Source organism: Pseudomonas mercuritolerans, from assembly GCF_025706525.1.
Classification (GTDB): Bacteria; Pseudomonadota; Gammaproteobacteria; order Pseudomonadales; family Pseudomonadaceae; genus Aquipseudomonas; species Aquipseudomonas mercuritolerans.
On the sequence record NZ_JAMSHA010000009.1, the window covers coordinates 113,922 to 227,693 of the forward strand.

Below are 113,772 nucleotides of genomic sequence, written 5' to 3' on the forward strand. Positions count from 1 at the left end.
TCAGTTGCACATCCTGCAGCAGGACCGGGCCAGTGGCGCCGGCGGTTTGCGAGTTCTGATTGTCACCAACAGCAGCGCCGTTATCGCGGGTCAGCGGAGCGGCGTTGACCGAGAAGGTCAGCAGGCTGGCGGTGAGAACGCCGAGAGTGCGGCGATGGGGAAAAGCCCCCAGTCCAAGAGCGGAAGTCATATCAGGTTCCTCTGGTTTTATTGGGCGCATCCAGGTGCGCCACAACAAGGCTAGAGGCCCGTGCCGAGGAACATAAATAGAAAGAACGTAACGCCATGATTGAAGAAATTGGCTTTCACGTCAGCGGGTTAGCGCGTATTCCGCGCGCGATTGCTGGCATTTTGCAAACTAATCGTCAATTGATGTGTCGATAAAAACGGGCATTGTAAGAAGGTGTTTCGCGCAGGAGGCGTTTCGCTGATTTACACTGCCACCACCAAACTCATCTGTAACAAGGAAATAACTATGGGCGTGCTTAGCGAGTTCAAGGCCTTCGCGGTCAAAGGCAATGTGGTCGACATGGCCGTCGGTATCATCATCGGCGCGGCGTTCGGCAAGATCGTTTCGTCGTTTGTCGGCGACGTGATCATGCCGCCGATTGGCCTGTTGATCGGTGGGGTGGACTTCAGTGATCTGGCTGTCACGCTCAAAGCGGCCCAGGGCGATGCGCCCGCAGTGGTGCTGGCTTACGGCAAATTCCTGCAGACGGTGCTGGATTTCGTGATTGTCGCTTTCGCGATCTTCATGGGCGTCAAAGCCATCAACCGCCTCAAGCGCGAAGAAGCCGTGGCGCCGACCGCGCCGCCGATCCCGAGCAAGGAAGAGCAACTGCTGGGCGAAATTCGCGACCTGCTAAAAGCGCAGAACGAGCGGCCCTGAGGCATTCGCTACACATTGAAACGGCACCCGCGGGTGCCGTTTTCGTTACCAGTAATTCTCCACCGCAACCTGCCCCGGCTTGCGCGTCAGGCTCAGGCGCATGTCGCGCTGTTTCAGCAAGGCGCGGGTGTCGTCGATCATCTGCGGATTGCCGCACAGCATCACCCGCGAATGCTCTGGCGAGAGCTCAACTCCTGCCGCTCGCTCCAGCTCGCCATTTTCGATCAACGTGGTAATCCGGCCCTGCAACGCGCCTGGATGGGCTTCGCGGGTCACGGTAGGGATGAACTGCAACTTGTGGACGTATTCGCTCAGATAGTCACGTTGCGCCAACCCGGCGATCAACTCCTGGTAAGCCAGTTCCCGCGCCTCCCGCACGCTGTAAACCAGAATGATCCGCTCGAATTTCTCCCAGACCTCGAAGTCCTGCAGGATCGACAGAAACGGCGCCACCCCGGTGCCGGTCGACAATAACCACAGGTCTCGGCCGTCGACAAAGCGATCCAGCGTCAGATAGCCGAACGCCTGGCGCTCTACCATCAAGCTGTCGCCGACCTGGAGACGGCTCAGTTCACTGGTGAATTCGCCGTCCGGCACGACGATGGAAAAGAACTCGAGAAACTCGTCGAACGGCGACGACACCATCGAATAGGCGCGCCAGACCGTGCTGCCATCGGCCTTGGTGACGCCCAGCCGGGCGAACTGGCCGGCGCGAAAGCGAAAGCCGGGATCACGGCTGGTGCGCAGCGTGAACAGGTTCGGCGTCAACGGTTGCAAATCGAGCAAGGTCTGGGTGGTGTACTTCTCGGCACTGGCAGTCATGAGGCACTCCTTGAAACGATTGCCCACAGTGTCCCGCAAAATCGCGCTACCAAACACCCGTGATTGGTAATGGTATTAACAGGATCTGCGTTGCGCATTCGATATGTTGTCAAGGTCGTATTTAGAGTAATAACTTGAGATGGCAATCTGAATATAACAGGCTGTATTGCTAAGAACGCTTTATGAATAACCTTCAGATATAAATCTCGAAATAATGTAAGGCAATTCTTCGGAATGATCCTACACTTCGATTCGTGCCGGGTCTTTTGGATCCATTCGGCGCCCCGCTATCAGGACATGGAGGCGAAAGCTCATGGAAACGTGGAAGGAATCACAACTCAAACAATTGACATTTGCCAAGGGCATAGAGGCGGCTTATCCGATCCTGCTGAGATTTGCCGAAAACCTGGGTTTTAATTTCTGCGCCATCGCGGTCACCTCACCCAATCGCGAAGTTCATCTGAACGCATTGCAAATCAATAATTACCCGAAAGAATGGAACATCCAGTACAACAAAGAGAACTACCGCAACATCGATCCCGTAATAGCGCATTGCAATCACTCAATATTGCCGATCGTTTGGGAAGAAAGAGTTTTCACTGATGCGCCCGAGTTGTGGCAGGCGTTGAAAAACAACGGGCTGCAGCATGGCTGGTCGCAAGCGTTTCATGACGAAGCCAGCGGTTTGTGCAGCATCATCAGCCTGGCCCGGACCCACTGCCCGATCAGCCCGCTCGAGCTATATGAGCATTACGGTTATCTGTTCTTCGCCAACCGACACTTCAGCGAATTATATGCGCGCACCGTTCCAATACAGGACAAGCCCAGCAGGCCCAGGCTATCGTCCCGGGAGCTGGAAATCATGAAACTTTCCGCCATGGGCAAGACCGCTCACGACATTTCGCGAATCCTCAGCCTGAGCGAACGCACCGTTAACTATCACGTACAAAACGTCATCGAAAAATTCAACGTCTGCAACAAGATTTCCGCAGTGATTGCCGCCGCTCGGGCCGGGATCATCTGACAGCTGAACGTTATCGCGCGGTAATCCTGCAAGTATTTGCCCGCAAAAAAACGTACCATTCAGGCCTTTCCGAGTGATGACGCATACCGCTTGCATCGCAGTCCACTCGGTCGGATCCCGTCGCACGACATCCAGGCCACGGGATATCTGCCGAATATCCTGAGTACCCGTCCCATGCCTTTGCTCGAAACGCCTTTCGCCCAACTCGACCTGATCCGCCAGCCCGAACAGCAGAATGAACCGCTGCAAGCATTCGACGCGGCAGACGAATACCTGCTCAATCATCTCGCCAGCGAACAACTGGCGAGCAGTACCCGCGTGCTGGTGCTCAATGACAGCTTTGGCGCCTTGGCGATCAGTCTGCTGGGCAAGGTCGAAGTCAGCAGCAGCGGCGACTCGTTCCTGGGTTTCGTTGGGCTGGAAAAGAATCTGCTGCGCAATGGTCAGGCGTTCGATGCAATCCGTCCGATTCCGGCAAGCGAGCCTTTGGTGGGGCCGTTTGACCGGGTGCTGATCCGCGTTCCCAAGACGCTGGCGCTATTGGAAGAGCAGTTGATCCGCCTGCAAGGACAACTCGCTCCCGGCGCGCAAGTGATCGCCTCCGCCATGGTCAAGCATCTGCCGCGCGCTGCCGGCGATCTGCTCGAGCGCTACATTGGCCCGGTGCAGGCGTCGCTGGCCGTGAAGAAAGCCCGACTGCTGATTGCCACGCCTGAAATCAAAGCGCCCGCGACATCGCCCTACCCGACCCGTTATCGCCTCGACGAACCGGCGATCGAATTGCTCAACCACGCCAACGTGTTCTGCCGCGAAGGCCTCGACATCGGCACTCGCGCTTTTCTGCCGCATCTGCCGAATAACCTTGGCAGCGCACGGGTCGCCGACCTCGGTTGCGGCAACGGCGTGCTGGCGATCGCCAGCGCCTTGCAGAACCCGGATGCGCATTACACGCTGGTCGACGAATCGTTCATGGCGGTGCAATCGGCTGCCGAAAACTGGCGCGCGGCATTGGCCGATCGCGACGTGATCGTGCGCGCTGGCGATGGTCTGGCCGGGCAGGCGCCGCAGTCGCTGGACGTGGTGCTGTGCAACCCACCGTTCCATCAGCAGCAGGTGGTCGGCGATTTCCTCGCCTGGCGCATGTTCCAGCAGGCGCGCGAGGCGCTGGTGGTCGGCGGTGCGCTGTACATCGTCGGCAACCGGCATCTGGGCTATCACAGCAAACTGGCGCGCCTGTTCCGCGGTGTCGAGCAAGTCGCGGCCACGCCGAAATTCGTCATCCTCAAGGCGCGCAAATAAATCTGCGGCATAAAAAAACCCTCCGTGAGGAGGGTTGCAAACCCGTACCCGAAGGCGCCGGGACGGGATGTTTCAGTGGGTGGTCAAACCTGCGGCATTCATGAACATGCGCATCAGGCTGGCGGCGATGAACAACACGCCGACACTGCCAACCCAGATCAGGGCCAACCAGCCGAGCCGCTGCCACAGCGGCTTTTTTTCGGCTTCTTCAATGTCGTGCAGGGAATGTTTGCCGGTCATTGCATCGATCTCCGTTAAGCCAAGGCGTCACTGCGGACGCCTTCGCGAGCAGGCTCGCTCCCACAGGGCAAGCCCAGCATGGGATTAGTGGTAACCGTCTTCGTGGGTGACCTTGCCGCGGAACACGTAGTAGCTCCAGAAGGTATACCCCAGGATGAACGGAATGATGAACAACGTGCCGACCAGCATGAAGCCCTGACTTTGCGGCGGCGCGGCGGCGTCCCAGATCGAGATCGACGGCGGCACGATGTTCGGCCACAGGCTGATACCCAAGCCGCTGTAGCCGAGGAAGATCAGCACCAGCGTCAGCAGGAACGGCGTGTAGTTGGCGTTACGTGCCACCGCGCGAATCAGGCCGTACAAGGTGACGAGCACCAGAATCGGCACCGGCATGAACCAGAACAGATTCGGCATACTGAACCAGCGTGAGGCGATTTCCGGGTGCGACAGGGGTGTCCACAGGCTGACGATGCCGATGACTGCTAGCAGGACGAATGCCAGCGGCCGCGCCAGGTCATGCATCTGCTCCTGCAACTTGCCTTCGGTTTTCATGATCAGCCAAGTACAGCCGAGCAAGGCATAGGCCACCACCAGCGCCGCACCGCAGAACAGCGTGAACGGCGTCAGCCAGTCCAGGGAACCGCCGGCGAACTGGCGGTTGACCACCGGCAAACCATCGATGAACGCACCGAGCGCCACGCCCTGAAAGAACGTCGCGGCGATCGAACCACCGATAAATGCCTTGTCCCACAGGTGACGTTTTTCATCCTTGGCCTTGAAGCGGAACTCGAAGGCCACGCCGCGAAAGATCAGGCCCATGAGCATGAAGATCAGCGGCAGGTACAGCGCCGACAACACCACCGAATAGGCCAGCGGGAAGGCGCCGAACAACGCCGCGCCACCCAGCACCAGCCAGGTTTCGTTGCCGTCCCAGACTGGCGCGACCGTGTTCATCATCACGTCGCGATCGGTCTTGCCGGGTACGAACGGGAAGAGAATGCCGATGCCCAGGTCGAAGCCGTCCATGACCACGTACATCATGATGCCGAAGATGATGATCACGGCCCAGATCAGCGGAAGATCGATACCCATGAGTCAAATCTCCTTGGTCAAGCGAGTGTTGTCTTCGTGCTCGCCCTCGGCCGGATCGTCGGCTGCGGACAGCGGACGCGCCGGGGTGCGTTTCTTGCCTGGACCACCGTCCGGCGTTTCGCTGCCTTCGCTGATCTTCGGCCCTTTGCGCACCAGGCGCATCATGTAGCCAAGACCGGCGCCGAACAGGGCGAAATAGACCACGACGAACATGATCAGAGTGATGCTCATCTGCATGAAACTGTGGTTGGACGAAGCATCGGCAGTGCGCATCAAGCCGTAGACCACCCATGGCTGACGGCCGATTTCCGTGGTGAACCACCCGGCGAGAATCGCGATCAGGCCGGACGGCCCCATCCACAAGGCCAGATGCAGGAACGGCCGCGAGGTATACAGCGAGTCACGCTTGCGCAGCCACAGGCTCCACAACCCGGTGAAGATCATCAGGAAACCGAGGCCGACCATGATCCGGAACGACCAGAACACGATGGTCGAATTCGGCCGGTCTTCCGGCGGGAATTCCTTCAGCGCCGGCACTTGTTTATCCAGCGAGTGGGTGAGGATCAGGCTGCCGAGGTAGGGAATCTCCACTGCGAACTTGGTGCGTTCTTCTTTCATGTCCGGCCAGCCGAACAGGATCAGCGGCGTCGCCTCGTCGCCATGGTTTTCCCAGTGGCCTTCGATCGCGGCGATTTTCGCTGGCTGATGCTTGAGCGTATTGAGCCCGTGGAAGTCGCCGATCACTGCCTGGATCGGCGCGACGATCAACGCCATCCACATCGCCATCGACAGCATGGTGCGGATCGCCGGGTTGTCCCTGCCGCGCAGCAGGTGCCAGGCCGCCGACGAGCCGACGAAGAACGCCGTCGCGACGAACGCGGCCGTGGCCATGTGCATCAGCCGGTAAGGGAATGAGGGGTTGAAGATGATTGCCAGCCAGTCGGTGGGGATCACCTGACCGTTGACGATTTCAAAACCTTGCGGGGTCTGCATCCAACTGTTGGAGGCGAGAATCCAAAAGGTCGAAATCAGCGTGCCGATCGCCACCATCACCGTCGAGAAGAAGTGCAGGCCGCGCCCGACCTTGTTCCAGCCGAACAGCATCACGCCAAGAAAACCGGCCTCGAGGAAGAACGCTGTGAGCACTTCATAAGTCAGCAACGGCCCGGTGACGGCACCGGCGAAGTCGGAGAACCGACTCCAGTTGGTGCCGAACTGATAGGCCATGACCAGCCCGGAAACCACGCCCATGCCGAAGTTGACGGCAAAAATCTTCGACCAGAAATGGTAGAGATCGCGGTAGGTGTCGTTGCGGGTCTTCAGCCACAAACCTTCGAGCACTGCCAGGTAACTCGCCAGGCCAATGGTGATGGCCGGGAACAGAATGTGGAACGAGATGGTGAACGCGAACTGAATTCGGGCGAGATCGAGAGCCTCTAAACCGAACATATGGCTTCCTCTGTCAGGTAATACGGGTAGCTGGCCCGGAGGCCTGCACCACTGCCCCCACGGATATGGAGTGCGGCGAATTCGGATTCGTTCTTTTTTTGCAACCATCGCAACGCAGGGAGTCTGGCCAAATGGCCGCCAGATCAGTTCCGGTCGGGGTCTTGATCTGGATCAAGCAACGTTGAAAGAGTAGTCCCATTTCTGCCAATGAACTGCGTGGTGGTTTGCCGCGTGACAAGTTGCCTCACTCTCCTGTGGCCAAGGGATTTATCCCCGTTGGGTCGCGCAGCGGCGCCAAAATCTCGAAGCGACGACTGCTGCGCAGCCGAACGGGGATAAATCCCCTCACCACAGGGTTGATTGTCAGCATGAAAGATCAATGTCTGGCTAAGTGAATTGTTTCTCGTAGCAACTTCCTGTTACAGACTGGTGATAATCTCGCCGTTCACTCGTCCAAGACCTGCCTTCAGATGCCCACACAAGAGCCCCTGCTGTTACGTCACCATCGTCCGTTCATGGCTTTCTGGCTGGCGCGGATTTTCACCGCCAGCGGTTTTCAGATGCTTACAGTGGCGATCGGCTGGAACCTGTATCAACTGACCGGCAACGTGCTGGATCTAGGTTTGGTCGGGCTGGTCGAATTCGCCCCGCGCGTGCTGTTCATGCTGCACACCGGGCATGTCGCGGATCGCTATGACCGGCGCAAGGTCGCCGCGCTTTGCCAGTCGTTGCAGGCGTTGATTGCCTTGGCGCTGGCTATCGGCAGTGCCACCGATCACGTCACCCGCGAGATGATTTTCATCCTCGCCTTTCTGCTCGGCGCCGCTCGTTCGTTCGAAATGCCAACGACACAGGCGCTGCTGCCCAGCATCGTCCCCAGTGCGCTTTTTCCCCGCGCAGTTGCCGCCGCGCAATCGGCGCAACAGTCGGCCACTATCGTCGCGCCGGCCCTCGGCGGCTTGCTGTATGCATTCGGCAGCGTCTGGGTCTACGGCCCGACCGTGCTGCTGTACGTGATCGCCTGTTCGCTGATGCTCAACCTGCCGGCACGCCAGACGCCATTGAATAAAGGCAAAGCCACGCTGGACTCGCTGCTGGCGGGGATTCGCTTCATCCGCAGCCGCCCGGACATCCTCGGCGCGATCTCGCTGGACCTGTTTGCCGTGTTGCTCGGCGGCGCCACGGCGTTGCTGCCGGTGTTCGCCAAGGACATTCTGCTGACCGGCCCGTGGGGCCTTGGCCTGTTGCGCTCGGCGCCGGCGGTGGGTGCATTGCTGATGTCGCTGTTTCTCGCGCGATTTGCCGTGGAACGCAATGTCGGCCGGGTGATGTTCACCGCCGTCGGCGTCTTCGGCGTCGCCACCATCGCGTTTGGTTTGTCGACCTCGTTCTGGTTCTCCCTGGCGGTGCTGGTGGTGCTCGGCGCAGCGGACATGATCAGCATGGTCATCCGTGCCTCGTTCGTACAACTGGAAACCCCCGACGAAATGCGCGGCCGGGTCAGCGCGGTCAATGGCTTGTTCATCGGCGCTTCCAACCAGTTGGGCGAATTCGAATCCGGCCTCACCGCCCACTGGTTCGGCACCGTGCCGGCAGTGGTCATGGGCGGGATCGGCACGCTGGTAGTGACGGGGACGTGGATCAAACTGTTTCCGACGTTGGCAAATCGGGACCGGATGCATGTGCCGGTGGAAGAGAAGGCCTGAGTTTTTTGGAAAAAACTCACCTGCTCAGCACATATCAAACGACAACGTGCGGTACATAGTTACCGCACTGAGTGTAATGTATCGCCTTACACTCGCCGCCATGATCAAATCCTTTCAGCACAAAGGCCTTCGTGGCTTCTATGAAACAGGTACGACTCGTGGAATTCGTGCCGACCATGCAAAACGGCTGTCGCGCATGTTGCAATTCATGGATCGAGCGACACTTCCCGGCGATCTGGACTTGCCGGGCTGGCGCCTGCATCCGTTGAAAGGCGAGCTGAGTGAATACTGGTCGCTCAGCGTTTCAGGCAACTGGCGAGTGATTTTTCGTTTTGTCGGTTCGGATATCGAATTGGTCGATTATCTGGACTACCACTGACTGGAGGCAGGCTCATGCCCATGCACAACCCGCCACACCCCGGTGAAACCCTGCTGCTGGATGTCTTGCCTGAGCTTGGCCTCAGTGTGAGCGAGTTGGCCCGGCATCTGGGTTTTGCGCGCCCTCACCTTTCTCGCGTGCTGCACGGGCACGCACCGATCAGCCCGGACCTGGCAGTGCGACTTGAGCGTGCAGGGATTGGCAAGGCGCGCGTGTGGCTAGGCGTTCAAACCGACTACGACCTGTGGCAAGCAGAGCATCGCGAGCAACCGAAGATTGAACCCATCGCTGCCCACGGCTGATCCTTCAGGCCATCAACTCCCCCGCCACCCTCGCCCGCAATGCCTTGCCACTGAGCTGCTCGACCAGGGTCAAGGCAAATTCCAGCGCCGCGCCCGAGCCTTGGGCGGTGATGCAGTTGCCGTCGACCACCACCGGTTGATCAACAAACGTACAGCCGGACAACTGATGGCTGGCGCCGGGCAGGCAGGTCATGCGTCGCTGGCGCAGCACGCCTGATGCTTGCAGCGCGAGAGCCGGAGCTTCGCCGATGGCGGCGAACAGGCGGCCGGCGCTGGCCTGGTCCTTGAGCAACTGCTGCAAGGGCTGATGCGCCGCCAGATGCTGCGAGCCGACGGCACCGCCCGGCAGCACGATCAGGTCGAAGCTCTGCGCGAGCACATCGACCAGCATGCCATCGGCGGTCAGGCGGGTGCCGCGCGCGCAGGTCAGCATGCGCCGGCCTTCGATGCTGGCGGCGACCACTTCGATGCCGGCGCGGCGCAGCACGTCGATCAGGGTCACGCTTTGCAAATCGTCGATGCCCTCGGCGAGGGCAATCAGGGCTCTGGAAGTCATGGGCGCTTTCCGCTGGGTGGTCTGTAAAGCGTAGTCAGCTTTGTCCCACCCTGTTCGAAGACAGCCGTTACTTGATGTAAAGCTGGGTCGATAGCGTGTTGCGCGGGGCGTTGATCGAGGTGTTGCTGAAGCTGAAGGTGCCTTCCTGTTTGCCGGCCAGATCGAAGGTATAAAGAGAACCGACGGTTTTGCTGCCAGGCGTGCACTCGGTGAGGTTGCCATTATCGAAGGCGCACACCGGGCCTCGGGTGCCGTTGACCTCGAAGCCATCCAGAGTCACGTGTGGCTGATTCTGGCCATAGCCGACTTCCAGCACGTAGACCTTGATGTTCGGACCGCTGTGATTGCACTGGGTTTGCGGCTGGTTATCGGCAATATCTTCCAGGCCGCAGGACGGTGATTGAACCTTAATCACCTTCACCTCGGTGAGCGGAGGCGCCGAGGCCGCGAACGCCGGAGCTGTCAGCAGCAGTGCTGCAATCCATCCGAAAATCCTGATCCAACCGTTGCGCATGCCTGCCCACTCCAAAAAATCAGCGCGCAGTATGGCGCAGTTGTCGGCTGCGCAAAACTTCGCCGACGATCGACACCAACATCCGCCAAATTCCTCACGCGGCTGGTATGATGCGCGGCTTTTTCCGGCCCACGACAATTTTCCAGGCGCTTGCGACGGTCTGTGCTTTGCTGTTGAGGTCGATACATTCACGGCGCCACGCGCGCCACGGGGAGCAGACATGCTGGAAAGGCTGTTTCAACTCAAGGCACACAACACCAACGTGCGCACCGAAATTCTTGCGGGCGTCACGACTTTCCTGGCCATGGCTTACATTCTGTTCGTCAACCCGAGCATCCTCGGCGAGACCGGCATGGACAAGGGCGCGATTTTCGTCGCCACCTGTCTGGCGGCCGCCATCGGCTCGACCGTAATGGGCCTGATCGCCAACTACCCGATCGCCCTCGCTCCGGGCATGGGCCTGAACGCCTTCTTTACCTACACCGTGGTGCTGCACATGGGCCACACCTGGCAGGTGGCGCTGGGTGCGGTGTTCATTTCCGCCGTGCTGTTTTTCCTGCTGTCGATCTTCCGCATCCGTGAATGGATCATCAACGCCATTCCGCTGCCACTGCGCTCGGCGATCGCCGCCGGTATCGGCCTGTTCCTGGCGCTGATCGCCCTGCACAACGCGGGTATCGTGGTCAGCAACCCGGCGACCATGGTCGGCCTCGGCGATCTGACCAAGCCGGCACCGATTCTGGCGACCGTCGGCTTTGCCGTGATCGTAGCTCTCGAAGCACTGAAGGTGCGCGGCGCGGTGCTGATCGGCATTCTCGCCGTAACCATCGCCTCGATCGTACTGAACGTCACCGAGTTCGGCGGCATCATGTCAATGCCGCCGTCGCTGGCGCCGACCTTCCTGCAACTGGACATCAAAGGTGCGCTGGACATCGGTCTGGTCAGCGTGATCTTCGCTTTCCTGTTCGTCGACCTGTTCGACAACTCCGGGACCCTGATCGGCGTCGCCAAGCGCGCCGGCCTGATGGGCAAGGACGGCCACATGCCGAAAATGGGCCGCGCGCTGATCGCCGACAGCACGGCGGCCATGGCCGGCTCGCTGCTGGGTACTTCGACCACCACCAGTTACATCGAATCCGCTGCCGGCGTCAGTGCCGGTGGCCGCACGGGCCTGACCGCCATCGTCGTGGCAATCCTGTTCCTGCTGGCGCTGTTCTTCTCGCCCCTGGCGGCCAGCGTTCCGGCATTCGCCACCGCGCCAGCGCTGCTGTTCGTCGCCGTGCTGATGACTTCGGGCCTGGCGGAAATAGACTGGGACGACATCACCGTGGCAGCACCGGTTGTGGTCACCGCACTGGCGATGCCGTTCACCTATTCGATCGCCAACGGCATCGCCTTCGGCTTCATCGCCTGGACTGCCATCAAGCTGCTGTCCGGCCGTGCCCGTGAGCTGAACCCGGCGCTGGTGATCCTGTCGATTCTGTTTGTGATCAAGTTGGGTTGGTTCAACGCATGACTTTCGATTCCCAAGCCTACGCCGAACAACTCGAAGCCAAGGTCACGCGTTTGCGTGAACTGCTGGCACCTTTCGATGCACCCGAGCCGACGGTGTTTGACTCGCCTCTGCAGAACTTCCGCCTGCGCGCCGAATTCCGCCTGTGGCGCGAGGGCGGCGAACGGCATTACGCGATGTTCTCCCAGGACGACAAGCGCACGCCGATCCTCATCGAGGAATTTCCGATTGCCAGCCTGCGCATCAACCAGTTGATGCCGCAGTTGAAGGCCGCGTGGCAAGCCAGTTCGGCGCTGAGCCACAAGCTGTTCCAGGTCGAATTCCTGACCACGCTGGCCGGCGACGCGATGATCACCCTTTGCTATCACCGTCCGCTGGACGAGCACTGGCATGCGGCGGCAACTCAGTTGTCGGCAGATCTGGGCGTGAGCATCATCGGCCGCTCCAAGGGCAAGCGCGAAGTGCTCGGCCAGGACTATGTCGTCGAGAAACTCGAAGTCGGCGGCCGCACCTTCAGCTATCGCCAGCCCGAAGGCGCGTTCACCCAGCCCAACGGCACGGTGAACCAGAAGATGCTCAATTGGGCATACGAAGCCTTGGGCGATCGCAGCGACGATCTGCTCGAGCTGTACTGCGGCAACGGCAACTTCACCCTGCCGCTGGCGACTCGCGTGCGCAAAGTGCTCGCCACCGAGATCAGCAAGACTTCGGTCAACGCGGCCCTGAGCAACCTCAGCGAAAACGCTGTGGATAACGTCACGCTGGTGCGTTTGTCCGCCGAGGAACTGACCGAAGCGCTCAACGAAGTGCGCCCGTTCCGCCGCCTGCAAGGCATCGATCTGAAGAGCTACGAATTCGGCAGCGTCTTCGTCGACCCACCACGCGCCGGCATGGACCCGGACACCTGCGAACTGACCCGGCGCTTCGACAACATCCTCTACATCTCCTGCAACCCGGACACTCTGGCGGCCAACATCGCCCAGTTGCATGACACCCACCGCATTACCAAGTGCGCATTGTTTGACCAGTTTCCGTGGACCCATCACATGGAATCCGGTGTGCTGCTGACCCGGCGTTGATTGCGGGTATCTGATACGCAAAAGCCGTCATGATTGACGGCTTTTTTGTGGGTGCTATGGCGCAATATCAGTTTTGCGTGGACGCCCGCCTTTCTTGCCATTGGCTCGTGCGGCTGCAGATTTGGCAGCACTGCTTTGACGCCCGTTGCGCGAGGCGACGACCGACGCGGCCATCCGCATAAGCGGCGGGCTCGCTGAAATCATTCCGGCAATGGAAATATCCAGATCCTTGCCCTCATGGCACAGCGCAGTGCCGGCGAAGCCGATCGTCAGACTTGCATAATCGGCCGCTTCGAACCCCGCGAATTCGGGATACAGCTTCACCGGAAGCAACACACCGCTGCCGTCCTCGAAACGAATGACCAAAGAGGATTCTTCGAAACTCACTGACACGGCCTGCAAACTATTGGCCTGTCGTACTTCGCCAAGTGTGATGGCGGCATCGAGCATCTCTTCCGTCAGGGGGCGATGCACCGACGGTTTTGCCTTGATGACCTTCATAATTCGATCTCAACTCCTTCCAATTTGCCGATCAAGGACAGCAGCACTTTGTCTTCATCGGGGTCATAGCGCGCCGATCCGATCCTGTAGGTCTCGTCGGTGACTGGTTTCATTACGGGCACTTCGTTTGCCTGGCAGTCCCATATCTGATTATCGAGACAAGCGGTCTTCACGGCCGACCACCAGATCCCTCGTGCTCTACGCAAATGCGCCGGTTGTCCAAGTGACAGACACAAGCCGTTAAGCACAGTGAGCGGTGGTCGTCGGGACAGCGGCACGACATCCCACAGATCAACTTCGTTGTGCCAGAAGCTGAACCGGAAGCGGGCATTCCAGGCACCCGCATCTACATGGGCGTGCGGTGGGCAGTGTTCGTCTCTCAACATGATGCGAATCGACATTCCCTTGTAGCTGCATATCTTCATGCTAACCCATCCGTTAGGTTAATGGATTTCAAGATCTCGAATTTCCTTTCGAGTCCGACGATCGGTTGCAACCGCGAACGTGGCGGAGGTCATCCAAGGCTAGCGGGCATGGGGGTCGAGGCCTGAGAAATGAACGGAAAAAACGTAAGAAAAGCTGTCGTTACGTTTTGAAATCAGGACTCGCCTGAATATGGCTGTGCGATCACCGAACATAAAACGCGCGTGGCATTCCTGTTCAATTGACCGATGTAACCATCTAGTACATTTTACCTCCACAGGCTGAAACCTCTCGGCCCATGCCAAAAACAATAAGTGGAGTTACCCCAATGTCCCCTATCGTTCTGGTGCTTAACGGCCCGAACCTGAACCTGCTTGGCACCCGGGAGCCGGCGACTTATGGTCATGAAACCCTGGCGGATATTTCCGCGTTGTGTGGTCGCGCGGCTGATGAGTTCGGCCTGACCGTTGAGTTTCGCCAGACCAATCATGAAGGCGAGCTGCTCGACTGGATTCACGCTGCGCGCGGCCGTTGCGCCGGGATCGTGATCAATCCGGCGGCGTGGACGCACACGTCCGTGGCGATTCGCGATGCGCTGGTCGCCAGTGAATTGCCGGTGATCGAGGTGCACCTGTCCAATGTCCACGCCCGTGAGCCGTTCCGTCATCATTCGTTTGTTTCCGGCATTGCCACGGCGGTGATGTGCGGGTTCGGCAGCCATGGCTATCGCCTGGCGCTGGAGCATTTCGGTCAGCGGTTGCAGAGGTAAGAACCATGTCGCGTTCCAGAGTGATACTCGCCGGGCTGATCGGCGCCGGGATTCAGGCTTCACGTACACCGGCACTGCATGAGCACGAAGGTGATGCGCAGGGCCTGCGCTATCTGTACCAGCTCATCGACCTCGATCAATTGCACCTCGATAGCACGGCCCTGCCCGACTTGCTGCAGGCGGCGGAGCGAATGAATTACACCGGGCTGAACATCACCTTCCCGTGCAAACAGGCGGTCATCCCGCTGCTCGATGAGTTGTCGCCGGAAGCCCGTGGCATCGGCGCGGTGAACACGGTGGTGTTGAAGGACGGCAAGCGTGTCGGCCACAACACCGATTGCCTCGGTTTCGCCGAGGGTTTTCGCCGGGGTCTGACAGACGCTGCCCGTGAACGCGTCGTCCAGATGGGCGCCGGTGGCGCTGGCGCGGCGGTGGCCCACGCGCTGCTCAGCGAAGGCGTACGGCAATTGACGATTTTTGATGTCGACCGCGAGCGTGCCGAGAGCCTGGCAAGCAACCTGAATCAACATTTCGGCCCCAGTCGCGCGCAGGCCGGACTGGATTTGCCCGGGGCGCTGGAGCAGACCGATGGTCTGGTCAACACCACGCCGATGGGCATGGCCAAGCTGCCGGGTTCACCAGTGCCGGCCGGGTTGCTGCGCAGGGAAATGTGGGTCGCGGAGATTGTGTATTTCCCGCTGGAAACCGAACTGCTGCGCGATGCCCGCGCCTTGGGCTGCCGCACCCTGGATGGCGGCAACATGGCGGTGTTTCAGGCGGTGAAGGCGTTTGAATTGTTCAGCGGCGTGGTGCCGGATGCGCAGCGCATGCTTGAGCATTTTCAAAGCATGAATGGCTGAATTTCAAAGCGGCCCCTGTGGGAGCGAGCCTGCTCGCGAAGGCGTCGATTCAGTCAACGAACAGGGCGACTGACACACCGCTCTCGCGAGCAGGCTCGCTCCCACAGGGGAGATCGAGTCAGGCCTTCAGGTAGCGCAACACCGATTCGCAGATCATCTCGCGGTGGCGCTGCTTGATGGTTTCGTCCGGCAGGTCGATCTGGAAGATTTCCCCCAGCGTGTGGCGGTTCGACACGCGATAGAAGCAGAACGAACTGATCAGCAGATGCACGTCCAGCGCATCGATGCCACGCCGGAACAGACCTTCGTCCGCGCCTCGCTGCAGAATCCCGCCCAAGGTGTCGAGGATGGTGTTGTTCAGCGCCTTGATCGCATCGGAACGCTTCACGTACTCGGCGTTGTGGATATTTTCGATGCTGACGATGCGCACGAAATCGACGTTGTGATCGTGGTGATCGAAGGTGAATTCCACCAGGCGGCGGATCGCCAGCTCGGGCGGCAGCTCATCCAGATGCAGACGGTTCTCCGTGCTGCGGATATCGCCGTATAGCTTCTCCAGCACCTCGACGTACAACTGCTCCTTGCTGCCGAAGTAGTAATAGATCATGCGCTTGGAGGTGTGGATGCGCTCGGCGATCGCGTCGACGCGGGCGCCGGACAAGCCCTGCTGGACGAACTCGACGATCGCCTCCTGCAGGATGTTCTCACGGGTCTTTTCCGGGTTGTTCTTGCGACTCTTGCGCGGCACTGCGTCGGACTCGACAGCAGCGGCGGAAAGTTCTGAATTCATGGTCATCGCGGGCTCACGGCCATCACTGCACAAGCGGCGATTATGGGCCGCGCGGGACAGTGAAGGAAGCCGCGCAGCCGGTGTTTGATCCCGCGTTTACGAATTCCCTACAACTTCGCCTGACGCACCGCACCGCTGCGGGATTTGGCCATCGCCGCCAGCCGCACCGCGACGTTGGCCGCGCCGTAGCCGGCATAGCCATTCTTGCGCTGGATGATCTCGAAGAAGAACCGCCCCTCGAACGGCTCGGTGTAGACATGAAACAACTCGCCGCCCTGGGCATCACGGTCGTAGAGCACGTTGTAATAGGCCAGTTCGCTGAGGAATTCATCGTCGAAATCGAAACGCGCCGCAAGGTCGTCGTAGTAGTTGAGCGGGATGTCCAGCAGCGGCACGCCGGCCTCTTTGGCGCGACTGACCTGGGCGAAGATGTCGTCACAATCGAAGGCGATATGGTGCACACCGGAGCCGCGATAACTCGATAGCGCATGCGAAATGGCAGTGTTGCGGTTCTCGGAGATGTTCAGCGGGAGCCGGATCGAACTGTCGCGACTGCGCAAGGCGCGGCTCTTCACCAGACCGTACGGATCGGGCAAGACCACTTCATCGTCAGCTTCGAAATCCAGCAGGCTTTTATAGAACAGCACCCAACTGTCGAGGCTGTCCGCCGGCAGCGCCATGGCCATGTGATCGATACGCTTGAGACCGCCGCCGGTCTGCGCGTCCGGCAACAGATTGAAATCGGTGCCGTACACGTCGGCGTCCGCATCGACCAGATAAATCAGGCTGCCGTCCGGTGCGCGCACCGCCGCCAGCTCCAGTTCATTCGGCCCGACCAGCCCGCGATAGGGCTGCCCCTTGTAAGCGACGGCGCGGGCCAGCGCACTGGCGCTGTCCTTGACCCGCACGGCCGTGGCGCACAGCGACGGGCCGTGGGCTTCGAAAAAGCTGTGGGCGAACGAATACGGCTCGGAGTTGAGGATCAGGTTGATATCGCCCTGACGCAGCAGGCTGACGCTCTTGGAGCGATGCTGCCCGGCCTTGGCAAAGCCGAGGCGTTGCAGCCAGTGACTGAGCTTCGCGCCCAGCGCTTCGTCGACGGCAAATTCGAGAAATTCCACGCCGTTGTATTCGCTGGCCGGCGGCGTTTCGAAAAGAATTTCACGGTTGGCCACCGGCGGCGCTTCCTGCTCGAGACGCTGGCGGGTCTTCTCTTCCAGATACAGCAGCGAGCGCAAACCGTCGGCGGCGTTGGCCCGTGGCGGCGCGGCGCGGAAGCCGTCGTTGAAGATTTCCAGCGACAGCGGCCCGGTATAGCCACTCTTGATGATCGGTGCGAGGAAACCCGGCAGATCGAATTCGCCCTGCCCCGGGAAGCAACGGAAATGCCGGCTCCACTCCAGCACATCCATGGCCAGGATCGGCGCGTCGGCCATTTGCACGAAGAAGATCTTCTCGCCAGGAATGTCGGCGATCGCGCTGGGATCGCCCTTCAGCGACAAGGTGTGAAAGCTGTCGAGCAGCACGCCGAGGTTGGGGTGATCAGCCTGACGGACGATGTCCCAGACCTGCTGATAGGTATTGACGTGACGGCCCCAGGCCAGCGCTTCGTAACCGATGCGCAAGCCACGGGCGCCGGCGCGTTCGGCCAGCAGGCGCAAATCATCGACGAGGATTTGTTGATCGCCGACACTGTCCGGCGAGGCGTTGCTGCAGACCAGCACCAGGTCGGTGCCAAGTTCCTGCATCAGGTCGAACTTGCGCTCGGCACGCTCCAGGTTACGCGCCAAGCGATCGCGGCGGCAGCCTTCGAAGTCACGGAACGGCTGAAACAGGGTGATGGCGATCCCCAGATCGGCGCACATCTGTTTAATTTCCCGGGGACTGCCGTCGTAGTACAGGAGGTCGTTTTCGAAAATCTCCACGCCGTCGAACCCGGCGGCGGCAATGGCTTCGAGTTTTTCCGGCAGGGTGCCGCTCAAGGAAACGGTGGCAATGGAACGCTGCATGTTTCAACTCCCGGACTGCGCCGCTTTATCTTTACTGTAGGAGCTGCCGAAGGCTGCGATCGTTTGATCTTGATTACCAAAACAGCAAAATCAAAAGATCGCAGCCTTCGGCAGCTCCTACCAGGGAATGGGTTTTTATAGTGAGGGAAATTATTGGCTGCATCCCTGCGCGCAGCAATTTAAAGTGTACTACCCGGTTAGTTTTGCGTGCGATTATCGAACACTAAGGCGATTTGGCGAATTGACGATTTTTTGTTCACTGCCCAACATCGGTTGCACATCGAGTCCGGCCACTAACCACCGGGCAAGGTGTTCGACAGAAAAGAACACCAAATAACAAATCCAAAAACGGGTGGAACACATGATTCCTTCACAGACTTCCCGCATGGCTCCGGCCATGAGCACTGCCACGGGTGGCATAGGCGACAAGATCCGCGGCGCCATGGCTGTCGGCAAGACCCGCTGGGGCATGCTGGCGCTGGTGTTTTTCGCCACCACCCTCAACTACATCGACCGCGCCGCACTCGGCGTCATGCAGCCGATTCTCGCCAAGGAAATGAGCTGGACGGCGATGGATTACGCCAACATCAATTTCTGGTTCCAGGTCGGCTACGCGATCGGTTTTGTCCTGCAGGGACGTCTGATCGACCGGGTCGGCGTCAAGCGCGTGTTCTTCTGCGCCGTACTGCTCTGGAGCCTGGCCACCGGCGCCCATGGCCTGGCGACCTCGGCGGTCGGCTTCATGGTCTGCCGCTTCATCCTCGGTCTGACGGAAGCGGCCAACTACCCGGCCTGTGTAAAGACCACGCGCCTGTGGTTCCCGGCCGGTGAACGTGCAGTCGCTACCGGCATTTTCAACGCCGGCACCAACGTCGGGGCGATGTTCACGCCGATGCTGCTGCCACTGGTCCTGCATGTGTGGGGCTGGCAAGCGGCGTTCCTGTGCATGGCGGCACTCGGCGGCATCTGGCTGCTGTTCTGGGGCTTGAAGTATTTCAATCCGGAAGATCACCCGACGGTGAAGCAGTCGGAACTCGATTACATCCAGCAGCAAGTCGAACCGGAACAGGCCCGCGTGCCGTTCAGCAAGATCCTGCGCATGCGCGGCACCTGGGCCTTCGCCCTCGCCTACTCGCTGACCGCGCCGGTGTTCTGGTTCTATCTGTACTGGCTGCCGCCGTTTCTCAATCAGCAATACAACCTCGGCATCAACGTGACGCAGATGGGCATTCCGCTGATCATCATCTACGTCACGGCTGACTTCGGCAGTATCGGCGGCGGGATTCTGTCTTCGTTCCTGATTGGCCGCGGCATGAACTCGATTAAGGCGCGGCTGCTGTCGATGTTGCTGTTTGCCTGCTGCATCATCGGCGTGGTGATGGCCGCCGGCTCGGCGAATCTGTGGGTGGCGGTGGCGGCGATCTCGCTGGCGATCGGCGCGCATCAGGCCTGGACTGCGAACATCTGGAGCCTGGTGATGGACTACACGCCCAAGCACATGATGAGCACGGTGTTCGGCTTCGGCGGCATGTGCGCGGCGATCGGCGGGATGTTCATGACCCAGATCGTCGGCCACATCCTCACCGTCACCAACAACAACTACACGGTGCTGTTCACGCTGATCCCGGCGATGTACTTCCTCGCACTGACGTGGATGTACTTCATGGCACCGCGCAAGATTCCGACCGTTACCGAATAACCTGCCTGCATACATCCCATTGTGGGAGCGAGCCTGCTCGCGAAGGCGTCACGTCAGCCGCTGAATATGGCGACTGACCCACCGCTTTCGCGAGCAGGCTCGCTCCCACAAGTTGTACCGGGATCCGCTCTTCAGCGCCGGCTCTGCTGCCACGCTGCCGCCAATCCGCTGCAACAGATCACCGCGATACCGATTACCGTCAACCCGCTCGGGGTGTGATGGAACAGCAGCCAGCCCAACAACCCGGCAAAGACGATCTGGCAATAGCCGAACGGCGCCAGCAATGCCGGTGCGGCGTGACGGAAGGCCTGGGTCAGGAACAGATGCGCCGTCATCCCGCAACTGCCCAGCGCCAGCATCAGAGCGGCGTGAGTCCACGTCGGCACTTGCCAGAAGAACGGCACCAGCGCGCTCATCACCAGGGTATTGCACAGCCCGGCGAAGAAATTGCTGGTGGTCGGGCTGTCCACTTCGGCGAGCTTGCGCGTCAGCAATTGGTAGAAGCAGAAGAACAGCGCCGAGCAGAACGGCAGCAGGATCGCCGGGGTGAACAGTTCGCCGCCCGGGTGGACGATGATCAGCACGCCGATGAAGCCGCAGATCACCGCGATCCACTGCCCGCGCGTCACCCGTTCCTTGAGCAGCGGCACCGATAACGCCGTCACCAATACCGGTGCGAGAAAGTTGACCGCCGTGGCTTCGGCCAGCGGGATGTACAGCAGCGCCGTGGTGAAAAACAGGCTGGTGCCGAGCAGGCACAGGGCGCGGGCGAGCTGCCATAACGGTTTTTTCGTGCGCAGCACGCGCAAACCGGACTGCGGCAGGAAAATCCCCGCCATCAACAAGGTGTGCACCACATAGCGCGCCCACACCACCATCACGATCGGATAAAAACCGGAGAGGTATTTCGACAACGCGTCGTGGCTGGAAAACAGGAACGTCGCCACGACAATCAGCAGAATCCCCTTGAAGGGCTGGTTGACACCGGAGAGCGGGGTGCTGACGGTCATTGGCAATCTCTGAAAAAAAATCCGGGCGAGCGTTCGCGCTGGCGGCAATCGTTGTGGCAATCATAGTCGGCCGAGCTTTCAGCAACCGCACAGGTTGCACTCTTCTGCGCCGGGAAACCGCCGCCAGGCAAAACCTTGAGGCAAGATTCCCGCCACTTCGGCGCCCGGCCAGTGTGCAACATCACAGACTGCCGTCGAAACAGCGGGTTCATGACTTCGACGGAAGAAATTCCTCTCGGGATTGAATTCACGGCCCGCTCGACCGTCAATACCAGGCCCGCACCATGTGGGCGCGTGTGCATGGACGGACGACCGGACTGGCGCCACACTCACACAGCGGCAACACTCATCACCAGCAGATTCATCACCGGCAATAAAAGAGGATTCCCACATGCTATGGAAAAAAGGCCGACGCAGTGACAACGTCGTCGACGCCCGGGGTGATGATGCCGGCGGTGGCGGCGGCATGCGCTTCGGTGGCGGCAAGGGTCTGAGCCTGACCGCTATTGTGCTGATTGTCGGCATCGGCTGGCTCACCGGCCAGGACCCGATGCAGATCCTCGGCCAGTTGACCGGGCAGATGGAGCAACCGGCGGCTACTTCGCAAACCCGCCAGGCGCCACCGGCCAATGATGAACAGGCTGAATTCGTCCGCTCGATCCTCGGCGACACCGAAGACACCTGGGGTCCGATCTTCCAGCAGGCCGGACGCCAATACAAAGACCCGACACTGGTGCTGTTCAGCAATCGGGTGAACTCCGCGTGCGGCATGGCCACTTCTGCCACCGGCCCGTTCTATTGCCCGGCCGACCAGAAGGTTTATCTGGACATGGCCTTCTTCCAGGAAATGTCGCAGCGCTTCAAAGCCGCTGGCGATTTCGCTCAGGCTTACGTGATTGCGCACGAAGTCGGCCACCATGTGCAGACGCTGCTGGGCGTCTCGGCGAAGATGCAGGCGGCGCGTCAGCAAGGCCGGCAGATGGAGGGCGACGGCGGCGTGCTGGTTCGTCAGGAATTGCAGGCCGACTGTCTCGCTGGCGTCTGGGCATACAACGCGCAAAAACGCCTGAACTGGCTGGAACCGGGCGACATCGAGGAAGCCTTGAACGCCGCCAACGCCATCGGCGATGATCGCTTGCAGCAACAGGGTCAGGGCCGTGTGGTGCCGGACTCGTTTACCCACGGTACGTCAGCGCAAAGGGTGCGCTGGTTCAAAACCGGATTCGCGCAAGGCCAGGTAAGCCAGTGCGACACCTTCGCGGCGAAAACCCTGTAAATGCATAAATGGCTTGTGGCGTTACTGTTCATCGTCGGCACCGCGCAAGCGGCCGGCGTAGATGCGATCAGCCCCGGTCGCCTGCAACTCAAGGCCGGGGAAATGGCAGTGGGCATCGGGCCGGCACCGGAAAAGATCGAGCGGGTGCTGATCGTCATTCACGGTCGCCTGCGCAACGCCGAGACCTACCGCAAAAGCGCGGAAAGTGCCGCCGAACTCGCCGGGCAGACCGCGCACACGCTGGTGATCGCTCCGCAGTTTCTCAATGAAAGTGACGTCACCCTGTATTCCCTGCCGCCGACGGTGCTGCGCTGGCAGGGCAACGAGTGGATGGGCGGCGGCTTGTCCACCGGGCCGAATCCGCTGAGTTCCTACGCAGCGCTGGACGAAATAGTCGCGCGGCTCAGCGATCGCAAACAGTTTCCGGACGTGAAGCAGATCGTGATCTTCGGCCACTCCGGCGGTGGTCAGGTGGTGCAGCGTTACGCCCTGCTGGCCAAGGATCAGCCGGCGCTCAAGGCCAACGGCATTCGCTTGCGCTATGTGGTGGCCAATCCTTCTTCTTATGCGTACTTCAACGAGCAGAGGCCAGTGGCGTTCGATCACGCGCAATGTCCTGGCTTCAATCGCTGGAAGTACGGTCTGGCGGACATGCCGGTGTATGCCGGCGGGCAAACGCCGTTGCAGGTCGAGAGCGCTTACGTCAAACGCGAGGTGATTTATCTGCTCGGCCAGCAGGATGTCGACCCGGAACATCCGGCGCTGGACAAGAGCTGCGCGGCCGAGGCGCAAGGGGCTTACCGCTTGATGCGCGGGAAGCTGTATTTCGGTTATTTGCTGCGTCGCCATCCTGAGGGGGTCAATCAACGGCTGATTGAAGTGCCCGGGGTCGGGCATGACGGCGATGGAATGCTGACGTCGGCGGAGGGGCAGAAGGCGTTGTTCGATCAGTGAGTTTTTTGCTGAATCCACCGGCCCCTTCGCGAGCAGGCTCGCTCCCACATTTGGAATAACTGCCACATTTGGCATGCATTCCACTGTGGGAGCGAGTCTGCTCGCGAAGGCGTCCGATCAGACAACAACCATCTCAGCCCTGCAGCATCCGTCGCAACTCAACACAATCCTTCGCATGCCAATCGGTCAATTCCGGCCACGGGTTATCCGGCAGATTAACCAACACCGTCCGCGCCCCCGCTGCTCGGCCGCAATCCAGATCAAAGCGGTAATCGCCGACCATCACCATGTCACTGGCCGGCACTTGCCAGGCATCGGCCAGTTTCAGCAAACCGCCGGGATGCGGCTTTGGTGGTGCTTCGTCGCGACCCAGCACATCCTCGACCGCAAAGCAGTCGGCCAGGCCGATCGCCTCCAGCGTGACATGTGCCAGCTCCCGCGCATTGCGCGTGAGAATGCCGAGGCGATAACCGCGCGCATGCAGGTCGCGCACCAGCTCAACCGCGCCGGTGGCCGGGGTCGAGCCCAGCGCCAGATCGCGCTCATGCTCGAGCAACCAGGCATGCTTGGCCGCCGCTTCATCCGCTGGCAATGCAGCGAGATGGGTGAGGATGTCGTCCTCGGGCGGAATCGCCAGCGCCACACGAATCGCCGCGAAATCATGCACGGCGACAGTCAGCGTGCCGTCCATGTCGAACACCCAATGACGAGCCTCGGTCAGGCTCATGCCCAGTCCTTGCGATGGCGGATCAGGCCTTCCTGAGTCACCGAAGCGACCAGTTGCCCGGCGCGGTTGAACACGCTGCCACGGGAAAAACCACGGGAGTTGCCGGCCCACGGGCTGTCCATCGCGTAGAGCAACCAGTCATCGGCGCGCAGATCATTGTGGAACCACAGCGCGTGATCGAGGCTGGCGACCTGCATGTCTTTCTGCCAGACCGACTTGCCGTGGGGCAGCATCGAAGTGGTCAGCAGGCCGAAGTCCGAGGCGTACGCCAGCAGGTATTTGTGCAGCGCAGGAATGTCGGCCAGGGCGCCATCGGCGCGGAACCACACATATTTGATCGGATCGGCCGGTTGCGGGTTGTACGGATCCTTTTCGGTGACCGGGCGTACTTCGATCGGTTTCGGGCACAGCAGTTTTTCACGCATGTGCTCAGGAATCAGGTGCGCACGCTGCTGGATCAGCTCCAGCTCCGAGGGCAGGTTTTCCGGGCCGACCACCGCCGGCATCTGGCCCTGATGCTCGAAGCCTTTTTCGTCGTACTGGAACGAAGCGCTGCACGTGAAGATCGGGTGGCCCTTCTGGATCGCCGTCACGCGGCGGGTGCTGAAACTGCCGCCATCACGCACGCGATCAACCGAATAGACCACCGGCAACTTGGCATCGCCCGGGCGCAGGAAATAACCATGCAACGAGTGCACATGGCGCGCCTCTTCCACCGTCTGACTAGCCGCCGACAGCGACTGGCCGAGCACCTGACCGCCGAACAACTGGCGGAACCCCAGATCCTGGCTGCGACCACGGAACAGGTTTTCTTCGATCGGTTCCAGGGTCAGCAGATCGACCAGATCTTCCAGCACTTGGCTCATTCAGACTCTCCTCACACAAAGCAATGGCCGCGCAGTCTTGGCTGCGGCGGACGATTCAGGTTCTGGCACGGGCCAAATACGATGGCGGCCATTGTAAACGTCCGTGTCGGCTTATTCATGCAAGGTTTGCAGCCATTGTTCGCGGCTGATGCGATACAGAACATGGCGGCGCAACGGGTGATCGAGCGCAAGCCTGGGGTGATCGAAATCGTCCTGTGGATCGTGATGCATGCCGATCGCCTGCATGACCTTCTCCGACTGCGCATTCTGCCCGGCGGTAAACGAGACGATTTCCTCCAGTTTCAATTGGTCGAAACCCGCGCGCAGTGCCGTCCACGCCGCTTCGCTGGCGTAACCCAGGCCCCAGTGTTCCTTGGCCAGACGCCAGCCGATCTCCACCGCCGGGGTAAACGGCGCATCGAAGCCGACCACGCCCAACCCGGTGAAACCGATGAACTCGCCCGTGTCCTTGCGCTCCAGCGCCCACAGGCCAAAGCCGTGCTCGGCAAAATGTCCGCGCACGCGGCCGATCAATGCGGCACTTTCGAGCCGGGTCAACGGCGCTGGAAAGTAGCGCATCACCTGTGGATCGGCGCACATCGCGGCGAATGCCGGCAAATCCTCGTCCTGCCACTGACGCATCAACAAACGCGCGCTTTGCAGCTCCAGTATCGGCTCCATCGTCCCCTCCATTTCCATGCCGTTGAGTCTACATCGCTGGTAGGATCGTTCATTCTTTCCCTGGTTCTGCGCGAAACAAGCCATGCCCTTGCCGTTGATCTATCACGAAGACTACAGCCCCGAGTTTCCCGCGGATCACCGCTTTCCCATGGACAAGTTCCGGCTGCTGCGCGATCACCTGGTCGACAGCGGCCTGACCCGCGACGCCGACCTGCTGCGCCCGCAGATCTGCCCCAACGACATCCTCGCCCTCGCCCATGACCGCAGCTATATCGAACGCTACATGAGCGGCGAGTTGTCCCGCGAAGACCAACGGCGCCTCGGCCTGCCGTGGAATGAAGCGCTGGCGCGGCGCACCGTACGCGCAGTGGGCGGTTCGATCCTGGCGGCAGAGAAAGCCCTGGAGCATGGCCTGGCCTGTCATCTGGCCGGCGGCACCCATCACGCTCACTACGATTACCCCGCCGGATTCTGCATCTTCAATGACCTGGCGATCATCAGCCAGTACCTGTTGCAGAGCGGCCGGGTCAATCGCGTGCTGATCTTCGACTGCGACGTGCATCAGGGCGACGGCACCGCGCGGATTCTGCACGACACGCCGGAGGCGATTACCGTTTCCCTGCACTGCGAGAAGAATTTTCCTGCGCGCAAAGCCGAAAGTGACTGGGACATTCCGCTGCCCAAAGGCATGGGCGATGCCGACTATCTGCAGGTGGTCGATGACACGCTCAATTACCTGTTGCCGCTGTATCAACCGGATCTGGTGCTCTACGACGCTGGCGTCGATGTGCACAAGGACGATGCCCTCGGTTATCTGCAACTGACCGACGCCGGGGTGGCCGAGCGCGATGAACGGGTGATGCGCCATTGCCTGGGCCGCGACATCCCGGTGGTCGGGGTGATCGGCGGCGGCTACAGCAAGGATCGACACGCCCTCGCCCGCCGCCACGGCATCCTCCATCACAGCGCGCAACGGGTCTGGGATTCACACGGCTGTCATTGAACCGTGCTGCGTTACCCACAATCGCTGTGGAACTGGCTGTGGATAACCTGCGCGAAAGGGACTGCAGGCCATGCTGGGCATGGCGTACAGCGCGCTGTTTATTTTTTAACCAGACTCGAAATACACCGCAGCCCCTGTGGGAGCGAGCCTGCTCGCGAAAGGTTCAGCACACACAACATCTAATTGACTGACAGACCGCGTTCGCGAGCAGGCTCGCTCCCACATGGGGTCTCCCACAGGGTTCAGCGCTGTTAGAATGCGCGCCTTGTCCCGCCATACCGCAGCGCACGCCCATGACCCAGAATTCCGCCCTCGCCAACACCCACGTCGCCATCATTGGCGGTGGCCCCGCCGGCCTGATGGCCGCCGAAGTGCTGAGCCAGGCCGGGGTCCGCGTCGACGTGTACGACGGCATGCCCTCGGTCGGGCGCAAGTTCCTGCTGGCCGGGGTCGGCGGCATGAACATCACCCATTCCGAAGCCTACCCGGCATTCCTCTCCCGCTACGCTGAGCGCGCAGCGCAGATCGCCCCGCTGCTGCGCGCGTTCGATGCCGATGCCTTGTGCCAGTGGATTCACGATCTGGGTATCGAAACCTTCATCGGCAGCTCCGGCCGCGTGTTCCCCACCGACATGAAAGCCGCCCCACTGTTGCGCGCCTGGCTCAAGCGCCTGCGCGACAGCGGCGTGGTTATCCACACCCGCCATCGCTGGCTCGGCTGGGACGCAAGCGGTGCACTGCGCATCGCCAGCCCGGAAGGCGAAATCAGCGCAAACCCCGACGCCACCCTGCTCGCCCTCGGCGGCGGCAGTTGGTCGCGCCTGGGCTCGGATGGCGCGTGGATGTTGCCGCTGGAGCAGCGCGGCGTGGATCTGGCGCCGTTGCAGCCAAGCAATTGCGGCTTCGAGGTGCAAACCTGGAGCGAGCTGATGGTGAGCAAATTCGCCGGTGCACCGCTGAAAAACATTGCCATCGGTTTGAACGACGACATCCCGCGCTTGGGCGAATGCGTGATCACCGCGACCGGCATTGAAGGCAGTCTGATCTATGCGCTGTCGGCGCCGATACGCGAAGAAATCAATCGCTACGGCGCAGCGGTTATCCACATCGACCTGCTGCCCGGCCGCCCTGTGGATAAATTGCAGGCGGCGCTGAGCAAACCACGTGGCTCGCGCTCCATGGCCAAGCATCTGCACAGTCAGGTGGGGATTGATGGGGTTAAGGCAGCGTTGTTGCGCGAGCTGACCGATGCCGAAACCTTCGCCGATCCGGCCCTGTTGGCGCGAGCGATCAAGGCGTTGCCGCTGACCTTGGTGAAAACCCGTCCGCTGGATGAAGCGATCAGCAGTGCTGGTGGCGTGAGATTCGAAGCGATGGATGAGCGCTTGATGCTCAAGGCGCTGCCGGGGGTGTTTTGTGCGGGCGAGATGCTCGACTGGGAAGCGCCGACCGGAGGCTACTTGCTGACCGGGTGTTTCGCCAGCGGGCGGGCGGCAGGGCTGGGAATCGTGCAGTGGCTTAAGCACAGAATCCTGTAGGAGCTGACGAGTGAAACGAGGCTGCGATCTTTTGATCTTTAAAACCAACATCAAAAGATCGCAGCGTTCCGCAGCTCCTACAGGGAAACGCATTCCCAATGTGGGAGCGAGCCTGCTCGCGAAGACGTCCCTACAAACGCCTCATCAAATCACGGCTTACGCTTACGCGGTCCAGTGTTAAACACCGGCACCTTGCGCACCGGTTTGATCGATGGCTCCGGTGCCGAGGTCTCTCCGCTGTCGACCCACTTGCCCAGATTGCGTTTACCACCGCCACCGCCCGACGCTTTCGGCTTCTTCGGTTTTTTCGGCTTCTTGATCACCTGACCGCTGGCGTCGGTGTCCGGCACGCGGTGCTCGGGTTCGAAATCCGGTTCGTTCTGGCGCTTCAGGTTCTGCCGCGTCAGCATTTCGATCGCCGAGAGCATGTTCACTTCATCGGCACACACCAGCGAAATCGCCTCACCGGTGGCACCCGCGCGGCCAGTGCGGCCGATGCGGTGAATGTAATCCTCGGCGACGATCGGCAGATCGAAGTTGACCACCAGCGGCAAGTCTTCGATGTCCAGACCTCGGGCGGCAACGTCGGTCGCCACCAGAATCTGCACTTCACTGAGCTTGAAACGGTCCAGCGCGCGCTGGCGCGTGGCCTGCGGTTTGTCGCCATGGATGCCGTCAGCATTCACACCGAGGCCCTGAAGTTTTTCCACCAGCGCATCGACGCCGTTGCGGGTCTTGGCGAACACCAGCACCTGCTTCCACTTGTTCTTGCGCATCAGGTGCACGAACAGTTCGGCCTTGCGCTTCTTGTCGACGGTGACGATCCACTGCTTGACCGTGTTGGCAGCGACGTTGCGCGGGCTGACTTCGATGCTCAGCGGATCATTGAGCATCTGCCCGGCAAGCAGGCGGATGTCATCGGAGAAGGTCGCGGAGAACAGCAGGGTCTGGCGCTTTTTCGGCAGCATGCGGTAAATGTTCGCCAGTTCTTCAGAGAAGCCCAGGTCGAGCATACGATCAGCTTCATCCAGCACCAGCGTTTGCAACTGATCCAGTTTCAGCGCGTTCTGGCGGAACAGGTCGATCAAGCGACCGGGTGTGGCGACCAGCACATCGACGCCGCCGCGCAGCTTCATCATCTGCGGGTTGATGCTGACGCCGCCATACACCGCGTAAGTACGCAGCGGCAGGTTTTCCGCGTACTGGCGCACGGCTTCGTGGACCTGCTCGGCCAGCTCGCGGGTCGGCACCAGAATCAGCGCACGCGCCGAGTTGGCGGTGACTTTCGGCCCTTGCATGGCCAGCAACTGCAACAGCGGCAAGGCGAAACCGGCGGTCTTGCCGGTGCCGGTCTGGGCCGCTGCCATCAGGTCGCGACCGGCCAGCACCGCCGGAATGGCTTGCGCCTGCACCGGCGTCGGGGTCTGGTAGCCGAGCGTCTCGAGGGAGCGCAGCAAGGGTTCGATCAGGCCAAGGGAGGCGAAAGTCATGGGAGTACCGTAGGAAAAAATGACGCGGGGATGCAATGCCGCGCAGTTTACCCTAATTCGTACGCGCTTCCGTCGGAACGGCTTTCGCCTCTTCCACGGGTGACTGCGCAGGTCGACGCCACTGCGGCAGGCTGATCAGCAGCACCGCGCTGATGATCACCAGCATCGCCAACGCCTCTTCGATGCCGATGGTCTCGCCGACAAACACCACGCCGAGCAACACCGCCACTGCCGGGTTGACGTAGGCATAACTGGTCGCTGCCGCCGGGCGCACATGTTTGAGCAGATACATGTAGGAATTGAAGGCGATGATCGAGCCAAAGAAAATCAGATAGGCCAGCGCCAGCCACCCTTCGAGCGGCGGCATGGCTTGCAGGTGCTCGCCACTCAGCGCACTGCCGATCAGCAAGACCACGCCGCCGACGAGCATTTCCACCGCGCTGGCCATGGCCCCCGCCGGCAATGGCAGGTATTTGCTCCACACCGAGCCGAACGCCCAGCTCGCCGCCGCGAAGATCAGCAACATCGCGCCGAGCGGGCTCGATTGCAGGTTGGAACCCATGTTGAGCATGGCGATGCCAATAATCCCCAACGCCACACCGGCCCACTCCAGCCGCGTATTGCGCGCACCCCAGAAGTAGCCGAACAACAAGGTGAACAGCGGCACCGTCGCCACCGCCAGCGCAGCGACACCTGACGCCACGCCGGTGTGCTCGGCGACGCTCACCGCGCCGTTACCAAAACTGAGCAGCAGAATGCCGACCAGCCCCGCCGCTTTCCACTGCGCCCAGGTCGGCGCCGCAGCCCCGCGCCAGCGCAGCCAGGCATACATCAAGCTGCCGGCAATGACGAAGCGCACCCCGGCCAGTAACAGCGGCGGCCAGTATTCGACGCCGATGCGGATCACCAGATAGGTCGATCCCCAAATCACATACAACGCAAAAAACGCAGCGATCAACGGCAGGGAAAAACGGCGCAAGGCAGGCATGGGCAGCTCGACAGTCAGATTTTCGTGGACCGGTCATTCTAGAAAGGCCGCTACGCAAAAATAAGTTACAAAACCTGTTTTTCGCGCCGGTACACTTTTGCATGAAAGCAGCAGAGACCGACAAGGTCCTTGTGGGAGCGAGCGTGCTCGCGAAGGCGGTGTATCAGCAGACATCCATCTTGGATCGTTCCCACGCTCCGCGTGGGAATGCCTCAACGGACGCTCTGCGTTCGGCTTTGAAAGGGACGCGGAGCGTCCCGGGCTTAATTCCCACGCAGAGCGTGGGAACGATCAGTCGGAGTGCCCGAGATCAGCGATAACGCTGCAAATGCTCGCCCACTTTTGCGGCAGGGACTTTCTGCAATTTGCACAACAGGTCGTGATTCAACTCGCGCACTCCATGTTTGCCCCGCAGCTCTTCAGCCAGATGCGCCATCAGATTGGCCGCCATCTCGGCGTCGGCCATGGCCCGGTGAGCCTGGCCGGTATGCGGTAGCTGCGCGAACGTGGTGAGCGTGCCGAGCTTGTGATTCGGCGCCGCCGGCATCAGGCGCCGCGCCAGCAGCAGTGAACAGGCGAAATTCTGCAGGCGTGTGCGCTTGATCCGGCCCAGTTCGAAATCCCAGAATTTCTGGTCGAACGAGGCGTTGTGTGCGAGCAATGGCGTGCAGCCGACGAATTCGTTGACCTCTTCCATCACCCGCTCGGCCGGCGGCGCGGTGCGCAGCATGGCGTTGCTGATGCCGGTCAGTTGCTCGATGAACGCGGGGACGCGCACGCCGGCGTTCATCAGGCTCTGGTAACGCTCGACGATGCGGCCGTTTTCCAGCATGACCACGGCGATTTCCGTGGCGCGGCAGCTGCTGTTCGGCGACAGGCCGGTGGTTTCAAAGTCGATGACTGCAATGCGTTCCAAACCGGGGTGTCTCCGTTCAAATCTATTGTTCAGCTCAGCTCTTGAGCAGCAGCGCGCCTTCGATCGGCACGTAGCGGCTGGCGGCGCGGATCAGCGAGTTGGCGGTCAGGCCGGGGACGCCGTAGGCCACCGCTTGCACGCCGTGCTTGTTGATGATGCGTTCGAGCAGCATGTCGAAATCGCCGTCACCGGAGGCCAGCACCACTTCGTCGACATGGTCGGCGGCGTCCATGATGTCCAGGGTAATGCCAACGTCCCAGTCGCCCTTGGCCGAGCCGTCGCTGCGCTGGATGTAGGGCTTGAGCTTCACGGTGAAACCGAGGTTGCGCAGGATCTGCTGAAACTGCTGCTGCTTGCTGTCGCCCCGGTCGATCGCGTAGGCGTAGGCCTCGACGATCTGCCCGTTCTTGCTGATGTCGGCCCACAATGCGGCGTAGTTGAAGTGGCAACCATAGGCCTGACGCACGGTGTAGTAGAGGTTCTGCACATCGGCGAACACTGCGATTTTTTTCACCGGAGTTCCTGTGAGCGCGCAAGCGCACGAAGCGGGGTCAGGCGATCAGGCCCGAAAAAGGCGCTCAGTATGCCAGCCCGAAGGAGGGTTCCGCGAATAATCGGCCACAGGCGCAAAGGTGCTGCTGACGAGTGGTGAGTGTGGCGAGGGGATTCATCCCCGATGGGCTGCGCAGCAGTCCTCGCTCCAATTAGGAAAAGCGGGGCTGCTGCGCAGCCCAGCGGGGATAAATCCCCTCGCCACAGTGTACATGTCAGCCTTCAGAGGCTATGTCAGTCTTCAAAGGCTATGTCAGACAAAGGAGTCGTCGTCATCGAAGAACGACGAATTGTCGCTGCTGTAATCGGCGTCGCTGAAACCGCCCTGGTCATTGCCCGAGAAGCCGTTGTCCGCCACGCGCTGATCATCGCCCCAGCCGTTGTTGCTCTGGTCGGCGACCTGCGCCGGTTCTTCCTTGATGACCTCGACGATTTCTTCCGGTTGCTGATTGTGGTGGAACAGGCTGCTGATGCCCTGCGCCAACATCACACCACCGGCCACGCCCGCAGCGGTTTTCAGCGCGCCGCCGAGAAAGCTGTTACCCGCCGCCGGGGCTGCCTGCTGCGCATAGTTGGGCGGCGCGGCGGCGAAGTTCTGTTGCGGTGCCGGAGCCTGGTAGCTCTGCTGCGGCGCCGGTTCACGCCAGCCGCCGGTGGACGATGGCGCTGCGCTCTGGCTCGGCGCCGGACGTGAATTGCCGCCGCCAAAGATACTCGACAGGAAGCCACCGCCGCCGCTCGCCGCTGGCGCGCCGCTCTGGGCCTTGGCCGATTGCAGTTCGGCCTGCAGGCGCTGGACTTGCTGGGTCAGTTGCTTGTTCTGCTCGTCGAGGCTTTTCAGCGCGGCCTCTTGCACCAGAATCGCCTGGGTCATGAAATAGCCTGCCGCCGGTTGGCGCGTCAGGTGTTCCTTGATCCGCGCCTCAGCCTGGGCGTCGCGCGGGGCTGCCTCCGTTTCGGCCTGTTGCAGCCGGGAAAACAGTCCATCGATCAGGGTTTGCTCTTCGCTGTTCATGGCGACCTCGTAGATTGCCGGTAATAACGTGCCCGCGCCCACTCTGAGCGCGGTGCTCTCCTGTAATGGAGACAGTGACAAAACGTTTCAATGGCCTTTACCGAATGTTTACGTTTGTGTCGCCCCGCGTTGCATCGGTTAAAGTGAGCCACTGTTTTCGACCTGCGATACCGACTGATGAATGCCCTCGAAGTACTGCGCGACTCTTTGTATTTTTTCAAACGCCATCTGGGCAGCATCGTGCAGTTGTGCCTGCCGCTGGTGATTGTCGAAGCTTTCTTGCAGCAGGCGGTCGATCACGCCACCGGGCCTGACACTTTTGCCGGGGTAAGCATCATCGTCGGCCTGCTGGTGTATCCGCTGTACACCGCCGCGCTGATCCTGTTTCTCGATGCGCGCAGCCGTGGCGAGTCGCCGCGCAACCGTGACCTGCTGGCGATGGCCGCAACCCTGTGGCCGCGCTTCGCGGTGCTCACCGCGCTCAATACCTTGCTGATTCTGCTGGGCCTGTCGCTGTACTTCCTGCCGGGGCTGATGCTGATGGTCATGCTCGCCTTCGCCGAATACTTGCTGGTGCTGCGCGGCCTCGGGCCGTTGCAGGCGATGAAGGAAAGTCTGCGCCTGACGCGCGGGCACTTCTGGCGCATTCTGCTGTGCATTCTCTGCGTGATGACCCCGTTGTGGCTGCTCAAGGGCGCGACGCTAGCGGTCTACCCCGAACCGCAGAATCCACTGATTGCCGGGCTGATCGACAGCGCTCACAGCTTCCTGCAACTGTTCACCAGCGTGGTGCTGTTCCGCCTTTTCATGCTGATCAGCGAATTGCCTGACAAACGTAACGGAGCGGTCTGACCGCGCCGTGCTTGGGCTTCGCCGCTGCCGTCAGGTATGCTCGGGGCCACTTTCTGTAACGCTATAAGCCGAGCCATGACCCGTCTGCTGCGCTACACCCTGCTCCTCGTCATCCTCGCCGTCGTCCTGTTCGGCGTGCTGCTGTTCAGCCTGACCTGGCGCCCCGATGCCCGCGAAACCCTGCCGGTCAGTTGCGGCACCACGGCGCCGACACTGGTGCCCGGGCAAGCGCTCAAAGTCATGACCTGGAACGTGCAGTTCCTCGCCGGCAAGCGCTACGTGTTCTGGAATGATCTTGCCGAAGGCGACGATGAAGCGCCGACCGCTGAAGACATGGCGTTTAGCCTCGACGAAGTAGCGCGGGTGATCCGTGACGAACAACCCGATGTGGTGCTGTTGCAGGAGCTCGACGACGGCGCCAAGGCCAGCGATTACCAGAACCAGCTCAAACTGTTGCAGGAACGCGTCGCCGATCTGTATCCATGCAGCACCAGCGCGTTCGACTGGAAAGCCGATTTCGTCCCCGAGCCCCACATCTACGGCAGCGTCGGCCGCCAGTTGGCCACGTTGAGCCGCTATCGCATCGAACACGCCGAACGCCTGCAACTGCCCGTCGCACCGAGCAACTTCATCAGCCGCCAGTTCCAGCCCAAAGACGCTTTGCTGGCAGTCAAATTGCCGCTCAGCGATGGCGGTCAATTGACCGTGTTCAACACTCATCTGCAGCGCGCCAGCCAGGCGGACGGCAATGTGCAGGCGCAAGTGGCTGCCGTGGCCAAAGTGCTCGACAAGTATGAAAGCCAGGGCCTGCCGTGGCTGATCGGTGGTGATTTCAATCTGTTGCCGCTGGGCCAGTACCGGCGCCTGCCCGTCGAGCGCCGCACGCCCTACTCTGCCGACAGCGAACTGCATCTGCTGTGGGACAAGTACCCGATGATCCCGACCAACAACGAAGCCGGAGGTATCGACCGGGCCAAATGGCTGACCCATTACCCCAACGACCCCGGCCTCAACGGCCCGGATCGCACGGTCGATTATCTGTTCAACAGCCCGAAGCTCAAACGCGTGCAAGCGCAGGTGCGGCAGGACGATACCTTGCGCATTTCCGATCACTTGCCGGTGATTGCGCGGTTCCTGCTGCCCGCTGCACCCTGAGCGCTCTGCCCTTATAAGCCGGGCGGAACGTAGCCCGGAACATAGCGAACGTTAGCGCACTTGCCGTGCAGTATCCGCCCGTCTTCGATCAGGAACTGGGCGATCTTCTTCTGCTGATTGATCTTCGCCTGCAACTTGCAGGTAGAACTATTGCCGACCTGTTGGTAGTGCTCGGTGTACACCATGCCATTGCCGGTATGGGTCATCGAAGTGCCGGCTGCTTCGGTAGAGGTCCAGCTCGCGGACTTGTGCCAGGTCAGTACGGCCAAGGGTTCGCCGTTCGGGCCGGTTTCCTTTTTCATCGAATCAGGAGTGCCGAACAGGTCCAGTGCTTCCTGCATATCACGGCCTTCCCAGCGGCTTTGCGCGATAGTGGAACAGCCGCTCAAGAGCAATGCTGCCAGCAGGGTTGCCAGCCATAAACGTGTGTAAGTCATTGGATGCCTCGGCTTATTTCTTGAGTTCGAGCAGGCTGTCGATGTTGTCCATCATCTGGCTCTTTTGCTGGATCGGCGCGAGCTTGAAGAACATCTGCTGCAGCATCTCGATCATTTGCAGGTATTCCATCTTGCCCACGGCGGCCATGTCGTTTTTGGCGCGACTGCCAGGGGCACAGGCAAACTTCAGCGCTTGCTGGACCCAGAACTCTTTCGGGGTCTGCCATTGGTTGGCAACTTTCAGATGCCGCATGGTGTAGGCCAGACGCTCGATGGACTGGCCATTGATGAAACGCACCTTGCCCGTAGAGCATTGGGCTTCGAGGTTGTAGACGTCGATCATCGGTTTGCCGGGCTCTTCATACACCAGGGTCACTGCGACCATGGTCGCGCCTTTGGTTTTCTGCGAAGGCACCACCGACGTCGCATCGGCGACGTACATGATGTTTTTCTGGGGCACGCCGTTGCCGTAGATAATCCACCAGTCGCCAATCGGATTGGGCTCTTCGGCCATGGCCGAACTGGAGGCGGCCAATAGCGCAGCCGACAAGAAGATCAACTTCCTGAGCTTGAAGAAAGAGGTCATGGGCAGTTCCGTTCCTTGGGCGCAAGTTGCCAGGCAACAAGGCTGGTTATTGTTCAGGCGGCGATTTTGCGAGCCGGAACAACCAAGGGCAATTAGCACGGATGGGCTAATGGCGCGCAGCCATTGCGGGTCAGGTGCCGCGTGGTTTCGCCCGCGCCGTGGCTTCGGCGACCAAGGGATCGTCCGGCCAATAGTGCTTCGGATAACGTCCTTTCAGATCCTTTTTTACTTCGGCGTAAGTGCTGCGCCAGAAGTTGGCCAGATCCTGCGTGACCTGCACCGGCCGTCGCGCTGGCGACAGCAGATGCAGCTTGACCTCTTGCCGGCCGCCGGCGATCCGTGGCGTATCGGCCATACCAAACAACTCCTGCAGACGCACCGCGAGAATCGGCGGATGTTCGCTGTAATCCAGACGAATCGATGAGCCTGACGGCACGCTCAAATGATGCGGCGCGAGTTCGTCGAGCTTCTGCGGCAGCGGCCACGGCAGCAGATTACGCACGATGCTCGACAGATCAAGGTTGGCGAAATGGCTGAGCCGCGAGACTTTGCCCAGATACGGCATCAACCAGTCTTCCAGCGTATCCAGTAGCGCTGCATCGCTGACATCCGGCCATTGGCTGTCGTCCTGCGTGCTCAGATCGAGCTGGCGCAACAGCGCCACCCGCGCCTGCCACTGGCGCAATTCCGGCGTCCACGGCAATAACTCCAGACCTTTGCGCCGGACCAGATTGACCAGCGCCTGACTGCGCGCGTTTTCATCCAGACCGGTCAACGGTTCGCGGCTGAGAATCAGCTCGCCGACCTTGCGCTGGCGCTCGGCACGCAGCACGCCTTCGCGTTCATCCCAATCGAGTTGATCAACGCTGTGCACTTGCTCGGCGAGCACCGAATCGAACAGCGCCGGATCGAAATCCGCCGCCAGATAGATGCGTTCTTCGCGCTGGCCCTGGCGGCTGCCAAGGTCGGCGATGACGATCCACTCGTGCTTCATCAGGCTATCGGCCTCAGCGAACAGCGCCGCGCGACCGTTGGCCAACCGGTATTCGGCCCCGCCGGCACGCCGTTGCTGGGCGACGCGATCCGGGTAGGCCAGCGCCAGCAGGGCGCCGAGCCAGCGCGGATGCTCGGGATCGTTTACCGGTTCGCTCGGCTTGCCGCGCAGGTAACCGCGATACTGCCGAGCCAATTGCCGGGCGCGTTGCACCCCGCCCTGCGCGCCACGACCGGCACGTTCTTCGCCGGAAAGCAGAACCAATCGGCTGTGCAGATCCGCGCCAGCGCCGCGCAGGATATCGCGCTCGCCGAGCAGCGCCGCCACATCACAGGCCATCGCCGACAGCCCCAATGCCTGACCGCGCAACAGCAAATGCGCGATGCGCGGATGCGCCGGCAGCTGAGCCATGGCCTGGCCGTGGGCCGTCAGCGTATCGCCGTGCAAGGCGCCGAGCCGTTGCAGCAGATCCTGCGCTTGGGCATACGCGGCGGCTGGCGGTATGTCGAGCCAGACCAGTTCGCCCGGCGTCACGCCCCAGCGCCCCAGTTGCAAAGCGAGGCTGGCCAGATCCGCCGAAAGAATTTCCGCGCTGCCATAAGCCGCCAGTTGTTCGTGCTGATCCTGCGACCACAGGCGATAGCACACGCCCGGCTCCAATCGTCCGGCACGGCCGGCACGCTGGGTGGCGCTGGCCTTGGAGATGCGTTGAGTGTCGAGGCGGGTCATGCCGCTGCCTGGATCGAAGCGCGGCACCCGCGCCAGTCCGGCATCGATGACCACGCGCACGCCGTTGATGGTCAGGCTGGTCTCGGCGATGTTGGTTGCCAGCACCACTTTGCGCTGACCGGGCGGCGCCGGATCGATTGCCGCGCGTTGCGCATTGAGGTCGAGTTCGCCGTGCAACGGGCACAGCAAGATGTCCTTGCGCTCACCGATGGCGTGGGCCAATTGCTGGTGCATGCGGCGTATTTCCGCTTGTCCCGGCAGGAACACCAACAGGCTGCCGGTTTCATCGTGCAGCGCTTCGAGCACGGTTTGGGTAACCCGCTGGTCGATGTATTCGCCTGGCTGAAACGGCCGGCCCCAGCGCATCGTCACCGGATACATGCGCCCTTCACTGCGCAGGATCGGCGCCTCATTGAGCAACCCCGCCAGGCGCTCGCCTTCAAGAGTGGCCGACATCAGCAAAATCTTCAGCGGCTGTTCAGCGCGAAACAGCTCGCGACCGTTCAGACTGAGCGCCAGCGCCAGATCGGCGTCGAGACTGCGTTCATGAAATTCGTCGAAGATCAGCAGGCCCACACCGTCCAGCGCCGGGTCGTCCTGCAAGCGCCGGGTGAGAATGCCTTCGGTGACCACTTCGATACGCGTCTTCGGGCCAACCTTGCTGTCGAGACGGATGCGATAGCCGACGGTTTCACCGACCTGCTCGCCGAGCTCGCTGGCCAAACGCTCTGCCGCCGCCCGCGCAGCCAAGCGCCGTGGTTCGAGCATGACGATGGTCTGCCCGGCCAGCCAGGCTTCGTTGAGCAAGGCCAAGGGCACGCGGGTGGTTTTACCGGCGCCGGGCGGTGCTTCGAGCACGGCTTCGTGGCGTGACGCGAGGGCTTCACGCAGGGCGGGTAAAACATCGTCGATCGGCAAAGAAATCATGCTGGCTCCCAAACAGAGGCGCGAGTATAACGGCGAACTGCAACGCGTTCGTCAGGGTCTTAACTTCACAAGACGAAGCTTCGTTATTTGATGACTCAGGAGACATTTCCATGCGCTTACCCTCTCGCCTCATCGGCGGTGTTCTGGTTGCCACCCTGCTCACGCAGCTCACTGCATGCGGTTCGATTTTCTACCCGGACCGGCGTGGCCAGATCGACGGCAAGATCGACCCGGCGATTGCCGTGCTCGATGCCGTCGGCCTGCTGTTCTACATCATTCCCGGGCTGATCGCGTTTGCCGTCGACTTCGCCACCGGGGCGATCTATTTCGAACCGGGCCACACCGCGCAGATCGATCCGGCCAAGCTCAAGCAAGCCATCGGCCCGGACGGTCAGGTCGACAATCACAAGTTGCAGGCGATTCTCGAGAGCGAACTGGGCCGAGATTTTCCTCTGGATGATCCGCGCCTGATCCAGCACAAGGGCAGCACTCAGCAACTGGCGATGTTCGGCCTGCAACCCGCCGCTTGAATAAGGACGTTCAATGACCTCCAGCCCCGAACACGCCCGCCTGCTGCGGCTGGCGACCCGCGCCTCGGTGGCGGTCGCGTGCACGCTGATCGTCGCCAAGGCGATTGCCTGGTGGCTCAGCGGATCGGTGAGCATGCTCGCCGGCCTCACCGACTCGGCGCTGGATGGCGTCACTTCATTGCTCAATCTGCTGGCAGTGCATTACGCCTTGCGCCCGGCGGATGACGATCACCGTTATGGTCACGGCAAAGCCGAATCGCTGGCGGGCATGGCGCAGGCGTTGTTCATCGGTGGCAGCGCGGTGCTGATCGCGTTTCAGGCCTACGAGCGCTTGCAGAAACCAGAGCCGCTTGGCGCACCGTGGCTGAGCATCGGTGTGATCGTGTTTTCCCTGCTGCTGACGGCCGCGCTGTTGATGTTGCAGCACCGGGTGATCAGGCAGACCGGCTCCAACGCCGTACGCGCCGACTCACTGCATTACCGTTCGGACCTGCTGCTCAACGGCAGCATCCTCCTCGCGCTGGTGTTGGCCGGGATGGGTTTTGCGCAACTGGATGCGTGGTTTGGCCTGGGGATCGCTGCGTATATTTTCTGGAGCGCGATCCAGATCGCCCGGGAAAGTTTTTCGGTGCTGATGGACGAGGAACTGCCGACCGATGTCAGCCAGCACATGCTCGAACTGGCCTGCAGCGTGCCGGGAGTGCTCGGCGCGCATGACCTGCGCACGCGGATCTCGGGCAACCACTGGTTCGTGCAATTGCACCTGGAACTGCCGGGCGAACTGACCCTGTCAGTCGCCCATGGCATCAGCGATCAAGCGGCGGCGGCGATTCACAAGGCCTATCCGAAGGCCGAAGTGCTGGTGCACGCTGACCCTGTAAAAGCAGCCACAAGCGACAAGCCTCTAGCTTCAAGCTTCAAGCTTCAAGCTTGTAGCTTGCAGCTTGCAGCTCGTAGCTGCCCCTATCTGACCTGATAACCGCGACTGCTCAGGCAGTTGCCCTGCGCCTGGCGATAGGCCTGAACCACTTCGGGTGCCGGTTGGTAGGTCGCGGTGCGCGGGTCGAAACCGCTTTGCTGCACCGCGTACTGAGAGCACTGGTAACCGTCCTGCTGCACCTGCTGCGGTGACTGGCCGTTGGCCGGGTAGGCTTCGACGTCATAGCCCTGAGCTTGCGGTTGCGACGGTTGCTGCAGCGGCGGCTCGACCACCACGTAATCCTGCGTCGCCTCCTGATAGGCGTAATACGAGCCGGCGGCGAGGAACAGCAGCGAGCCGCCGATCCACACTTCACGGGCGTAATCCGGCAGATATTGAATGCGGATCCCGCGCGGTGGCTGCACGACGATGTAGCGCGGGCCTTGCGGGCGATACCAGTAGCCGCCGGAATAGAAGTAATCCTGACCGCGATACGGCACGCGGTAATCACGATCCGGGAAACGGTCGATCACATGGCCCGGACGATATTGCGGGCCAGGCCCCCAGCCATTGCCATGACCGTTCGGCCGTCCCGGCCAGCGGTTGTCATCGGGACGCGGCTGCGTCTGCCACTGTTGATTGTGGTAACCGTTCTGCGGGCGCTCGTCGCGGTAGTAACCCTGACGCGGCTCCTGAGTCTGGTGCACGGCGTCGGGACGCGGCTGGATCGGCAGGTTATTACCGGGCTGGCGAGGCGGTTGCGGACGCTCATCGGCACGGTTGCGGTTCTGCCATTGACCGTCATTGTTATGCGGCTGGCCGTTGTGCTCGAACTGACGGCTGTTGTCGCCACGGATGATCCCGTCGTTCTGCGGCCCGTTGCCCGGCCCGCGATTCTGCGGCTCATCGGCCAGCGCTTGCGCACTGACACCCACACACAGCAAACCAACACCGGCCAGATGCCAGATGCGCGAATTCATGTTTTTCCTCACTGCGGGAGCCTGTCGTTGGCAGGGTTTGTTGCTGAGACTGGAAACAGCCCCACCGGGTTCTGCAACAGGTTATCAGTCACGCGACTTATTTAATGAGGCGCAAACATGAAATCGCAGGCAAGAAAAAAGGGAGACCCGTCGGCCTCCCTTCTGGAGATACTTCGTCCTGGCTCGACGCTTTTGACGTCGGCTCACCTCACCCCGTCTTCTGGACAGTGTGCAGCTCGGGGGCCGGCACATCCCCGGTGGGGGTGGCGGCCGCGGCGGGCCTGATTGGGCGGGCCGCGTGGACTGTGTTACCGAGCAGTGATTCTGGTGATAAGAATAGGCCTGAAGCCGCGACAGAGGATTGCGAAAATTGCTCAATCAAACACTGCTTGCGCAATTTTTAACCCTGGATAGATAATCCGCCGCAATAGTTACGACCAAGGACAGATTGATGAGCAAACTCGACCGGTATGACCTGAGTATTTTGGCGGAATTGCAGCGCGACGCCCGTATCTCCAACCAGGAACTGGCCGAACGCATCGGTCTGTCGCCCTCGCCCTGCTCGCGCCGGGTCAAGCAGCTGGAAGACGATGGCTATATCTCGCGCCAGGTGGCGCTGCTCGATCGCAAGATGCTCGGCTTGAGCCTGACCGCGTATGTGCTGATCGGCATGGACCGGCACACGCCGGAACGTTTCGAGAATTTCGAAGCGGCGATCCGCACATTGCCGCAAGTGCTGGAGTGCAGCCTGGTGACCGGGGTGGATGCTGACTACCAGTTGAAAGTGGTGGTGCCGGATATGGATCACTACCAGAAATTGCTGCTGGGGCATCTGACCCGGATCGAGGGGGTCACCAGCGTGCGGTCGAGTTTTGTGCTGAATCAGGTGCTCAACAGCACCGAACTGCCGCTGACTCATTTGCGTAGCTGATATCGCTTTCGCGAGCAGGCTCGCTCCCACAGGGAATGCATTTCAACCTGTGGGAGCGAGCCTGCTCGCGAAGGGGCCGGCACAGGCGACGCAGATCAATGCCCCGCCATCCGCCCTTGGCGTATACTCGCCGCCGCCCTTTCAGCCCTGTCCGCGCCGGAGATCGCCAATGGATCCAGCACTGTTCGAAGAGTGGATGATGACCGGTCTGGTCAGCATCCTGATCATTTTCATGGGTTTCATCGTCTGGGATCTGGCGAAGAAGTCCAAGGCCGGGCGGTTCGGCTCGTTCATTCTGTTTTTCGTGCTGGGCCTGGGCGTGGCCGCGTTCATCATCAAGAGTGTGGTGATCGGCCTGATCGAATCCGGCGCCTTATAAGCGCGCCGGCACTTCCTGCCACTGGCCCTGATCCAGCCCTTCAATCGTCCAGTCGCCAATCCTGACCCGCACCAGACGCAACGTCGGTAACCCGACTGCCGCCGTCATGCGCCGCACCTGACGGTTGCGCCCTTCGCGAATCACCAGTTCCAGCCACGAGGTCGGTATGGTCGCGCGAAAGCGTACCGGCGGATTGCGCGGCCACAACTGCGGCTCAGCCAGTTGCCGCGCCTCGGCAGGCAAGGTCATGCCGTCATTCAGCTCGACGCCATCGCGCAGGCGCTGCAACTGCTCGGCAGTCGGCTCGCCCTCCACCTGCACCCAATAAGTCTTCGCCAGTTTGTGTTTCGGATCGGCGATGCGCGCCTGCAACTGGCCGTCGTTGGTCAGCAGCAACAAACCTTCGCTGTCGCGATCCAGACGTCCGGCCGGGTAAATCCCCGGCACATCGATGTAATCCTTGAGTGTCGCCCGCCCTTCACCGTCGCTGAACTGCGTCAGCACATCGAAGGGTTTGTTGAACAGGATCAGTTTCGGCTCGGCCGGCGGCGCTTTAGCGACACGGCGTGGCGAGGACGATTGCGGTTTCACACCGGGACGGCGTGAAGGTGGACGTGGTGGACGGGACATGGCGGAAAGAACATCTAACGGTCAGGGCTGTTAATGCTAGTGCCCCGACCGCCAAATGACCACGACTAACCGTTAACGGAACGGCGGCTCGTCGAAGCTGCGCAACTTGCGCGAGTGCAGCGAGTTGAGTTCGGTGCGTAGCAGATCCACTGCTTCGATGCCGATTTTCAAATGCTGGCTGACCGCGCGTTCATAGAAGGCGTTGGCCGAGCCCGGCAGTTTGATTTCGCTGTGCAGCGGCTTGTCCGAAACGCAGAGCAACGTGCCGTAAGGCACCCGCAGGCGATAACCCTGCGCTGCAATCGTGCCGCTTTCCATGTCCACCGCGACCGCGCGGGACAGGTTGATCAGCGGCCGCTCCTGCGCCCAGCGCAGTTCCCAGTTACGGTCGTCGTAGGTCAGAACCGTGCCGGTGCGCAGGCGCTTCTTCAGATCGTCGCCCTTCTCGCCAGTGACATTCGCCGCTGCCTGTTGAAGCGCAAGCTGCACTTCGGCCAGTGCCGGGATGGGGATATTCGGCGGCACCACGCGGTCGAGAATGCCGTCGCGACGCATGTAAGCGTGCGCCAGCACATAGTCGCCGATGGTCTGCGACTGACGCAGGCCGCCGCAATGGCCGATCATCAGCCAGCAATGCGGGCGCAGCACGGCCAAGTGATCGGTGATGTTCTTGGCGTTGGACGGGCCGACACCGATGTTGACCAGCGTCACGCCGTGACCATCGCTGGCGATCAGGTGATAGGCGGGCATCTGGTAACGGTGCCAGACCACACCGGCGGCAATTGCCGAGGCTTCGCCGTGGTCCATGCTCTTCTCGATGATCACGTTGCCCGGCAGGACCATGCGCACGAACCGCGGGTCGCGGCGCAACTGCTCCAGACCATGAACGATGAACTGGTCGACGTAGCGGTGATAGTTGGTCAGCAGAATCCACGGCTGCACATGGCGCCAGTCGCTGCCGGTGTAATGCACCAGACGGCGCAGCGAGAAATCCACGCGCGCGGCGTCGAACAGTGCCAGTGGCAGCGGATCGGTGTTTTCCCAGTCGTAGAGACCGTCGGCAATGCCATCGGTAGCGGCGGACAGATCGGTACTCGGGAATACCCGCGCCAGCACCGCCGCAGTGACGCCGGAACCGGCCAGTTCATCGCCCTGTTCGACCACGTACGGATAAGGAATGTTCTGCTGGCTGACGCCGACTTCGACGGTCACGGTGAAGTCGTGCATCAACGGCGTCAGTTGTTCAAGCAGGTATTTGCGAAACGCCGCCGGGTGGGTGACGGTGACGCTGTAAGTGCCCGGCAACTGCACCTTGGCGTAAGCGCGGGTGGTCTGCGGCACTTCGCCCTGGCAGTGGTAGGTCAGACGCAGTTCGGGATAACGAAACAGAGCACGCTGTTCGGCGTCGGGCTCGACGCGGTCCTTGAGGTAACGCTTGAGGGCAGAATTCAGCGCAGTGGTGGCCCGCTCATGCAGCTCGGCCAGACGATCCACGGCTTGTTCGGCGGTTTGAACGACAATAAACGCTTCGGTCACGATCAGCTTCCTGTGTTCTGACTTGCAGAGCTTCATCTTGCCTGCATCGTGGACGCACGGGAACAGTGGCGTTGTGGCGACACTTAAATCTGCAGACCAATGATGTCCCCTGTGGGAGCGAGCCTGCTCGCGAATGCGGTGGATCATCCAATAAAGATGTCGACTGACACACCGCTTTCGCGAGCAGGCTCGCTCCCACAGGGGGAGATTTGAGGTGGGTCAGAAAAGCTGTGGAGTCGAGCGCGCGACGATCGCTTCGACGTCCAGCCCACGCGGCAACGCGCCATAGACGCGACCGCCACCGCTCAGACGGCTGGCAATGAACGCATCACTGACCGCCGAATTTCCGGCCTCCAGCAACAGTTTGGCCTGCAACCCAAGGGCAATGTCTTCGGTCAACTGCCGCGCCCGATACTGAATGTCACTGGTGTCCTTGAACTGCGTCTGCAAATGCTGGATGTGCGCGGCCAGACGCTTGTCGCCATGGCCATCGCCCAGTTCGCTGAACAGCACATCCAGCACGCCCGGCTCCTTTGACAATGCGCGCAGCACATCCAGACATTGCACATTCCCCGAACCTTCCCACGTCGAATTCACCGGCGCTTCGCGGTACAGGCGCGGCAGGATGCTGTCTTCGACATAACCGGCGCCGCCCATGCATTCGGCGGCTTCGTTGATCATTCCCGGCGCGCGTTTGCAGATCCAGTATTTGCCAACCGCTGTCACCAGCCGCGCGAACTGCGCTTCGTGGCGATCATCCAGATGATCGAGCGCCTTGCCCATGCGCAGACTCAGCGCCAGCGCCGCTTCGCTTTCCAGCGCCAGATCGGCGAGTACGTTTTGCATCAGCGGCTGCTCGCTGAGCAGTTTGCCGCCGACCTTGCGGTGCGCGCAGTGATGGCTGGCCTGGGTCAGCGCCTGGCGCATCAGCGAGCTGGAGCCGACCATGCAATCGAAACGGGTCATCGCCACCATTTCAATAATGGTCGGCACACCGCGCCCTTCTTCGCCGATCATCCACGCCAGTGCGCCACGAAACTCCACTTCGCTGGAGGCGTTGGACTGGTTGCCGAGTTTGTTTTTCAGACGCTGGATGTAGAACTGATTGCGCGTGTCGTCCGGGCGATGGCGCGGCAGCAGGAAGCAACTCAAGCCCTTGTCGGTTTGCGCCAATGTCAGGAAGGCGTCGCACATCGGCGCCGAGCAGAACCACTTGTGCCCGACCAGTTCATAGGCCTGACCCGGGCCGCTGGGGCCGACCGGATAGGCTTTGGTGGTGTTGGCGCGGACATCGGTGCCGCCCTGCTTCTCGGTCATCGCCATGCCGATAGTCACGCCGGCCTTGTGCGCCATGCCGACGTTGCGCGGATCGTATTCGGTGGCGAGGACTTTCGGCAGCCACTGTTCGGCCAGCTCCGGCTGCAAGCGCAGGGCCGGCACGCTGGCGAAGGTCATGGTCAGCGGGCAACCACTGCCGGCCTCGGCCTGGCTGTGCAGATAGGTCATCGAAGCGCGGGCGACATGCGCGCCGTCCTGCGGGTGTGCCCAAGGCAGCGAGGTCAGGCCATGTTCGACAGCCGTGCGCATCAGCTCGTGATAAGCGGGGTGAAACTCGACCAGATCGATGCGATGACCGTAGCGATCATGGCTGGCGAATACCGGTTTGTTCTGGTTGGCGAGAAACCCCGCCTCCATCAAAGGCCCGCCCGCCAGTGCGCCATAGGCATCGATGCGCGACTCGGCCCAACCGGCGCCATAACGCCGCGACCACTCCTGTAACGGCAGGTCGATGCGGTACAGGTTGGTGCCGTCCAGCGACGGCGGCTGATTGGTGACTTCGTGGGTTTCGGCGAACTGATGCAGGTTCATGACGGCGCTCCGTGTTCAGCAATGGCACCAGTTAAGCACTGGTGCTTTTTTGAACAAAGTGTCATAGGCGCCGTTTTTGCGGCGCTTTTACCCCATCAGCAACTGAGCACGCGGCGCTGCAAGGCAGCCTGCAGATCCTCGAATTTCACTGGTTTGTGCAGATAGTCGATAGGCGCGCCCGGGGCGCATTGTTCGAGATCCGCACCCAGCGCCAGCATGAACACTGGCAAATGCGCGCAGCCTGGCAATGCATGGATCTGGCAGCACAGCGATGCGCCTTCGTGGTTGGGCAACTGGCAATCGATCAGCACTGCATCGAAGCTTTCCCGTTGCAGGCAGTCCAGCGCAGCGGCGCCGTTATCAGCGCTGCGCACGCGGAAACCGAGCTTGAGCAACATGCCACGCATCACCAGTTGGTTGACGCTGTTGTCATCCACCAGCAGCACCGTGCAGTCCTGCGGCGCACGAATGCAATCGCGGGGCGGCTGATCCGCAGGCGCTTCGACCACCGGCAGTTCGAATTCGACATCGAGCTGGAAGCGGCTGCCGCGTCCGGGCTCGGAGCGATGGGTGAGTTTGCCGCCGAGCAATTCGACCAATTGCCGACAGATCGCCAGACCAACACCGAGGCCGCCGTATTCGCGAGTCATCGAACCATCGAGCTGGAAGAAACGCTGATACAGGGTTGCCTCGCCCAGATCAGTGAAACCGATACCGGTGTCGATCACCGCGAACGACAGCGCCATGCGCTCATCCGCCGACGGCCGACCGGTAACGCGCAACGCCAGGCCGCCGACGCGGGTGAACTTGATCGCATTGTCGAGCAGGCATTCCAGGCACTGCGCCAGTTTCGCGCTGTCGCCGAGCAAGCGATCCGGCAGGGTCGGCAGCACCTCGACCTTGAAGTCCAGCGACTTGCTCGCTGCATTACCTTCGAACTGCACGCGCAACGCCTCGACCACTGCGCGCAGGCTGAAACTGCCCGGCGTCGCCTTGAGTTTGCCGGCCTGCAATTCAGTGAGCGTGAGGATGCCATTGACCATGCGCATCATGTCGCGGGCGGAACCGGCGGCAGTCTGTTGATATTGCTCAAGCTCGGGATCGAGGTCGACGGTCTGCATCAGCTCCAGCGAACCGATCACGCCGTTCATCGGCGTGCGCAGTTCGTGGGTCAACGTCGCGAGGAATTCATCCTTGAGCTTGTTGCTGTGGGCCAGTTGCTGGTTGAGCACTTCTAGTTTCTGCCCGGCGTCGAACAAGGTCTGCGCCTGTTGTTCGCGCATGGCGTTGATGCGATCGGCCAGCGCCAGCGACAGCAGCGCCACCTCGATCGCCGAGCCGATCTGGCTGGCGTACATGGTCAGGAATACGTTGGGCAGCAGGCCCAGCACCATCAGCGTATTGACGATGCCGCCGAGCAGGAATGCCGACCAGGCGATGATGAAGTAACGCGCCACCCGCAGGCCGCGCCACCAGGCAAGGATCCCGGCGGCAAAGATCACCACGGTGAAGGTCAGCGCCAGTGTGGTCGCCAGGCGCAGGGCCAGGGCGTAACTGGTCATCAGCGACAGACCGATCACCAGTGCACTGAAGGCTATCAGGCCGATCAGCAAACGATCCAGCCAGGGGCTGTGGGTTTTGGTCTGCAGGAAACTGCGGGCGAACTGGCTGCCGAACAGTCCGGCGCAACCGATGAAGAACGGCGTCGCGGCGTTGGCCCACCATGGGTTGTCCGGCCAGAAATACTCGACCGCCGCGCCGTTCACCGACAATTGATAGAGGCCGAACGAGCCGATATAGAAGATGTAATAGAGGTAACTGGTGTCGCGCACGCTCAGGTAGATGAACAGGTTGTAGACCAGCATCCCCAGCAGCACGCCATAAATGATGCCGAGCACATACAGGCGCACCGGTTGGTCTTCGAGGTACGCAGTACTCGACCACAACGTCACCGGCGCCTGGATCGAGCCTTCGCTGGCCAGGCGCAGGTACAGCGTCTGCTGTTGATCCGGTTTGAAGGGAAGGTCGAACAGGTAATTGTTCTGGCGGATCTCGCGACTGGCGAAGGGCAAGGCATCGCCGGTCTGGCGCACCAGTCGGTATTCGCCGCTGGCATCAGGCAAGTACAGATCAAGGTGATCGAGCGGCGGATACGCCAGTTCCAGTAGCCAGGTGCGCTGGGCGGCCGGGTTGCTCGGGCGGTAATGCAGGTCGATCTTCAGCCAGAACGCCGAACGCGAGTAACCGGCGTTGAGCGTGGCTTTGTCGTGAGCTTTGAACTGGCCGGCGGCGTCTTGCGCACGGACGTCGGCAATCGTCGCCTGACCGCTCGGGTCTTCGAACACTTGCAGCGATCGGCCCAGCGGCAGGCTCTGGGTGAATTCGTCGAATTCGACAGCGCTCGCCATGAGGGGCAAGCAGAACAGCAACATCAGCAAATAGCGCATTGAAGCCCCAGCGTGGCTCGTCCGGTTGTGTCAGGAAGCCCCCCATTCCCTTTGAGTAGACGTAAAACCGGTATTACCTGTGATTGTTTGGATCCAGCCTAGCATAGCCGTTGATGGCCATTGAGCACCATGGAAATTTTTCCTACAACAGCTCTAGAACGGGCGTTCCAGGGCAAAGCGCCGAGATAGAGCTGTTGGGTTGGTCAACTCGCGCCGACGGCCTCATTGATAGGTGACCAATTGTGGCGAGGGGATTTATCCCCGTTCGGCTGCGAAGCAGTCGCAAGTCCATCCAGCGAGGTGTGTCAGAAAGAACCGGATTGCAGGGTTTGGGGCCGCTTCGCAGCCCAGCGGGGCGGTGCGACGTTTCGCTAAATCCCCTCGCCACAGTTGTGGTTCATCTCATCACTGCAGTGTTGTCAGACAATCTGTTGCGGATCGCTGTCAGGACTGAACCCCAAAATCAGCTTTGGTGGTAAGCTCGCGCACCATGAATATCTACAGCTCCCGCCCCGTTGTCCTCTGTCTCTCCGGCCACGACCCCAGTGGTGGCGCCGGCTTGCAGGCAGATATCGAAGCCCTGCTCGCGCAGGGTTGCCATGCGGCTCCGGCCGTCACCGCCCTGACCGTGCAAGACACCGTCAACGTCACGGACTTCCGCGTCCTCGACCGTGAGTGGGTACTGGCCCAGGCCAACGCCGTGCTCAACGACTCCGAAGTCGCAGCGGTGAAACTGGGCATGCTCGGTTCGCTGGAGATGGTCGACACGGTTGTCGAACTGCTCTCTGCGCACCCGCACCTGCCAGTGGTCTGCGACCCGGTGCTGCGTGCTGGCGGCGGCGGACGCCTGGGCAAGGACGAGGTCGGCTACGCGATGCGCGAGCGTCTGTTGCCGCTGTCGATCATTGCCACGCCCAATCTTCCTGAAGCGCGCATCCTCGCCGAACTGCCCGAAGGCACGGCCGACGAGTGCGCGGAAAAGCTCCTGCCATTCGTCAAAAACCTGCTGATTACCGGCGGCCATGGCGACGAAACTGAAATCCACAACCGCGTGTACAGCCGCGACGGCCTGCGCGAAACCTTTATCTGCCAGCGCCTGCCGGGCAGCTATCACGGCTCCGGTTGCACGTTGGCCAGCGCCCTCGCCGGTCGCCTGGCTCAGGGCGAACACCTGGCCAGTGCCGTGCGCAGTGCTCTGGATTACACCTGGCGGACCCTGCGCGATGCCGAACAACTGGGCAAAGGCCAGTTCGTGCCGCGTCGCCTGCCGCTGGATTTCTGCTCGTAACGTCGTGAGGTCTGCCCGATGAAACTACGTGGCCTGTATGCCATTACCGACAGCCAGTTGCTGGCCGGCAAGTTTCTGTCTTATGTGGAGGCGGCGCTCGACGGCGGCGTCACCCTGCTGCAATACCGCGACAAGAGCAGCGACGAGGCCCGCCGTCTGCGTGAGGCCGAAGCGCTGCGCAACTTGTGCGAGCGCTACAAGACGCAGCTGATCATCAACGATGACGCCGAGCTGGCCGCGCGCCTCAACGTCGGCGTGCACCTCGGCCAGACCGACGGCCCGCTGTCGCCGACCCGTGCCCTGCTCGGTTCGAAAGCCATCATCGGTTCGACCTGCCATGGGCAAATCGCTCTGGCCGAACAGGCTGCCAAAGAAGGCGCGAGTTACGTCGCCTTCGGCCGCTTCTTCAATTCCACCACCAAACCCGGTGCGCCGAGTTGCAGCCTCGACTTGCTCGACGAAGCCAAACGCACGCTGCACTTGCCGGTCTGCGCGATTGGCGGCATCACCCTCGATAACGCCGCGCCACTGGTCGAGCACGGTGTCGATCTGCTCGCCGTGATCCACGGTTTGTTCGGCGCCGAGAGCAGCGCCGAAGTGACCCGCCGCGCACGCGCCTTCAACGAACTTCTGAAAATCTGATTTGAGAGCCCGATCATGTCTCGTTCCGAAACCCTGTTTGCCAATGCTCAGAAACACATCCCCGGCGGCGTCAACTCGCCGGTGCGCGCGTTCAAGAGCGTCGGCGGCACCCCGCTGTTCTTCAAACACGCCGAAGGCGCTTACGTGACCGACGAAGATGACAAGCGTTATGTCGATTACGTGGGTTCGTGGGGCCCGATGATCCTCGGCCACAGCCATCCGGACGTGCTCGACGCGGTGCGCAATCAGTTGCAACACGGCCTGTCCTACGGTGCACCGACGTCGATGGAAACCGAGATGGCCGATCTGGTCTGCTCGCTGGTGCCGTCGATGGACATGGTGCGCATGGTCAGCTCCGGCACCGAAGCGACCATGAGCGCGATCCGTCTGGCCCGTGGTTACACCGGTCGCGACAGCATCATCAAATTCGAAGGCTGCTACCACGGCCACTCCGACAGCCTGCTGGTCAAGGCCGGTTCCGGCGCTCTGACCCAGGGCGTACCGAGCTCGGCCGGCGTGCCGGCAGCGTTCGCCAAACACACCCTGACCCTGCCGTTCAACGACATCGACGCGGTTGAAGCGATGCTCGCCGAAGTGGGCGAAGAGGTGGCGTGCATCATCGTCGAGCCGGTGGCTGGCAACATGAACTGCGTGCCGCCAGCACCGGGCTTTCTCGAAGGCCTGCGTTCGCTGTGCGACAAGCACGGCGTGGTGCTGATTTTCGACGAAGTGATGACCGGTTTCCGCGTCGCCCTCGGCGGTGCACAGGCGCACTACGGCGTGACGCCGGACCTGACCACGTTCGGCAAGATCATCGGCGGCGGTATGCCGGTGGGCTGCTTCGGTGGCAAGCGCGAGATCATGCAGCGCATCGCCCCACTGGGTCCGGTGTATCAGGCAGGTACGTTGTCGGGTAATCCGCTGGCGATGGCTGCCGGCCTGACGACCTTGCGTCTGATCAGCCGCCCGGGCTTCCACGCCGAACTGACCGACTACACCGCGCGCATGCTCGACGGTCTGCAGCAGCGCGCCGATGCCGCCGGCATTCCGTTCGTGACCACTCAGGCCGGCGGCATGTTCGGTCTGTACTTCAGCGGCGCCGATGACATCGTCACCTTCGACGACGTGATGGCCAGCGACGCGGCAATGTTCGGTCGCTTCTTCCACTTGATGCTGGAAGGTGGCGTGTACCTGGCGCCGAGCGCTTTCGAAGCCGGTTTCACCTCGATTGCCCACGGCGAAGCCGAGTTGCAACTGACGCTGGACGCTGCCGAGCGTGCCTTCGCTGCACTGAAATAATCGCCGTACCGCTGACGTTGGCTATGGCCAGCGTCAGCTTTCACCTACATCCGCTCGGTTTTTCCGACGCGTCTGCGAAAATCCTGCCCGAATCGGGCGATATATTCCCCAAGCAGCAGAAAAACGAGTAAAGACTTTGTAAGGATGGCCCTGCTTATTTCATAATGCGCGCTTATTGGATCCCTCGACGGGTCCGCGTGCCCTTCAGAGGTAAGTCGATTCCCATGAACCGCACCGGCCGCACCCTTGCATTGGGCTGCCTGTTGCTCCTTCAGCCCCTGCTCGCGCATGCACAAGCAGGCGGCAACTCGTTGTTGATCCCGGCGATGGGTCGTTGCACCCTCAATACTCAGCCGCAAGACGTCACGCAGGCACTGGCCGCCTGCCAGAAAGCGGCGGACGAAGGGGACGCGCAAGCGCAATACGAGTTGGGTGAGTTCTACTACGACGGCAAGAACGCGCCGCGCGACCTCAATCAAGCCCTGAGCTATTTCGAAAAGGCCTCGCTGCAAGGCCACGCCCAGGCGCAATTCAAGCTCGGCAGCATGTTCTTCCACGGTGAAGGCGTGCAGGCCAACAATATCCAGGCCTACATCGTGCTGAAGATGGCAGCGGTCAACGGTGCTGAAGAGGCATTGGACACGGCTGACGAAGTCTCGGAAAAGATGTCCCGCGAAGATCTCGAAACCGCTACTCAGGTGCTCGGGCAGATTTTCCGCAAATACCTGATGGAACTGCAGAACGCCGACGGGCGTACGCCGTTTTCACCTCTTCCCTGATTTTTGCGCCGACCTTTCTGGCCTCTTCGCGAGCAGGCTCGCTCCCACAGAGTATCTTCTGAACACTGGAGATCTACTGTGGGAGCGAGCCTGCTCGCGAATGGGGGCTACGCGGTCTTGAAGCTTACTTTTCAGGCATCGGCATCGGAAACGGCATGACATTGCCGACCGCGCCCCGGGCTTCGCTGATTTTCGGCGTGCCCAGACGTTCCACTTCGTCGATGCGCACGATCGAATGCATCGGTACAAAGCTGCGCACCACGCCTTCGAACTGCGCCTTGAGCTTTTCTTCGCTCGGATCGACGACCATTTGCGTGCGCTCGCCAAAGACGAATTCTTCAACTTCCAGGAAACCCCACAGATCACTTTGATAGATCTGCTTGGCGTACATTTCGAACACCTGGCCCTGGTTGAGGAAAATCACCTTGTAGATTGGAGCTTCGCGTTTGGTCATGGCGGGCGGATAACATCGGGGTAAAAATGAGGGCGCGAACTATAGCATAGCCACCGGACGCACAGCGGTAGGAACCTGACGGCTTGTTCCCTATAATGCGCGGTTCTTTGAATCACGTGACGACCCGAATCCATGGCCAAGAAGCTTTACATCGAAACCCACGGTTGCCAGATGAACGAGTACGACAGCTCGCGCATGGTCGATCTGCTGGGCGAACATCAGGCCCTGGAAGTCACCGCTCGCGCGGAAGACGCCGACGTGATTCTGCTCAATACCTGCTCGATCCGCGAACGCGCGCAAGACCGCGTGTATTCGCAGCTCGGCCGCTGGCGCGAACTGAAGCTGGCCAACCCGGACATGGTCATCGCTGTCGGCGGTTGCGTGGCAAGCCAGGAAGGCGCGGCGATCCGCGATCGCGCTCCCTACGTTGACGTGGTGTTCGGCCCGCAGACCCTGCACCGTCTGCCGGAAATGATCGATGCCGCACGCATTACCAAGCTGCCGCAAGTCGACGTCTCCTTCCCGGAAATCGAAAAATTCGACCACCTGCCGGAGCCGCGTATCGACGGCCCCAGTGCCTACGTGTCGGTGATGGAAGGTTGCAGCAAGTACTGCACGTTCTGCGTGGTGCCGTACACTCGTGGCGAAGAGGTCAGCCGACCGTTCGACGACGTGATCGCGGAAATCATTCACCTGGCCGAACACGGCGTGCGTGAAGTGACCTTGCTCGGGCAGAACGTCAACGGCTATCGCGGCCAGACCCACGACGGTCGTCTGGCCGATCTGGCCGAACTGATCCGCGTGGTCGCCGCCGTCGATGGCATCGACCGCATCCGCTACACCACCTCGCACCCGCTGGAGTTCTCCGACAGCCTGATCCAGGCCCACGCCGAAGTGCCGGAACTGGTCAAGCACCTGCACTTGCCGGTGCAGTCGGGTTCGGACCGGATTCTCGCGGCGATGAAGCGCAACCACACGGCGCTGGAGTACAAATCCAAGCTGCGCAAATTGCGCGCCGCCGTACCGGGGATCTGCATCAGTTCGGACTTCATCGTCGGTTTCCCCGGCGAGACCGAGAAAGACTTCGAACAGACCATGAAGTTGATTGCCGATGTCGGCTTCGATTTCTCCTACTCGTTCGTCTATAGCCAGCGCCCGGGCACGCCCGCTGCCGATCTGGCCGATGACACGCCGGAAGAATTGAAGAAAGAACGTCTGAACGCGCTGCAACATCGTTTGAATCAGCAGGGCTTCGAGATCAGCCGACAAATGGTCGGTTCGATCCAGCGGATTCTGGTGACCGATTATTCGAAGAAAGACCCGGGCGAGCTGCAGGGCCGTACCGAGAATAATCGTATCGTCAACTTCCGCTGCGACAATCCGACGTTGATTGGCCAGTTTGCCGACGTGCACATCGACGCCGCGCAACCGCACTCACTGCGTGGTTCGCTGATTCAATAACGCTGCATTTCTCCTGTGGGAGCGAGCCTGCTCGCGAAGGCGATCTGTCAGACAAATCAATGTTGAATGTGTCGCCGCCTTCGCGAGCAGGCTCGCTCCCACAGGTACAGCGTCAGAGGCATGAATCGGGCGGGCTCATTTAAGAGCTTTCGCACCCACGCCACTGGCGTTATCCTTGATTTCATCCTAATTGCCCCAGGGCGGCTAAATACGACCTTGAACGCACCCATCGAACCACATCGTTTTCTCCTCGAGCCTTTTGAGGCTCGCCGCTTCGCCAATCTGTGCGGGCAATTCGACGAGCATTTGCGCTTGATCGAACAGCGCCTGGCCATCGAGATCCGCAATCGCGGAAACCAGTTCGAGTTGATTGGCGATCCAAAACTCACCACGTCCGCGGAAAACCTGCTGCGCCGCCTGTACCGGGAAACCAAGGGTACCGAGCTGTCGCCAGACCTGGTGCACCTGTTCATTCAGGAATCAGCAGATATCGACAATCCGGCCCCTGCCGAAGCGACCGTCGCCCTGCGCACCAAGAAAGGCATGATTCGCCCGCGCGGCTTGAATCAGCAGCGCTACGTGAACGAAATCCTCGGCAACGACATCAACTTCGGCATCGGCCCGGCCGGTACTGGCAAGACCTACCTGGCCGTGGCCTGCGCGGTGGATGCGCTGGAGCGCGAGCAGATCCGCCGCATCCTGCTGGTGCGTCCGGCGGTCGAAGCGGGCGAAAAACTCGGCTTCCTGCCCGGCGACCTTTCACAGAAGATCGACCCGTACCTGCGCCCGCTCTACGACGCGCTGTACGAAATGCTCGGTTTCGAATACGTCGCCAAGCTGATCGAGAAACAGGTAATCGAAGTCGCGCCGCTGGCCTACATGCGCGGTCGTACGCTGAACAACAGCTTCATCATTCTCGACGAAAGCCAGAACACCACCGTCGAGCAGATGAAGATGTTCCTCACCCGCATCGGCTTCGGCTCCACCGCCGTGATCACCGGCGACATCACCCAGGTCGATCTGCCGCGCGGCACCAAGTCCGGCTTGCACCATGTGATCGAAGTGCTCAAAGACGTGCCGGGCATCAGCTTCACCCACTTCCAGCCCAAAGACGTCGTGCGCCACCCGTTGGTGCAGCGGATCGTCGAGGCCTACGAGCGCTTCGAGACCCGTGCCGAAGCTGCAAAGGAAGCCTCGCGCGATGCTTGAGCTGGATCTGCAAATCGCCACCGAGGCCAGCGCGCCGAGTGAAGCCGAGTTCCGTCAGTGGTGCGAACTGGCCCTGCGCCAGCGCAGCGCTGATTCGGAAATGACCATTCGTCTGGTCGACGAGGAAGAAGGCCGCGAGCTCAATCACACCTGGCGCCACAAGGACTACGCGACCAATGTGTTGTCGTTCCCGGCGGAAGTGCCTGACGAGTTCCTCGATATTCCGCTGCTCGGCGATCTGGTCATCTGCGTGGCCGTGGTCGAACGCGAAGCCGCCGAGCAGGGCAAGGAACTAAAGGCCCACTGGGCACATCTGGTCATTCACGGCTGCTTGCATCTGCTCGGTTACGACCATATAGATGACGACGAAGCCGAGGAAATGGAAGCACTGGAACGCGAGTTGCTTGCTGAACTGGGCTATCCCGATCCGTACGCGGATGACGAAACCGAACCAACCCCCATCGTTACAACAAAGGATTCAGAGTAATCGCTATGAGCGAAGATCGATCGAGCAACGGGCAGAAGTCATGGCTGGGTAAACTGACCCAGGCTTTTGCCCACGAGCCGAAGAACCGTCAGGAGCTCCTCGAGCTGCTGCGTGATGCACATCAGAACAAACTGCTGGACAGCGAAGCGCTGGCCATCGTCGAAGGCGCCATCCAGGTGGCTGACCTGCAAGTGCGCGACATCATGGTGCCGCGTTCGCAGATGATCAGCATCAAGGCGACCCAGACACCCCGCGAATTCCTCCCTGCCGTGGTCGACTCGGCCCACTCGCGCTATCCGGTCATCGGCGAAAGCCATGACGACGTGATGGGCGTGCTGCTGGCCAAGGACCTGCTGCCGCTGATCCTCAAGGAAAACGGCGACAGCTTCAACATCAAGGACCTGCTGCGCCCGGCCACCTTCGTGCCGGAGTCCAAGCGTCTGAACGTGTTGCTGCGTGAATTCCGTGCCAACCACAATCACATGGCCATCGTCATCGACGAATACGGCGGCGTAGCCGGTCTGGTGACCATCGAAGACGTGCTCGAGCAGATCGTCGGCGACATCGAGGACGAGCACGACGTCGAAGAAGACAGCTACATCAAGCCGCTGCCTAGCGGTGACTTCCTGATCAAAGCGCTGACGCCGATCGAGAACTTCAACGAGTTCTTCGACAGCGAATTCTCCGACGACGAGTTCGACACCGTCGGCGGCCTGGTGATGAGCGCGTTCGGGCACTTGCCAAAACGCAACGAAACCACTGAAATCGGCGCTTATCGTTTCCGCATCCTGAACGCCGACAGCCGTCGGATTCATTTGCTGCGACTGACGCCTATCGCTCGTTAATTCTAAGGACTGAAATGCGCTGGACAACCCGCCCCGGCTGGCCCGGTAACCTGCTGGCCGTGGCGGCCGGTGCAATCACCACATTCGCTCTCGCACCGTTCGACATCTGGCCGCTGGCATTGCTGGCGGTCGGTCTGTTCTATGCCGGTTTGCGTGAGCTGAGCCCGCGTCAGGCGCTCGGCCGTGGCTGGTGCTTCGGCTTTGGCCTGTTCGGCGCCGGCACCAGTTGGATCTATTACAGCATTCATCATTTCGGCGGCGCTTCGGTGTTGCTCGCCGGATTCCTGATGCTGCTGTTCACCGCGGCGATTGCCTGGTTCTTCGCCCTGCCCGCCTGGCTGTGGGCGCGCTGGTTGCGACGTAACGAAGCACCGCTGGCGGATGCCTTGGCCTTTGCGGCGTTGTGGGTCGGCCAGGAAGCGTTTCGTGGCTGGTTCCTTACCGGTTTCCCGTGGTTGTATTCCGGTTACAGTCAGCTCGACGGTCCGCTGGCCGGACTCGCGCCGGTGGGCGGCATGTGGCTGGTGTCGTTCGTCCTGGCACTTACAGCAGCGCTGATCTACAACGCTCCGCGCTTGTTGCAGGCACGCCGCAAAGGTTTTATCGCGGCCGGTGTGGTACTGCTGGCGGGGCCTTGGGTGGCGGGCATTGCCCTCAAAGGCCACGCGTGGACCAGCCCGTCCGGCGCACCGCTGACGGTCGCCGCGATTCAGGGCAATGTCGCGCAAAGCATGAAATGGGACCCGGCAGAACTCAACGCGCAACTGGCGCTGTACCGTGATCTGAGCTTCCGCTCCAAACCGGTCGATCTGCTGATCTGGCCGGAAACCGCCGTGCCGGTGTTGAAGGAGTCCGCCGAGGGCTACCTGACGATGATGGGCAACTTCGCCGCCGAGCGTAAATCGGCGTTGATCACCGGTGTGCCGATCCGCCAGACCGTGCATCACGAACGGCGCTTCTTCAACGGCATCACCGTGGTCGGCGAAGGCGACGGCACTTACCTGAAGCAGAAACTGGTGCCGTTCGGCGAGTACGTGCCGTTGCAGGACCTGTTGCGCGGCTTGATCGCGTTCTTCGACCTGCCGATGTCGGACTTCGCCCGCGGCCCGTCGGATCAAGCGCTCTTGCAAGCCAAGGGTTACCAGATCGCACCGTTTATCTGCTACGAAGTGGTCTATCCGGAATTTGCCGCCGGCCTGTCGGCACGCAGCGATCTGCTGCTGACGATCAGCAACGACACCTGGTTCGGCACTTCGATCGGCCCACTGCAACACCTGCAGATGGCGCAGATGCGCGCGCTGGAGGCCGGACGCTGGATGATCCGCGCCACCAACAACGGCGTCACCGGCCTGATCAACCCGTTCGGGCAGATCACCGAGCAGATTCCACAGTTCGAACAAGGCGTGTTGTATGGCGAAGTGGTGCCGATGCACGACCTGACACCGTATCTGCAATGGCGCTCGTGGCCGCTGATCGTGTTGTGCCTGCTGCTGTTTGGCTGGGCGCTGATGGCCAATCGGATGTCAAAAACCCTCTGAGAAATGTGGCGAGGGGATTTATCCCCGCTGGAGTGCGCAGCAGTCCCCTCTTCTGAAGGTAAGAGAGGGGCCGCTACGCGCCCCATCGGGGATAAATCCCCTCGCCACGATGATCTTCAGCGGTAAAACAGCGAATACCCCACCTGCCCCACCGCCTCATTGAGCAACTGCCCGCTCTGCCAGATCGACTTGAACTCCGGCAGCCAGCCGCCGAATGGCCGGGCATTATCGGTACCGAGGAAACCCACCGGCGCCGGCACCACTTCGAATCCGGCCTGCTCAAAGCTCCACACCGCGCGCGGCATGTGCCACGCCTGCGTCACCACGACAACCCGCTTGATCCCCTGCGGCAAGAGAATATCGGCCGTCATCTTCGCGTTCTCCCATGTGGTGCGGCTCTCGCCTTCCTGCCAGCGCACCGTTACGTCGAAATCATCACGCAACGAATCTGCCATCAATTTCGCTTCGGTCGGCGGCGTGCCGTAGTGCAGGCCGCCGCTGGTCAGAATCGGCAGGCCCGAGGCCTTGGCCAGGCGCGCCGCGTAACGCTGACGCTCAAGACCGATGCCGGTCGGCTGGTCTTCGCCCCACGCGATGTCTCCGCGCTCGCGACCCGAGCCCAGCACCACAATCGCATCGGCACGTTGCGCCAGGGTCGTCCATTCTGACCGGGCCAGCGGCGGCTCACGTTCCAGCGCCTTGGCGCTCCACTGCACCACCACCGGCAGGCTCATCAGCAGCAGGCCACCAAAACCAACGGCAAAACACACGCCAGCCAATCGCGGCCGCGAGCGGCGCAGCCACCAGGCGGCCAGCAACAGCAGCAAAAGAATGCCGGGCGGCAGTAAAAGTTGTTTGATGAAATATCGAAAGGGCATCGGGCATCTCCAAAGATGCCCGAAGCCTAAGAGTGTTGATTACGAGTTACAACCAATAGGCGGGATCCTGTTGCAAAAGATCCGTTTCATGACCTGCCATGCGCTTACTTGGCCTGCACAGAACGCACCTTGCCGGTGTCTCTGCGCGGCGCCTTGTCCTTGAGCCAGATGACCTTGGCCGAATGTGCTGCATCGAGTTGCTTCACTGCTTGAGACAGGCATCCCTGCGTTTCACGTTCACTGCGATCCAGATAGGCCTTGACCAGTTTGAACTCGGCGGGGCTCAAGCCACGCAATTCCAGTTCCAGGGGGCGCTCGTCGCGCAGCCGGTCGGCGGTTTTCACGGCGTCCAGCGCCATGCCCAGACGATCGATCAACCTTTCGTACAACTCGGGTTTCGTTACGTTTTTTTTCCGTTGCTCCACCATCCCTCACCTCATTGAAGATAAGACTCACTCCCCAGTTAGAGCTTAGCTTCGCTGCACGAACCGGCTACACGCCGCGACCAACGGCCCTCGTCGCCCAAAAGGTCTGGCAAACAGCTGTAATCAGGGTTTCCCTCGGCCAAGCGCGGTCATGTATGCTACGGCGCTTCCTGTCATTCCACTTCCAGCGCACCCGGGCCATCCCGGATGCCGCCGTCGAAGAGGATTAGGCCACCCCTATCCAGTACAAAAGTAGCCATGCACGAACAATATCAGCCACGTGAGATCGAAGCCGCCGCCCAGTCGTTCTGGGATGAGCAAAAGTCCTTTGAAGTCAGTGAACAGCCAGGCAAGGAAACCTACTACTGCCTGTCGATGTTCCCTTACCCCAGCGGCAAGCTGCACATGGGCCACGTGCGCAACTACACCATCGGCGACGTGATCTCGCGCTACCAGCGCATGCAGGGCAAGAATGTGCTGCAGCCAATGGGTTGGGATGCGTTCGGCATGCCGGCGGAAAACGCCGCAATGAAAAACAACGTAGCGCCCGCCAAGTGGACCTACGAGAACATCGCCTACATGAAGTCGCAGCTGCGCAGCCTCGGCCTCGCGGTGGACTGGTCCCGTGAAGTGACCACCTGCAAGCCGGACTACTACCGCTGGGAACAATGGCTGTTCACCCGCCTGTTTGAAAAAGGCGTGATCTACCGTAAGAACGGCACCGTGAACTGGGACCCGGTCGACCAGACCGTTCTGGCCAACGAGCAAGTCATCGACGGCCGTGGCTGGCGTTCCGGCGCGCTGATCGAAAAGCGCGAAATCCCGATGTACTACTTCAAGATCACCGCTTACGCCGACGAGCTGCTGGAAAGCCTCGACGAACTGACTGGCTGGCCGGAACAGGTCAAGACCATGCAGCGCAACTGGATCGGCAAGTCCCGTGGCATGGAAGTGCAGTTCCCGTACAACGTCGATTCGATCGGCGAAGCCGGCACCCTGAAAGTCTTCACCACCCGTCCGGACACCCTGATGGGCGCGACCTACGTCGCCGTCGCTGCCGAGCACCCGCTGGCCACCCTGGCCGCGCAGAACAATCCCGAGCTGCAAGCGTTCATCGCTGAATGCAAGGGCGGCAGCGTCGCTGAAGCCGATGTCGCCACCCAGGAAAAGAAAGGCCTGCCGACCGGCCTGTTCGTCGAGCACCCGCTGACCGGCGAGAAGCTGCCGGTGTGGGTCGCCAACTACGTGCTGATGCACTACGGCGACGGCGCGGTCATGGCTGTTCCGGCCCACGACGAGCGCGATTTCGAGTTCGCTCACAAGTACAACCTGCCGGTGAAATCGGTGGTGCGCACCAGCTCCGGCGACAGCAACCCGGCGCCGTGGCAAGACGCCTACGGCGAGCACGGCACACTGATCAACTCCGGTGAGTTCGACGGCCTCGACTTCGCCGGCGCGTTCGACGCCATGGAAGTCGCCCTGATCAAGAAAGAACTCGGCGCCTCGCGCACCCAGTTCCGCCTGCGCGACTGGGGCATCAGCCGCCAGCGCTACTGGGGCTGCCCGATCCCGATCATCCATTGCGCCACCTGCGGCGACGTGCCGGTGCCGGAAGATCAACTGCCTGTCGTTCTGCCGGAAGACGTGGTGCCGGACGGCGCCGGTTCGCCGCTGGCGCGCATGCCCGAGTTCTACGAGTGCAGTTGCCCGAAATGCGGCGCGCCGGCCAAGCGCGAAACCGACACCATGGACACCTTTGTCGAGTCGTCGTGGTACTACGCGCGTTACGCCTCGCCGCATTTTGAAGGTGGTCTGGTGGAGAAATCCGCAGCCGACCATTGGCTGCCGGTGGATCAGTACATCGGCGGTATCGAACACGCCATTCTGCACCTGCTCTACGCGCGCTTCTTCCACAAGTTGATGCGCGATGAAGGTCTGGTCAGCTCCAACGAGCCGTTCAAGAACCTGCTGACCCAGGGCATGGTGATCGCCGAGACTTACTATCGTCGCGAAGCCAATGGTGCCTATACCTGGTTCAACCCGGCGGACGTGGAACTGGAGCGTGACAGCAAAGCCAAGGTCATCAGCGCCAAGCTGAAATCCGACGGCCTGCCGGTGGAAATCGGCGGTACCGAGAAGATGGCCAAGTCGAAGAACAACGGCGTCGACCCGCAGTCGATGATCGACCAGTTCGGTGCCGACACCTGCCGTCTGTTCATGATGTTCGCCTCGCCGCCTGACATGAGCGCCGAATGGTCCGACTCCGGCGTTGAAGGATCGCACCGTTTCCTCAAGCGCGTCTGGCGTCTGGCGCAAGCCCACGTCACCCAGGGCCTGCCGGGCAAACTGGATATCGCCGCCCTGAACGACGAGCAGAAAACCGTGCGTCGTGCGATTCACCTGGCGATCAAGCAGGCCAGTCATGACGTCGGCCAGAACCACAAATTCAACACCGCCATCGCTCAGGTGATGACGCTGATGAACGTGCTGGAAAAAGCCGCCCAAGGCACCGATCAGGACCGCGCGCTGCTGCACGAAGGCCTGGAAGCGGTGACCCTGCTGCTGGCACCGATCACCCCACACATCAGCCACGAACTGTGGAAGCAGTTGGGTCACGCAGATGCGGTGATCGATGCAGGCTGGCCGGCCGTGGACGAAAGTGCCCTGGTGCAGGACAACCTGACCCTGGTGATTCAGGTCAACGGCAAGCTGCGCGGGCAGATCGAAATGCCGGCCAGCGCCACCCGCGAAGAGATCGAAGCCGCCGCGCGCACCAACGAAAACGTGCTGCGTTTCGTCGACGGCCTGACCATTCGCAAAGTGATCGTGGTGCCGGGCAAACTGGTCAACATCGTCGCCAGCTAAATTGGATCGGCTGCCAGGCTCGCCTGGCAGCCAGTAAAACCTTTCGGGCCGCAGAGTCGGCTCACCTGGTTTCAAGGGGAGCAACACAATGATCAAACGCAATCTGCTGGTGATGGGCCTCGCCGTTCTGCTGAGCGCCTGCGGTTTCCAGTTGCGTGGTACCGGCACCAATGAACTGTCGATCAAGGAAATCGACCTGAGCGCGCGCAACGCTTACGGCGAAACCGTGACTCAATTGCGCCAGGTGCTGGAGTCCAGCGGCGTCAAGGTCTACACCGGCGCGCCATACAAGTTGTACCTGGCTGACGAGCAGGAAAACCAGCGCATTCTCAGCTATGCCGGCGCCGGTCGCACAGGCGAGTATCAGGTCAGTACCGTGCTGAGCTACGACATCCGCGGCGAGAACAATCTGTCACTGATCAGCGACAAGCTTGAAGTGCAAAAGGTGTTCATTCATGACGGCAACAACCTTGTCGGCTCCGATCAGGAAGCCAGTGACGCCCGTCGCGAGACCCGTCGTGAACTGGTTCAGCGCATGATGCTGCGCCTGTCGCAGCTGACTCCTGGCCAGTTGCAGCAACTGCAGCAAACCGCCAACGACCGCGCCAAGGCTGAAGCCGATGCGCTGGAAGCGGCACAGAAGGCTGAGGCGGAAACTCCGCGTCAGTCGCCGCTCGAAATCCCGCAGCAGTAAGACGGTCGGGGCGCCCAGGCGCCCCGTTCGCCCTTTCTTATGAAGCTCGCTCCCGCGCAACTTGGCAAACACCTGCAAGGCGCACTCGCGCCGGTCTACATCATCAGCGGCGATGACCCGCTGCTGTGTCAGGAAGCCGCCGACGCCATCCGCACCGCTGCCCGCCAGCAAGGTTTCGACGAACGCCAGGTCTTCGCCGCCGACGCCAATTTCGATTGGGGTACGTTGCTGCAGGCCGGCGCGAGCATGTCGCTGTTCGCCGAAAAACGCCTGCTGGAGCTGCGCCTGCCGTCGGGCAAGCCTGGCGACAAAGGCGCCGCCGCGCTGATCGAATACTGCTCACGCCCTGCTGAAGACACTGTCCTGCTGATCAGCTTGCCGAAGCTCGATGGCAGCGCGCAGAAAACCAAGTGGGGCAAGGCGCTGGTCGAAGGCCAACAAACCCAGTTTGTGCAGATCTGGCCGGTGGATGCCAATCAGCTGCCCAGCTGGATTCGTCAGCGCCTGTCCCAGGCCGGTCTATCGGCCAGTCAGGACGCGGTCGAATTGATTGCCGCGCGTGTCGAAGGCAACCTGCTCGCCGCTGCCCAGGAAATCGAAAAGCTCAAGTTGATGGCCGAAGGTGGGCAGATCACCGTCGAAACCGTTCAAGCCGCCGTGGCCGATAGTGCGCGGTTTGACGTGTTCGGCCTGACCGACGCGGTGCTCAACGGCGAACCGGCCCACGCCTTGCGCATGCTCGAAGGTTTGCGCGGCGAAGGCGTCGAACCGCCGGTGATCCTCTGGGCACTGGCGCGGGAGTTGCGCCTGCTGGCCAATATTTCCCTGCAATACAGCCAGGGCACCCCACTGGACAAGTGCTTCAGCCAGTCGAAACCCCCCGTCTGGGACAAGCGCAAGCCGCTGATGAGCAAGGCACTGCAACGCTACTCGGCGCAACGCTGGGCGCAGTTGCTGCTCGAAGCGCAGCGTATCGATGCGCAGATCAAGGGTCAGGCGGCGGGATCGCCGTGGATGAGCTTGAGTCGCTTGGCTCTATTGATGGCAGGCCAACGCCTGTCTTTGCCTGCCGAATAAGATCAAAAGATCGCAGCCTTCGGCAGCTCCTACATTTGAAATGTATCCCCCCTGCAGGAGCTGCCAGAGGCTGCGATCTTTTGACTTTTCTTTAGCATGAGCAGATTATCCGCAACGCGAAACCCACCACACCGAGAGAACCCTCATGAGCAAAAAGCCAGCAAAGCATGGCCCCAACAAGGCCAAATCCATCGTCGCCCAGCCCTTGTTCCGCAGCCGCCAGGAACGACCAGCCAAGGGCAAAGGCAGCTACCGCCGCGAAGCCTTCCGGTCTGACAACCGGGAGGCTTTTTACTTTCTGGCTGCCTGAAGCGCACTACCCCCCGCTCATGTTAAGGTCTGCACCTGATTCGTTTCCCCTGGAACTGTGCATGCCCCCAAGTCTTTCCCGTCGTTGGCCCGTGCGCCAATTGATCGCTGCCTCCAGCTTCATCCTGCTTGTCGCCTGCGCGGAAAAACCCACCGCCGCCGATGCACAACCGCTTCAAGCCGCCCCGGTTACCACGGCCCCAGCGATCATTCCGCCGGTAGTGCCGTCCGCCGACCCGCTCGATATTCAACCGACCCAGACCTTCGCCGAATGGCAGGCAGGTTTTCGCAAGGACGCCCTCGCCGCCGGGATTCGCCCCGAGCTGTTCGATCAGGCATTTGCCAATGTCAGCTTCGACGCCAGCGTAATCCGTGCCGATCGCAGTCAGCCGGAGTTTTCCCGCCCGGTGTGGGAATACCTCGACGGTGCGCTGTCGCCGCTGCGCGTACGCAAGGGCCAGGCGCTGATCAACCAGTACGCCGACATTCTGCAGAGCATCGAGCAGCGTTATGGCGTTGATCGCCAGGCGCTGGTGTCGGTGTGGGGCATGGAAAGCAACTTCGGCCAGTTCCAGGGCAGCAAGTCGGTGATCAACTCGCTGGCCACCCTTGCCTACGAGGGGCGTCGTCCTGGCTTTGCCCATGCGCAATTGATTGCCGCCCTGCAGATTCTGCAACAGGGCGATATCACCCCGGAGAAAATGCTCGGCTCCTGGGCCGGCGCGATGGGCCAGACCCAGTTCATTCCGACCACTTACAACACCCACGCCGTGGATTTTGACGGTGACGGTCGCCGCGACATCTGGGGCAGCCCGGCCGATGCGCTCGCCTCGACCGCGCATTATCTGCAAAGCTCGGGCTGGCAACGCGGCCAGCCGTGGGGTTTTGAAGTGCAATTGCCGAGCGGTTTCAACTACACGCTGGCCGATGGCGCGATTCGCAAAAGCGTCGCCGAATGGCGGCAACTGGGCGTGAACCTGCCCAATGGCGCGCAGGTGCCAGCCGGCTCCGAACAACTGTCCGCCGCCCTGCTGTTGCCGGCCGGGTATCGTGGCCCGGCGTTTCTGATCCTCGATAACTTCCGGGCGATTCTCAAGTACAACAATTCGTCGTCGTATGCGCTGGCGGTGAGCCTGTTGTCCGAGCGTTTCGAAGGCGCGGGCCTGATCAACGGCAACTGGCCGAAAGATGATCTGCCGCTGAGCCGTACTGAGCGCATCGAACTGCAAACGCTATTGAGCGCGCGTAATTATGACGCCGGCACGGCGGACGGGATTATCGGCGCCAATACGCGCAAGGCAATTCGCAGTGCCCAGCAGGCGCTGGGCTGGCCTGCGGATGGTTACCCGACGCACAAGTTGCTTGAGAGCCTGCGCACCCAATAGAAAGACTGCCGTATGGCGGATATCGCTTTCGCGAGCAGGCTCGCTCCCACAGTTGAGCGTATTCCAATGTGGGAGCGAGCCTGCTCGCGAAGACTGACTGTCAGGCAATAACCGTTTCAGCCTTGATGACCACATCCTGCTCCAGCAGCAACTCCTGCTTTCCCGCATCCAGGCGCACCAGCGCGCCCAACGGCAGTGTCAGGTTCGGGTCGCAATGGCCACTGCGCCAACCCGACAACACCGGAATCCGCAACGACTCAAAGGTTTGCTTGAGCAAGCGATTCAGCGCGTCGACCTCCACTCCGGCGATATCACCGACCAGCACACCGCGCAGTCGGGCCAGCTTGCCGGCCAGACGCATCTGGGTCAGCAGCCGATCAATGCGATACAGCGGCTCGTTGATGTCCTCGATGAACAGAATCACCCCTTCGACATCAATCTCGTAGGGCGTGCCGAGGGTTGCAGCAATCATCGCCAGGTTGCCGCCGAGCAAACGCCCGTGAGCGATGCCCGGTTCGACGGTTGATAACGGATAAGCCGCCGGATGGCTGAGCACACTGCCCGCTTTCAATTGCCCGCGCAGCATGGCGAAGAATGAAGTGACGGTCGGCGGCTCCTTGTCGCCCAGCAGGTCGGCATTGAGCAGCGGCCCGTGAAAGGTCACAAACCCAGCGTAGCGACTGATGGCCAGGTGGAGCGCAGTAATGTCGCTATAGCCGACAAACGGCTTTGCATGCCGGCTGAGCAGGTCGTAATCGATTCGGTCGAGCAAACGCGGCGTACCGTAGCCGCCGCGCAGGCAAATGATCGCGTCGACCTCAGGATCAGCGAATGCCGCGTGCAGATCGCGCAGGCGTACGTCGTCACTGCCGGCCAGATAGCCGTCCTTCTCATAGACACCCGGAAACACCTTCAGCCCATAGCCGCGCGCGCGCATCCATTGCAGCGCTTTTTCAGTATCGAGGGCGCCGGGGCCGGCAGGCGCGATGACGCCGATCGTCCCTTCGGAGGGCAGCGCCGGTACGGCTCGGTGGGCAATCAGGGTGTGGCTCGGTCGAACGGTCATCCTTGGGCTCCAGCGGTAAAGTCATGCACACACAGTAGTCAGCTGAAGAGACAAACAAAAGCCCCTTGTCTCAGGCAAAAAAATGCCCGCCGAGGAACCGTCCTCGGCGGGCATTTTTACATCAGCAGTGAATCAGGAACCCAGCAGCTCGGCCTTGACCAGCTTCGCCTGCTCGTCGGCGTGGTACGAGGAACGTACCAGCGGGCCAGACGCAACGTTCTTGAAGCCCATCTTGTAACCTTCTTCGGCGAACCAGGCGAAGGTGTCCGGGTGCACGAAACGCTGCACCGGCAAGTGGCTGCGCGACGGTTGCAGGTATTGACCGAGGGTCAGCATGTCGATGTCGTGTTCGCGCATGCGCTTCATGACTTCGATGACTTCCTCGTCGGTCTCGCCCAGACCCAGCATCAGGCCGGACTTGGTCGGAATGTGCGGCATCATCTGCTTGAAGCGTTGCAGCAGGGTCAGCGACCACTGGTAATCCGAGCCCGGACGCGCAGCCTTGTACAGGCGCGGCACGGTTTCCAGGTTGTGGTTGAACACATCCGGCGGCTCGGCGGCGGTGATTTCCAGGGCGATGTCCATGCGCCCACGGTAGTCCGGGACCAGGGTCTCGAGCTGAACGTTCGGCGACAGTTTGCGGATTTCGCGGATGCAGTCGGCAAAGTGCTGGGCACCGCCGTCACGCAGGTCGTCGCGGTCCACCGAAGTGATCACCACGTATTTGAGCTTGAGGTCGGCGATGGCGATAGCCAGGCTTTCCGGCTCGTTGACGTCCAGTGGCTTCGGACGACCGTGGCCAACGTCGCAGAACGGGCAGCGGCGGGTGCAGATGTCGCCCATGATCATGAAGGTTGCGGTGCCGCCGGAGAAGCATTCGCCGAGGTTCGGGCAGGACGCTTCTTCGCAGACACTGTGCAGCTTGTGCTTGCGCAGCAGGCTCTTGATGCGGTCGACTTCCGGCGAAACCGGGATGCGCACGCGGATCCAGTCGGGTTTCTTCGGCAGTTCGGTGGTCGGGATGATCTTGACCGGGATGCGTGCAACCTTCTCGGCGCCGCGCAGCTTGACGCCGGCTTCAACCTTGGGACGCGGGGCCGGGCGCTCGGTCACGTCGAGCGTCGGGATCATGGTTTGCACTGCATCAGTAGTCATATCAGTCGATTCCGCCCGTGAGGGTCGTCTGCTCAGCATAGTCGAGGTGTTTGACGAGCTGCGCGCGCAGCCGGGCACTTACCTCGGCAAATTCAATCGATCCTGCGTGATCGCTCAGCTGGGTCATGGCCAGCCCGGCGTAGCCGCAGGGATTAATCCGTCGAAACGGTTCCAGGTTCATATCCACGTTCAGGGCCAGGCCATGAAAGGAACAACCGTGGCGAATGCGCAAACCCAGAGAAGCGATTTTCGCTCCATCGACATACACGCCGGGAGCATCTGGCTTGGCGGCGGCGGTAACGCCGTAGCTGGCCAGCAGTTCGATCAGGCAGGCTTCCATGCGGCTGACCAGATCGCGCACGCCGAAACCCAGCTTGCGCACATCCAGTAACAGATAGGCCACCAGTTGCCCGGGGCCATGATAAGTCACTTGGCCGCCACGATCGACCTGCACCACCGGAATATCTCCCGGCAGCAACAGGTGTTCTGCCTTGCCGGCCTGGCCCTGAGTGAACACCGGCGGGTGTTCGACGAGCCAGATTTCGTCGTCGGCAGCAGTGCCGCGCTCATTGGTGAAACGTTGCATGGCATGCCAGACCGGCTCGTAAGCCATCTGGCCCAGCTCGCGAAAGCCCAGCGTGCCGCGCATCACAACACCATGTGCACGAAGCCGGTCGCCCGCAGTTCGCTGTTGATGTTGTACAGCTGATCCTGATCGGTGGCGACGATGTGCAGCTGGATGGTGGTGTACTTGCCGGTGCTGCTCTGACGCTCGTCGATGCGCTCGTCATTGATGGTCGCGTGTTTCTTCACGATCTCGATGATCTGGTCTTTGCGGCCGACGCCCGTATCGCTGATCACCTTGACGGGATAATCCGTGACAGGAAATTCGATCTTTGGCGCCTTTACTTCGGTATCGGTCATGGCGTAACGGCCTCTTAAGCCGTGGTAACGCACATGGCCCCGCACCGGATCGGGGCGGGGCCATGCAGGTCAACACAAAATCAGTTGAACAAGCCGTAGAAGAATAGACGGATGCTATCCCACATGCGGCGGAAGATACCACCCTCCTCGACGCCATCCAGAGCGATCAGGTCGGCGCTGTGCACTACCTTGTCTTCCAGTTTGACTTCGACTTTACCGATCACGTCGCCCTTGGCGATTGGCGCAACCAGTTGCGGGTTCATGGTCATGCTGGCTGCGAGTTTCTTCAGCTGGCCTTTCGGCAGAGTCATGGTCAGGTCTTGCGCCAGGCCGGCCTTGACCTGGCTGGTGGTGCCTTTCCATACCGGCGCCTGCGCCAGTTCAGTGCCCTTCTGGTAGAAGGTCTGGGTTTCGAAGAAGCGGAAACCGTAGGTCAACAGCTTCTGGGTTTCTGCGGCACGGGCCACTTCGCTGTTGGTGCCGAACACCACAGCGATCAGGCGCTGGCCGTCACGTACCGCTGAGGACACCATGCAGTAGCCGGCTTCGTCGGTGTGGCCGGTTTTCAGACCGTCAACGGTCTTGTCGCGCCACAGCAGCAGGTTGCGGTTAGGCTGCTTGATGCCGTTCCAGAAGAACTCTTTCTGCGAGTAGATCGCATAGTGAGCCGGGTCTTCGTGGATGATCGCGCGAGCGAGGATCGCCATGTCGTGAGCGGACGAATAGTGCTCAGGGTTCGGCAGACCGGTCGGGTTCATGAAGTGGGTATTGGTCATGCCCAGTTCGGTGACGGTCTTGTTCATCAGGTCGGCGAACGCGTCTTCGCTGCCGGCGATGTGCTCGGCCAGGGCGACGCTGGCGTCGTTACCGGACTGGATGATGATGCCGTGCAGCAGGTCGCTGACAGTCACTTGCGAGCCGACCTTGATGAACATCCGCGAACCGCCGGTGCGCCAGGCGTTTTCGCTGACGGTCACCGGGTCGTTTTCACCGATCTGACCGCGACGGATTTCCAGGGTCGCGATGTACGCGGTCATCAGCTTGGTCAGGCTGGCCGGTGGCAGACGCTGGTCGCCGTTGTTTTCGACCAGCACGTTGCCGCTGCTGGCATCCATCAGAACGTAGGCCTTGGCGGCCAGTTGTGGTGGCGACGGCATCATCTCGGCCGCAAAGGCGGCTGGCGAGAGGAGCAGCGGGACTAGCAGACACAGGCGTTTGGCAAAGGTGGTGATGTTCATCCGTCTCTCGAAATCGCTAATGGAAACTGTCCTTGCGGACAAAATTTAATCAGATGGCTTTCTGACGAGCCATCGCGTGTTCAGTTGCTCACTCCAGTCACCCTTGCCGGGCTTTTGTTCTTCGACGAGCCAACAACCTGGTTCACCCCCCGTATACCGCAAGTGAACCGTCAATCAAGGTCTACGTATTACTCGGTGACCACGCTGGGCGAACCCAGATTGGCCAGACGCACACTGTTCTGCACCTGGGCAATTTCACCCGGCGAGCCGATCGGCCCCAGGCGTACCCGGTGCAGGGTCTGCTGATTGCGCACGATCGAGCTGATGAACACTGGCGCGCTCACCATCCCGCTGAGCTTCGATCTCAGCAGTTCGGCAGCGTCCGGGTTGGCGAACGCGCCCACCTGCAGATACTGGCCAGACGCTGGTGCAGAAGCGTTTTTTTTTGCATCGATCTGCACAGGCACCACGGCCGCGGCATGTTGCTGCGGCGGCGGCGTCCATTGCTCGACGGTGCCGGCCGAAGCCGTAATCACTGGCGCGCTATTCTGCGCCACTTGCGGCTCGTTGAGCATCAGCGGCGCCGGACGGCCCTTGGCCGCCCACCACTGCTGCGGATCGATGCCTTCGACCTTGACCCGCGCGGTGCCGGTTTCGGCATAGCCGAGTTTCTTCGCCGCCGCGTAGGACAAGTCGATGATGCGATCGGAGTAGAACGGCCCACGGTCGTTGACGCGCAGGATCACGGTCTTGTTGTTGTCCAGGTTGGTCACCCGAACGTAACTTGGCAGCGGCAAGGTCTTGTGCGCGGCACTCATGCCGTACAGGTCATACACTTCGCCGTTGGCGGTGTTCTGGCCATGGAACTTGGTGCCGTACCAGGACGCCGTGCCCGAAGCCACGTAGGTCTTGGATTCCTGTAACGGAAAATAGGTCTTGCCCAGCACGGTGTACGGATTGGCCTTGTACGGGCCGGTGTGCAGGGTCGGCGTCGCATCCGGGATGCGCGAAACATCGACATCCCACCACGGCGCGCCGTCTTTGTGCGCGCGGTTGATGTCCAGGCCCGGTTGGGCGCGGACAGCGGTGGACGGGGTTTTCTGCGTCGGCGTACGGCTGGTCGTGCAACTGGCGACCAGGACTGCCAACGCAGCGAAAGCCACCAGCTTCAGGGGTTTATTGTTAGGCAATGCCTGCATTACTTGACGCCCCGTGCTTGTACCAGCTGTTCAGACAGTTGATGTACGGCCATGGCGTACATCACGCTGCGGTTATAACGCGTGATCGCGTAGAAATTCTGCAGGCCCATCCAGTATTCAGGGCCGTTGTCGCCTTCGAGGCGAAATGCGGTAACCGGCATATCATCGCGCAGCGCATCATGACTTGACCAGCCCAGCGCCCGCAACTCTGCGACCGTCTTCACCGGTTCGATACCGGTGGTCAGGCCTTCATCGACCTGCTCGCCGCGCACATCGGCGCGGCTGACCACCGGCTCGCCGGCAACCCAGCCATGACGCTTGAAATAGCTGGCGACGCTGCCAATGGCATCGTCCGGGTTGTTCCAGATATTGATGTGGCCATCACCGTCGAAGTCCACCGCGTAGGCGCGAAAGCTGCTCGGCATGAACTGCGGCAGGCCCATGGCCCCGGCGTACGAGCCTTTCAGGGTCAGCGGGTCGACCTGCTCTTCACGGGCCAGCAGCAGGAACTCACGCAGTTCCTTGCGGAAAAATTCGGCACGGGGAGGATAGTCGAAGCCGAGGGTCGATAAAGCATCGATCACGCGGAAATTGCCGGTATTACGTCCGAAAAAGGTCTCGACGCCGATGATCGACACGATGACCTGTGCCGGCACGCCGTATTCCTGCTCGGCACGGGCCAGGGTCGCCTCGTGCTGACGCCAGAAATCGACACCGCGGGCGATGCGCGCGTCAGTGATGAACATCGGGCGATATTCATTCCACTGCTTGACCCGTTCGGCGGGTTTGGAGATGGCGTCGAGAATCGACTGCTTGCGTTGCGCCTCGCGGAACACACCCATCAGTTGTTCACCGGCGAAACCGTAGTCGCGGGTCATTTCGCCGACGAATTCGGCCACCTGCGGCGAGCCTTCATAGTCGCCGGCCAGCGCTTCCTGCACGCTCCCCAGCAGGCCCATCAGGCCAACCAGCGGCGCGCATCGAGTCGCCCAGCCACGCATTACTTGCATTGCACTCTTCACCTTATTCAAACCTGTGCGATCCACTTGCGATGGGTATGGATCGACATCAAAACCCCAAACGCTGACAGCAGCGTCACCAGCGAAGTTCCTCCGTAGCTAATGAACGGCAACGGCACCCCCACGACCGGCAACAGGCCACTGACCATACCGATGTTGACGAAAACGTAAACAAAAAAAGTCATGGTCAACGCACCGGCGAGCAATTTGCCGAACAGCGTTTGCGCCTGGGCGGTGATCACCAGCCCGCGACCGATCAACAACAGATAGATCAGCAGCAGCGCGCAAATCCCCACCAGACCGAACTCTTCACCAAGCACAGCAATGATGAAGTCGGTGTGGCTTTCCGGGAGAAAGTCCAGGTGTGACTGGGTGCCGAGCAGCCAGCCTTTACCGAATACGCCACCGGAACCGATCGCGGCTTTCGACTGGATGATGTTCCAGCCGGTACCGAGCGGATCGCTTTCCGGGTCGAGAAAGGTTAGGACCCGTTGCTTCTGATAGTCGTGCATGACGAAGAACCACATCGCCACCGACACTGGCACCGCCGCCGCCAGCACGCTGAGAATCCAGCGCCAGCGCAAACCGCCCATGAACAGCACGAAGGCGCCACCGGCGAGAATCAGCAGCGAGGTACCGAGATCGGGCTGGCGCACGATCAGAATGAACGGCACGCCAATCAGCATCAGGCTGATGCCGACGTGCTTGAGCTGCGGCGGCAGCGTGCGTTTGGACAGGTACCAGGCGATGGTTGCCGGCATCAGGATCTTCATGAATTCCGAGGGCTGGAAGCGGATCACCCCGGGGATGTTGATCCAGCGCGTGGCGCCCATGGCGTTGTGGCCCATGATGTCGACGACGATCAGCAATATCACGCCGATCACGTAACCGAGCGGCACCCAGCGGGCCATGAAACGCGGCTCGAACTGGGCGATGACGATCATTGCCACCAGACCGATGCCGAAAGATGTGGCCTGCTTGCCGAGCAAATCCCAGCTCTTGCCGCTGGCCGAATACAGCACGAACAGGCTGCCGGCGGCGAGGATCAGCAACAGGATCAACAGCGGGCCATCGATATGCAGTCTTTGCAGCAACGTCGCGCGGCGACGCATCACATCCTCGCTGGAGAGCATGCGATCAAAATTATTCATCACGGGCCGGGGCCTCCGCAGTGATTGGGCTGGCGTACTCGGCTTTCAGGTGGCCGTCCTGGTCGAGCAACCAGGCGTCCATGACCTGGCGCACCACCGGCGCGGCAACGCCGGAACCGGACTCACCGTTCTCGACCATCACCGACACGACGATTTTCGGATCATCGGCCGGGGCGAAGCCGACGAACAAGGCGTGGTCGCGGTGGCGTTCCTGGACCTTGGAGCGGTCGTATTTCTCGCCCTGCTTGATCGCCACCACCTGCGCGGTACCGGACTTGCCGGCGATGCGGTATTGCGCGCCGATCGCCGCTTTGCGCGCGGTGCCACGGGCACCGTGCATCACCTGCTGCATGCCGTGGTTGACCTTGTTCCAGTCGGACGGGTCGCGCAGGACGATGTTCGGCATAGGGTTTTCATCCACCGGCTTCACCCCGTCGAGGGACTTGGCCAGGTGCGGACGGTTCCAGATGCCTTTGTTGGCCACCAGCGCGGTGGCCTGGGCCAATTGCAGCGGCGTCGATTGCATATAGCCCTGGCCGATCCCGAGAATCAGGGTCTCACCGGGGAACCACGCCTGCTTGCGCGTCGCGCGTTTCCATTCGCGGGACGGCATCAGGCCCGGGGATTCTTCGAACATGTCCAGCGAGACCTTCTGGCCGATGCCGAACTTGTTCATGTAGGTCGACAGCCGATCAATGCCGAGCTTGTGCGCCAGGTCATAGAAGTAGGTGTCGTTGGACCGCATGATCGCCGTGTCGAGGTCGACGAAGCCGTCACCGGTGCGGTTCCAGTTGCGGTACTTGTGGTCGTAGTTGGGCAGCATGTAATAGCCCGGGTCGAACACCCGGCTCGAAGCCGTGACCACGCCAGCGTCAAGACCGGCAATCGCTACCGCCGGTTTGATCGTCGAGCCCGGCGGGTACAGACCGCGCAGCACGCGGTTGAACAGCGGCCGGTCGATGGAATCACGCAACTCGGCGTAGGCCTTGAAGCTGATGCCGGTGACGAACAGGTTCGGGTCGAAACTCGGCTGACTGACCATCGCCAGCACTTCGCCGGTCTTCGGATCGAGCGCGACCACCGCACCACGGCGCCCGCCCAGCGCGGCCTCGGCGGCTTCCTGCAACTTGATGTCGAGGCTCAGGACGATGTCCTTGCCGGGAATCGGATCGGTGCGCTTGAGCACGCGCAACACGCGGCCACGGGCGTTGGTCTCGACTTCCTCGTAACCGACCTGACCGTGCAGTTCCGGCTCGTAGAAACGCTCGATGCCAGTCTTGCCGATATGGTGGGTGCCGCTGTAGTTGACCGGATCCAGCGACTTCAGCTCTTTCTCGTTGATCCGCCCCATGTAGCCCACCGAATGCGCAAAGTGCGCGCCCTGCGGGTAGTGACGGACCAGTTGCGCGACCACTTCCACCCCGGGCAGGCGGAATTGGTTCACCGCAATGCGGGCGATCTGCTCTTCGGTCAGCTCGAACAGGATCGGCACCGGCTCGAACGGCCGGCGCCCCTGCCGCATGCGTTTCTCGAAGATCACCCGGTCCTCGGGCGTCAGCTCCAGCACCTCGACGATGACGTCGAGCACCTGTTGCCAGTCGCCGGAGCGCTCGCGGGTCATGCTCAGGCTGAAGCTTGGCCGGTTGTCGGCCACGACCACGCCGTTGCGGTCGAAAATCAGCCCGCGCGTCGGCGGAATCGGCTGCACATGGACGCGGTTGTTTTCCGACAGAGTCGAGTGATACTCGTACTGGATCACCTGCAGGTAATACAGACGCGCGATCAGCACACAGATCAGCGCCACAATCACGATCGCACCGAACACGACACGGCTGCGCACCAGACGGGCGTCCTTTTCGTGGTCCTTGATGCGGATCGGCTGAGACATGAGGGCAGGCTTACTTGTGGTAAGGGTGGCCGGACAACACGGTCCAGGCACGGTACAACTGTTCGCCGATCAGGATTCGCACCAGCGGGTGCGGCAAGGTCAGCGGCGACAACGACCAGCGCTGGTCAGCGCGGGCACAGACTTCCGGTGCCAGCCCTTCCGGGCCGCCGACCATGAAGTTGACCGTGCGCGAATCCAGGCGCCAGCGATCGAGTTCGACCGCCAGTTGCTCGGTGCTCCACGGCTTGCCGTGAACCTCCAGCGTGACGATCCGCTCGTTGTGCCCGACCTTGGCCAGCATGGCTTCGCCTTCCTGGCGGATGAAACGGGCCACGTCGGCATTCTTGCCGCGGGTATTGAGCGGAATTTCCACCAGTTCCAGCGCCAGCTCGGACGGAAGACGCTTGGCATATTCATGCCAGCCTTCTTCCACCCACTTGGGCATGCGTGAACCGACGGCGATCAGGCGCAGTCGCACAGCAATCCCTTAGAACTGGTCTTTGTTGAGCTTGGTGAAATGCTCGTGGGTGTTTTCCGGGCTGTGATGCTTGGCATCGGCCGCACGGCTTTGCTCGGCACCGGCCCACAGACGCTCCAGGTCGTAGAACTGACGCGCCGAGGCGGTCATCATGTGCACGATCACCAGATCGAGGTCGAGCAGTACCCAGTCGCTGTCGCCCTTGCCTTCTTCGCCCAGTGGCTTGGCGCCCTGCTTCTTCACTTCCTCGCGGACCTTGTCGAGCATCGCGTTGATCTGGCGATTGGAGGTACCGGTGGCGATGATCATGTAGTCAGTGATGCTCTGCTTGTCGCGCACATCGATGATCTGGATGTCCTGGGCCTTGACGTCTTCCAGCGCGGCGACGGCAATCTTGACCAGTTCGTCGCCCTTGAGCGGCTCGTTGGTGTTGACGGCTTCCGGCAGTGGTGCGCTCTTGAACGTGCCTTTGCGCTTTACTTTCGGTAGATCTTTATCAGTCATATGTAACTCGTTTTGCTCATGTATTCGGCGGCTTGGGGATACGGTGATCCGTATCGGTGAAGCACGCCTTGTTCAGTTCGACGCACGGTACAGACCGTGCGCATCGATGTAGGCCAGGACCGCGTCGGGCACCAGGAAACGTACCGACTTACCGCTGGCCAGCAGTTGACGGATCTGGGTGGCGGAAACCGCGAGCGGTGTCTGCCAGACGAATGCAATCTGTCCGCTCGGCCCTTTCAGGGCCAGCGGGTCGCTCACCGAACGCGCTGCCAGCAGGTTGCGCAAGGCATCCGGCGGTTCGCTGTCGGCGTCCGGGCGCTGTAGCACCAGGATGTGGCAATGCTGGAGCAACTCTTCCCAGCGGTGCCAAGTGGGCAGGCCGCAAAATGCGTCCCAGCCCAAAAGCAGAAAAACCTGGGTCTCGGCGGGCATCTCTGCGCGCAGCGACTCCAGGGTATCGATGGTCCAGGACGGTTTGTCCCGCTGCAATTCGCGGGCGTCCACCACCAGCGGCGGCAATCCGGCCACCGCGCACTCGACCATCGCCAGCCGATCCTGCGCCGACACCTGCGGCGTACCGCGATGTGGCGGCCGCGCATTCGGCATCAGGCGCAACTCGTCCAGCGCCAGCGCTTCGACAACTTCCAGCGCGCCACGCAAATGGCCGATGTGCACCGGGTCGAACGTACCGCCCAGCACGCCAATGCGTTGCGGGCGCGACTCGATGCCGGTGTGCGGCGTTGTCAGGTCGAGGTCGGTCAAGTCAGACCGTCGCCTGGCCGCGCAACTGGCCATCACCGACCACGATGTACTTCTCGCAGGTCAGCCCTTCGAGACCCACCGGGCCGCGGGCGTGCAGCTTATCAGTAGAAATGCCGATCTCGGCACCCAATCCGTATTCAAATCCATCGGCAAAGCAGGTCGGCGTGTTGATCATCACCGAGGCCGAGTCGACTTCCGCCACGAACCGGCGGGTGTCGGCGAGGTTTTCGCTGACGATCGAGTCGGTGTGATGGGAGCCGTAATGATTGATGTGTTCGATCGCCTGCTCCAGACCGTCAACCACGCGGATCGACAGGATCGGCGCCAGGTACTCGGTGTGCCAGTCGTCTTCGCTGGCCGCGACCGCTTCGATGATCGCCCGGGTGCGTTCGCAACCACGCAACTCGACACCTTTGTCGCGGAACTGCGCGGCCATCGACGGCAGGAAATCCCTGGCAATCGCTCGATCGACCAGCAAAGTTTCCATCGCGCCACAGATGCCATAACGGTAAGTCTTGGCGTTGAAGGCGATGCGCTGGGCTTTGGCCAGATCGGCATGTTCGCTGACGTAAACGTGGCAGATGCCGTCCAGGTGCTTGATCACCGGCACGCGGGCATCGCGGCTGATGCGTTCGATCAGGCCACGGCCACCACGGGGCACGATGACGTCGACGTATTCAGGCATGCTGATCATCGCGCCGACCGCGGCACGATCAGTGGTTTCGACCACTTGCACCACGGCGGCGGGCAGTTCGGCCTCGGCCAGACCGCGCTGAATGCACGCGGCAATCGCGCGGTTGGAATGAATCGCCTCGGAGCCACCGCGCAGAATGGTCGCGTTGCCGGACTTCAGGCACAGGCTGGCAGCATCGATGGTCACGTTCGGACGGGATTCGTAGATGATCCCGATCACGCCCAGCGGTACACGCATCTTGCCGACCTGAATGCCCGACGGACGGAAGCTCATGTCGCGGATCGCGCCGACCGGATCCGCCAGTGCAGCGACCTGACGCAAGCCGACGATCATGCCGTCGATGCGTGCCGGGGTCAGTTCCAGACGTTCCAGCAGCGCCGGCTCAAGACCGCTGGCGCGACCGGCAGCCAGATCCAGCTCATTGGCTGCGGCCAGCTCGGCGCGTGCAGCATCCAGAGCATTGGCGGCAGCCTGCAAGGCGCGGTTTTTCTGCGCGGTGCTGGCGCGACCGATGACCTTGGAGGCAGCGCGGGCGGCGCGACCCAATCGGGTCATGTAGTCAAGAACGGACTCAGTCATGGTCTGCTGGGGTCTTGGCAAAGAGGAAAGCGGCAGATTATAGCTGCCGCGTCCCGGGACTAACAGCGGTGACGGGCGGATGGTCGAAATGAGCTGCGTTTGCCTCTTGTTCAGACGTAATTAAGCTCAGCGTTGTTATCATCACGACCTCTTGAGCCTGGATAAACCTTGCCCATCATGACCAACGTGCCCCTTTGCCCCGAGTCCGCGCGCCTGCCCGTAGGCCTGCCGGACAGTTTTTTCGACCGCGACGCACAAGTGCTGGCGCAGGCGCTGCTCGGCAAAGTCATCCGTCATCGCGTCGGCGATCTGTGGCTGAGTGCGCGAATCATCGAGACCGAAGCCTATTACTGCGCGGAAAAAGGCAGTCATGCCTCGCTCGGTTACACAGAAAAGCGTAAGGCTTTGTTTCTGGATGGCGGCCACATCTATATGTACTACGCCCGTGGCGGTGATTCGCTGAACTTCAGCGCGCAAGGTCCGGGCAATGCCGTTTTGATCAAATCCGCCTATCCGTGGGTCGACGAGGTCAGCGGCCCGGCGAGTCTGGCGCAGATGCTGCTGAACAATCCCGATGCCCAGGGGCGACCGCGTCCGACGCAGAAGCTCTGCGCCGGGCAGACGTTGTTGTGCAAGGCATTGGGTTTGAAAGTACCGATGTGGGATGCCAAGCGTTTCGATCATGAGTTGTTGCTGGTCGAAGACACCGGGCCGCCGCCCTCGCAGATTATTCAAACCACCCGGCTGGGCATTCCGCTGGGCCGTGACGAACACTTGATGTACCGCTTCGTTGACGCCGCGTATGCGCAATGGTGCACGCGGAACCCGCTGCGACGGGGTCAGGTCGAAGGCCGGGATTATATGTTGCTGTAAATGCTTACCCTTGTAGGAGCTGCCGCAGGCTGCGATCTTTTGATCTTGTTCTTTTAAAGCAGAATCAAAAGATCGCAGCCTGCGGCAGCTCCTACCGGGATCATCAATAGTCTGGAGTTTTTCTGTATGGGCCCATGGCTCGATAGCATCACCGGATGGCTCGGCGCCAATCCACAGTGGCTGGCCGCAGCGGTGTTCCTCGTGGCGTGCGTGGAGTGCCTGGCGATTGCCGGGCTGATCGTGCCAGGCACGGTGCTGCTGTTTGCCGTGGCGGTACTGGCCGGCAGCGGCGCGCTGTCACTGAGCGAAACGCTGCTGCTGGGCTTTCTCGGCGGCATCCTCGGCGACCTGATCTCGTACTTTCTGGGGCGGCATTTCCACCAGAACATCCGCCGCCTCCCCGGGCTACGCCATCACCCGGAATGGATGGCCGGCGCCGAGTCGTACTTCCAGCGCTATGGCATCGCCAGCCTGCTGGTCGGGCGTTTCATCGGCCCGCTGCGGCCGATGCTGCCGATGGTCGCCGGGATGTGCGACATGCCGTTCCCGCGCTTCTTCGCCGTCAGCCTGCTCGCCGCCGCCGGCTGGAGCCTGGCTTACCTGTTGCCGGGCTGGGCCACGGGCGCGGCGTTCCGCCTGCCATTGCCTGAAGGTTTCTGGCTCGAAGCCGGAATTGTCGCGGCCAGCATCGCGGTGATGGTCGGCCTGAGCGTCAACAGCAGCGTGCGTCGTCATCGTCGGGCGACGATCTGGATCGGCGGCATGAGCCTGTTGATCCTGATTGGCCTGTTTATCGGCTATCCATACCTCACCGCGCTCGACAACGGTGTGATGACTCTGGTGCAGGAACATCGCCAGCCAGCGCTGGACGAAATCGCCGTGACGCTGACCCTGATCGGCGAGTTCCGCAACATGCTGCTGTTCAGCGCCCTGCTTGTCATATTGCTGTTGCTGTGCAAGCAGTGGCGCCAGGCGATATTTGCCGGCGCGACCATGATGGTGACCGCGATGGCCAACACCGGAACCAAATACTTCTTCGCCCGGGTGCGCCCTGAAGTGCTCAGTGATCCATTGACCACCTACAGCATGCCCAGCGGTCACGCCTCGGGCGCATTCGCCCTGTTCCTGACGCTGGGTGTACTGGCTGGTCGCGGTCAGCCGCCACGCATGCGTTTGACCTGGCTGCTGATTGCCTGCATCCCGGCACTGGCAATTGCCTTGTCACGGGTCTATCTGGGGGCGCACTGGCCAACCGACATTCTCGCCGGTGCCATGCTCGCCAGTTGCGTCTGTGCCGCGATGCTGTGGTTGAGCCAACGACAGACGTCCCTCAACGCGATGCCGTTCAAGATCTGGTGGCTGATCCTGCCATCGATGGTTGCACTGTTCGGATTCTTTGTACTGCGCCACTTGCCGCATACATTGTTGCGTTACGCTTATTGAAACAAATACTTTTCAGATATCAACCATTAAGCGCCGCTCTTCGGAAACACTCGAAAAGAGCGGCGCCGCCATTGGATTCACCTGTATTACTTGCGCACCCGCAAGCCGGCTAACTTTCCTGCTGAAACGAATATAAAATTGGCGTTACATAATAAATCCAACTTCATACACCAGCGCCTTTCATACTGATAAGCACACGCCAGGTTAATAAACTTGATTAGCGTGATTACATATCCTCAAACATTGATCTCACCAGACAATGTTTATAGTTGCTATCAGTTTCGAGTCAAATCATGAGTCCAAAATTACCGCGCAAAACGTCCGTGACGGCTACGCGCCATTCTGAAACAGGCACTTCCGGGACGCGCAGATCCGACATTGCGCTTCCCGGATTTTCGCGCATCACGGATTTTTTTCAACAGACATTGCCGAACAGTCCTGGCAGCCTGCAATCAAGCGGGGAAACTCCAAGGTTGCCCGCCGTCGAAGTCACCCCCATGCCAGCCCATAGAGGGAGTGAAAAATCGATAGATGACTATTGGCTTTCCGAGGCTTTTTTGCGCGGCATGAACCCCGCCGACGCAGAAGGCTTTCGCTGGATCGTCAACCGCAAGTTCGTTGATGTGTATGTCGACGGCGTGCTGCGCACCACTCATGTCGGCCTCGATGAATCCGGCACCCTGCGAAGCAAACTGCTGACCGAGCGCATCCCTTCCGGACCGCGCCTGTATAAAAATGCCGAGGGCCAGACCTGGCGCCTGACGGAACAGCCTGCGGCAAAACGACCGCGCGTGCAGTCACCCTCTCAGCCCATCGACCAGAGCCGCTACTGGCCCTCGGGGCGCTCGCCAGACAACCAGGGTTATTTCGAAATGCGCGAGTCCGGGGGATCAAGCGCACCTCAGACACTGTTCGCTCTCACGGATGAGTATGGCAACTTCATGCGCGTCGACCCGCCCGCTGGCGGCTTTGACGCACAGCCGACGCACTTCGTGCACTGGACCGACAGGCAAATCTGGCAACTGTACGGGCTGCACGGCGAGGACATCGTGAGGTTTCGTCTGCATGCCCACACCACCGGCCAGCCACCCCAATGGGCGCAACCATCGCCCACGGGCAACCCGGTGACCGACCTGCTGCGCGACAGCCTGCGCTGGCTGCACCCGGCCATGTCCTTCAAGGAGCGTGAGCGTTATCTGCAGTCGTTCAACCTGCTGCCAAGCCAATTGCTGCGTCTGCAGCAAGACATGCAGAACCGGCTGGCAATACCGGCCTGGGTCCAGGCTCACCAGCGCTTGCTCGATGACGTCGACAATCCGCAGCGATTCGAGCAGTTCGCCAAGGATGCAGTCGAACAACTCAACCTCAAGCGCAATGCCCGCCACGACTGGTATCACGCCGAGAACAGTCTGACCCCCGAAATACGCGAAGCACTGCTGAAGTCACTGGGTTACCTGCGCAACAAGAACAATTGCCTGTACCGCACCGACATTCCTGCGCTGTTTCGCGGTGACGAGCGCACCCCGTTCGAATTGGCGAACGACGGCACCATGCTGCCGCGCTACCACCATGAACCCGGCGCCACTACGCACAAGCCGATCAGCGCGACCTTCAGTCTCAATGAGGGCCAGATGTATGCCAGCGCGCCGGATCCTGAATACCTGCGCTTCAACAGCCAGACCCACAAATATCCGGGGCGTGATGCCAGTGACAGCAGCTCGGAAAGTGCTGACAGCGATGCCAGCGATTCGCCAAGCAGTTCGTCTTCCGGCTGGTCTGAACCGGCCAGCCCCGTGGCGTGGGATCACGAGCGCGATTACCGGTCCAGCCGCACCCGGCAGACGGAAATGTTCATCTACGCCCTCGACACCCGCAACCTTGAAGTCGTCCCGCATGAAGAAAACATGATGTTCAACGCCAGCGCCCGCAAAACGCCGCCGACCTGGTTTCCCTCTGACGATTTCGAGGGACTGATCTCTGTCAGCCGCAGCGGACTGAGTGCCGAGCGTATCTGGCTGCTGAACAGCGCCCAGACCAAAGGCGCCAGGGTGACAGACATCAACGACATGGCGGGAGACAGCGCTGGACGCATCAAAGCGGCGACCCATGCCGGACACTCCAATCAGTTCGAATATGACCGATTGATCGACCAGGTCGAGGCAGCGGCCCTGCCCATAGTCAGGCTTTCAGGCAACAGAAACGAATTCGCTCATGACATCGTCTGGCCCTGAAACAAACAGTTTGCCCGCAACACCGGTAAGGAAACCGCAGCTTCATACACACCATTCAAGGATCAAGACGTGGCGAAACTCATCATACCCTCGACGCATAGTTCCAATGTGCGCCTGCTTCAAGTCACTCCCATTGATGCCTCAGCCAATGCGTATGCACCGGCAACAGGCAACCCCGAGCACGTGCCTTCACCTTCCATCGTCGAGCCCGCTGACGCCTCGCACAGCCAGACGCTGCAATCCCTCGACGAACACTTCGGCCCGCTGCGCATTGGCGAGTACATGGCCAGTCGGGTCGAACTGCAGGCGCTGGGCGCAACGGTCAACGGCCAACTGATCAGCACGACAAACGCCAACATGAAGGTCCCGGATCAAGAGTTTCTCGACGGGCTCAATTTCCAGGCGGCAGCAGTCGAAAGTCGCTTGAGGGCGGCCGACGTCCCGGACAGCGGCCTGGTGGCAATGCTCTTTTATGAAATCGCCTGCAAACGCTCCATCGACGCCGGGCCGATGTTCGTCAGCGACTCGCCCATTGCGGCTGGCAGCAGTACCGATCGCCTGAATCAACTGGGCAAGGCTGCGCAAAAGCTGGATATCCATCGGATCGATACGTTCGAAAACGCGCCAGGCTGGATCAACAAATACAAAAGTTACCTGACCAGCAGTGCAGGTGTCGGCCTGCAGGGGTTTGGCATCTACAGCGGTTATATGGCCATGGCCGATGCGCTGCAAAAGGGTGAAAAACTGGAAGCGCTGTTCCAGGGCAGCTCCATTGCCGCCGAACTCGGCTCGCTGGTCATCGAGCAGGGTCTGACCAAGACTGGCCACGCGATGCTCACTCAAGGAGGCAACCTCTTCAAATACTTCCCGCTGACTTCGGTGGGCAAATACATGAGCCGCGGCGCAGGAATGTTCGCCAGCGCGATCACCCTGCCGTTCGACATCATTGATGCGGTCAAATCGTTCAATGCTGCTGCTGCCGCGTCGGGCAAAGAAGCGCAGGATCACTACGTCAGTGGCGCGTTGAGCGTGGCCGGCGCTGGCATCAGTCTGGTGTTGGGCGTCGCTGCGCTGGCCGGGTTTGGCAGTGTCGCCGGCCCGGTCGGGCTCGCCGCTGCGGCGCTGCTGATCGCCGGGTCGATGATTTATCAGGCCGCGCGGGTGGTTGACGACATCGATGACTACATCGAACTGACTGGCCTCGAACGCCTGCGCTCCGGCTGGTTCGCTTTCACCCGCCAGGAACTGGACACGGAGGTGATGGATCGCTTCAAGCTGAGCAAAGGTTATCGCGACCATGAAAAACAGCTCGAACAGTCAGCCAGGGACCTGCTCGAGGGCGCATACAAGAACTCCATCGAGCACGTGGTCAACGGCGCTTTTCGCACCGAATTGCAATCCGTCGAGCTGTGGCGCTATGTCTGGGACGAAAGCGTCGGACAGAAGCCGTTCAAACTCGATAGCCAGGCCGTCATCGTTGGCGCAGACGATGTGATCGATGCCGGCGATGGCTTGCCTGCCGATCTCAAAGGCAAGGTCAGCGGCAGCGCGGGCGAAGGCAAAGGCATTTTCTGGCGCCTGGGCGATGGCGATGACCGCGTCGTCGGCGTCAAGGCCCAGGCCAATCTGTTCACCTACCGCGACGGCCACAAAGCGCTGACCGGCGGCGACAGGAACGATGCGTTCCATCACGAAGTCACTGAGCAGGAACTGGACCGGCCAGGCAAACCGGCGCACATCAATGTGCTCGACGGCGGTGCCGGCGCCGACACCGTGGCGTTCGAAGGCAGCCGCCCGACCAGCGACACGCGCCACATCGGGCATGACATCAATCTGCAAACCGGCAAGGTGGCGTTGCGCGGCCTGGACCCAGCGGCGCAAGGAATCGAAGTCGCGCACCTGACTTCGTTCGAGAACGTCTCGACCCTGCGCAAAGGCACCAGCCGCGTCACGGGTACCGCCGATGCCAACCAGATTGCTGCCAACGGTTACGACCGCATCAGCGCAGGAGACGGCAACGACATCATTGCCATCTTCGGCACCGAATGTCAGGTGGACGGAGGCAGCGGCGAGGACAGCTACTACATCGCCAATACCAATATGCGCACAACGATCATCGAGGACGGCGAACACTCCAGCGTGGTCGAATTCGGCTGGCCGCGGGAAGTCATTCAGCGCTGGCAGGTCATTGGCACTTCGCTGGTCGTCAGTTCGCTGCGCGGCAAGGATGGCAGCGAACCCGAACATGTGCTGACGCTGGAAAACGTCTATCGGATGGTCGACGGCCAGCGCCAACTGAAAAACGCCCGATGGTTGTTCCGCACACAAGACAAATATGAACTGCTGGCGCTGCTGCCTGCCCAGCCAGGCGAAGCACTGAGTCAGGACATCGAGGTCGCCGTGACCGTCAACGGTCGACCGGCCGCGGCGCCGGCCATCATCAATGACGGCAAGGTAGTCATCGACAGCCAGGGCCTGAATCGATATTTCATTGCACGCACGGACCGTCGGGTCGAATTCGTCGCTGAGCGCACCGCACCTGCCACGGCCCGCACCGTTTATCTCGACTTCCGGGACAGTGAAATCATCGACGCGGTGATCAGCTATGACGTCGAGTTGCGTAACGGAGTTTCGGGCAATACCCACCTGATCTACACGAATATCTGCCTGTCGATTCTGCTGCCGTCCAAAGTGGTTGCGTTCAAGGGCGTGATTCAAACCATTGCATCAGCGACGGGATACAGCGGCCGCAACAGCCTGAAAGTCACCACACCCCTGCTGGCGCAGGACATCGTGCTGGTTCTCCAGGATGAAGTTTCCTACCGCCTGCAAGTGCCGGAGCTGGACTACGAAGAAGACGCGCAAAACCCCGGCACGCGGCTGTTCAGCACACGCAGCTGGTTGAAAAAGCGCAATGGCAAATATCTGTTCACGCGGCCTTTGGTCAGTGAAAAACCAGCATTGACCGCACAGGCGAGCAAGGTGGTCATCGAACAGCGTGCGCACACAGGAATCTATCTGCTCGAGGGCCAGAGCGCGACGTACGACGTTTATCTGGCCAGCAACTGCATCGTGCGCCTGGCCACCCCGGGGGCCGCGGCGAAAACCGCCAATGCGTCCACCTGGAATCTGTTTACTCGCACGCTCGGTGAGACCGTTACACGCGAGGACATCCGGCTTGACGGCAATCGCTTGCGCATCGCCAGCGTCACCGTTGAACTGCCGGAGATGGAAGTCGACACGCCAGTGGAGTCCGTCAGCGTGGTGACGTCGGCCGGCAATATCTACGAAGTCTCGCTGCTGTTCGAAATGTTGCAGCTATACGTCATCGATGCCCGCAGCTACGCCAGCGTCGAGGCGCTGCTGGCCGGCATCGAACAGCACAGACAACGCAGCGAACTGGCCGCACGGGTGTACGTGACGCACATCGGTTACCAGCCCGGCACGCAGGGCACGCTGGTGTACAACTCGGTGAGCAACTACTGGAGTTCGGTGACTGATCCACAGACACGCTTGAACCGCGAAGACCTGTTTATCGCCCGCCATTGAATCTGACCGCGCCAGCGCGATGTGAACAAATTGCCAGTGGAGATCCGACTATCCACTGGCACCTGAACAACTCTGCCATTGAAGGCTGACTCGTAAAAAAGGAGTTTTTTCATGCGACAAAAACCAGGAGGCGTGCGCCCTTCACCGACGGCCGATACATCCACCGGTTCAACATCCCGTCCTTCACAACCCGATCGCTTGACAGATCTGGACTTCCATTTGCCAGGACGAATCAGACCGGACGGTTTGAACGAAACGCCTGGCACCGGCCCCAGCGCCTTTGACAATCACGGACAAGTGGATGCGAACATCACGGTCTCGCAGATGCGCGAGACGCAAGCTCCTCGACCTCGAACAACAGGCTTGCCACTGGAACTCTACTTGCAAAGCGTCGATCAGACCCTCGCCTGCAATGCGAACGGCCTGAGGGTTTATAAGGGTCGTCAGTTTGCCGACATCGCCAATGATGACGGCACCGCCGCAGGGCAAACGGTGATGGTGGCGTATCACGACCTGATGAAGGCCTGGCGCGCCAGGCTGCCGAGCGAGCGAGTGCCATCCGGACCGCCTCTTTATCGAGTCGCCGACACTGACTTGTGGAGCTTGAACAAGCTCGTCGAGGAGTACCCATCCGATCGTCGGGCCGGATCCTATTCCGCAGCTGTACCGGATGCGCAAGGCTATTACGCAGTACACGAATGGCAGGAAACGCCCCATCAAGGGCGGGTCACCTCGCGTTTGAATGTCGGCTTCGCCTTTCGGGACAAGCACGGCAGACTGATCAAAGCAGACCCGAGCGAGGCACGTCCGGACCCTTCCTTGCCTTTGCAGCTTGCGCACTGGACCGATGGCGAAATCTGGGATGCGTATAACCTGCGCGATGCACAAATCCATGCCTTTCGTACCGAAGCCCAAGCAAACGGCGGTCCGCCAGCGTGGGCAAGACGCAGGGATATCAAGGACCATCATAAATTCCTTCTGGACTCCATGAAGTGGTCCCACCCGGAGAAAACGCGCAGCGAATGTGCCGAGCTTTTACGCAGTTACAATCTGAGCGTCGCTCAGCAAAAACGCTTGCGTGCAGACATGGAAGACGGCTTCCCGGAGTGGGCCGGACAGCACAGACAAATGACACAAAACGGCCCGGACGAGAAAAGGTTCGAGCACATTGCGGAGGAACTGGGCCCGTTCAGTCTGAAGCTTAGAGAAGAAGGTGAAGGGGGTGAGAGCGATCTGCCTGACGTTAGTCAACGTTATGAAGAAAGCTTTCTGAACAGCTATCTCGAATATGCAGGCTACAAGCGCAACAAGCATGACTATCTTTATCGTACGGACATCCCTGCAATGTTCCGCGCCGATTTGCGTACCCCCTTTGAACTGGCGCGGGACAAGCGGTTGGTGAAGTTGCGGGGCAACCCTTCCGACACCACAACCAAACATGCTTTCAGCGCGACATTTTCTTTGGGTGACGGCGTCCATTATTTGAGTTTTGACTACTATTCCAACCCCCGCCACTACAACAGCCAGGCCAACCGCTATGCGGGGCATTTTTCCGACAGTGACTCATCCAGCGGAAATCGATTCAGTTCGGGTGAGGATTCGGATACATCATTTGAGATGGACAACTCGCGTGATTACCCATTGCTGCGGCGCAAACAGGCACTTGGCTTTATGTATGTCATCGACACTCGCAGCATCGAAGTGGTCCCGCGGGTGGAAAACATCTACCTGAATAACAGGGACTTTGAGGGGGATACCTACGAAGGGCGGATTTCCATGCCCACCCGGGGTATCAGCGCCGAAAGGATCTGGCTGGTGCGATCGGATCTGAGCCAGGCAGCGCGTGTCGAGGATGTGTTAAGGCAGGCAGGCGACAATGCGGATGCGATCGAAAAGGCAACCTGGGCAGGCACTGATGGTGAGGATATGTATTGGCATGGAAGCAATGCCTATGACCGATTGATAGATCAAATAGCCCAATCCGGTGGCGTCGTGTTAAAGCTGCCAAAAGGCGGGAAGACCTGTTCCAATGATGTGACCTGGCCTGTGGCCGAACACTACCGCCCATGAAAAAAGGCGCCATTCAATGAAAATGAATGGCGCCTTTCAGGAATTTGCAGCTGCAGGTTATTTGACGACTTTGATCACCAATCGTGCAGGTTTGCTGTTGAAGGCGTTATGCCCTGTGACATTGGGGTCTGTGTCCAGAAACAAACTCATGCCATCGCTCAACTGCCGATACAGCGGCTTGTCCTGCGGCTCGCTGTTCAACTCGATAAGTGCCGGACCGGAAGCGATATCGTTGAGGGAAGCCTTCGGCGCCCCATAGGTACTGATTGAAAAGTAATGCTGCGGGGCGCTGGTGCTTGCCAACAGGTTATGGGTCTTGTCCTCGATGAACATCTGCGCACCGTCAAACGCGCCCGGATGCACCAGGTGGACTGCGTAATAATCACCCTGAGGAACGAATTTCAACACCAGCGGGTCATCATCCTCATGGTCAGCCAGCGTAATGAAGCTGGATGTCCGCAGGCTCGTCAGTCCTACCTCAGCCTCCAGTTTTTCGCCCAGGGTTATCCGCTTGTCTCGCAACACCTGTTGCAGACGCTGTTGATTGAGAACGACCGGTCGACCATCCAGATAAAGATTTGCCGTGAAGCTCTTATTGTTTATTTTTGCCAAAGACATAGGGTTACCCACTGATAAACGCTCTGCCGTGACTCAACTGCATCGGCAGATAAATACTGAAAAGGGAAAAATCAAATAGCGGTCGCGGTCGCGATGGTTGCGGCTGTTGCCAACATCCGCGGTATATCGCCGTCAGGGATCTTTCCAGACTTGCGTTTACGTCGGGCTATTACCATGCGATCGGCATAATTCGCTGCCGCCTCGATTACGAGGCCGGCGTTATGATCAGTACCGGCATTTTTCAGAATATACTTGCCGGCAATATCGTCCCAGAACGCCCATTCATCTTCATATACAGTCATGCTTTCGTCCTTGTTCTTGTTCAAGTCATCCGCTTCCTGCGGACAACTTGAAACTAAGGCAAAGGCATGATCAGAACAATGCTGGCAAAAGCGATCAGTTGATTCAGAGTGCAACTAGGCAAACAACTCGCCCTGCAACTCATCGAGCAATGCCTGAATTGCATCCAGCCGTTGCTGAGGGTCGTCGAGTTGCAGCAGATCGATCTTGTCTTCTTCAGCGAAGGGCAACAGATAGGCAAGCTGATTGGCCAGCGCCTGTTGCCCGGCGGCTTCGGTGCCCATATCCAACGCTTCGACCATCGGGTGTTCGGCCAGCGCCTTGAGCAGCGCGACCAGGTCGGCGTCCTCGTCCTGTAACGGTTGCTCGGGCTCGTCGTCGAGCCATTCGACGTCGGCCAGAATCAGTTGGTCGCGCTGTACTTCGGTGCGCAACACGGTGAAACGCCGCCCGCCCTGGACACGAATGCCGAGCAGGCCGTTGTCCTGTTGCTGGAAATCGGTGATCCGCGCCTCGCAGCCGACCAGCGCAAAACCTTCCGGCGCGACGCCGACTTCGCTGCCCTCAAGGATGCACACCACACCGAAACCGACGCCCTGCTTCATGCAGCGGCCGATCATGTCGAGATAGCGCGCCTCGAAGATCTGCAAGTCGAGATTGCAGCCGGGGAACAGCACCGTGTTCAGCGGAAAAAGCGGCAGACTCATAGACATTTCCTTACACCACCATCGACACCGCCAACGGCAGGAACACCGCCGTGGCCACGCCCATCAGACTCATCGCCAGCGCGGCGAACGCGCCGCACTCATCGTTTTCCTGCATCGCCACCGCCGTGCCGACCGCATGCGCGGTCATGCCCAGCGCCATGCCGCGCGCTTCGGGGCTGTGCACGCCAAGGCGGGTCAGCAGCGCCGGGCCGAAGATCGCGCCGATCACTCCGGTGATCAGCACAAACACCGCTGCCAGCGCCGCCACGCCGCCGATCTGCTCGGCGACCAGCATGGCGATCGGCGAGGTCACCGATTTCGGCGCCATGGTCATCAGGATCATGTGATCGGCACCGAACCACCAGCCCAGCGCCACGCCCATGCCCGTTGCCACTACCCCGCCTATCACCAGCGTAGTAAAAATCGGCCAGAACAATTGGCGAATGCGCCGCAGATTCAAATACAGCGGCACCGCCAGCGCCACCGTGGCCGGACCGAGCAGGATGCTGAGGATCTCGGTGCTCTTGCGGTATTCCGCGTAGGTCAGGCCGCAGCCGACCAGCACACCGATCACCAACAACATGGAGACCAGCACCGGTTGCAGAAAGATCCAGCGGGTTTTCTCGAACGCCGCCAGCACCAGTTGATAGGCGCCAAGGGTGATGCCGATGCCGAACAGCGGATGATGAATCACCGACGCCCACGCGCCTTGCCAGTCAAACAGCATCAGGACTCCTCCGCCGGCGGCGCGTGACGTTTGACCAGCCGCTGCATGAGCACGCCGGCAAAGGCCATCGACAGGATCAGCGAGACCACCAGCGCGCCGACAATCGCCCAGAAATCCGCAGCAATCGCCGTGGCATACACCATCACGCCCACCGCCGGCGGCACCAGCAGCAACGGCAGATAACGCAGCAGACTGCCCGCTGCCTGATTCAACGGCTCGCCGACTTCACCGCGAATGATCAGGAACACCAGCAACAGCAGCAGCCCGATGATCGGCCCCGGCAATATCGGCAACAGCAAATGATTGAGCGCGGTGCCAAGCAATTGGAACAGCACCAGCAGGGTCAGGCCACGTAACAACATCCGACATCTCCGTCTTACATTTTCAGCCAGCAGGGGCTCGGCATTATAAGCATGCCGGCGCTATGGACCGGCATTCGCCAAAAGCATGGTCGGTTGACCTGAGCAAATCGCCATGATGATCTACAGTGGTTCGCAGGCCGGTCAAATCCGCCCCCTGAAAAACTATAAAACAGATGAACCCAAGGAGAGTCTCAATGCCCTATGTTCCCGTTGCAGAGCTCAAGGATTATGTCGGCAAGGAACTTGGACGTTCCGAATGGCTCACCATCGATCAGGAGCGCATCAACCTGTTCGCCGAAGCCACCGGTGATTTTCAGTTCATTCACGTCGATCCGGTCAAGGCCGCGCAAACGCCGTTTGGCAGCACGATCGCCCATGGTTTCCTGTCGCTGTCGCTGATGCCGAAACTGATGGAAGACATCCTCGTGCTGCCCGAAGGCGTGAAGATGGTCGTCAACTATGGCCTGGACAGTGTGCGTTTCATCCAGCCGGTCAAGGTCAACTCGAAAGTCCGACTGAAGGTCGACATGGTCGAAGTCACCGAGAAAAAACCCGGCCAGTGGCTGCTCAAGGCTACCGCGACACTGGAGATAGAAGGCTCGGACAAACCGGCCTACATCGCCGAACCGCTGTCACTCTGCTTCGTCTGATCATCCCGGATGCGAAGCAGCGCACGCTGTTTCGCGTCACGTCTGTATATATGCGACGCATAGCTGCGGCATACTCGGTCGCCTAATTGCCCGGATCCCGCTATGCGCTCAATCGCTCGACTTGCACCCCTTGCCCTGACCCTGATACTCACCGCTTGCGGCGACGGCGAATCGCTGTTGCCGCCGGATGCGCGCCTGCCCGATGGCGGTCGCTATCGCGGTGAACTGGTCGACGGCTTGCTGCAAGGTCAGGGCCGCGTCGACTATCCCAACGGCAGTTGGTACGCCGGAGAGTTCGATAAGGGTCAGTGGCACGGGCAGGGCGAATGGCATGGCAGCAACGGTGAGGTCTATCGCGGCCAGTTTCAGCAAGGTCTGTTCGATGGTCAGGGCAGCCTGAGCACCAACGCCAGCAGTTACACCGGTGGCTTCAAGCAGGGCCGGCGCGATGGCGAAGGTACGCTGAAAGAAAACGGCATGACCTATCGCGGCGAGTTCAAGGCTGACCAGTATTCCGGCCTCGGCCGCCTGGAAATGGATGACGGCAGCTCCTATCAAGGCCAGTTCGCCCACGGCAAACCCAACGGCGAAGGCCAGCGCGGCGATGCCAGCGGCAATTCGTTCACGGGTCATTTCGTCAACGGTCAACTGGAAGGCAACGGCACCTACAACAGCGCCGACGGCGATATCTACGTCGGCGGCTTCAAGAACAATCAACTGCACGGCAAGGGTCGCTACGAGAACGCCGACGGCGACGTCTGGCTCGGCCAGTTCAAGGAAGGCGCGCTGACCGGCAAGGGCGAACTGATCGGTGCTGATGGCAGCCATTACATCGGTGTGTTCAATGACTGGCGCTTCACCGGTCAGGGCCGCTTGAACCTGGCCGATGGCAGCTTCTACATTGGCGGCTTCGACAACGACAGCTATTCAGGACGCGGCACGCTGGTGCTGACCGATGGCAGCGTGCTCAGCGGCACCTGGATCAACGGCCAACGCGTGCGCGACGCCGACGGCAAGTTGCTGCCCGATACCCTCGAACTCGGTTTGCTCGCCCAAGGTCGGTTGCTGGATGACGCACTGGCGGCGATTCCCGCTTCGACTCCGGCAGTCGAGTTGTACACCCTGACCCTCGGTGGCGACGGCAAGCAAAGCGTGTTCCTGCGTGAATCCGATTACGTCGCCAACATGCTCAGTACGCGCTTTGGCGCCTTCGGCCAGATCCGCCTGGTCAATCATCGCGATCATCTCGGCGACCGGCCTATGGCCACTCGCGAAAACATGCGCCGCGCCGCGCAAGCCCTTGCCGAACGCAGCGGCCCGGAAGATCTGCTGTTCATTTATCTGACCAGCCACGGCACCGCCGAGCACGAACTGGTGCTCGATCAGCCGCGCATGGAACTGGCCGATCTACCCGCCGATGAACTCGCCGCCGTGCTCGCGCCGCTGAAGCATCGCGACAAGGTCATCGTGATTTCTTCGTGCTATTCCGGTGGTTTCATCCCGGCGCTGAAGGACGAACGCACGCTGATCATGACCGCCTCGCGCGCCGATCGGGTGTCGTTCGGTTGCTCGGAAGAAGCCAACTTCACTTACTTTGGCGACGCGCTGTTCGCCCAGGCGCTGAACCAGACTGATGATCTGGAACAGGCATTCAAACTGGCCAAGGCCACTGTTGCCGAACGCGAACTGGCCGACGGCTTCGAAGCCTCGGAGCCGCAGATCTGGGCGCCGAAAACCGTGCTGTCGCACTGGCAGCTGCTGCGAAAACAGCAGGCGCGCAAAGCTTTGCAAAGCAGCGCATTGAACGACGCGGCGAAAAAAGGCAACTAAGCTGAACAGTATCAAGGGAGAGACACTATGTACTTGACGCCTCAGCACGTATTGCTTGCCGGAGCCACCGGACTGACCGGTGAACATCTGCTCGACCGTTTGCTCAACGAGCCAACCATTACCCGTGTCCTCGCCCCTTCGCGCCGGCCGCTGGCTGAGCATCCGCATCTGGAAAACCCGGTCGGCGACCCGCAGGCGTTTCTGCCGCAGCTCAGTGGCCGGGTCGATATCGCCTACTGCTGCCTCGGCACCACGATCAAGCAGGCCGGCTCCGAAGAAGCCTTTCGCGCAGTCGATCTGGACATGGTCGTGGCGTTTGCCAAGCGCGCGCGGGAAATGGGCGCGCGGCACCTGATCGTGATCAGTGCGATTGGCGCCGATCCGAATTCCTCGGTGTTCTACAACCGGGTCAAGGGTGAAATGGAACAGGCCCTGCGCGCGCAGAACTGGCCGCAACTGACCATTTGCCGACCTTCGCTGTTGCTTGGCGAACGCACCGAGCCACGGCTGGTCGAGCAACTGGCCGGGCCGTTGTCGAAGCTGATTCCGGGCAAATACCACGGCATCGAAGCGTGCCAGTTGGCACGAGCAATGTGGCGCCTGGCGCTGGAAGAACAGGATGGCGTGCGGGTGATCGAGTCGGATGAGCTGCGCAAGTTAGGCAAATAACTCCGGGACTTTCAGAACCAAAAGATCGCAGCCTTCGGCAGCTCCCACAGAAGACCCCATTCCCCTGTAGGAGCTGCCGAAGGCTGCGATCTTTTGACCTTTACAATCCACCAGTCGCCTGGAATCCGATGCCAATCACAGTGAGCAACGACAACGGCAACAACAGCGTGTCGAGCAGCGCACTGGCCGGCAGGTCCACTCCCGGATAGCTCGGCGCCTCGGCACCGAACCGGTCCATCGCGCAGCAGCCGCCGTTCAACGCATACAAATCCAGCCGCGTCCCGGCATACACCACCGGTGCGCCGGGTTTTGCCGCATCCAGCGTGCGCGCGGTGGCGCACCCGCCCAGTTGCAGCGCCAGCACAAGCACCAGCAGCTTATTCATCGCTGCTCAGGTGATGCTCGCCCCAACGCGGCAGCATGTCCTGCGGGATGCCGAGCAGATTGAGAATCCGCGCCACAACGAAGTCGATCAGATCATCGATGGTCTGCGGCTGGTGATAGAAGCCCGGCGAGGCCGGCAAAATGGTCACGCCCAGATTCGACAACTTGAGCATGTGCTCCAGATGAATGCTCGAGTACGGCGCCTCACGCGGCACCAGAATCAACTGACGGCGCTCTTTCAGGGTGACGTCCGCCGCGCGCTCGATCAGGTTGTTGCAGGCGCCGGAGGCAATCGCCGACAGCGTGCCGGTCGAACACGGCACCACCACCATGGCTGCCGGCGCGCCGGAGCCGGAGGCTACCGGCGACATCCAGTCTTCCTTGCCGTACACGCGAATCTGCCCGGCAGCCGCGCCGGTGTATTCGGTCAGAAAGGCCTGCATCATCTGCGGTTTGTTCGGCAGGGACACGTCGGTCTCGGTGGCCATCACCAGTTGCGCGGCCTTGGAGATCAGGAAGTGCACTTCGCGATCCTCGCGCACCAGGCAATCGAGCAGGCGCAAGCCGTACTGCGCGCCCGAAGCACCGGTCATCGCCAGGGTGATGCGTTCCGGGCCGCCGGCCTGGGAAAAACTGTTCATTGCAGTGCCTCGGCAAGCTTGCCGTGCAGGCCGCCGAAGCCGCCGTTGCTCATGATCACCACGTGAGTGCCGGGCTGCGCCTGGCTCTTCACGCGCTCGATGATGCCTTCCAGCGAATCGCTGACAATCGACGGCACCGTGCACAATGCGGCGGTGGCGCCGAGATCCCAACCGAGGTTGGCCGGGGCATACCAGATCACTTGATCGGCATCGACCACACTGTCCGGCAAACCGTCACGGTGGGCGCCGAGCTTCATCGAGTTGGAGCGCGGCTCGATGATCGCAATCAATGGCGCGTCGCCGATGCGTTTGCGCAGACCGTCGAGGGTGGTAGCGATGGCGGTCGGGTGATGGGCGAAGTCGTCATAAATGGTGATGCCGCGCACCTCGGCGACTTTCTCCATGCGTCGTTTGACGTTCTTGAACGCGCTCAACCCGGCGATGCCCATCGACGGCACCACGCCAACATGACGCGCGGCGGCCAGAGCAGCCAGGGCGTTGGCGACGTTGTGTTGACCGGTCAATTCCCACTCGACGGTGCCTTGGGACACGCCTTCGAACATCACTTCGAACGCCGAACCGTCTTCGCTGAGCAGCTTGACCTGCCACTGACCGCCGGCGCCGGTGGTTTGCACCGGGGTCCAGCAACCCATCTCGATCACGCGCTGCAACGCTGGCTCGGTGGTCGGGTGGATGACCAGCCCTTCGCTCGGGATGGTGCGCACCAAGTGGTGAAACTGACGTTCGATCGCTGGCAGATCGGGGAAGATGTCGGCGTGATCGAATTCAAGGTTGTTCAGAATTGCGGTGCGTGGACGGTAGTGGACGAACTTCGAGCGCTTGTCGAAGAAGGCGCTGTCGTATTCGTCAGCCTCAATGACAAAGAACGGCGTACCGCCCAGGCGCGCCGATACCGAGAAATTCTGCGGCACGCCGCCAATCAGGAAACCCGGGCTCATGCCGGCATGTTCCAGCACCCAGGCGAGCATGCTGCTGGTGGTGGTCTTGCCGTGGGTACCGGCAACGGCCAGCACCCAGCGACCTTGCAGGACGTGATCGGCCAGCCACTGCGGACCGGAGACGTACGGCAGGCCTTTGTTCAGCACATATTCCACCGCCGGGTTGCCACGGGACATGGCATTGCCGATCACCACCAGATCCGGCGCCGGATCGAGCTGTGCCGGGTCATAACCCTGCGTCAGCTGAATGCCCTGTGCCTCGAGCTGCGTGCTCATCGGCGGATAGACGTTGGCGTCGGAGCCGGTGACGTGATGGCCCAGCTCTTTGGCCAACACCGCCATCGAGCCCATGAAAGTCCCGCAGATACCCAGAATATGAATGTGCATAGTCGACCTCGTAAAACATGGCCGCAGGTTAGCGTAGGGAGGGGGAAATGGCACTCTTTAGCTGAAGGATGGAGACGGGTTGGCGGCTACATCTACGCACGGCTTCAGACCGCAGCCCCTCACCCCAGCCCTCTCCCGGGGGAGAGGGAGCCGATCTCGGACACCTTCAAATCCTGAGTTCGGCTCGATATTTCAGGTCGGCGTAAATCGGCCCGGCTTTCGATCGCAGCCCCTCACCCGAGCCCTCTCCCCAGGGAGAGGGAGCCGATCTCGGACACCTTCAAATCCTGAGTTCGGCTCGATATTTCAGGTCGGCGTAAATCGCCAAAACACCTCGGTCAGTCCCCTCTCCCTCTGGGAGAGGGTTAGGGTGAGGGCTTTCAGCTGACACGCCGCTCAATTCCGTGTTTACGCAGTTTTCTATAAAGGGTGTTGCGGCTTACGCCCAGTTGCTGCGCTGTATGGGTCATATGCCAGCGCGTCTGCTCAAGCGCATTGAGTAATGCGACACGCTCGGCGTCATCCAATGGCTGCGCGGCAATCTGCGCCGCCACCACCGCCGGCCGCGCCTGCCGAATCATCACCGGCAAATCCTCAACCCCGACCCGCCCGCCATCACACAACGCCGCCAGCGTACGCAGGACATTGCGCAACTGCCGCACATTGCCCGGCCAGTTGAATGCGAGCAACGCCTGCCGCGCCGCTTCGTCGATCAGAATCGTTTCGCCTCCGGCCTCCTCGGCCAGGAGAAAATCCAGCAACTGCGATTTATCACTGCGCTCACGCAACGCCGGCAACGCCACTTCCAGCCCGTTCAAGCGGTAATACAGGTCCTCGCGAAAGCTGCCGTCCTCGACCCGCTCGAGCAGATTGCGGTGCGTCGCGCTGATGATGCGCACGTCCACCGCTTGCGGCTCGCCGCCAATCGGCACCACTTGCCGATCTTCCAGCACCCGCAGCAAACGCGTCTGCAACGCCAAGGGCATGTCGCCGATCTCGTCCAAGAACAAAGTGCCGCCATCGGCCTGTTGCAGCTTGCCGCGCATGCCGTCCTTGCGTGCGCCGGTGAAGCTGCCGCCGCGATAGCCGAACAGTTCGCTCTCGATCAGGCTTTCCGGAATGGCCGCGCAATTGAGCGCGACGAAAGCATTGCCGCAGCGCTGGCTGGCCTGGTGCACAGCCTTGGCGAACGCCTCTTTGCCCGAGCCGGTTTCGCCGTTGATCAACAGCGGCACGTCGCGCTCGAACACGCGCAGGGCTTTGCGAAATTCCGCCTGCAACGCTTCATCGCCGAGGCAGATGCCGGACAGGCGTGGCGCTGGAGCAGCGATTGGCGCTGGAACAATGGCTGTCGGCTTGCGCGATTCGCCGCGCAACACGGCAAACAGATGTCGACCATCGCGGGTGCGCAGTGGCCAACTGGCGCTGGCGTTGGCACTCGCGCGGCCAAGCAGGTCATCCAGCGAACAATCGAAAAACGCTTCCACCGGTTTACCGAGCAAACCACCGCGAATATGCCCGAGCAGGTTCAGCGCGCTCTGGTTGACTGCGCTGATCCGCCCTTCGCCGTCAAACGCCAGCAGCCCTTCGCTGAACAGGCCGACGGACTCGGCCTGCAGATGAAAACGCAGCAACCATTGGTTGTCGAAACAGCGCAGGAAGTAGCAGCTCTCGATCATCTTCGCCGACAGATTGACCAGCGCCATGGTGTGGAACTGGCTCTGCCGCGAGACGTCGGGCCGCGCCGAAGACACATCGAGTACCGCCAGCAATTCACCATGGGGATCGAACACCGGGCTCGCCGAACAGGTCAGCCCGGTATGGCGGCCGCGAAAATGCTCGTCCTGGTGAATGGTCAGCGCCTGACGCTCGACCAGGCAGGTGCCGATGCCGTTGGTGCCTTCGCAGGCTTCGCTCCAGTCAGCGCCGAGCCAGAGACCGGCGCGCTCGAAAATCTTCCGTTCGGCCGGTGCGGTCACGCAATTGAGGATCACCCCACGCGCGTCAGTCAGCAGCACCGCGTGGCCGGCGCCGGAGAGTTGCTGATGCAGGCTGCTCATCTCGGTGCCGGCGATTTGCAGCACTTGTTGCAGACGTTCGCGACTTTCCAGCACGCGGCCATGCTCGAGCACGGTTGGCGCCATGGTCACGGAAGGATCGAGGTGATAGTCCTCAAGGCAGCGCAGCCACGAACGGGCGATCGATGGATCGGCGCCGGGGCCATGCAGGTGCGGTTTGCCCTGGGTGACGGTGAGAACCTGGCGGGCATGGCGACTCAAATGGTTGTCGTGCATTTCTTATTGTTCTCCCCGAGAGGTCGACGCAATCCCGTGTAGGAGCTGCCGCAGGCTGCGATCTTTTGATCTTGATCTTGAAAAACAAAAGCAAAAGATCGCAGCCTGCGGCAGCTCCTACCGGATTTCTGTTGGCTGAGGATCCTCCAGCGGCTCCGGCATTGCAATGCTGGCAAGACCGTGCGGTCACGGGCTGTGTCGCAACCGGTACAAACTGTCACCCGTGCTGTACCGAAACCGTCACAGCGGCTCTCCATTCGTCCGAGACAAACCGGCCAAGCCCTTGATTTGCCTGACCTGCACGGCAGTGGCCCGAGCCTTGCTCTACGCTTATAGCAAGCGCACTTGCGCGTTTCTCTAATAAGTACAAAGCCAAGGAGAACATCATCATGCGTTACGCCCACCCCGGTACTGACGGCGCCAAAGTCTCGTTCAAGAGCAAGTACGGCAACTACATTGGCGGCGAGTTCGTCGCGCCAGTCAAAGGACAGTACTTCACCAATACCTCGCCAGTGAATGGCCAGCCAATTGCCGAATTTCCTCGCTCCACTGCCGAAGACATCGACAAGGCTCTGGACGCTGCACATGCCGCCGCCGATGCGTGGGGCGCCACTTCCGTGCAGGCGCGCTCACTGATCCTGCTGAAAATCGCCGATCGCATCGAAGAGAATCTCGAACTGCTGGCGATCACCGAAACCTGGGACAACGGCAAAGCCATCCGTGAAACCCTCAACGCCGACATCCCCCTGGCCGCCGACCATTTCCGTTATTTCGCCGGTTGCCTGCGCGCTCAGGAAGGCAGCGCTGCGGAAATCGACGGCAACACCGTGGCTTACCACATTCATGAACCGCTGGGCGTGGTCGGCCAGATCATCCCGTGGAACTTCCCGCTGCTGATGGCCGCTTGGAAACTTGCGCCAGCGCTGGCCGCCGGTAACTGCGTGGTGCTCAAGCCTGCCGAGCAAACCCCACTGGGCATCTGCGTGCTGATGGAACTGATCGGCGACCTGCTGCCGCCGGGCGTGCTCAACGTCGTGCAAGGCTTCGGCAAAGAAGCCGGCGAAGCACTGGCGACCAGCAAGCGCATCGCCAAGATCGCCTTTACCGGCTCGACCCCGGTCGGCTCGCACATCATGAAATGCGCAGCGGAAAACATCATTCCATCGACCGTGGAACTGGGCGGCAAGTCGCCGAACATCTTCTTCGAAGACATCATGCAGGCCGAGCCGAGCTTCATCGAGAAAGCCGCTGAAGGTCTGGTGCTGGCGTTCTTCAACCAGGGCGAAGTGTGCACCTGCCCTTCCCGCGCACTGGTACAGGAGTCGATCTACGACGAATTCATGCAGGCCGTGATGAAGAAAGTCAGCCAGATCAAACGTGGCGACCCACTGGACACCGACACCATGGTCGGCGCCCAAGCGTCGGAGCAGCAATTCGACAAGATCCTCTCGTACCTGGAAATCGCCAAGGGCGAAGGCGCGGAGTTGCTGACCGGCGGCAAGGTGGAAAAACTCGAGGGCAGCCTGGCCACCGGTTATTACATCCAGCCGACCCTGCTCAAGGGCACCAACAAGATGCGCGTGTTCCAGGAAGAAATCTTCGGCCCGGTGGTGAGCATCACCACTTTCAAGGACGAAGCCGAAGCCCTGGCGATTGCCAACGACACCGAGTTCGGCCTCGGCGCCGGCCTGTGGACCCGCGACATCAACCGCGCCTACCGCATGGGCCGGGCGATCAAGGCCGGTCGCGTGTGGACCAACTGCTACCACCTCTATCCGGCGCATGCCGCATTCGGCGGTTACAAGAAGTCCGGCGTCGGGCGTGAAACCCACAAAATGATGCTCGACCATTACCAGCAGACCAAGAACCTGCTGGTGAGCTACGACATCAATCCGTTGGGATTCTTCTGATCCAGACGGGGTGAGGCAGGTGTTTCCTGCTTCGCCCTCTGGAGTGTCTTCGCGAGCAGGCTCGCTCCCACAGGTGATTCATGGTCGTACCCAATCCCCTGTGGGAGCGAGCAGGCTCGCGAAAGCGTTGTGCCATTCAACCCAATGGCCTGGCTGTAGCCGGGCCAATAAAACAATAAAAATGGTGAACCCTATGCCAAGCGAATCCCCGGCCGGCGCTCCGGCGACCGGCTCCTCCGTCGACTTCGAAAAAGTCGGCACCGATTATTTCCAACAACGCGAACTGAAAAAAGGCGCCGCCGGCTGGGTGCTGCTGGTGGGCCTCGGCGTCGCTTATGTGATTTCCGGCGACTACGCCGGCTGGAATTTCGGCCTCGCCCAGGGTGGCTGGGGCGGCATGTTTCTCGCCACGCTGCTGATGGCGACCATGTACCTGTGCATGTGCTTTTCCCTGGCCGAATTGTCCTCGATGATTCCCACCGCTGGCGGCGGCTACGGTTTCGCCCGCAGTGCTTTCGGACCGTGGGGCGGTTTTCTCACCGGCACCGCGATCCTCATCGAATACGCCATCGCCCCCGCTGCCATCGCGGTGTTCATCGGTGCGTATTGCGAGTCGCTGTTCGGTATTGGCGGCTGGATGATTTATCTGGCGTTCTACATCATCTTCATCGCCATCCATATTTTCGGGGTCGGCGAAGCGCTCAAGCTGATGTTCATCATCACCGCCGTCGCCGCGCTGGCGCTGGGGGTGTTTCTGGTGGCGATGGTGCCGCACTTCGACGTCGCCAACCTGCTCGACATCCCGGTGACCACTGCGGTCGGCGCCAGTCCGTTTCTGCCGTTCGGCTATGTCGGCGTATGGGCGGCGATTCCCTATGCGATCTGGTTTTTCCTCGCCGTCGAAGGCGTGCCGCTGGCCGCTGAAGAAACCAAAAACCCCAAGCGCGACCTGCCGCGCGGGCTGATCGGGGCGATGCTGGTGCTGCTGATGTTCGCCCTGCTGATTCTGATCGTCGGTCCCGGCGGCGCCGGTGCAAATTCGCTGCTGACTTCGGGTAACCCGCTGGTCGAAGCACTGAGCAAGGCCTACGGTGGCTCGACGTGGATGGGCAGCTTCGTCAATCTCGTCGGCCTGGCGGGGCTGATCGCCAGTTTCTTCTCGATCATCTACGCCTACTCGCGGCAGATCTTCGCGCTGTCGCGGGCCGGTTACCTGCCGCGCAAACTGTCGCAGACCAACAAAAGCAAGGCGCCGGTGCTGGCCTTGGTGATCCCCGGCATCATCGGTTTCGGTCTGTCGCTGACCGGTCAGGGCGACTTGCTGATTCTTGTCGCGGTGTTCGGCGCTACCATTTCCTATGTGCTGATGATGGCCGCGCACATCACCCTGCGCATCCGTCGCCCCAAAATGGACCGGCCGTACCGCACGCCGGGTGGCATTTTCACCTCGGGTGTAGCGCTGGTATTGGCGTGCATCGCCGTGGTGGCGGGCTTCCTCGTCGATCCACGGGTGGTGATCGGCGCGGCGATCATCTATGGAGTGTTAATTGCTTACTTTGCTTTCTACAGTCGGCATCACTTGGTAGCGGGCACGCCGGAAGAAGAATTCGCGGCGATTCAAAAAGCTGAACAAGCCTTGCACTGATTGTCGAAAACCACGGCGCAGACCCATTCTGCGCCGTCACGGAGAACGCTGAATGGCCAGTTTTGCTCACACGGTCGGCGCGCAGACTTACCGCTTCGACAGCCTCAAAGACGTCATGGCCAAGGCCAGCCCCGCCCGCTCGGGGGATTTTCTCGCCGAGATCGCCGCGCTCAACGACGGCGAACGAGTGGCCGCGCAAATGGCCCTGGCGGACATCCCGCTCACACACTTCCTGCAGGAAGCGCTGATCCCCTACGAAGCCGACGAAGTCACCCGGCTGATCATCGACACCCACGACACACAAGCCTTCGCCGTGGTCAGCCACCTCACCGTCGGCGGCTTTCGCGACTGGCTGCTCAGTGATGCGGCGGACGAAACCAGCCTGCGCGCCCTCGCCCCCGGTTTGACCCCGGAAATGGTCGCCGCCGTGTCGAAGATCATGCGCGTGCAGGATCTGGTGCTGGTCGCGCAGAAAATCCGCGTGGTCACCCAATTTCGCGGCACCCTCGGTTTACGCGGGCGCCTGTCGACCCGCCTGCAACCCAACCACCCGACCGACGAGCCGTCCGGCATCGCCGCGAGCATTCTCGACGGCCTGCTCTACGGCAACGGCGATGCGATGATCGGGGTCAACCCGGCCACTGACAGCATCGCTTCGATCTGCGCGATGCTGGAGATGCTCGACGCGATCATCCAGCGCTACGACATCCCGACCCAGGCCTGCGTGCTGACCCACGTCACCACTTCGATCGAGGCGATCAACCGTGGCGTGCCGCTGGATCTGGTGTTCCAGTCGATTGCCGGTACCGAGGCCGCCAATGCCAGTTTCGGCATCAACCTCAACGTGTTGCAGGAAGGCTACGACGCCGGGCTCAGTCTCAAGCGCGGCACCCTCGGGCAGAACCTGATGTATTTCGAAACCGGTCAGGGCAGCGCGCTGTCGGCCAACGCTCACCACGGCGTCGATCAACAGACTTGCGAGACAAGGGCCTACGCCGTGGCGCGACATTTCAAGCCGTTCCTGGTGAACACCGTCGTAGGATTTATCGGCCCGGAGTACCTCTACAACGGCAAGCAGATCATCCGCGCCGGCCTTGAAGATCACTTCTGCGGCAAGTTGCTCGGCGTGCCGATGGGCTGCGACATCTGCTACACCAACCACGCCGAAGCCGATCAGGACGACATGGATACCCTGCTGACTTTGCTCGGCGTCGCCGGGATCAATTTCATCATGGGCATCCCCGGCTCGGACGACATCATGCTCAATTACCAGACCACTTCGTTTCACGACGCCTTGTACGCCCGCCAGACCCTGGGCCTGAAACCGGCGCCGGAGTTCGAGCAATGGCTGGCCAACATGGGCATCTTCACTCAGGCGGACGGCAAGGTTCGCTTCGGCAACAACCTGCCGCCGGCCTTCCGCCAGGCCTTGGCGCACTTGGGATGACTCTTATGGAAAAACCTCCGGTCGATCCGCAAAACCCGTGGCTGGAACTGCGCCGCCTGACCCCGGCACGCATTGCCCTGGGCCGCACCGGCACCAGTCTGCCGACGCGGGCGCAGCTGGATTTTCAGTTTGCCCACGCCCAGGCCCGCGATGCCGTGCACCTGGCCTTCGATCACAGCGAAATCAGCGCACAACTGAGCGAGCGCGGGCGGGAAACCCTGGCGCTGCAAAGCGCCGCGCCGGACCGACACACCTACCTGCAACGCCCGGATCTGGGGCGCAAGCTCAGCGATGAATCGGCGCAGACCTTGCGCGATTACGCCAGCGCCCACCCGGGCGGGGTCGATCTGGTGCTTGTCGTCGCTGATGGCCTGTCGGCGCTGGCGGTGCATCGGCACACGCTGCCATTCCTGACGCGCCTGGAAGAACAGATGAGCGGCGACGGCTGGTCCGTGGCGCCGGTGGTGCTGGTGGAACAGGGCCGCGTCGCTATCGGTGACGAGATCGGCCAGCTGCTCGGGGCGAAAATGGTGGTAATGCTGATCGGCGAGCGCCCGGGCCTGAGTTCGCCGGACAGCCTCGGGCTGTATTTCACCTACGCGCCGAAGGTCGGCCTCACCGACGCCTATCGCAATTGCATTTCCAATGTCCGGCTTGAAGGTTTGAGCTACGGCATGGCGGCGCATCGCTTGCTGTATCTGATGCGCGAGGCCTGTCGGCGGCAGCTGTCGGGGGTCAACCTGAAGGATGAAGCTCAGTTGCACACATTGGAGGCGGACGACGCTGTCGACATGAAAGGCAACTTCCTGCTCGATCCACCGCCAGCCTGAACCGTTTCCGCATTGCCTTTCTGCGCTGCTTTCAGGCAGGATCGACGCACGGCCGCCCGGGTTTCCCATCGCCGTCAGAGCAGTTGAAGACAGCCACTTGAAGACGAGACCTATCATGCGGATTATTCAAGCGACCCTCGAACATCTGGATTTGCTGACTCCTTTGTTCGTCAAATATCGCGAGTTCTACGGCTCCCTGCCTTACCCGGATTCCTCCCGCGCGTTCCTCGAAAAACGCCTGCGCCGCAAAGAGTCAGTGATCTATCTGGCCCTGGCCGACGATGATGACAAGAAACTCATGGGCTTCTGCCAGCTCTATCCGAGCTTTTCGTCGCTGTCGCTCAAACGCGTGTGGATTCTCAACGATATCTACGTTGCCGAAGATGCGCGCCGGCAACTGGTCGCCGACAACCTGATCCGCACTGCGAAGAAAATGGCCAAGGAAACCCAGGCCGTGCGCATGCGCGTATCGACCAGCGCAAACAACGAAGTGGCGCAGAAAACCTACGAATCGATCGGTTTCAAGGAAGACACCGAGTTCAAGAACTACGTACTGCCGATCAGCGACGAGCTCTGAACCCAAAAGATCGCAGCCTTCGGCAGCTCCTACAGCGGAACGCGTTCCAATTGGAGCTGCCGAAGGCTGCGATCTTTTGAGGGCTGACAATTGTTCACAGCACGACACTCCCCGCTACAAAACCGGCGCGCTTTTCAGCGGTCAGACCGTATAATCCCGTTCTTTCCGGCTTGTAAGAAAAACTACACCCCGCTGTAGGCTTACACGAAGTCATCCGCACAGGCCTGCCGAGTCGGGCCGTCATACAGGTGCCCCCATGGATTTCAACCCGCTCGACCTTATCCTGCATCTCGATGTGTACCTCGATTTGCTGGTGAACAACTATGGGCCATGGATCTACGCCATCCTGTTTCTGGTGATCTTCTGTGAAACCGGTCTGGTGGTGATGCCGTTCCTGCCGGGCGACTCGCTGCTGTTCATCGCCGGCGCGGTGGCCGCAGGTGGCGGCATGGATCCGGTGTTGCTCGGCGGACTGCTGATGCTGGCGGCGATCATGGGCGACAGTACCAACTACGTGATCGGACGCACGGCCGGGGAGAAGCTGTTCAGCAACCCGAACTCGAAAATCTTCCGTCGCGACTACCTGCAGAAAACCCACGATTTCTACGACAAGCATGGCGGTAAGACCGTGACCATGGCGCGTTTCCTGCCGATCATCCGCACCTTCGCGCCGTTCGTCGCGGGCGTGGCGCGGATGCCGTACCCGCGTTTCTTCGGCTTCAGCGTGCTCGGCACCATCCTCTGGGTCGGCGGCCTGGTCACTCTGGGTTACTTCTTCGGCAACGTGCCGTTCATCAAGAAAAACCTCTCGCTGCTGGTGGTGGCAATCATCCTGCTGTCGCTGGTGCCGATGATCATCGGCGTGGTGCGCAGCCGTTTCGGCGGCACCAAAGTGCAATCGCACTGATCCGATGTGGTCACTGAGCGCCTGGCGACGCCGGCGCCTCCTGGCCAGGCACCCGATTGCCGACGACCTGTGGCAACGGGTGCGCCACCAACTCTCCTTCCTCGATGGCATCAGCGCTGCTGAAGACCAGTGGTTGCGTGAAGCGTGCGTGCTGTTTCTCGACGACAAACACCTGACCGCCCTGCCCGGTGTCGAACTGCATCAGGAGCAACGCTTGCTGCTCGCCGCGCAAGCACAGTTACCGCTGCTGCATCTCGGTGATCTGAACTGGTATCAGGGTTTCCACGAGATCGTGCTGTACCCGGATGACTTCCTCAGCCCGCAACGTCATCGCGATGCCAGCGGCGTCGAGCATGAGTGGGACGGCGAACACAGCGGTGAGGCCTGGCAGCAGGGGCCGGTGATTCTCGCCTGGCCCGGCGTACAGGCCAGCGGTGGCTGGGAAGGCTACAACCTGGTGATCCACGAACTGGCGCACAAGCTCGATATGCTCAACGGCGACGCCAACGGCCTGCCGCCACTGCACACCGACATGCGCGTCAGCGACTGGGCCGAAGTGATGCAGGCCGCCTACGACGACCTCAACCGCCAGCTCGACCACGATCCCGATACCGAAACTGCCATCGATCCCTATGCCGCCGAGAACCCGGCGGAGTTCTTCGCCGTCACCAGCGAATACTTCTTCAGCGCCCCGGATCTGCTGCATGAGGCTTATCCACAGGTCTACTTGCAACTGCAGCTTTTCTACCGGCAGGATCCGTTGGGCAGACTGCGGCAACTTCAGGCCACAGACCCGGTCTATCAGGCGCACGACTAAGCTCTGCACGACTTCTGGTACGTGGCGTCGGCGTAGGAATGTGCCTATAATCGCCGCCACTTTTTGGTCAATCCGGCCAAGTGTTTTTGGTCAACTACGGGGGCAACGCCCAATGAGCTACAGCAAGATTCCGGCTGGCAAAGACCTGCCGAACGACATCTACGTCGCGATCGAGATCCCGGCCAACCACGCGCCGATCAAATACGAAATCGACAAAGACAGCGATTGCCTGTTCGTTGACCGTTTCATGGCCACCCCAATGTTCTACCCGGCCAACTACGGTTACATCCCGAACACCCTGGCTGACGACGGTGATCCCCTGGACGTGCTGGTCGTGACCCCTTACCCGGTAGCGCCAGGCTCGGTAATCCGCGCCCGTCCAGTCGGCATCCTGAACATGACCGACGACGGCGGCGGCGATGCCAAAGTCATCGCAGTGCCACACGACAAGCTGTCGCAGCTGTACGTCGATGTGAAGGAATACACCGACCTGCCGCCCCTGCTGATCCAGCAGATCGAGCACTTCTTCGCGAACTACAAGGATCTCGAGAAGGGCAAGTGGGTCAAGATCGAAGGCTGGGCCGGTGCAGACGCCGCCCGCGAAGCGATCACCAAGTCGGTTGCCGCCTACAAGGGCTAAGCCATTGCGCTTTGCGTGACGCTTGAAAAAACCCCGGACATCCGGGGTTTTTTGTTATTGGCGTCTGCATAATCGACTCGGTTGTTCAGGTCGATGTAACTCGAAATACACCTTGGTCGGCCCCCTCTCCCTCCGGGAGAGGGTTGGGGTGAGGGCTCTTGAAAAAGCCCGGGTAAACAAACCGTTTAAATTCCTACATGCAGTTTTAATCTGTTTAATTTCCCACAAGTACGTCTTACATCCCGTCGCAAAATACAGGCTTTTTTTGAACGCCCGGTTTATTCAAACCGCTCTAGTCCGGCCGTAGACTCCGTGTTTATGAGAAAGAACACTAGCGGTCCACGATTCAAGGCACTCCTGGAAGCAGCGAACATCAGCACCACGGATTTCGCAAGGTTCTGGGGCACGGAAGCCCAAAACGTTCATAACTGGTACACCCGGGGCGTCCCGGCGTATCGCATGGAAGAAGTCTCACGCCTGTTGTCGGTCAATAGTGAATGGCTGAAAACCGGGGAAGGCGTCAAGGAGGTCGCGCGCCTGCACCCACCCGCCAGCAACGGCGACACGTTCGATGCCCAGTCGATCTGCGGCGTCTACACCGTCATCAACCCCAGCGACATTGACCTGGCATTTTTCAAGGAAACCCCGATCGCCAACGGCGACGGCAAAACCCACGTCATCCTCGACCCCGACCAATCCCTGCGCCTGCCCCGCGCCCACCTCGATCAACTCGACATCCAGCACGCCAACGCCATCTGCGCGCACATGATCGGCAACAGCATGGCCGATCGCATCGAGGACGGCTCCATCGTCGCCATCGACCGTGGCCTGACCCAGGTCGTCGACGGCGAAATCTACGCCGTAGAGCACGACGGCATGCTGCGCATCAAATACCTGCACCGCATGCCCGGCAACGGCCTGCGCATGCGCAGCCACAACAGCGCCGAATACCCCGACGAGGTCTTCCGGCCGGCGCAGATCGAAGAGCAGCGGATTCACATTCTTGGCTGGGTGTTCTGGTGGTCGACACTGGGCAAGCGCCGGCCGGTGGTGCCGTTTCTGTAATTGTTTGCCAAAACCTGTGGGAGCGGGCTTGCCCGCGAAGAGGCCCTGACAACCGGTACAAATCCCGAGTTTGTACCGCTTCAGTCGCTCTAAACCGCACTCGAGGCTGGGAATCCAGAGCAAAACTCAGTATCCTGCGCCCCACATTCGCGCATCGACCCGCCCAGCGGCTCGGATGACGCCCGACGCGGCAGGCCAACGTCTGACCAAGTCCCACAGCCGGACGCAGATCCGGATGTACGTTTTGAAGGCTGGCGCGGTTTACCAAAAATAAACCAAGCCAGTCCCCGAGAAGCCGGCCACAAGCCGGCTTTTTAATGCCTGCAACAAACCATATCCATTGCTGAAACCGCATTTCCCGCTTGTATAGCGCCCAATGCACTGGTTACCGTCCCGCCAAAAATCGCAGGGAACATAATGCCCAGAATCTCATGCCCCATTGAGGAAGCGCTGGAGCGCGCCGCCGAACGAGGCGAGCCGCCTGCCGAAGATAAGTTGGCCAGTGAAGAAGATGACGAACTTGCCGCCATCGTTCACGAGCGCCTCGCCGCTCCTCAGCGAATGCAGGTCAGTCTGGCTGATCTGTAAGCTGTTTGAACGCCCAGCTACAATTGCAGAATTTGTCCAACAACTTGTTGGACAAATGCCCCTTACGGATAACTGAACGACTTCACCAGCGTCAATTCCCCGGCCGTCCGCATCGGCACTACAAACGTCTCCATCTTCTCGCTCGGCGTGCCTTCTTCAGTAATCACCGTCACCTGCGCCGTGGTCAGCGCCTGCACCGCTTCGTCCCCACCTCCATCATCCCCGCGATACCCGCCGCCGTAATAATTCACGTAGACCAGATACTGCCCCTTGATCGGCGCGGGCATGGCGGCGATTTCCGGGCCGTAGCCGGTGGTGACGTCGACGTCGAGGGCGGCGCCGTTGGGTGCGACGCGGTTGCCGTACCAGATGTGGGCGCCATCGGGGGTGATCAGGTGCAGGTCGAGGTCGGTGCCGTCGCTGTCCCAGGCCAGCAGGACGCGCAGTTTGGCCGGGGTGGCGCCGCCGCGGGCGTTGAGGAATTGCGTGCGGTGGCGTTGCTGGCCGTCGGCGCTGCGCACTTCGACGCTGTTGCTGCCGTTGGGGAAGGAGAACGGGCGATCGAAGCCGCCGGCGGGGTCGATTTTCAGCGGCATGCTGACGCCGTTGACGATCAGGCGGCCGGGTTCGTTGTTCTTCGGCACGGCTTTGATCTGGCCGCTGATTCTGGCGGTATTGGCCTGGCCAAGCGGTGTGTTGACCGACGAGGCCGGATAGTTGACGGTCTGGCGGAAGCTCTCGCCCTCGCCTTGCGGTGCGCCGCTGCGCCAGCCGCCCACCGGGGTGTCGAGTTTGACGCCATCGGCGGCGAATGCTTGCGGCAGCACGTTGAGGGCACAGAGCAGCAGCAAGACCTGTGGATAACGGAGTGTCATGGTCTATTCCAGCAAAAGGTGACGGGCGAGCCCTTCGATGTAGGTTTCATCCTGGCCGTTGGGGTGTGCTTCGAAGGCCAGGTGCAGATATTCGTGGGTCAGGTCGAGGCGATCCTGCAGGCTCAGCACGCCGCGCACGTAAATCCGCTGGCGTTCGCGGTCAACGAAGGGCCGGCCGAAGGCGAGTTTGCATACGGCGAAAGTGCTGACTTCGTTGTAGCCGGTTTCGCTTTCCAGCGTCGGACGCCAGCCGCGTCGCTGCTTTTGCAGCCAGTCTTGCGCGGCGGGCAATGCTTCGCAGGAGGCGACCGGGTTGTCCCAGCGGCTGAGGCTGGCGCGTGGATAGGCGTGCAGCAGAATCGCGTCGTAGCGCTGGCCGGCGTTCGCTTGCTCGACGGCTTGCTGCCAGGCGAGTTTGTCTGGGCCGGGCTGGTCGGAGTGATAGGTGACGGTGCTGCCAGCCATTACCAGGTCCGCCGTCCACGCCGCGATGTTGCGTGACTCGGCCGAGGCCGGGCGCGGGGCGACGCGCTGGCGATTGCTGCTGTCGTCGATGTTCAGGCAATCGCCGTTGCGTGTGGCGTTTTGTAGCAGATAAGTGCGGATCGCTACGGCCAGCGCCTTGGCGGCTTCGGCGGGTTGCGATTTGGCTTCGCGCTCAAGGACGCGGGCGACATATTCTTCGCGATCAAGCCTTGCGACGAGTTTGTCGTTAAGCAGAAACAGTTCGCCACCGCTGTGGATGTCCAGCGCATTGCCGTTGGCGAATTCGACGCGATAGTCGCCGCGCAATGGCCCGGACGTGGCGACACGATCCCCGACCAGAACCTTCGAAACCGGATATTTCGAAAACAGCCGGACTTCCACACAACGCCCCGCGTCCGCTGGCCACGCCGTCGGCAACACACTGGCCAGCGCCTGAGCGTAATGACGCAGAACCATTTGACTGGTACCGCGTCCACCCGCCCAGACCGGTGCGCCGTCGGCGCTCCAGCCGGCGAATCCACCTTGCCGCGATTGTGCATCCTGGTCGCCGAGCCAGCTCCAGGTCTTCACCCGCAGGCGCCCGCCCAACTCGCCAACGACATTGCCGTCCGCCGCGTTCAGCACGACATCGAGCAGCACGCGGCGCATCTGTTCCTGCGCTGGCAGCAACGCCAGAACGCTCAATAACTCGGCAACCGAAACCCTTGTTGCCGGTTGCACGGCTGGCAAATCCAGCAACCACGACGGCGCCTGCCGCGCCTGCCAATACGCTCGCCAATCCGTCGCTGCAATGCCCAACCGCGCCGGTTCGAAATACAGACCGCAGGACTTCACCAGTGCCTGATCCCGCTCGATCCTGCCGCCCGCCGAGCAGCAATAAACTTCTTCTTTGGACTGCCCGCGACATTCATAAGCCGGTTCCCGTGCACCGGTATCCACCAGCCACGCGTAGACGAACAACTTCCACAGACTGCCCAGCGGCGCATCCAGCGACGCTGGCAACAGTTCGCGCTTGATCAGTTGCGTCTGACTCAACGACAACAACTCGCCCTGATAGGCCACGCGCAACGGCTCGTCCTGCGCTGTCGCCAGCGCAGGCATCACGTACATCAGCAGCCACAACAGCGGCCGGCGCATGTCAGTTGACCGTGACCTGACCGAGGGCGGCTTTCGCCTCCTGGGCCTGATGCTGCGGTGCATACACTTGCTTGAAGCGTACCGGCGGCAGGTTGAACTGGCCCTTCTGCGAGAAGCGCACCAGATGACGCAGGCGCAACTCGCCACTCAGCGCGTCGACCGGCACCGCGTATGCCAGTTGTCCCGGTTCGAAACGCGCCTTCTCCAGCGCGGTCGGTTCGGTGCCGTCCTTGCCCTGCAACTTGATGCCCCACGTCGTGCGCTCAACATCCGCGCCCGGTGGCAGCGGCACTTCAAGCATGCCGTAGCGCAGCGGTTTCGGTGCCTTGCTGGTGAGGATCACCTCGTCCAGGTACAGGCTGTCGCTGGACAACGGTTTAGTGCCGACCGGCTCGAGTTTGAAGGTGAACGCTTCGTCGCCCGGCACCAGACGCGACAGGCGCCGGGTGATGGTCACGGCCATCGGATCGACCTGCGGCTGTTGGGTCTGGAAGCTCAGCGCTGCACGCAGCGGCCGCTCTTGCGTGCCGGACACGCTCAGCACATTCGGCAGCGGCGTCGCACCTTGCCATGTCCAGTACATCTCGCCGCTGGCCCCGTAGTTTTTCTTCCAGCCTTCACCCGGCATCAGCGCGATGGTCGGCGAGGCCTGAGCGATGCTGCGTTGCAGCCAGGTCAGCGCCAGTGCACGTTCCAGTGTCGATTGCTGCGGCAACAGACGTTGCAACAACGCCGTCGCGCGAGCCTGATCGAACGGTTGCAGCGACAGGTTCAGCGCTTCGACGAAGGGCTGCGAGCTGACCGCCAGACGTTGTTGCGCTGCGCCCAGTTGACGATTGAATGCCTCCGGCAAAGCAACTTTCGCCTGCGTCGCCAACGATGCAGTGAGTACCCGCGCCGTCGCCAGACCAAGTGCCGAATCCGGGTCGTTCATCACCAGACTGTCCTGGCCGTCGTCGAGCAAGGTTTCGGCACTGCCTTCACCGGCCTTGACCAGATCGTCGATCAGACCGCTGAGCAGGGTGTTCAC

Annotated in this window: 109 protein-coding genes (2 of these 109 running past the window's edge); 53 read left to right on the plus strand and 56 right to left on the minus strand. The window is 61.0% G+C overall.

Annotation, left to right across the window (positions count from 1 at the left end):
- A protein-coding gene (gene katB, locus ND528_RS23445) for a catalase KatB (protein ID WP_130912635.1) crosses the window boundary here: on the minus strand, window positions 1-190 show its beginning. Its footprint begins 1,352 nt before the window's first position; 190 of the gene's 1,542 nt are visible here — the first part of the coding sequence; it begins with the start codon at window positions 188-190; the stop codon falls past the left edge of the window.
- Window positions 191-475: 285 nt separating this feature from the next.
- Here katB and mscL point away from each other — a divergent pair, with 285 nt between their 5' ends.
- A complete protein-coding gene (mscL, locus tag ND528_RS23450) occupies window positions 476-889 on the plus strand; it encodes a large-conductance mechanosensitive channel protein MscL (protein ID WP_024014404.1) in 414 nt (137 codons plus the stop codon).
- 45 nt (window positions 890-934) lie between these two features.
- On the opposite strand, the gene ND528_RS23455 is transcribed toward mscL, so the two are convergent.
- Window positions 935-1,711, minus strand: a complete 777-nt coding sequence (locus ND528_RS23455) for a ferredoxin--NADP reductase (protein WP_263471334.1) — start codon at window positions 1,709-1,711, stop codon at window positions 935-937.
- A 313-nt stretch (window positions 1,712-2,024) separates the two neighbouring features.
- Here ND528_RS23455 and ND528_RS23460 point away from each other — a divergent pair, with 313 nt between their 5' ends.
- Window positions 2,025-2,735, plus strand: coding sequence for an autoinducer binding domain-containing protein (locus ND528_RS23460; protein WP_178083759.1), 711 nt, complete (start codon window positions 2,025-2,027; stop codon window positions 2,733-2,735).
- A 174-nt stretch (window positions 2,736-2,909) separates the two neighbouring features.
- A complete protein-coding gene (locus tag ND528_RS23465; RefSeq protein WP_130912637.1) occupies window positions 2,910-4,034 on the plus strand; it encodes a methyltransferase in 1,125 nt (374 codons plus the stop codon).
- Between the two features lie 72 nt (window positions 4,035-4,106).
- On the opposite strand, the gene ND528_RS23470 is transcribed toward ND528_RS23465, so the two are convergent.
- From ND528_RS23470 to ND528_RS23480, 3 genes are all read right to left on the minus strand, one after another.
- Window positions 4,107-4,274 (minus strand): DUF2474 domain-containing protein, encoded by a 168-nt coding sequence (locus ND528_RS23470; protein ID WP_016773090.1) that lies wholly within the window; start codon window positions 4,272-4,274, stop codon window positions 4,107-4,109.
- A gap of 84 nt (window positions 4,275-4,358) precedes the next feature.
- Complete coding sequence (gene cydB / locus ND528_RS23475) at window positions 4,359-5,366, minus strand: cytochrome d ubiquinol oxidase subunit II (RefSeq protein ID WP_016773089.1); 1,008 nt, start codon at window positions 5,364-5,366, stop codon at window positions 4,359-4,361.
- 3 nt (window positions 5,367-5,369) lie between these two features.
- Entirely contained in the window at window positions 5,370-6,815 is a 1,446-nt protein-coding gene (locus ND528_RS23480) for a cytochrome ubiquinol oxidase subunit I (protein ID WP_024014409.1), read from the minus strand.
- 470 nt (window positions 6,816-7,285) lie between these two features.
- Between ND528_RS23480 and ND528_RS23485 the strand changes: the two genes are divergently transcribed.
- From ND528_RS23485 to ND528_RS23495, 3 genes are all read left to right on the plus strand, one after another.
- Window positions 7,286-8,521: an MFS transporter gene (locus ND528_RS23485; protein ID WP_212617183.1), complete on the plus strand. Its 1,236-nt coding sequence runs from the start codon at window positions 7,286-7,288 to the stop codon at window positions 8,519-8,521.
- Window positions 8,522-8,621: 100 nt separating this feature from the next.
- The gene (locus ND528_RS23490; RefSeq protein WP_038861219.1) at window positions 8,622-8,900 is read left to right on the plus strand and encodes a type II toxin-antitoxin system RelE/ParE family toxin; all 279 of its coding nucleotides are present in this window, start codon (window positions 8,622-8,624) and stop codon (window positions 8,898-8,900) included.
- Between the two features lie 14 nt (window positions 8,901-8,914).
- Window positions 8,915-9,202, plus strand: coding sequence for a HigA family addiction module antitoxin (locus tag ND528_RS23495; RefSeq protein ID WP_130912639.1), 288 nt, complete (start codon window positions 8,915-8,917; stop codon window positions 9,200-9,202).
- A 4-nt stretch (window positions 9,203-9,206) separates the two neighbouring features.
- Here the strand turns inward: ND528_RS23495 and ND528_RS23500 are convergent, their stop codons facing one another.
- Both ND528_RS23500 and ND528_RS23505 read right to left on the minus strand, forming a co-directional pair.
- Window positions 9,207-9,758 carry a DJ-1 family glyoxalase III gene (locus ND528_RS23500; protein WP_212617184.1) on the minus strand — a complete coding sequence of 184 codons (552 nt, stop codon included), beginning with the start codon at window positions 9,756-9,758 and terminating at the stop codon, window positions 9,207-9,209.
- Window positions 9,759-9,825: 67 nt separating this feature from the next.
- The gene (locus ND528_RS23505) at window positions 9,826-10,272 is read right to left on the minus strand and encodes a DUF4879 domain-containing protein (RefSeq protein ID WP_130912641.1); all 447 of its coding nucleotides are present in this window, start codon (window positions 10,270-10,272) and stop codon (window positions 9,826-9,828) included.
- A gap of 220 nt (window positions 10,273-10,492) precedes the next feature.
- Between ND528_RS23505 and ND528_RS23510 the strand changes: the two genes are divergently transcribed.
- Window positions 10,493-11,788, plus strand: a complete 1,296-nt coding sequence (locus ND528_RS23510) for an NCS2 family permease (RefSeq protein WP_016773083.1) — start codon at window positions 10,493-10,495, stop codon at window positions 11,786-11,788.
- Entirely contained in the window at window positions 11,785-12,864 is a 1,080-nt protein-coding gene (gene trmA, locus ND528_RS23515) for a tRNA (uridine(54)-C5)-methyltransferase TrmA (protein ID WP_263471335.1), read from the plus strand. The genes ND528_RS23510 and trmA overlap by 4 nt, the downstream gene beginning before the upstream one ends.
- A gap of 54 nt (window positions 12,865-12,918) precedes the next feature.
- On the opposite strand, the gene ND528_RS23520 is transcribed toward trmA, so the two are convergent.
- Both ND528_RS23520 and ND528_RS23525 read right to left on the minus strand, forming a co-directional pair.
- Window positions 12,919-13,365, minus strand: coding sequence for a DUF2442 domain-containing protein (locus ND528_RS23520; RefSeq protein ID WP_122706020.1), 447 nt, complete (start codon window positions 13,363-13,365; stop codon window positions 12,919-12,921).
- Window positions 13,362-13,790, minus strand: a complete 429-nt coding sequence (locus ND528_RS23525) for a DUF4160 domain-containing protein (RefSeq protein WP_136494060.1) — start codon at window positions 13,788-13,790, stop codon at window positions 13,362-13,364. The genes ND528_RS23520 and ND528_RS23525 overlap by 4 nt, the downstream gene beginning before the upstream one ends.
- Before the next feature lie 326 nt (window positions 13,791-14,116).
- On the opposite strand from ND528_RS23525, the gene aroQ reads away from it, so the two are divergent.
- Entirely contained in the window at window positions 14,117-14,557 is a 441-nt protein-coding gene (gene aroQ, locus ND528_RS23530) for a type II 3-dehydroquinate dehydratase (protein WP_056790556.1), read from the plus strand.
- A 5-nt stretch (window positions 14,558-14,562) separates the two neighbouring features.
- Window positions 14,563-15,417 (plus strand): shikimate dehydrogenase, encoded by an 855-nt coding sequence (locus ND528_RS23535; protein WP_263471336.1) that lies wholly within the window; start codon window positions 14,563-14,565, stop codon window positions 15,415-15,417.
- Between the two features lie 118 nt (window positions 15,418-15,535).
- Here ND528_RS23535 and ND528_RS23545 read toward each other — a convergent pair whose 3' ends face one another.
- Together ND528_RS23545 and quiC are read right to left on the minus strand one after the other, a co-directional pair.
- Window positions 15,536-16,213: a TetR/AcrR family transcriptional regulator gene (locus tag ND528_RS23545; protein WP_016773079.1), complete on the minus strand. Its 678-nt coding sequence runs from the start codon at window positions 16,211-16,213 to the stop codon at window positions 15,536-15,538.
- A gap of 101 nt (window positions 16,214-16,314) precedes the next feature.
- On the minus strand, window positions 16,315-18,216 hold the full coding sequence (quiC, locus tag ND528_RS23550) for a 3-dehydroshikimate dehydratase QuiC (protein ID WP_122881735.1): 1,902 nt from the start codon (window positions 18,214-18,216) through the stop codon (window positions 16,315-16,317).
- 361 nt (window positions 18,217-18,577) lie between these two features.
- Between quiC and ND528_RS23555 the strand changes: the two genes are divergently transcribed.
- Window positions 18,578-19,915 carry an MFS transporter gene (locus tag ND528_RS23555; RefSeq protein ID WP_263471337.1) on the plus strand — a complete coding sequence of 446 codons (1,338 nt, stop codon included), beginning with the start codon at window positions 18,578-18,580 and terminating at the stop codon, window positions 19,913-19,915.
- A 131-nt stretch (window positions 19,916-20,046) separates the two neighbouring features.
- Here the strand turns inward: ND528_RS23555 and ND528_RS23560 are convergent, their stop codons facing one another.
- Window positions 20,047-20,925: a DMT family transporter gene (locus ND528_RS23560; protein ID WP_263471338.1), complete on the minus strand. Its 879-nt coding sequence runs from the start codon at window positions 20,923-20,925 to the stop codon at window positions 20,047-20,049.
- Window positions 20,926-21,316: 391 nt separating this feature from the next.
- Here ND528_RS23560 and ypfJ point away from each other — a divergent pair, with 391 nt between their 5' ends.
- Together ypfJ and ND528_RS23570 are read left to right on the plus strand one after the other, a co-directional pair.
- Window positions 21,317-22,201 carry a KPN_02809 family neutral zinc metallopeptidase gene (gene ypfJ, locus ND528_RS23565; protein WP_263471339.1) on the plus strand — a complete coding sequence of 295 codons (885 nt, stop codon included), beginning with the start codon at window positions 21,317-21,319 and terminating at the stop codon, window positions 22,199-22,201.
- Window positions 22,202-23,155 carry an alpha/beta hydrolase gene (locus tag ND528_RS23570; RefSeq protein WP_263471340.1) on the plus strand — a complete coding sequence of 318 codons (954 nt, stop codon included), beginning with the start codon at window positions 22,202-22,204 and terminating at the stop codon, window positions 23,153-23,155.
- Between the two features lie 133 nt (window positions 23,156-23,288).
- Here the strand turns inward: ND528_RS23570 and ND528_RS23575 are convergent, their stop codons facing one another.
- From ND528_RS23575 to ND528_RS23585, 3 genes are all read right to left on the minus strand, one after another.
- Window positions 23,289-23,882, minus strand: a complete 594-nt coding sequence (locus ND528_RS23575; protein WP_263471341.1) for an HAD family hydrolase — start codon at window positions 23,880-23,882, stop codon at window positions 23,289-23,291.
- A complete protein-coding gene (gene tesB, locus ND528_RS23580) occupies window positions 23,879-24,748 on the minus strand; it encodes an acyl-CoA thioesterase II (RefSeq protein WP_016773073.1) in 870 nt (289 codons plus the stop codon). Before tesB ends, ND528_RS23575 begins: the two co-directional genes overlap by 4 nt.
- A 111-nt stretch (window positions 24,749-24,859) precedes the next feature.
- The gene (locus ND528_RS23585) at window positions 24,860-25,429 is read right to left on the minus strand and encodes a GNAT family N-acetyltransferase (RefSeq protein WP_110603105.1); all 570 of its coding nucleotides are present in this window, start codon (window positions 25,427-25,429) and stop codon (window positions 24,860-24,862) included.
- Between the two features lie 82 nt (window positions 25,430-25,511).
- Between ND528_RS23585 and ND528_RS23590 the strand changes: the two genes are divergently transcribed.
- Window positions 25,512-26,432, plus strand: coding sequence for a histone deacetylase family protein (locus ND528_RS23590; RefSeq protein WP_122603856.1), 921 nt, complete (start codon window positions 25,512-25,514; stop codon window positions 26,430-26,432).
- Between the two features lie 293 nt (window positions 26,433-26,725).
- The gene (locus tag ND528_RS23595; RefSeq protein ID WP_130911840.1) at window positions 26,726-27,970 is read left to right on the plus strand and encodes a TIGR03862 family flavoprotein; all 1,245 of its coding nucleotides are present in this window, start codon (window positions 26,726-26,728) and stop codon (window positions 27,968-27,970) included.
- Window positions 27,971-28,119: 149 nt separating this feature from the next.
- Here the strand turns inward: ND528_RS23595 and ND528_RS23600 are convergent, their stop codons facing one another.
- The 5 genes from ND528_RS23600 to ND528_RS23620 all read right to left on the minus strand — a co-directional run bounded on the left by ND528_RS23600 (window position 28,120) and on the right by ND528_RS23620 (window position 32,931).
- Window positions 28,120-29,460 carry a DEAD/DEAH box helicase gene (locus ND528_RS23600; RefSeq protein ID WP_263471342.1) on the minus strand — a complete coding sequence of 447 codons (1,341 nt, stop codon included), beginning with the start codon at window positions 29,458-29,460 and terminating at the stop codon, window positions 28,120-28,122.
- A 52-nt stretch (window positions 29,461-29,512) separates the two neighbouring features.
- Window positions 29,513-30,448 carry a drug/metabolite exporter YedA gene (gene yedA / locus ND528_RS23605; RefSeq protein ID WP_263471343.1) on the minus strand — a complete coding sequence of 312 codons (936 nt, stop codon included), beginning with the start codon at window positions 30,446-30,448 and terminating at the stop codon, window positions 29,513-29,515.
- A gap of 310 nt (window positions 30,449-30,758) precedes the next feature.
- Window positions 30,759-31,364: a 3'-5' exonuclease gene (locus tag ND528_RS23610; RefSeq protein ID WP_095181881.1), complete on the minus strand. Its 606-nt coding sequence runs from the start codon at window positions 31,362-31,364 to the stop codon at window positions 30,759-30,761.
- Between the two features lie 34 nt (window positions 31,365-31,398).
- Window positions 31,399-31,878 (minus strand): LabA-like NYN domain-containing protein, encoded by a 480-nt coding sequence (locus ND528_RS23615; RefSeq protein ID WP_056790604.1) that lies wholly within the window; start codon window positions 31,876-31,878, stop codon window positions 31,399-31,401.
- 291 nt (window positions 31,879-32,169) lie between these two features.
- Window positions 32,170-32,931, minus strand: a complete 762-nt coding sequence (locus ND528_RS23620; RefSeq protein ID WP_212617191.1) for a DUF2076 domain-containing protein — start codon at window positions 32,929-32,931, stop codon at window positions 32,170-32,172.
- Window positions 32,932-33,108: 177 nt separating this feature from the next.
- On the opposite strand from ND528_RS23620, the gene ND528_RS23625 reads away from it, so the two are divergent.
- Complete coding sequence (locus ND528_RS23625; protein ID WP_016773061.1) at window positions 33,109-33,783, plus strand: YciC family protein; 675 nt, start codon at window positions 33,109-33,111, stop codon at window positions 33,781-33,783.
- A gap of 75 nt (window positions 33,784-33,858) precedes the next feature.
- Window positions 33,859-34,938, plus strand: coding sequence for an endonuclease/exonuclease/phosphatase family protein (locus tag ND528_RS23630; protein WP_263471344.1), 1,080 nt, complete (start codon window positions 33,859-33,861; stop codon window positions 34,936-34,938).
- Window positions 34,939-34,949: 11 nt separating this feature from the next.
- On the opposite strand, the gene ND528_RS23635 is transcribed toward ND528_RS23630, so the two are convergent.
- The 3 genes from ND528_RS23635 to hrpB all read right to left on the minus strand — a co-directional run bounded on the left by ND528_RS23635 (window position 34,950) and on the right by hrpB (window position 38,611).
- The gene (locus ND528_RS23635) at window positions 34,950-35,375 is read right to left on the minus strand and encodes a hypothetical protein (protein WP_212617197.1); all 426 of its coding nucleotides are present in this window, start codon (window positions 35,373-35,375) and stop codon (window positions 34,950-34,952) included.
- A gap of 13 nt (window positions 35,376-35,388) precedes the next feature.
- Window positions 35,389-35,961, minus strand: a complete 573-nt coding sequence (locus tag ND528_RS23640) for a hypothetical protein (RefSeq protein ID WP_016773058.1) — start codon at window positions 35,959-35,961, stop codon at window positions 35,389-35,391.
- A gap of 130 nt (window positions 35,962-36,091) precedes the next feature.
- On the minus strand, window positions 36,092-38,611 hold the full coding sequence (hrpB, locus tag ND528_RS23645; protein ID WP_263471345.1) for an ATP-dependent helicase HrpB: 2,520 nt from the start codon (window positions 38,609-38,611) through the stop codon (window positions 36,092-36,094).
- A 110-nt stretch (window positions 38,612-38,721) separates the two neighbouring features.
- On the opposite strand from hrpB, the gene ND528_RS23650 reads away from it, so the two are divergent.
- Window positions 38,722-39,141 (plus strand): polyribonucleotide nucleotidyltransferase, encoded by a 420-nt coding sequence (locus ND528_RS23650; RefSeq protein ID WP_263471346.1) that lies wholly within the window; start codon window positions 38,722-38,724, stop codon window positions 39,139-39,141.
- A 13-nt stretch (window positions 39,142-39,154) separates the two neighbouring features.
- Complete coding sequence (locus tag ND528_RS23655) at window positions 39,155-40,117, plus strand: cation diffusion facilitator family transporter (RefSeq protein ID WP_263471347.1); 963 nt, start codon at window positions 39,155-39,157, stop codon at window positions 40,115-40,117.
- On the opposite strand, the gene ND528_RS23660 is transcribed toward ND528_RS23655, so the two are convergent.
- Complete coding sequence (locus ND528_RS23660; protein ID WP_263471348.1) at window positions 40,105-41,040, minus strand: DUF6515 family protein; 936 nt, start codon at window positions 41,038-41,040, stop codon at window positions 40,105-40,107. The two genes, ND528_RS23655 and ND528_RS23660, sit on opposite strands and share 13 nt — an antisense overlap.
- Before the next feature lie 451 nt (window positions 41,041-41,491).
- On the opposite strand from ND528_RS23660, the gene ND528_RS23665 reads away from it, so the two are divergent.
- The gene (locus ND528_RS23665) at window positions 41,492-41,971 is read left to right on the plus strand and encodes an Lrp/AsnC family transcriptional regulator (RefSeq protein WP_007909658.1); all 480 of its coding nucleotides are present in this window, start codon (window positions 41,492-41,494) and stop codon (window positions 41,969-41,971) included.
- Window positions 41,972-42,140: 169 nt separating this feature from the next.
- Window positions 42,141-42,350: a DUF2788 domain-containing protein gene (locus ND528_RS23670; RefSeq protein ID WP_016773053.1), complete on the plus strand. Its 210-nt coding sequence runs from the start codon at window positions 42,141-42,143 to the stop codon at window positions 42,348-42,350.
- Here the strand turns inward: ND528_RS23670 and ND528_RS23675 are convergent.
- The 4 genes from ND528_RS23675 to ND528_RS23690 all read right to left on the minus strand — a co-directional run bounded on the left by ND528_RS23675 (window position 42,345) and on the right by ND528_RS23690 (window position 48,832).
- Window positions 42,345-42,980, minus strand: coding sequence for a pseudouridine synthase (locus ND528_RS23675; protein ID WP_249121387.1), 636 nt, complete (start codon window positions 42,978-42,980; stop codon window positions 42,345-42,347). The genes ND528_RS23670 and ND528_RS23675 overlap by 6 nt on opposite strands.
- 72 nt (window positions 42,981-43,052) lie before the next feature.
- Window positions 43,053-44,552 carry an AMP nucleosidase gene (gene amn, locus ND528_RS23680; RefSeq protein WP_016773051.1) on the minus strand — a complete coding sequence of 500 codons (1,500 nt, stop codon included), beginning with the start codon at window positions 44,550-44,552 and terminating at the stop codon, window positions 43,053-43,055.
- Between the two features lie 183 nt (window positions 44,553-44,735).
- Entirely contained in the window at window positions 44,736-46,385 is a 1,650-nt protein-coding gene (locus tag ND528_RS23685; protein WP_263471349.1) for an acyl-CoA dehydrogenase family protein, read from the minus strand.
- A 95-nt stretch (window positions 46,386-46,480) separates the two neighbouring features.
- Window positions 46,481-48,832 (minus strand): 7TM diverse intracellular signaling domain-containing protein, encoded by a 2,352-nt coding sequence (locus tag ND528_RS23690; RefSeq protein WP_263471350.1) that lies wholly within the window; start codon window positions 48,830-48,832, stop codon window positions 46,481-46,483.
- Window positions 48,833-49,322: 490 nt separating this feature from the next.
- Between ND528_RS23690 and ND528_RS23695 the strand changes: the two genes are divergently transcribed.
- The 4 genes from ND528_RS23695 (at window position 49,323) to ND528_RS23710 (ending at window position 52,840) form a co-directional block, all read left to right on the plus strand.
- Complete coding sequence (locus tag ND528_RS23695) at window positions 49,323-50,120, plus strand: hydroxymethylpyrimidine/phosphomethylpyrimidine kinase (RefSeq protein WP_007909650.1); 798 nt, start codon at window positions 49,323-49,325, stop codon at window positions 50,118-50,120.
- Window positions 50,121-50,138: 18 nt separating this feature from the next.
- Window positions 50,139-50,762: a thiamine phosphate synthase gene (thiE, locus tag ND528_RS23700; RefSeq protein WP_024014437.1), complete on the plus strand. Its 624-nt coding sequence runs from the start codon at window positions 50,139-50,141 to the stop codon at window positions 50,760-50,762.
- Between the two features lie 15 nt (window positions 50,763-50,777).
- Window positions 50,778-52,061: a glutamate-1-semialdehyde 2,1-aminomutase gene (gene hemL / locus ND528_RS23705; protein WP_130912138.1), complete on the plus strand. Its 1,284-nt coding sequence runs from the start codon at window positions 50,778-50,780 to the stop codon at window positions 52,059-52,061.
- Between the two features lie 224 nt (window positions 52,062-52,285).
- Window positions 52,286-52,840, plus strand: a complete 555-nt coding sequence (locus tag ND528_RS23710) for a tetratricopeptide repeat protein (RefSeq protein ID WP_016773046.1) — start codon at window positions 52,286-52,288, stop codon at window positions 52,838-52,840.
- Between the two features lie 124 nt (window positions 52,841-52,964).
- Here the strand turns inward: ND528_RS23710 and ND528_RS23715 are convergent, their stop codons facing one another.
- On the minus strand, window positions 52,965-53,294 hold the full coding sequence (locus ND528_RS23715; RefSeq protein ID WP_016773045.1) for a DUF1820 family protein: 330 nt from the start codon (window positions 53,292-53,294) through the stop codon (window positions 52,965-52,967).
- Between the two features lie 132 nt (window positions 53,295-53,426).
- Between ND528_RS23715 and miaB the strand changes: the two genes are divergently transcribed.
- From miaB to lnt, 5 genes are all read left to right on the plus strand, one after another.
- A complete protein-coding gene (gene miaB / locus ND528_RS23720) occupies window positions 53,427-54,755 on the plus strand; it encodes a tRNA (N6-isopentenyl adenosine(37)-C2)-methylthiotransferase MiaB (RefSeq protein WP_130912137.1) in 1,329 nt (442 codons plus the stop codon).
- A 216-nt stretch (window positions 54,756-54,971) separates the two neighbouring features.
- Entirely contained in the window at window positions 54,972-55,964 is a 993-nt protein-coding gene (locus ND528_RS23725; RefSeq protein WP_263471351.1) for a PhoH family protein, read from the plus strand.
- Entirely contained in the window at window positions 55,957-56,451 is a 495-nt protein-coding gene (ybeY, locus tag ND528_RS23730; protein WP_101160585.1) for an rRNA maturation RNase YbeY, read from the plus strand. The genes ND528_RS23725 and ybeY overlap by 8 nt, the downstream gene beginning before the upstream one ends.
- 5 nt (window positions 56,452-56,456) lie before the next feature.
- Window positions 56,457-57,296, plus strand: a complete 840-nt coding sequence (locus tag ND528_RS23735) for an HlyC/CorC family transporter (RefSeq protein ID WP_122610970.1) — start codon at window positions 56,457-56,459, stop codon at window positions 57,294-57,296.
- Between the two features lie 14 nt (window positions 57,297-57,310).
- A complete protein-coding gene (gene lnt / locus ND528_RS23740; protein ID WP_263471352.1) occupies window positions 57,311-58,834 on the plus strand; it encodes an apolipoprotein N-acyltransferase in 1,524 nt (507 codons plus the stop codon).
- A 116-nt stretch (window positions 58,835-58,950) separates the two neighbouring features.
- On the opposite strand, the gene ND528_RS23745 is transcribed toward lnt, so the two are convergent.
- Together ND528_RS23745 and ND528_RS23750 are read right to left on the minus strand one after the other, a co-directional pair.
- Complete coding sequence (locus ND528_RS23745; protein WP_130912135.1) at window positions 58,951-59,712, minus strand: YdcF family protein; 762 nt, start codon at window positions 59,710-59,712, stop codon at window positions 58,951-58,953.
- A gap of 104 nt (window positions 59,713-59,816) precedes the next feature.
- Window positions 59,817-60,140, minus strand: a complete 324-nt coding sequence (locus ND528_RS23750) for a hypothetical protein (RefSeq protein ID WP_024014441.1) — start codon at window positions 60,138-60,140, stop codon at window positions 59,817-59,819.
- A gap of 255 nt (window positions 60,141-60,395) precedes the next feature.
- On the opposite strand from ND528_RS23750, the gene leuS reads away from it, so the two are divergent.
- The 5 genes from leuS to ND528_RS23775 all read left to right on the plus strand — a co-directional run bounded on the left by leuS (window position 60,396) and on the right by ND528_RS23775 (window position 66,467).
- On the plus strand, window positions 60,396-63,002 hold the full coding sequence (gene leuS, locus ND528_RS23755; RefSeq protein ID WP_263471353.1) for a leucine--tRNA ligase: 2,607 nt from the start codon (window positions 60,396-60,398) through the stop codon (window positions 63,000-63,002).
- An 88-nt stretch (window positions 63,003-63,090) separates the two neighbouring features.
- Window positions 63,091-63,696, plus strand: a complete 606-nt coding sequence (locus tag ND528_RS23760) for an LPS-assembly lipoprotein LptE (protein ID WP_130912133.1) — start codon at window positions 63,091-63,093, stop codon at window positions 63,694-63,696.
- A 39-nt stretch (window positions 63,697-63,735) separates the two neighbouring features.
- The gene (gene holA / locus ND528_RS23765; protein ID WP_041477726.1) at window positions 63,736-64,773 is read left to right on the plus strand and encodes a DNA polymerase III subunit delta; all 1,038 of its coding nucleotides are present in this window, start codon (window positions 63,736-63,738) and stop codon (window positions 64,771-64,773) included.
- Between the two features lie 145 nt (window positions 64,774-64,918).
- Window positions 64,919-65,083 carry an alternative ribosome rescue factor ArfA gene (gene arfA, locus ND528_RS23770; RefSeq protein ID WP_016773035.1) on the plus strand — a complete coding sequence of 55 codons (165 nt, stop codon included), beginning with the start codon at window positions 64,919-64,921 and terminating at the stop codon, window positions 65,081-65,083.
- Window positions 65,084-65,144: 61 nt separating this feature from the next.
- A complete protein-coding gene (locus ND528_RS23775) occupies window positions 65,145-66,467 on the plus strand; it encodes a lytic murein transglycosylase (RefSeq protein WP_130912132.1) in 1,323 nt (440 codons plus the stop codon).
- A gap of 100 nt (window positions 66,468-66,567) precedes the next feature.
- On the opposite strand, the gene ND528_RS23780 is transcribed toward ND528_RS23775, so the two are convergent.
- The 13 genes from ND528_RS23780 to ND528_RS23840 all read right to left on the minus strand — a co-directional run bounded on the left by ND528_RS23780 (window position 66,568) and on the right by ND528_RS23840 (window position 79,124).
- On the minus strand, window positions 66,568-67,533 hold the full coding sequence (locus ND528_RS23780; protein WP_130912131.1) for a S66 peptidase family protein: 966 nt from the start codon (window positions 67,531-67,533) through the stop codon (window positions 66,568-66,570).
- Between the two features lie 132 nt (window positions 67,534-67,665).
- A complete protein-coding gene (lipA, locus tag ND528_RS23785; protein ID WP_160768663.1) occupies window positions 67,666-68,664 on the minus strand; it encodes a lipoyl synthase in 999 nt (332 codons plus the stop codon).
- Window positions 68,665-68,689: 25 nt separating this feature from the next.
- Complete coding sequence (lipB, locus tag ND528_RS23790) at window positions 68,690-69,337, minus strand: lipoyl(octanoyl) transferase LipB (RefSeq protein WP_137215660.1); 648 nt, start codon at window positions 69,335-69,337, stop codon at window positions 68,690-68,692.
- Entirely contained in the window at window positions 69,337-69,612 is a 276-nt protein-coding gene (locus tag ND528_RS23795; RefSeq protein ID WP_093098020.1) for a DUF493 domain-containing protein, read from the minus strand. Before ND528_RS23795 ends, lipB begins: the two co-directional genes overlap by 1 nt.
- 80 nt (window positions 69,613-69,692) lie before the next feature.
- Window positions 69,693-70,850 (minus strand): D-alanyl-D-alanine carboxypeptidase family protein, encoded by a 1,158-nt coding sequence (locus ND528_RS23800; RefSeq protein WP_016773028.1) that lies wholly within the window; start codon window positions 70,848-70,850, stop codon window positions 69,693-69,695.
- Between the two features lie 188 nt (window positions 70,851-71,038).
- On the minus strand, window positions 71,039-72,049 hold the full coding sequence (locus ND528_RS23805; protein WP_016773027.1) for a septal ring lytic transglycosylase RlpA family protein: 1,011 nt from the start codon (window positions 72,047-72,049) through the stop codon (window positions 71,039-71,041).
- A complete protein-coding gene (gene mltB, locus ND528_RS23810) occupies window positions 72,049-73,059 on the minus strand; it encodes a lytic murein transglycosylase B (RefSeq protein WP_137215661.1) in 1,011 nt (336 codons plus the stop codon). The genes ND528_RS23805 and mltB overlap by 1 nt, the downstream gene beginning before the upstream one ends.
- 17 nt (window positions 73,060-73,076) lie before the next feature.
- Window positions 73,077-74,180, minus strand: coding sequence for a rod shape-determining protein RodA (gene rodA / locus ND528_RS23815; protein ID WP_050977864.1), 1,104 nt, complete (start codon window positions 74,178-74,180; stop codon window positions 73,077-73,079).
- Between the two features lie 31 nt (window positions 74,181-74,211).
- Window positions 74,212-76,107: a penicillin-binding protein 2 gene (mrdA, locus tag ND528_RS23820; protein WP_071173699.1), complete on the minus strand. Its 1,896-nt coding sequence runs from the start codon at window positions 76,105-76,107 to the stop codon at window positions 74,212-74,214.
- A gap of 10 nt (window positions 76,108-76,117) precedes the next feature.
- Window positions 76,118-76,585, minus strand: coding sequence for a 23S rRNA (pseudouridine(1915)-N(3))-methyltransferase RlmH (gene rlmH, locus ND528_RS23825; RefSeq protein WP_011063671.1), 468 nt, complete (start codon window positions 76,583-76,585; stop codon window positions 76,118-76,120).
- Window positions 76,586-76,594: 9 nt separating this feature from the next.
- Window positions 76,595-77,089, minus strand: a complete 495-nt coding sequence (gene rsfS / locus ND528_RS23830) for a ribosome silencing factor (protein ID WP_016773024.1) — start codon at window positions 77,087-77,089, stop codon at window positions 76,595-76,597.
- A 72-nt stretch (window positions 77,090-77,161) separates the two neighbouring features.
- Window positions 77,162-77,884, minus strand: a complete 723-nt coding sequence (gene nadD / locus ND528_RS23835) for a nicotinate-nucleotide adenylyltransferase (protein WP_263471354.1) — start codon at window positions 77,882-77,884, stop codon at window positions 77,162-77,164.
- On the minus strand, window positions 77,853-79,124 hold the full coding sequence (locus tag ND528_RS23840; RefSeq protein ID WP_263471355.1) for a glutamate-5-semialdehyde dehydrogenase: 1,272 nt from the start codon (window positions 79,122-79,124) through the stop codon (window positions 77,853-77,855). Before ND528_RS23840 ends, nadD begins: the two co-directional genes overlap by 32 nt.
- A 177-nt stretch (window positions 79,125-79,301) precedes the next feature.
- Between ND528_RS23840 and ND528_RS23845 the strand changes: the two genes are divergently transcribed.
- From ND528_RS23845 to ND528_RS23865, 5 genes are all read left to right on the plus strand, one after another.
- Window positions 79,302-79,997 carry a DNA-3-methyladenine glycosylase gene (locus ND528_RS23845; protein WP_130912141.1) on the plus strand — a complete coding sequence of 232 codons (696 nt, stop codon included), beginning with the start codon at window positions 79,302-79,304 and terminating at the stop codon, window positions 79,995-79,997.
- A 126-nt stretch (window positions 79,998-80,123) separates the two neighbouring features.
- Window positions 80,124-81,440, plus strand: a complete 1,317-nt coding sequence (locus ND528_RS23850; RefSeq protein WP_137215663.1) for a bifunctional DedA family/phosphatase PAP2 family protein — start codon at window positions 80,124-80,126, stop codon at window positions 81,438-81,440.
- Between the two features lie 566 nt (window positions 81,441-82,006).
- Window positions 82,007-83,671, plus strand: a complete 1,665-nt coding sequence (locus ND528_RS23855) for a hypothetical protein (RefSeq protein ID WP_263471356.1) — start codon at window positions 82,007-82,009, stop codon at window positions 83,669-83,671.
- Between the two features lie 69 nt (window positions 83,672-83,740).
- Window positions 83,741-87,220 (plus strand): calcium-binding protein, encoded by a 3,480-nt coding sequence (locus ND528_RS23860; protein ID WP_263471357.1) that lies wholly within the window; start codon window positions 83,741-83,743, stop codon window positions 87,218-87,220.
- A gap of 111 nt (window positions 87,221-87,331) precedes the next feature.
- Window positions 87,332-89,290, plus strand: coding sequence for a hypothetical protein (locus ND528_RS23865; RefSeq protein ID WP_263471358.1), 1,959 nt, complete (start codon window positions 87,332-87,334; stop codon window positions 89,288-89,290).
- Window positions 89,291-89,347: 57 nt separating this feature from the next.
- Here ND528_RS23865 and ND528_RS23870 read toward each other — a convergent pair whose 3' ends face one another.
- The 5 genes from ND528_RS23870 to ND528_RS23890 form a co-directional block, all read right to left on the minus strand.
- Window positions 89,348-89,908: a hypothetical protein gene (locus ND528_RS23870; RefSeq protein ID WP_263471359.1), complete on the minus strand. Its 561-nt coding sequence runs from the start codon at window positions 89,906-89,908 to the stop codon at window positions 89,348-89,350.
- Window positions 89,909-89,979: 71 nt separating this feature from the next.
- Window positions 89,980-90,234, minus strand: a complete 255-nt coding sequence (locus tag ND528_RS23875) for a hypothetical protein (RefSeq protein ID WP_130912119.1) — start codon at window positions 90,232-90,234, stop codon at window positions 89,980-89,982.
- Window positions 90,235-90,324: 90 nt separating this feature from the next.
- Window positions 90,325-90,915: an LON peptidase substrate-binding domain-containing protein gene (locus tag ND528_RS23880; RefSeq protein WP_137215668.1), complete on the minus strand. Its 591-nt coding sequence runs from the start codon at window positions 90,913-90,915 to the stop codon at window positions 90,325-90,327.
- A 10-nt stretch (window positions 90,916-90,925) separates the two neighbouring features.
- Window positions 90,926-91,642 (minus strand): LrgB family protein, encoded by a 717-nt coding sequence (locus ND528_RS23885; RefSeq protein WP_016773013.1) that lies wholly within the window; start codon window positions 91,640-91,642, stop codon window positions 90,926-90,928.
- On the minus strand, window positions 91,642-92,004 hold the full coding sequence (locus ND528_RS23890) for a CidA/LrgA family protein (RefSeq protein ID WP_016773012.1): 363 nt from the start codon (window positions 92,002-92,004) through the stop codon (window positions 91,642-91,644). Before ND528_RS23890 ends, ND528_RS23885 begins: the two co-directional genes overlap by 1 nt.
- A gap of 194 nt (window positions 92,005-92,198) precedes the next feature.
- Between ND528_RS23890 and ND528_RS23895 the strand changes: the two genes are divergently transcribed.
- The 3 genes from ND528_RS23895 (at window position 92,199) to ND528_RS23905 (ending at window position 95,153) form a co-directional block, all read left to right on the plus strand.
- Window positions 92,199-92,654: a MaoC family dehydratase gene (locus tag ND528_RS23895; RefSeq protein ID WP_016773011.1), complete on the plus strand. Its 456-nt coding sequence runs from the start codon at window positions 92,199-92,201 to the stop codon at window positions 92,652-92,654.
- 102 nt (window positions 92,655-92,756) lie between these two features.
- Window positions 92,757-94,484, plus strand: coding sequence for a C13 family peptidase (locus ND528_RS23900; protein WP_212617221.1), 1,728 nt, complete (start codon window positions 92,757-92,759; stop codon window positions 94,482-94,484).
- A 27-nt stretch (window positions 94,485-94,511) separates the two neighbouring features.
- Window positions 94,512-95,153, plus strand: a complete 642-nt coding sequence (locus ND528_RS23905; RefSeq protein ID WP_016773010.1) for an oxidoreductase — start codon at window positions 94,512-94,514, stop codon at window positions 95,151-95,153.
- Between the two features lie 100 nt (window positions 95,154-95,253).
- Here ND528_RS23905 and ND528_RS23910 read toward each other — a convergent pair whose 3' ends face one another.
- From ND528_RS23910 to ND528_RS23925, 4 genes are all read right to left on the minus strand, one after another.
- Window positions 95,254-95,538 (minus strand): YceK/YidQ family lipoprotein, encoded by a 285-nt coding sequence (locus ND528_RS23910; protein WP_212617222.1) that lies wholly within the window; start codon window positions 95,536-95,538, stop codon window positions 95,254-95,256.
- Entirely contained in the window at window positions 95,531-96,178 is a 648-nt protein-coding gene (gene ubiX, locus ND528_RS23915) for a flavin prenyltransferase UbiX (protein ID WP_263471360.1), read from the minus strand. Before ubiX ends, ND528_RS23910 begins: the two co-directional genes overlap by 8 nt.
- The gene (gene mpl, locus ND528_RS23920; RefSeq protein WP_016773007.1) at window positions 96,175-97,524 is read right to left on the minus strand and encodes a UDP-N-acetylmuramate:L-alanyl-gamma-D-glutamyl-meso-diaminopimelate ligase; all 1,350 of its coding nucleotides are present in this window, start codon (window positions 97,522-97,524) and stop codon (window positions 96,175-96,177) included. The genes ubiX and mpl overlap by 4 nt, the downstream gene beginning before the upstream one ends.
- Before the next feature lie 380 nt (window positions 97,525-97,904).
- On the minus strand, window positions 97,905-99,818 hold the full coding sequence (locus ND528_RS23925) for a sigma-54-dependent Fis family transcriptional regulator (RefSeq protein WP_263471361.1): 1,914 nt from the start codon (window positions 99,816-99,818) through the stop codon (window positions 97,905-97,907).
- A 389-nt stretch (window positions 99,819-100,207) separates the two neighbouring features.
- Here ND528_RS23925 and exaC point away from each other — a divergent pair, with 389 nt between their 5' ends.
- The 10 genes from exaC (at window position 100,208) to ND528_RS23975 (ending at window position 110,244) form a co-directional block, all read left to right on the plus strand.
- Window positions 100,208-101,728 carry an acetaldehyde dehydrogenase ExaC gene (gene exaC, locus ND528_RS23930; RefSeq protein WP_024014465.1) on the plus strand — a complete coding sequence of 507 codons (1,521 nt, stop codon included), beginning with the start codon at window positions 100,208-100,210 and terminating at the stop codon, window positions 101,726-101,728.
- Between the two features lie 193 nt (window positions 101,729-101,921).
- Window positions 101,922-103,373, plus strand: coding sequence for an ethanolamine permease (gene eat, locus ND528_RS23935; protein WP_024014466.1), 1,452 nt, complete (start codon window positions 101,922-101,924; stop codon window positions 103,371-103,373).
- A 52-nt stretch (window positions 103,374-103,425) separates the two neighbouring features.
- A complete protein-coding gene (locus ND528_RS23940; protein ID WP_263471362.1) occupies window positions 103,426-104,820 on the plus strand; it encodes an ethanolamine ammonia-lyase subunit EutB in 1,395 nt (464 codons plus the stop codon).
- Window positions 104,821-104,825: 5 nt separating this feature from the next.
- Window positions 104,826-105,650 (plus strand): ethanolamine ammonia-lyase subunit EutC, encoded by an 825-nt coding sequence (gene eutC, locus ND528_RS23945; protein ID WP_073475689.1) that lies wholly within the window; start codon window positions 104,826-104,828, stop codon window positions 105,648-105,650.
- 115 nt (window positions 105,651-105,765) lie between these two features.
- Window positions 105,766-106,227 carry a GNAT family N-acetyltransferase gene (locus ND528_RS23950; protein ID WP_016773002.1) on the plus strand — a complete coding sequence of 154 codons (462 nt, stop codon included), beginning with the start codon at window positions 105,766-105,768 and terminating at the stop codon, window positions 106,225-106,227.
- Window positions 106,228-106,483: 256 nt separating this feature from the next.
- Window positions 106,484-107,134 carry a DedA family protein gene (locus ND528_RS23955; RefSeq protein WP_016773001.1) on the plus strand — a complete coding sequence of 217 codons (651 nt, stop codon included), beginning with the start codon at window positions 106,484-106,486 and terminating at the stop codon, window positions 107,132-107,134.
- A gap of 4 nt (window positions 107,135-107,138) precedes the next feature.
- Window positions 107,139-107,951, plus strand: a complete 813-nt coding sequence (locus tag ND528_RS23960) for a M90 family metallopeptidase (protein ID WP_263471363.1) — start codon at window positions 107,139-107,141, stop codon at window positions 107,949-107,951.
- A 112-nt stretch (window positions 107,952-108,063) separates the two neighbouring features.
- A complete protein-coding gene (ppa, locus tag ND528_RS23965; protein WP_003205933.1) occupies window positions 108,064-108,591 on the plus strand; it encodes an inorganic diphosphatase in 528 nt (175 codons plus the stop codon).
- A 318-nt stretch (window positions 108,592-108,909) separates the two neighbouring features.
- Complete coding sequence (locus ND528_RS23970; RefSeq protein ID WP_073475694.1) at window positions 108,910-109,656, plus strand: S24 family peptidase; 747 nt, start codon at window positions 108,910-108,912, stop codon at window positions 109,654-109,656.
- Window positions 109,657-110,073: 417 nt separating this feature from the next.
- Complete coding sequence (locus ND528_RS23975; protein ID WP_212617228.1) at window positions 110,074-110,244, plus strand: hypothetical protein; 171 nt, start codon at window positions 110,074-110,076, stop codon at window positions 110,242-110,244.
- A gap of 62 nt (window positions 110,245-110,306) precedes the next feature.
- On the opposite strand, the gene ND528_RS23980 is transcribed toward ND528_RS23975, so the two are convergent.
- The 3 genes in view from ND528_RS23980 to ND528_RS23990 are tightly spaced (at most 3 nt apart) and all read right to left on the minus strand, a layout consistent with a single transcriptional unit that may run on beyond the window.
- Complete coding sequence (locus tag ND528_RS23980) at window positions 110,307-111,119, minus strand: YfaP family protein (protein WP_130912723.1); 813 nt, start codon at window positions 111,117-111,119, stop codon at window positions 110,307-110,309.
- Window positions 111,120-111,122: 3 nt separating this feature from the next.
- Entirely contained in the window at window positions 111,123-112,742 is a 1,620-nt protein-coding gene (locus ND528_RS23985) for a DUF2300 domain-containing protein (RefSeq protein WP_263471364.1), read from the minus strand.
- Window position 112,743: 1 nt separating this feature from the next.
- Window positions 112,744-113,772, minus strand: partial view of an alpha-2-macroglobulin family protein gene (locus ND528_RS23990; RefSeq protein ID WP_263471365.1) — the 3' end only. It continues 3,546 nt past the right edge of the window; 1,029 of the gene's 4,575 nt are visible here — the last part of the coding sequence; its start codon lies off the right edge, out of view; its stop codon occupies window positions 112,744-112,746.

Bases quoted from the DNA above. Each gene is read 5' to 3' on its own strand.
- ND528_RS23500 (WP_212617184.1), bottom strand. From the start codon at position 9,758: ATGACTTCCAGAGCCCTGATTGCCCTCGCCGAGGGCATCGACGATTTG.
- lipB (WP_137215660.1), bottom strand. From the start codon at position 69,337: ATGCGCGGCACGCTGGGCTTTCGCGAGCTGGGCCAGATGGCTTACGAG.
- ND528_RS23455 (WP_263471334.1), bottom strand. From the start codon at position 1,711: ATGACTGCCAGTGCCGAGAAGTACACCACCCAGACCTTGCTCGATTTG.
- hemL (WP_130912138.1), top strand. From the start codon at position 50,778: ATGTCTCGTTCCGAAACCCTGTTTGCCAATGCTCAGAAACACATCCCC.
- ND528_RS23465 (WP_130912637.1), top strand. From the start codon at position 2,910: ATGCCTTTGCTCGAAACGCCTTTCGCCCAACTCGACCTGATCCGCCAG.
- hrpB (WP_263471345.1), bottom strand. From the start codon at position 38,611: ATGATTTCTTTGCCGATCGACGATGTTTTACCCGCCCTGCGTGAAGCC.
- ND528_RS23795 (WP_093098020.1), bottom strand. From the start codon at position 69,612: ATGACCGATACCGAAGTAAAGGCGCCAAAGATCGAATTTCCTGTCACG.
- ND528_RS23735 (WP_122610970.1), top strand. From the start codon at position 56,457: ATGAGCGAAGATCGATCGAGCAACGGGCAGAAGTCATGGCTGGGTAAA.
- leuS (WP_263471353.1), top strand. From the start codon at position 60,396: ATGCACGAACAATATCAGCCACGTGAGATCGAAGCCGCCGCCCAGTCG.
- ND528_RS23695 (WP_007909650.1), top strand. From the start codon at position 49,323: ATGAATATCTACAGCTCCCGCCCCGTTGTCCTCTGTCTCTCCGGCCAC.
- ND528_RS23685 (WP_263471349.1), bottom strand. From the start codon at position 46,385: ATGAACCTGCATCAGTTCGCCGAAACCCACGAAGTCACCAATCAGCCG.
- rsfS (WP_016773024.1), bottom strand. From the start codon at position 77,089: ATGACTGATAAAGATCTACCGAAAGTAAAGCGCAAAGGCACGTTCAAG.
- ND528_RS23470 (WP_016773090.1), bottom strand. From the start codon at position 4,274: ATGACCGGCAAACATTCCCTGCACGACATTGAAGAAGCCGAAAAAAAG.
- lipA (WP_160768663.1), bottom strand. From the start codon at position 68,664: ATGATCCCGACGCTCGACGTGACCGAGCGCCCGGCCCCGCGTCCCAAG.
- mpl (WP_016773007.1), bottom strand. From the start codon at position 97,524: ATGCACATTCATATTCTGGGTATCTGCGGGACTTTCATGGGCTCGATG.
- ND528_RS23690 (WP_263471350.1), bottom strand. From the start codon at position 48,832: ATGCGCTATTTGCTGATGTTGCTGTTCTGCTTGCCCCTCATGGCGAGC.
- ND528_RS23760 (WP_130912133.1), top strand. From the start codon at position 63,091: ATGATCAAACGCAATCTGCTGGTGATGGGCCTCGCCGTTCTGCTGAGC.
- ND528_RS23675 (WP_249121387.1), bottom strand. From the start codon at position 42,980: ATGTCCCGTCCACCACGTCCACCTTCACGCCGTCCCGGTGTGAAACCG.
- ND528_RS23850 (WP_137215663.1), top strand. From the start codon at position 80,124: ATGGGCCCATGGCTCGATAGCATCACCGGATGGCTCGGCGCCAATCCA.
- ubiX (WP_263471360.1), bottom strand. From the start codon at position 96,178: ATGAACAGTTTTTCCCAGGCCGGCGGCCCGGAACGCATCACCCTGGCG.
- ND528_RS23980 (WP_130912723.1), bottom strand. From the start codon at position 111,119: ATGACACTCCGTTATCCACAGGTCTTGCTGCTGCTCTGTGCCCTCAAC.
- ND528_RS23525 (WP_136494060.1), bottom strand. From the start codon at position 13,790: ATGAAGATATGCAGCTACAAGGGAATGTCGATTCGCATCATGTTGAGA.
- ypfJ (WP_263471339.1), top strand. From the start codon at position 21,317: ATGCTATGGAAAAAAGGCCGACGCAGTGACAACGTCGTCGACGCCCGG.
- ND528_RS23560 (WP_263471338.1), bottom strand. From the start codon at position 20,925: ATGACCGTCAGCACCCCGCTCTCCGGTGTCAACCAGCCCTTCAAGGGG.
- ND528_RS23800 (WP_016773028.1), bottom strand. From the start codon at position 70,850: ATGAACATCACCACCTTTGCCAAACGCCTGTGTCTGCTAGTCCCGCTG.
- ND528_RS23570 (WP_263471340.1), top strand. From the start codon at position 22,202: ATGCATAAATGGCTTGTGGCGTTACTGTTCATCGTCGGCACCGCGCAA.
- ppa (WP_003205933.1), top strand. From the start codon at position 108,064: ATGAGCTACAGCAAGATTCCGGCTGGCAAAGACCTGCCGAACGACATC.
- ND528_RS23840 (WP_263471355.1), bottom strand. From the start codon at position 79,124: ATGACTGAGTCCGTTCTTGACTACATGACCCGATTGGGTCGCGCCGCC.
- holA (WP_041477726.1), top strand. From the start codon at position 63,736: ATGAAGCTCGCTCCCGCGCAACTTGGCAAACACCTGCAAGGCGCACTC.
- ND528_RS23670 (WP_016773053.1), top strand. From the start codon at position 42,141: ATGGATCCAGCACTGTTCGAAGAGTGGATGATGACCGGTCTGGTCAGC.
- ND528_RS23510 (WP_016773083.1), top strand. From the start codon at position 10,493: ATGCTGGAAAGGCTGTTTCAACTCAAGGCACACAACACCAACGTGCGC.
- ND528_RS23885 (WP_016773013.1), bottom strand. From the start codon at position 91,642: ATGCTGTTTGACTGGCAAGGCGCGTGGGCGTCGGTGATTCATCATCCG.
- nadD (WP_263471354.1), bottom strand. From the start codon at position 77,884: ATGGCCAGTTGCGCGGCCAGGCGACGGTCTGACTTGACCGACCTCGAC.
- ND528_RS23545 (WP_016773079.1), bottom strand. From the start codon at position 16,213: ATGACCATGAATTCAGAACTTTCCGCCGCTGCTGTCGAGTCCGACGCA.
- ND528_RS23950 (WP_016773002.1), top strand. From the start codon at position 105,766: ATGCGGATTATTCAAGCGACCCTCGAACATCTGGATTTGCTGACTCCT.
- ND528_RS23845 (WP_130912141.1), top strand. From the start codon at position 79,302: ATGACCAACGTGCCCCTTTGCCCCGAGTCCGCGCGCCTGCCCGTAGGC.
- ND528_RS23880 (WP_137215668.1), bottom strand. From the start codon at position 90,915: ATGAGTCTGCCGCTTTTTCCGCTGAACACGGTGCTGTTCCCCGGCTGC.
- mscL (WP_024014404.1), top strand. From the start codon at position 476: ATGGGCGTGCTTAGCGAGTTCAAGGCCTTCGCGGTCAAAGGCAATGTG.
- ND528_RS23485 (WP_212617183.1), top strand. From the start codon at position 7,286: ATGCCCACACAAGAGCCCCTGCTGTTACGTCACCATCGTCCGTTCATG.
- ND528_RS23625 (WP_016773061.1), top strand. From the start codon at position 33,109: ATGAATGCCCTCGAAGTACTGCGCGACTCTTTGTATTTTTTCAAACGC.
- ND528_RS23870 (WP_263471359.1), bottom strand. From the start codon at position 89,908: ATGTCTTTGGCAAAAATAAACAATAAGAGCTTCACGGCAAATCTTTAT.
- ND528_RS23640 (WP_016773058.1), bottom strand. From the start codon at position 35,961: ATGACCTCTTTCTTCAAGCTCAGGAAGTTGATCTTCTTGTCGGCTGCG.
- ND528_RS23585 (WP_110603105.1), bottom strand. From the start codon at position 25,429: ATGGAGCCGATACTGGAGCTGCAAAGCGCGCGTTTGTTGATGCGTCAG.
- ND528_RS23780 (WP_130912131.1), bottom strand. From the start codon at position 67,533: ATGACCGTTCGACCGAGCCACACCCTGATTGCCCACCGAGCCGTACCG.
- ND528_RS23890 (WP_016773012.1), bottom strand. From the start codon at position 92,004: ATGTTGTTACGTGGCCTGACCCTGCTGGTGCTGTTCCAATTGCTTGGC.
- ND528_RS23505 (WP_130912641.1), bottom strand. From the start codon at position 10,272: ATGCGCAACGGTTGGATCAGGATTTTCGGATGGATTGCAGCACTGCTG.
- trmA (WP_263471335.1), top strand. From the start codon at position 11,785: ATGACTTTCGATTCCCAAGCCTACGCCGAACAACTCGAAGCCAAGGTC.
- ND528_RS23590 (WP_122603856.1), top strand. From the start codon at position 25,512: ATGCCCTTGCCGTTGATCTATCACGAAGACTACAGCCCCGAGTTTCCC.
- arfA (WP_016773035.1), top strand. From the start codon at position 64,919: ATGAGCAAAAAGCCAGCAAAGCATGGCCCCAACAAGGCCAAATCCATC.
- ND528_RS23925 (WP_263471361.1), bottom strand. From the start codon at position 99,818: ATGCACGACAACCATTTGAGTCGCCATGCCCGCCAGGTTCTCACCGTC.
- ND528_RS23495 (WP_130912639.1), top strand. From the start codon at position 8,915: ATGCCCATGCACAACCCGCCACACCCCGGTGAAACCCTGCTGCTGGAT.
- rodA (WP_050977864.1), bottom strand. From the start codon at position 74,180: ATGCGTCGCCGCGCGACGTTGCTGCAAAGACTGCATATCGATGGCCCG.
- ND528_RS23630 (WP_263471344.1), top strand. From the start codon at position 33,859: ATGACCCGTCTGCTGCGCTACACCCTGCTCCTCGTCATCCTCGCCGTC.
- exaC (WP_024014465.1), top strand. From the start codon at position 100,208: ATGCGTTACGCCCACCCCGGTACTGACGGCGCCAAAGTCTCGTTCAAG.
- eat (WP_024014466.1), top strand. From the start codon at position 101,922: ATGCCAAGCGAATCCCCGGCCGGCGCTCCGGCGACCGGCTCCTCCGTC.
- ND528_RS23805 (WP_016773027.1), bottom strand. From the start codon at position 72,049: ATGCAGGCATTGCCTAACAATAAACCCCTGAAGCTGGTGGCTTTCGCT.
- ND528_RS23460 (WP_178083759.1), top strand. From the start codon at position 2,025: ATGGAAACGTGGAAGGAATCACAACTCAAACAATTGACATTTGCCAAG.
- ND528_RS23655 (WP_263471347.1), top strand. From the start codon at position 39,155: ATGACCTCCAGCCCCGAACACGCCCGCCTGCTGCGGCTGGCGACCCGC.
- ND528_RS23710 (WP_016773046.1), top strand. From the start codon at position 52,286: ATGAACCGCACCGGCCGCACCCTTGCATTGGGCTGCCTGTTGCTCCTT.
- ND528_RS23865 (WP_263471358.1), top strand. From the start codon at position 87,332: ATGCGACAAAAACCAGGAGGCGTGCGCCCTTCACCGACGGCCGATACA.
- thiE (WP_024014437.1), top strand. From the start codon at position 50,139: ATGAAACTACGTGGCCTGTATGCCATTACCGACAGCCAGTTGCTGGCC.
- ND528_RS23665 (WP_007909658.1), top strand. From the start codon at position 41,492: ATGAGCAAACTCGACCGGTATGACCTGAGTATTTTGGCGGAATTGCAG.
- yedA (WP_263471343.1), bottom strand. From the start codon at position 30,448: ATGCCTGCCTTGCGCCGTTTTTCCCTGCCGTTGATCGCTGCGTTTTTT.
- ND528_RS23970 (WP_073475694.1), top strand. From the start codon at position 108,910: ATGAGAAAGAACACTAGCGGTCCACGATTCAAGGCACTCCTGGAAGCA.
- tesB (WP_016773073.1), bottom strand. From the start codon at position 24,748: ATGAGCCAAGTGCTGGAAGATCTGGTCGATCTGCTGACCCTGGAACCG.
- ND528_RS23985 (WP_263471364.1), bottom strand. From the start codon at position 112,742: ATGCGCCGGCCGCTGTTGTGGCTGCTGATGTACGTGATGCCTGCGCTG.
- ND528_RS23960 (WP_263471363.1), top strand. From the start codon at position 107,139: ATGTGGTCACTGAGCGCCTGGCGACGCCGGCGCCTCCTGGCCAGGCAC.
- ND528_RS23490 (WP_038861219.1), top strand. From the start codon at position 8,622: ATGATCAAATCCTTTCAGCACAAAGGCCTTCGTGGCTTCTATGAAACA.
- mltB (WP_137215661.1), bottom strand. From the start codon at position 73,059: ATGCAAGTAATGCGTGGCTGGGCGACTCGATGCGCGCCGCTGGTTGGC.
- ND528_RS23910 (WP_212617222.1), bottom strand. From the start codon at position 95,538: ATGAATAAGCTGCTGGTGCTTGTGCTGGCGCTGCAACTGGGCGGGTGC.
- ND528_RS23555 (WP_263471337.1), top strand. From the start codon at position 18,578: ATGATTCCTTCACAGACTTCCCGCATGGCTCCGGCCATGAGCACTGCC.
- ybeY (WP_101160585.1), top strand. From the start codon at position 55,957: ATGCTTGAGCTGGATCTGCAAATCGCCACCGAGGCCAGCGCGCCGAGT.
- ND528_RS23635 (WP_212617197.1), bottom strand. From the start codon at position 35,375: ATGACTTACACACGTTTATGGCTGGCAACCCTGCTGGCAGCATTGCTC.
- ND528_RS23595 (WP_130911840.1), top strand. From the start codon at position 26,726: ATGACCCAGAATTCCGCCCTCGCCAACACCCACGTCGCCATCATTGGC.
- quiC (WP_122881735.1), bottom strand. From the start codon at position 18,216: ATGCAGCGTTCCATTGCCACCGTTTCCTTGAGCGGCACCCTGCCGGAA.
- ND528_RS23620 (WP_212617191.1), bottom strand. From the start codon at position 32,931: ATGAACAGCGAAGAGCAAACCCTGATCGATGGACTGTTTTCCCGGCTG.
- mrdA (WP_071173699.1), bottom strand. From the start codon at position 76,107: ATGTCTCAGCCGATCCGCATCAAGGACCACGAAAAGGACGCCCGTCTG.
- ND528_RS23660 (WP_263471348.1), bottom strand. From the start codon at position 41,040: ATGAATTCGCGCATCTGGCATCTGGCCGGTGTTGGTTTGCTGTGTGTG.
- ND528_RS23975 (WP_212617228.1), top strand. From the start codon at position 110,074: ATGCCCAGAATCTCATGCCCCATTGAGGAAGCGCTGGAGCGCGCCGCC.
- ND528_RS23940 (WP_263471362.1), top strand. From the start codon at position 103,426: ATGGCCAGTTTTGCTCACACGGTCGGCGCGCAGACTTACCGCTTCGAC.
- ND528_RS23650 (WP_263471346.1), top strand. From the start codon at position 38,722: ATGCGCTTACCCTCTCGCCTCATCGGCGGTGTTCTGGTTGCCACCCTG.
- ND528_RS23715 (WP_016773045.1), bottom strand. From the start codon at position 53,294: ATGACCAAACGCGAAGCTCCAATCTACAAGGTGATTTTCCTCAACCAG.
- ND528_RS23600 (WP_263471342.1), bottom strand. From the start codon at position 29,460: ATGACTTTCGCCTCCCTTGGCCTGATCGAACCCTTGCTGCGCTCCCTC.
- ND528_RS23855 (WP_263471356.1), top strand. From the start codon at position 82,007: ATGAACCCCGCCGACGCAGAAGGCTTTCGCTGGATCGTCAACCGCAAG.
- ND528_RS23900 (WP_212617221.1), top strand. From the start codon at position 92,757: ATGCGCTCAATCGCTCGACTTGCACCCCTTGCCCTGACCCTGATACTC.
- ND528_RS23745 (WP_130912135.1), bottom strand. From the start codon at position 59,712: ATGCCCTTTCGATATTTCATCAAACAACTTTTACTGCCGCCCGGCATT.
- ND528_RS23895 (WP_016773011.1), top strand. From the start codon at position 92,199: ATGCCCTATGTTCCCGTTGCAGAGCTCAAGGATTATGTCGGCAAGGAA.
- ND528_RS23955 (WP_016773001.1), top strand. From the start codon at position 106,484: ATGGATTTCAACCCGCTCGACCTTATCCTGCATCTCGATGTGTACCTC.
- cydB (WP_016773089.1), bottom strand. From the start codon at position 5,366: ATGGGTATCGATCTTCCGCTGATCTGGGCCGTGATCATCATCTTCGGC.
- eutC (WP_073475689.1), top strand. From the start codon at position 104,826: ATGGAAAAACCTCCGGTCGATCCGCAAAACCCGTGGCTGGAACTGCGC.
- ND528_RS23775 (WP_130912132.1), top strand. From the start codon at position 65,145: ATGCCCCCAAGTCTTTCCCGTCGTTGGCCCGTGCGCCAATTGATCGCT.
- ND528_RS23520 (WP_122706020.1), bottom strand. From the start codon at position 13,365: ATGAAGGTCATCAAGGCAAAACCGTCGGTGCATCGCCCCCTGACGGAA.
- ND528_RS23535 (WP_263471336.1), top strand. From the start codon at position 14,563: ATGTCGCGTTCCAGAGTGATACTCGCCGGGCTGATCGGCGCCGGGATT.
- ND528_RS23905 (WP_016773010.1), top strand. From the start codon at position 94,512: ATGTACTTGACGCCTCAGCACGTATTGCTTGCCGGAGCCACCGGACTG.
- miaB (WP_130912137.1), top strand. From the start codon at position 53,427: ATGGCCAAGAAGCTTTACATCGAAACCCACGGTTGCCAGATGAACGAG.
- amn (WP_016773051.1), bottom strand. From the start codon at position 44,552: ATGAAGCTCTGCAAGTCAGAACACAGGAAGCTGATCGTGACCGAAGCG.
- aroQ (WP_056790556.1), top strand. From the start codon at position 14,117: ATGTCCCCTATCGTTCTGGTGCTTAACGGCCCGAACCTGAACCTGCTT.
- ND528_RS23575 (WP_263471341.1), bottom strand. From the start codon at position 23,882: ATGAGCCTGACCGAGGCTCGTCATTGGGTGTTCGACATGGACGGCACG.
- ND528_RS23480 (WP_024014409.1), bottom strand. From the start codon at position 6,815: ATGTTCGGTTTAGAGGCTCTCGATCTCGCCCGAATTCAGTTCGCGTTC.
- lnt (WP_263471352.1), top strand. From the start codon at position 57,311: ATGCGCTGGACAACCCGCCCCGGCTGGCCCGGTAACCTGCTGGCCGTG.
- ND528_RS23750 (WP_024014441.1), bottom strand. From the start codon at position 60,140: ATGGTGGAGCAACGGAAAAAAAACGTAACGAAACCCGAGTTGTACGAA.